A 114568-nucleotide genomic window follows, 5' to 3' on the forward strand; every position below is an offset into this window, starting at 1 on the left:
CGGTATGGGCGTAGGCCGGGGTCAGCGGCACGCCGCGGCGCTGGGCGTCGAAGTCGGCGCGGAAGGGCTGGGCTTCCTTGCCATCCTGGAAGGCTTTGAGATCGGCCGGCAGGTTGTTGCGCGCGCTCAGGCTCTGGCGGGTGACCACGAACTCGCGCTGTTCGCTGCTGTCGCCGTCGTGGGCCGGGTGGTCGTCCAGGCGGAACCACTGGCCGGCGGCCAGGCCGCGCACCGAACCGCCGCCGCTGAATTGCTTGGCCTTGAGGTCATGCGCTTGCTGGCGCAGCTGGGCGTAGTGGCTGAGCTGATCGGCGTCGCCGGCGTAGTACAGCGATTGCGGGTCGTAGTCGTGCAAGGACGATTGCAAGGCCTTGCCGTTCTGGCCCTGGTCGATGCGGCTGTCGTCGCCGCTGTGCTGGGTCTGCACCGGCTGGTAATCGAAGCTGGCCAAGGCCACCGCGGCGGGGACGATCTGGCGCTGCGCGTTCCACTCGGTCAGGCCGTCTTCGGCTTCGGTGGCGTCGCTGCGGTGGAAGCGCACTCGTTCCACGCTGGCCGGCGGCAGGCTGTAGGGGTCGTCGAAGGCGACCAGTTGCACCTGGGGCGTGTCGCCATCGACATGATCGAAACGCCAGGCATAACCTTCTTCGTGCAGCAGCCGCACGATGAAGTCGTAATCGGATTCGCGGTATTGCAGGCAGTAGCTGCGCGGCGACGCCGGGCCGGTCTTGAACGCCAGCGTCTGCACCCGCGCGAACACCGGGTTGGCTTGCTGATGCTCGGCCAGGATCTGTTTGACGATGTCCGGCACCGACAGGTCCTGGAACACCCGCGAGCTGACGCGATGGCGCAGCAGCGCGAACGGCGGTTCGATGGTCAGCTGGTAGCGGCTGAAGCCGCCGTCCGAGCCCAGGCTTTCCACCTTGGACACCACGCCGCAGCGCAGGCTCTCCGCGCCGACGGCATCGAGAATGCCGAGGCGAGCCGGCAGGCCGAGCAGGGTCTTGAGTTCGATCGCGCCGTCCGGAGATAAACACACCAACTGGTAGGCGTAAGGCCGGGACACGCCTTCCTCGCCGGCCAGGCTCAGCGGCAGCAGTTGCTCGGCCGCCACGCTGCCGTCGCCCAGGCTGAGGGTGAGCAGGCGCTGGTCTTGATTGAAGGCGGAGGCGAAGCTGGCGAGCAGGGTGTTGAGATCCATGGGCTTAAGGTTCGTTGAGCGATGGTTTTATCGGGGCGAACACAGGCTGCATGCGGGTTTCGCGCCGCTGGCAGCTGCTGGTTTCAGCAGCTGTTGATAGTTTTTGTTAAAAAGCGAGCTTATTCTATGTGTTTTTGCTGGCCGGCACAAAGGCTTTGATGCCAAAGGGATTTTGTTTTAATCGAAACCAGTTGGATAGGCCGGCGCCGGCTGAGCCGGATCAAGGCGGGCCGGTTTCGGGTTTGCCGCGGACGGCCGTGGGTGCGACAATCTGGCGCTGACATGGTTCACGCACTGTTCTACAATGCCAACCGTATGTTTTTGACCCTGCCCGCGGGCAGGTTTTTTTATTGGGAGACGTCTGAGCCATGACTTGGCAGGATTTCAAGACGCAATACCTGGTGCGCTTCTGGGCGCCGGTGCCGGCGGTGATCGCCGCCGGGGTGTTGTCCGCTTATTATTTTGGCATTACCGGCACTTTCTGGGCGGTGACCGGGGAGTTCACGCGCTGGGGCGGTCACGCCTTGCAGCTGTTTGGCTTTCATCCGGAAACCTGGGGCTATTTCAAGGTGATCCACCTGGAAGGCACGCCGCTGGACCGGGTGGACGGCATGATGATCATAGGCATGTTCGCCGGCTGCCTGTCCGCGGCCTTGTGGGCCAATAACGTCAAGCTGCGCATGCCGCATCATCGCGTCCGCATCGTGCAGGCGGTACTGGGCGGTTTGATCGCCGGCTTTGGCGCGCGTCTGGCGATGGGCTGCAATCTGGCGGCCTTCTTCACCGGCATTCCGCAGTTTTCCCTGCATGCCTGGCTATTTGCGCTGGCGACGGCGGCCGGTTCCTGGTTTGGCGCGCGCGTGACCATGCTGCCGGTGTTCCGCATTCCGGTGAAGCTGCAGAAGGTGAGCGCGCCGCAGCCCTTGCAGCAGCGCGAGGACCAGGCGCGGCGTCGTTTCCGCCTGGGCATGCTGATTTTCGTCGCCTTCACGCTGTGGGCGCTGGCCCGCACCTTCTCCATGCCCAAGCTGGGGCTGGCGGCCTTGTTCGGCCTGGCTTTCGGTCTGATCATCGAGCGCGCGCAGGTGTGCTTCACCTCGGCCTTCCGCGATCTGTGGCTGACCGGCCGCACTCAGATGGCCAAGGCCATCATCGCCGGCATGGCGGTGAGCGTGATTGGCGTGTACAGCTATGTGCAGCTGGGCGTGCCGCCCAAGATTCTGTGGGCCGGCCCGAATGCGGTGATAGGCGGGGTCTTGTTCGGCTTCGGCATCGTGCTGGCCGGCGGCTGCGAAACCGGCTGGATGTATCGCGCGGTGGAGGGCCAGGTGCATTACTGGTGGGTGGGGCTGGGCAATATCGTCGGCGCCACCTTGCTGGCGGCGTGGTGGGACGATATCGCGCCGGCGGTGGCTACCGATTACGCCAAGGTCAATCTGCTGGCGGTGTTTGGCCCGCAAGGCGGCCTGGTGCTCACTTACGCGATGTTGGCGCTGGCGATGCTGGCGGTGATGTGGTGGGAAAAACGCTTTTTCGCCAATAAGGCGCGGACGGCTAGATTCAGCAAGGAGGCGGCATGAGCAAGCAGAGTTACACTCCCAATTACCGTTTGGACATGATGGGCGAGCCTTGCCCGTATCCGGCGGTGGCCACGCTGGAGGCGATGCCGCAGCTGCAGCCGGGCGAAATCCTGGAGGTGGTGACCGATTGCCCGCAGTCGATCAACAACATCCCGCTGGACGCCAAGAACCATGGCTACACGGTGCTGGAAATCCAGCAGGACGGCCCAACGATACGCTATCTGATCCAGCGTTGAGCCGGTGTAAATAGTGCCATTCCGCCGCTGAGGCGGAACCCGGCGGCCTGTCGTTCACTCACTCATCAAGTGTGTGGCGGCAGGCCGTTGTCGTATGCGGCCGGCCATGGTTTCCCTTATTGAATAAAGGTGTTGCCATGTATTCATTCAGCCGCGGCGTAGCCCGCTTGGCTCTTGTCTGTGTTCCCATCGCGCCGGCGCTGGCCGGCACCGGTTCCGCCCATCTCAACTATCCCAATGTGTCCGCCGACATCCTGATGATGACGGTGAGGGTGTTGAACACCCATCAGCACACTTATTACGAGACCCTGGGCTGGAACGGCGGCCGCGATGCCGGCGGCTATACCGGCATTCAGAGCCATAACAACGGCGCGCCGGCCTATATCTTTTCAATCTGGGACCCGGTGTCGGTGCATGGCGTGCCGATACGCGCGGTGTACGCCAAGCCCGGCGCCAAGGTGGAGCGCTTTGGCGGCGAGGGCGAGGGGTTGAAGTATTTCGATTTGCAGACCAAGTGGACGCTGGGCCAGCCGGTAACGTCCCTGGTGCGCAATTGGCAGCAAAATGGTCACACTTACTTTGGCATGTGGACGCGGGACGCGGCCACGCGGATTTGGACCCATCACGCCACTTTCGATTTCCCGGTGGCCAATATCGACTTCGCCGCCCAATCCGCCAACAGCTTCATCGAGAACTGGAGCGGCCAGGCCAAGGAGGTGACCCGCAGCGCCGAGTATTACGATGTCTGGGCGCGCGGCGCTCAGGGCTGGCAGGCGATCAACCGCGCCACGCCCACCGTCACGGAACTGACGCCGGCCCAGGCCAAGCAACACGCGGTGTCCGCGCAGGGACGCTTTGTGATGCAACAGGGCGCGCCGCTGGCCGGTTTCCAATCGCCGTTGATTTCCACTGCCCGGCGTCCGGCGGCGCCGGAGGTGGATCCGGCCAAGATCGATCAGCTGAGCGCCGCTTACGACGCCGCCGCGCGCGCGGTGACGGTGAACTGGCAAACCAGCCCCTATGGCGCGCCGCAGTTCAAATACCAGCTCAGCGTCAGCGACGCGGCCAGCGGCAAGATCCTGGCGCAGGGCGGCGAAATCGCCGGCGAGCGCCGCGCGGCCAGCTTGAAGCTACCGGCGGGAACGCCGACGCCGGCCAAGCTGCAAGTGAATCTGACCGTGACCGATGTACTGGACCGCAGCGACGCGCGTGCCGGCAAGCTGATAGACAGCAGCGCCGTCGGGCCGCAGGTGGGCAAGTCTTATCGGCTGCAGTCCCTGAGCAGCGGGCTGTGGCTGACGGTCAAGGACAATAGCGCGTCCGCCGGCGCGGCCGTCGTTCAGCAGGCCGCCGCCGGGCAAAACCAGCTGTGGCAACTGACCGCCAGCGGCGACGGCTATCAATTGATCGCCGCGCATTCCCGGCAGTGTCTGGACGTGGAGGGCGGCGCCAAGCAGGACGGCGGCAAGCTGATTCAGTGGCCGTGCAGCGGGCAGGCCAATCAGCGCTTCGGCTTGAAGGCGGACGGGGCCGGGTACAGCCTGGTGGGCGCGCAGGCCGGCAAATGCCTGGACGTGGCCAATGCCTCGTCCCAGGCCGGCCAGCAACTGATTCAATGGAGCTGCCACGGCGGCGCGAATCAGCGCTGGCGCTTGCTGGCGGCGGAGTGAGCGCATGCCCCGCGCCTTGGGCGCGGGGCGCCGGCCTAGAACGTGTTTCCGATCTTGCGAGCTAAGGTGAGACAAGGCGAAAACAGCTGAGAAAGCAGAGTGTGCACACGGTACATGAGCATTTCGAAGTTGTACTCGCCGGGCCAAGTCTCACGACGCATAGCCGATCGTAAACAGGTTCTTAGCGCTCGCAATGGCTGAGGAAGTCGCGGGTGGCGGTGGCGCCGGCTTGGAATAGCCGCTGATAGTTGTCGTCGCCGGGGCTGATGTCAAATTCAGTAGCGCTGATGTCGCCGGTTTTTATGCTGATGCTGCGCGCCTGATCCCGCGGCGAATACTGATAGTTCAGGTTTTGCGCTTGCCAGGCGCTCTGGGCGATGTTCTGGATGTGCTGGATCAGGTTGGCGTCCGGTGACGGCTTGCCCAGCGGCGCGTCGAAACGGGCGCCGAAGGTTTTCTCCTCCTCCTTATCTTCTCCCTGCTTGGGCTTTGCTGGGTACTTGTCGTCGAAGAAGTTGATCGGGTAGTTCCAGATGGTGCCGCCGTCGACGAATACGCCGGCTGGCTGGCCGGGGTAGCTGAAGTTCTGCGCTTCGAAGAAGAAGGGGATGGACATGGAGATGCGCACCGCCTCGGCCACTTCCACGTCCGGCGTCAGCTCGGCGGAGAATATTCTGGCCTGATGGGCGTTGGCGTCGCAGCCTATCACGTGGAGCTGGCGGAAGGGCTGGTCGTTTTTGTGCAGCGCCGGCTTGGCGAAGTCGGCGAAAGTGTATTTCTTGTCCGGCCGTCCGTCCTTGAACTGGCTGGCGACCACGCCTTTCAGCCAGTGGTAGAAGTAGTCGCTGGAATACCAGCCTTTCTTGTTGAACAGGCGCAGCAGGCAGATGAAGTCTTCGAGCGAGATGTTTTTGGCGTGAGGCTCCAGGGCCTGCTGGGCTTGGAAGGCCTTGTGCGCGGCCTGCAGTTGCGGCGTGGCCGGATCAGCCACTTTTTGCGGAATCTTGCTGTAGTCCAGGGAGTCGGACAGTTCCTGGGTCTTGGCCGCGCTGAGGCGGAAACTGATCAGCATGGAGGATATGGCGCCGGCGGAGGCGCCGACCACGCGCTGGATTTGCGCCAGCGCGCCGGCCCGCTCCAGTTCCTCCAGCATGCCCAGGTAGGCGATGCCCCAGACGCCGCCGCCGGACAGCGCCAGGTTTTCGAATGAATATTTCATATGCCGCTCCTTGTCGTTGAAATGGGAATGACTCGCCATTTATGTGTACGGCATGGAGCGGCGTTTGCGGCTACTAGTTGACGCGGGCGCTTGGTTTGCCGGCCTTTCGGACAGGTGTGGCCACCGCGCCGCGCACTTCGAAACGGATTTTCTCCACCACCAGGCCCTTGGCGTCGCGCAGTTCCAGCGCGTGGCGGCCAGGCCAGGGGAACCAGGGCAGGCTGGCGCCTACGCCCAGGCGCTTGCCGTTCAGCCACCATTGCGGGCGGGCCACGCCGCGCGCGCGCAATAACAGGCGCTGATTGGCCGGCGGAATGTCCGGGTCCAGCGCGTAGACGCTGCCATCCACGGGGGCGGCGATGCCCGGCGTCTGGCTGGCGGCGCTGCCGCGCTCCGGCACGATCAGCGCGCGCTCGGTGCCGGCCAGGAACCATTCGCGGCGGCTGGCTTCCACATCCCCTTCATAGCGCACGGTCTGGCTCACCACGCCGGGCGGCGGGGAAGGCGGCAGGGAGGCCGGCGCGCCTTGCTGGGCGCGGTCCAGCACCGCCTGCCACACCGGCGCCGCGCCGTGCATGCCGGACACGTCCCACATCGGTTCGCCGGCGGCGTTGCCCACCCATACCGCCACCGTGCGCTGGCGCGAGAAGCCCACCGCCCAGTTGTCGCGCATGTCCTTGCTGGTGCCGGTCTTGACCGCGCTCCAGTAACGGGTGGACAGCGCGCTTTCCAGGCCGAAGGTGCGCGCGCGCGCGGTGCGGTCGGACAGGATGTCGGCGATGATGAAGCTGCTGGCGGCGTCCAGCTGCCGCTGCGGCTTGGGCTTGGGGTCCGCCAGCGTCCAGCGGGTCGGGCTGGCCAGGCCTTGATTGGCCAGGGTGCGGTAGGCGTTGGCCAGCTCCAGCAGGCGGATGTCGGCGGCGCCCAGCGCCAGGCTGAAGCCGTAGTAGTCGCCGTCCTGCTGCAGGCTGCTCAGGCCCAGCCGGTACAGGCGGTCGCGCAGCGCGTTGGGGCCCACCATTTCAATGGCGCGCACCGCCGGCACATTGAGGGAGGAGGCCAGCGCGGTGCGCGCCGACACCAGGCCCTTGAAGTCCTTGGCGTAGTTTTGCGGCGCGTACAAGCCGGCGCCGGTTTGCAGGCTTAGCGGGCTGTCATCCAGCAGGGAGGCGGCGCTCAGGTAGCGCCGCTCCAGCGCCAGCTGATAGAGGAAGGGTTTGAGGGTGGAGCCGGCCTGGCGCAGCGAGGTGACGCCGTCCACTTCGGCGGCGTTGGACAGGCCGCGGCCGCTGGAGCCCACCCAGGCCAGGATGTCGCCGCTGGCGTTGTCCAACACCACCAGCGCGCCGTCCTGCACATTGCGCTGCGCCAGCGCGGCCAGGTGGCGGCGCAGCACCGAGGCGGCATAGCGCTGCAGACCCAGGTCCAGCGTGGAAGCGATGCGGCTGCCGGCCGTCAACGGCTGGCGCTGCAGCAGCTTTTGGGCGAAGTGGGGCGCGTCCTGCTCCGCCAGCGGATTGGCGGCGCGGCTCTGCGCCAGTGCCTGGCGGGTGCGCACCGCCAGCGCCGCGCAATTGGGCTGGCGACGCATGTCCTGCAGAATGCGGCAGGCGCGGACGGCCACTTTGTCCGGCGCGGCGTTGGGCGCGCGGATCAGCGCCACCGCGATGGCGGATTCTTCCAGATTGAGGCCGGCCGGCAGTTTGCCGAACAAGGTGGCGGACAAGGCGGACAGGCCCACCAGCTCGCCGCGGAAGCCGACCAGATTGAGGTAGGCCTCCAGGATCTGCGCCTTGCTCCAGTGGGTTTCCAGCCAGGCGGCGGACCAGCCCTGGCCCATTTTCTGCCACAGGCTGCGGCCATTGCGGCCCACTTTGAGATCGTTATCCAGCAGGCCGGCCAGTTGCATGGTCAGCGTGGACGCGCCGCGGGTGCGGGTGTTCCACAGATTGCCCCAGGCCGCGGCGGCCACGCCGGACCAGTCCACGCCGCTGTGCTGATAGAAACGCCGGTCTTCCGACACCACCAGCGCGTGGCGGAAGGCGGGCGAGGTATCGGCCAGCCCGACCCAGTCCAGCCGCCGGCCTTGCTTGTCCACTCGCAGCCGCTGTAGCGGCTGGCCGTTGCGGTCCAGCACCACCACATCCGACGGCCGCCATTCCGCCTTGACCTGCTGAAAACTGGGCTGGGCCAGCGCCGGCACGGCGGCGGCGCTCAACGCCAGCGCCGCCAGCCACTTCCGGGGACCTCGAAAAACCGTCGCGAGCGGTTCGAGAGCAAGGCGCACCGCGCACAGCGACCGAGATAGTACAAGTCGTACAGCGAGGGAGCGAGCACGGAGCAACGCGGCTATTGGACCGCGTAGCAGGTTTTTCGAGGTCCCTTTCCATCGTCTGTTATTTTCCATCAACTACCTTGAACACCGGGTTGGGCGACATGCCGAACACGTCCGGCGCGTACAGCGCTTCCACTCGCGTCGGCGGCAGCTTGAAGGCGCCGGAGTTGTTCAGGCGCATGGTGTAGCTGGCTTTCAGGCCGCCGCGCGGCACGTAGCCGTAGTAGGCGCGGTAGCCGGAGAAGCGGCGCTCCACGTAATCGGCGGGGTCGCCGTCGTTGTCGGCCTTGGTGTTGATCGCGGAATCCCGGCCCAGGCCGGAACCCAGGATGGTGGCGCCGGCCGGGATCGGGTCGTTGACCACTACCCAGGTCATATCGCTTTGCGCCTGGATTTCCAGCGTGACCTTGACCACGTCGCCGGGCTGGTACTGGCCGCTGGTTTTCTGGCTGACCGGGCTCAGCGTTTTCTTGATGCTGTAGCCGGCGTAGCGCGGCGCCTTGAGCGCGATGGCGGCTTCGGCCTGGATGGTGGCCCACGGCGCGCCGCCGCCGGCGTGCTTGAGCTGCAGGCTGCCGCCGCCGGCGGGCCAGGGTAGCAGGCCCAGCGCCTTGACGCCTTCCTGCGGCCAGCCCAGGTTCAGCTTGGCGCCGCCCAGCGCGGCGCTGGTCTGGCCGCTGACCGGCGTGGTTTCGAACTGACGCGAGAATTGCGCGACGGCCAGGCTGCCCCACAGATTGGAGGTGGTGGTGCCCCAATGGCCTTTTTGCTGGCGCCCCAGCAGGCCGGTGAGCAGGCGCGGCATGTCCGCCTGCCAGCCCGGCAGCTTGCGCACCGTCAGCAGCAGCTTGGCGGCGTTGACGTCGGCGCTGCCCATCAGCCACCAGGTGTTGTCGCTGGCCTCGGTGCTGAAGCCCATGCGCGTGCCCTGGTAGGTGAGACGCGCGCGCAGCAGGTTTTCCGCCTCGCTCAGCCGCGCGGCGCGCTGCGGGATGTCGGTGGCGCGGTTCAGCAGCGCCAGCCAGTCCACCAGCATGGCGGTGCTCATCTTCTGCGGGTTGAGGTCCAGCACGTCCAGCATGGCCGGGCGGAAGCGGCCATAGCGCGCCAGCGCTTCCATCGCGCTCAGGCGGCGGGCGTCTGCGTCCTGGCGGCCCAGCGGCAGATCGCGCTTGATCCGGCCCTCGACGAAGGCGGACAGGCCGTCCAGCAGCCGCGCGCGCTGGGCTTCGGGGATGGCGACGCCGGCTTCGTGGGCGGCGGCCAGCAGATAGCCGCTGAGGATGTCGCTGCCGCGATCCGGCGCGCCTTCGGCCAGCGGGAAGTAGGCGGCGAGGCCGCTGCCGTCCAGATACAGCGGCAGCTCGCTCATCAATTGATCCCAGCGCTTGGCGTCGGCCAGGCCCAGCGCCACCGAGCTGCGCTGTTCCAGGCAGACATAGGGGTAGTCCTGGAACCAGCGGCGCACGCCGGGCAGTTCATTGCCCAGCTTGGCCTGCAGGCTGACGCGGACACCGCCGCGGCCGGGCAGGGCGCCCGGCGGCAAGGCGACGGGGATGCTCAGCTCCGGCGCCACGCGTTGCAGCGTGGCCTGCTCCACGGTGATGGGCACCGCCGGCTCGATTTCCTGGCGCAGCGCCAGCTTGTCGGCGGCCTTGCCGTCCACTTGCTGGGCGCTGAAGCTCCATTTCAGCTCCTTGACGTCGTTGGGCACCGTCACCGGCCAGCTCAACAGCCGCGCTTCGCCCACCGGCAGGCTGATTTCCTGCGGCGGCAAGGCCGGCAGGCCGGGCGCGCCGGCCTGGACCTTGACCTTGAGCGGCTTGTCGCCGCCGTTGCGCACGGTGACGCCGGCGCTGAACTGGTCGCCTTCGCGCGCCAGCGGCGGGATGCCGGAGCTCAGTTGCAGGTCCTGGGTGACGTTGAAGCCGGCTTCGCCGGTGCCGAACAAATCATTGCCCGCGTCGGCCACCGCCACCAGGCGGAAGCGGGTCAGCGCGTCGTTGATGGGCACTTTGACGTGGGCGCTGCCGTTGGCGTCCAGCACCACGCGCGGCTGCCACAGCAGCAGGGTGTCCAGCAGTTCGCGAGTGGGCGCCTTGCCGCCGCCGCCGCCCGGCGGCAGCGATTTGCGGCCGTAATGGCGCTTGCCCACCACTTCCAGTTGGGCGGTGGCGGTTTCCACGCCGTAGCTGTGGCGCTGGTACATCGCCTGCATCAGTTCCCAGCTGCGGTTGGGCTGCAGTTCCAGCAGCGCCTCGTCCACGGCGGCGAAGGCCACTTCGGTGCCGGCCGGCGCCGGCTTGCCGCCGGGCAGCTTGACTTGGATGCTCACGTCGGCGGTTTCGCGTATGCCGTAGCTCTTGCGCGCCGGGCTCACCGTCACGTCCAGCCGCTTGGCGGCGTCGCCCACCTGGATTTCGGCGATGCCGTATTTGAAGGCCGGCCGCGACAGGTCCACCATGCTGGTGGGCGGGGTGTAATCGCCGCCTTCGTTCCAGTAGGCGTCCCACCATTCGCTCGGGGTTTTCCAGCCCCAGGTGAAGAAGGAGTACCACGGCACTTCGCGCACGCGGCCGCGCACCGCCAGCACCGAGACGTAGACGTTAGGGGTCCAGCCCGGCTCGATCTTGAGCTCGATCACTGGGTTCTTGCCTTCCAGTTCCACCACTCGGGTTTCGATCACGCCTTCGCGCTCTATCGCCAGCCAGGCGGTGGCTTTGCGGAAGGGCATGCGTACCTGGAAGCGGGCGGTTTCGCCGGGGGCGTAGCTGATTTTTTCCGGCAGGATGTCGATGCGGTCGTTGTTGTCCACGTCGAACCACAGCTCGTCGTGCTTGCTGACCCACACCGATTGCGCGCTTTGCGCCAGGTTGCCGTTGTCGTCGCTGGCTTCGGCGATCAACTCCATGTCGCCGGCGTCCTTGAGATTGATTTCGCAGAACATCAGGCCGCGGCCGTCGGTGCCGCCGCTGCACACCTTGCCCTTGTCGTCGGTTTCCTCATTGTGGTCCCAGGCGTAGAAACCGCCCACCAGCCGCTTGCGGCTGGACAGGTAGCGGTGTTCGCGCAGGCTGATCTTGACGTTCTTGCCGGCCAGCGGCTTGCCGGCGGTGTCCAGCACCACGGCCTTGAGCTGCAGCGCGCGGCCGGCGGTGATCCAGCTGTCCACGCTGATGCCCACTTGCAGGCCGGCCGGCCACAGCGGAATGCGGCGGGTCAGGGTTTGCACTTCGCCATTGGGGTCGCGGTAGGCGGCCTCGGTGACCAGATCGTAGCGGCGGTCCAGCTTGGGCAGCTTGTCCAGCGTGGTCTTACCGTTGCCATTGGCGTCCAGTTGCAGCGCGGACTTGTCCAGCAGCACCTTGCCATCGAGCGAGGACTCGGCCTGCTCGCGCTGGCGCTGCGGCGGGGAGAAGCTGTAATCCTCATAACCCTTGATGCGCTGGTAGGCATCGGCCAGCATGGCGCTGACTTCCACCGGCCAGCTCTTGGCCGGGCCGCCGTTGCCCCAGGACAGGGACACATTGAGCGGCAGCTGCTTGGGCGCGATGCCGGCGTTCTTCACCGTGGAGATGCGGCCGCTCATGGTGGGCAGGCGGAATTCCTCCACCCGGAAACCGCCGCTGTGCAGCGAATAGCCGTCCAGCTCCGGGCTGGAGGGCTTGTCCTTGTCGTCCGGCCCGCGCGCGCCCTTGCGTTCCAGGTAGAGGGTGTATTCGCCCAGCTTGGCTTCCTTGGGCAGCGCGTAGCTGCTCTCCGCGTAGCGGCCGTTGCGCCAGCTCAGTGGCAGGTTGATTTCGTCGCCGCTGCCGTCGTGGACGATGCGCAATTGCTGCGGCAACTGGCCGGGCTTGAGCTGCGCCAGGCCGCGGCTGACCTGGGTGCGCAGCAGATGCTTCATCGACACGGTTTCGCCGGCGCGGAACAAGGCGCGGTCCAGAATGGTGTGGGCCAGGATGTTGGGGCTGTCGCTCCACTGGGTGGGGAAGGGGAAGCGCCAGGATTCTATGCCGCGGTTCCAGCTGGAACGCACGAAGGACACGTCGTCGTTGCCCTTGGCGTCCTTGGCGGCGGCGGTGATGAACAGGCCGGACAGTTCTTCGTTATCGCAGTTGCCGGCCGGCAGCACGGATTTGACCGCGGCCACGCCCTTGGCGTCGGTCTTGCCGGACCACAGCGCATTGCCCTTGCAATCGTAGATGTTGACGCGGGCGGCCGGCACCGGCTTGCCCTTGTCCAGCGTGGTCACCCACACCGCGGCGTTTTCCTTGGAGCTCTTGAAGTGCACCGCCATATTGGTGACCAGCGCGGCGGTGCGCACATACATCGGCTTATTGCTGGCCAGCAACGATTTGCCCAGCAGCCGCGACGACACTTCCACCACGTAGAGGCCGGGCTTGGGCAGCGGGATGCCCACCACTTCGAACGGCCATTTGCCCTGCTTGTCCGGCTGGCTGGGCAGCTTCAGCGGCTGGGCGGCTTTCTCCTTGGCCAGCAGCGACAGGCGGCGGCTTTCTATGGTCTTGTCCTTGCCCGCGGGCAGGTAGCTCTCGTGATAGCGCAGCACCTTGGCCAGCCAGGCCATCATGTCCTGGTCCTTGTTCAGCCGCAGCGCCTGGCCGCCCAATTGCACCGATTTGATGTTGAGATCGCCTTCCACCCCGCGCAGGGTGATGGGCAGCGCCGCGTCCGCGCCGGACTCTATGATGCCGAACGGCGCGGCGGCGAATTTGGCCAGCGGCGGATAGTCGGCCAGCTTGATGGCCAGTGGGAAGCGCTCGGCGTTGACCAGCGGCCGGCCCACCTCGTCGCCAAAGTCCTTGGGCAGTTTCAGCGTCAACGTTTCCAAGGGCGGGAACGGCGGCGCGAAGCTGATGCTGTCCACCGGCTCGCCCTTGCTACGGGCCTCTGGCTGCGGCGCGCGTTCGGCGCCGGCGCCGCTCAGGCGCACCGCCATCGCCAGTTTCTCCGGCACCGGCGAGCTGAAGTTGAGGGTAATGGGCTTGAACGGGATGCAAGCGCCTTTGGCGTTCTCGCGCAGGCAGCTCATGCTGGCGCTGAACGGCGGCCGCACTTGGTAGCTGAGCCGGTCCGGCGTGGCCGCGCCGCGCTGGTGCACCAGGGTGAGCTTGCTGTCCGGCGCCAGGCGCTGACCGCAGCGCAGCGTCAGCACCTTGGCGGCTTGCGATTCCAATTTCAGATGCTTGAGCAGCGCCGCGCGCTCGCCGGCCGGCAAGGGCTGGACCGGTATGCGTTCCGGCAAGCTGGAGGATTGGCAATACAAGGACGAGGCCGGCACGCCGACGCCGTTGAATTGCAGCACGAAGGCCTGGTCTTCCTCGATGCGGCCGTTGCGCGGCCAGCGTTCCACCACTACCGGCGCGCCGGTATAGAAACGAAAGCTCAGGCCGGCGCCCACCGCCTTGCCCTGCAGGTCCTTGAGGCCGGGCTTGGGCGTGAAGCGGCAATCGGTATTGGCGGCCGGGGTTTCCGACACGTCCAGCACCCAGCTCTTGTCGTCCACCCAATGGCCCTTGGCCTTCAGGCCGCAGCTCCAGGCGAACGGCGCCGGCGCGGCGCTATTGCCCAGCGGAATCATGCTGCTGTTGAAAGTGGCGCGCACCTGCTGCACTTCTTTGACTTCACCCTGGGGGCTGAAGGTGGTGACGCCGGCGGCCAGGCTGGCGGCGCTGGCGACGCCGAGCAGGACGGACGCGAGACGGGATGGCAAGGACATGGACAAGGCTCCGGAAAATACCATTGCGATTATACGCGGCTGACCGGATATTGCGCGGGGAATGGCCGCAATCTTTGTTTGCCACTTTGGGGAGAGTATTAAGATTCGAACATGGATTTGTTGTTTTTTTACCATTCCAATGTGATTTTTCTAGGTGAATTACAGATTCACGTCATGCGAAGAGAAAGGGGTTTGGCCGAGCGCGAATCCATCGCCAACGGAATCCCAGCCATGTTTTTGTTTGCGCTCCAGCCTTGGCCGAGGCAGGTCCCACCGGGCTCGCTGGCTGAATGGGCATAATGGTCTAGAGCAAAAATTCCTAATCAAAACAACAGTTTTTTTGTGTGTTTATGTGAAGATTAACAATTCGCAACTACGTAGTTATACGGATTGGGAGCGGGCTCCATTGTCATAAAATCGCGGATTTTCAAGAAAACGCTATTTTTGTATGGGGCATTTGAAAGTATCGGCCTGGGTTTGCCGTGAGCCGGCCGGCCAGGTCGCGGCTGCGTTTTTGGCGCTGGGTTTTGCCGTGCCGGCATCGGCGCTGCCGGCGGCCACGCCGTCTCCCGATCAGCAATTGATCTTGCAGCAGGAGCGCGAGCGGGCCTTGCAAGAGCAAGTGCAGCCGGCGGCGCCCGATGTGCGCCTGCCGCGCCAGGCCGATGCGCTGGCGGACTACCCCGTTGGCGAGGCCCCATGCTTCGCCATCCGCGAGCTCAGGCTGGAGGGCGAACTGGCTGAGCGTTTCCATTGGGCGCTGGAGGCGGCCAACGCCGCCGGCCGCTGCCTGGGCGTCCAGGGGGTGAACCTGGCGATGAAGCGGGTGCAGAACGCCTTGATCGCCCAGGGCTATGTCACCACCCGGGTGTTGATCAAGCCACAGGACCTGAAGCCGGGCGTGCTGACGCTGACGCTGATCCCCGGCCGCATTCATGCGATCCGCTTCGCCGATCCGGCGTCGTGGCGCGCGCGCTGGTTCAACGCGCTGCCGGCGCGGCCGGGCGATGTGCTCAACTTGCGCGATATCGAACAGGCGCTGGAAAACTTCAAACGGGTGCCGACGGCGGACGCCGACATCCAGATCGAACCAGCCGGCGCCGATGGCGAAAGCGACTTGGTGATCGCCTGGAAAGAGACCTTGCCCATCCGCCTGTCCTTGAGCCTGGACGATGGCGGCAGCGACGCCACCGGCCGCTACCAGGGCAGCGCCACCTTGTCGCTGGACAATTTGCTCACCGTCAACGACCTGTTCTATTACAGCCAGGGCAAGGATTTGTTCCAGCATGACCCGCTGGGCTCCAAAAGCCGTTCGCTGCATTACTCGCTGCCCCTGGGCTACTGGCAGCTGGGTCTCACGCTCAACGATTACCGCTATCACCAGACCATAGCCGGCGCCAATGAGAAATACCTGTACCGCGGCGACAGCGAAAACAGCCAGCTCAGCCTGTCGCGAGTGGTGTATCGCAGCCAGGCGCACAAGACCACGCTGAGCCTGCGTGCCTACCAGCGCAAATCGCGCAACTTCGTCGAAGACACGGAAATCCGCCTGCAGCATCGGCAGACCGCCGGCTGGGAGCTGGGGCTTAGCCAGCGTTCTTATCTGGGCGACGCCACCTTGGACGCCGGCCTCAACTGGCGGCGCGGCAGCGGCATGTTGGGCGCCTTGAACGCGCCGGAAGAGGAAACGGGCAACGGCGGTTCCCGGCCCAGCATCGTATCCGCGGAGCTGAGCTATACCCAGCCGCTGCAAATCGGCGCGCAGAAACTGCGGCTCAACAGCCAATGGCGCGGCCAGTGGAGCAAGGGCGCGCTGGTGCCGCAGGACCGTTTCTCGATTGGCGGCCGCTACACCGTGCGCGGCTTCGACGGCGACTTGAGCCTGTCCAGCGAGCGTGGCTGGCTGTGGCGCAACGAACTGTCCTGGGCGATGGGCCCCAGCGGGCAGGAGCTGTATCTGGGCCTGGACCTGGGGCGCGTCAGCGGCGCCGCCAGCAGCCAGCTGATAGGCCGGCAACTGGCCGGCGGCGCCGTCGGCATGCGCGGCAGCCTGTTCAAGCGCCTGTCCTACGACATGTTCACCGGCTGGCCGATCCAGAAACCCGCCGGCTTCCACACTGGCGCCGCCTCGGGCTTCAGCCTGAACCTGCAATTTTGATCTTTGAATTCGGGGCCGGCGGCAAGACGCCGCACAGAGGGTCCCGCCCTTATCGAGAGTTTTGGCCATGAACCGTCTTTGTTATCGTCTGATTTTCAACCGCGCGCGCGGCCTGATCATGGCCGTTGCCGAGATCGTCAAGCCGATGGGCGCGGGCGGAGGCCGCTCCGCCGCGCCGGCGGCGCCAAGCCAGCGCCTGGGCGTGACCCTGCGCGGCATCGTCTGGGCCAGTTGGTGCGCGCTGGCCGGCGCCGCGGCGCTGGCCGGCGGCATCGTGGCGGACCCGAACGCTCCGGCGGCGCAACGCCCCAGCGTGATCAACACCGCCAACGGCTTGCCGCAGGTGAACATCCAGGCGCCCAGCGCCGCCGGGGTGTCGCGCAACCAGTACAGCCAGTTCGACGTCAACAAGGGCGGGGCCATTCTCAATAACAGCGCCACCAGCGTGCAGACCCAGCTGGGCGGCTGGATCCAGGGCAACCCCAATCTCAATCCGGCCGCGCCGGCGCGGGTCATCCTCAACGAAGTCAACAGCGCCCACTCCAGCCAGCTGCGCGGTTTCCTGGAAGTGGCCGGCGGCCGCGCCCAGGTCATCGTGGCCAACCCTTCCGGCATTCTCTGCGACGGCTGCGGCACCATCAACGCCGGGCGCATGACCCTGACCACCGGCCGCCCGGAACTGAATCCGGACGGCAGCCTGGCCGGCTACCGCGTGGAAAGCGGCGTCATCCGTATCGAGGGCGCCGGCATGCAGGCCGGCAGCACTGAATACGCCGAACTGATGGCGCGGGCGGTGGAAGTGCAGGCCGGCATCTGGGCGCCGCAGCTTAGCGTCAGCGCCGGCCGCAACCGCATCAGCGCCGATCACCAAAACATTCAGGCCCTGGCGGCGGACAGCGCCGGACGGCCCGGCTTCGCCATTGACGTGGCGCAGCTGGGCGGCATGTACGCCGGCAAGATCCGTCTGCTGGCCACCGAGGCCGGCGTCGGCGTGCGCAGCAGCGGCCAACTGAGCGGCGACGAGCAACTGAAGCTGGACAGCGCCGGCCAACTGACCCTGAACGGCCGCCAGAACGGCGGCGACATCCAATACCATGCCGCCGGCGACATCGAACACGGCGGCGCCAGCTACAGCCGCGGCAAGCTGGAGCTGAGCGGCGACGCCGCCCTGCGCCAGAGCGGCACCGTGGCGGCGGCAGGCGATGTGACGGTCGGCGCGCGCAGCATCGCCGCCAGCGGCGATTTCGCCGCCGGCAGCGACGACAAGGGGCAAGTGGGAACGAGCGGCGCGCTGAGCCTGAACGCCGGCGACAAGCTGCAACTGAGCGGCCACGCCTTGGCCGGCTCCAGCCTGGAACTGAAGGCAGCGGCGCTGGATGCGGCCGACGCCAAACTGCGCGCCAAGGATAGCGTGACGCTGACGGCGGAGAACGGGCTGGGCCTCAGCCGCGCCAGCTTGAACACCGGCCGGCTGCTCATCCAGGCCGGCGGGCAGCTCAATAGCGACGCGGCCAAGCTGCAAGCCGGTCAATGGCGGGCCAGCGCCGCCGCGCTCAGCAACCAGGGCGGCGTTTGGGAACAGCTGGGCCAGGGCAGCGGCGACTTCCGCATCGGCCAACTGCTGGACAACCGCGGCGGCCGCATCGAGGCCGACAGCCTGGCGCTGAGCCTTGGCCGGCTGGATAACGGCGGCGGCAAACTGCTGGCCCTGGGCGACACGGCGCAGTCCTGGAGCGTGCGGCAAGATCTGAGCAATCAGGGCGGCCTGATCGGCGGCAACGCCGAGCTGCGCCTGAACGCCGGCAGCCTGGACAATGCCGGCGGCACGGTGCAAAGCGCGCGCGGTCTCACGCTGCGAATCGATGCCGCCGCCGGCAACCGCGACGGCAAGCTGCTGGCCGCGGACGGTTTGAACTTGACGGCCGGCAGCCTGGACAACCGCGACGGCGGCCGTGTCGATGCCGGCAAAAATCTGGTGCTGAATACCTCCGGCCTGCTGGACAACCGGGCCGGTCTGCTGGCGGGCAATACCGATGTCGCCATCAGCGCCGGCGCGCTGAGCAATGCCAAGGGCGCGATAGAAAGCCTGGGGGAACTGAGGCTGAGCGCCCAGGGCTTGCTGGACAACAATCAGGGCAAGCTGCTCAGCGCCGGCGCGCAGATGCTGAAAGCCGATGGCTTCGCCAATGACGGCGGCAGCATAGGCAGTCGCGGCAGCCTGTCACTGGACAGCGGCGCCGCCAGCAACCGCGGCGGCGAAATCCTCAGCCTGGGCAATGCCGAATTCAAGCTGGCCAGCCTGGACAACGCCGGCGGCAAAGTACACGGTGACGGCAAGCTGGAACTGCAGGCACAGGGCGACATCCTGAATCAGCAAGGGGTGGTCAGCACGTTGCAACAGCTGGAGCTGCACAGCCGCGACGGCAAGATAGCCAGCCAAGGCGGCAAGCTGCAGGCCGGCGCTACGCTGAACGCCAGCGCGAAGCTGCTGGACAATAGCCAGGGCGGCGTCATCGACGGCGGCGGCAAGCTGACGCTGAACAGCGCCGGCCAACTGGGCAATGACGACGGGCGCATCCATGGCGGCGCGGCGGTGGAGCTGCAGGCCGGCGGCCTCGGCAATGCCGGCGGCGCGCTGGAAAGCGCAAGCACGCTTACGCTCAAGGTGGACGGCAGGCTGGACAACCACGGCGGCAAACTGTTGAGCGAGCAAGCGCAGAGCTTGCAGGCCGGCAGCCTGAACAACGACAAGGGCAGCATAGGCAGCCGCGCCGGCTTGACGCTGGACAGCGGCGTCGCCAGCAACCGCGGCGGCGAAATCCTTAGCCTGGGCGATGCCGAACTCAAACTGGCCAGCCTGGACAATGCCGGCGGCAAGCTGCACAGCGACGGCAAGCTGGAGCTGAGGGCAGAGGGCGATATCCTGAGCCGCAAGGGCCAGATCAGCGCCTTGAAGCAAGTGGAACTGCATAGCCAGGGCGGCAAGCTGGACAGCCAAGGCGGCAAGCTGCTGTCCGGCGGCACGCTGAACGCCAGCGCGCAGCTGCTGGACAATAGCCAGGGCGGCGTCATCGATGGCGGCGGCAAGCTGAGCTTGAACAGCGCCGGGCGGCTGGACAATGCCGGCGGTCGCATCGGCAGCGGCGCCGACATCGCGCTGCGAGCGGGCGAACTGGAGAACGCAGGCGGCGTGGTGGAAGGCGAGGCTGCCGTCAGCACGAATATCGACCAGGCCTTGAACAATGGCCAAGGCAAGCTGCGCAGCAAGCAGGCGCTAAGCGTGCAGGCCGGCAGCGTCAACAACGACGGCGGCGAGATCGCCAGCCATCAGAGCTTGAGCTTGCAAGCCGGCGCCGCCAGCAACCGCGGCGGCGAAATCCTCAGCCTGGGCGATGCCGAGTTCCAACTGGCCAGCCTGGACAATGTCGGCGGCAAGCTGCTCAGCGACGGCACGCTGCGGCTAGGGGCGCAGGGCGACATCCTGAACCAGCAAGGGGTGGTCAGCACGCTGCAGCAACTGGAACTGCATAGCCGCGACGGCAAGATAGACAATGCGGGCGGCAAGCTGCAGGCCGGCGCTACGCTGAACGCCAGCGCGAAGCTGCTGGACAATAGCCAGGGCGGCGTCATCGACGGCGGCGGCAAGCTGACGCTGAACAGCGCCGGCCAACTGGGCAATGACGACGGGCGCATCCATGGCGGCGCGGCGGTGGAGCTGCAGGCCGGCGGCCTCGGCAATGCCGGCGGCGCGCTGGAAAGCGCAAGCACGCTTACGCTCAAGGTGGACGGCAGGCTGGACAACCACGGCGGCAAACTGTTGAGCGAGCAAGCGCAGAGCTTGCAGGCCGGCAGCCTGAACAACGACAAGGGCAGCATAGGCAGCCGCGCCGGCTTGACGCTGGACAGCGGCGTCGCCAGCAACCGCGGCGGCGAAATCCTTAGCCTGGGCGATGCCGAACTCAAACTGGCCAGCCTGGACAATGCCGGCGGCAAGCTGCACAGCGACGGCAAGCTGGAGCTGAGGGCAGAGGGCGATATCCTGAGCCGCAAGGGCCAGATCAGCGCCTTGAAGCAAGTGGAACTGCATAGCCAGGGCGGCAAGCTGGACAGCCAAGGCGGCAAGCTGCTGTCCGGCGGCACGCTGAACGCCAGCGCGCAGCTGCTGGACAATAGCCAGGGCGGCGTCATCGATGGCGGCGGCAAGCTGAGCTTGAACAGCGCCGGGCGGCTGGACAATGCCGGCGGTCGCATCGGCAGCGGCGCCGACATCGCGCTGCGAGCGGGCGAACTGGAGAACGCAGGCGGCGTGGTGGAAGGCGAGGCTGCCGTCAGCACGAATATCGACCAGGCCTTGAACAATGGCCAAGGCAAGCTGCGCAGCAAGCAGGCGCTAAGCGTGCAGGCCGGCAGCGTCAACAACGACGGCGGCGAGATCGCCAGCCTGCAAGGCTTGGATTTGCAGACGGGCGCGGCCAGCAACCAAGGGGGCGTCATCGCCAGCTTGGGCAAGGGCGAGTTCCGACTGGACAGCTTGCGGAACATCGACGGCAAGATTCTGAGCGGCGGCCAACTGCAGTTGGCCGCGCAGCGCGACATCCAGAATGCGCGCGGACTGATCGGCGCCGATCAACAACTGAGGCTGAGCAGCCGCGACGGCAAGATAGACAATCAGGGCGGCAAGCTGCAGGCCGGCGACACCTTGGCGCTCAGCGCGCGACAGCTGAACAATGGCCAGGGCGGCGTCATCGACGGCGACGGCAAGCTGACGCTGCACAGCGCCGGCCAACTGGGCAATGACGGCGGCCGCATTCGTGGCGGCGCGGCGGTGGAACTGCAGGCCGGCGAGCTGAGCAATGTCGGCGGCACGCTGGAAAGCACCGGCGCGCAGGCGCTCAAGGTGGATGGCGCGCTGGACAACCACGGCGGCAAATTGCTGAGCGAGCAGGCGCAGAGCCTGCAGGCCGCCAGCCTGAACAACGACGGCGGCAGCATCGGCAGCCGCGCCGGCTTGAAACTGGACAGCGGCGCCGCCAGCAACCGCGGCGGCGAAATCCTCAACCTGGGGGATGCCGAACTCAAACTGGCCAGCCTGGACAACAACGGCGGCAAGGTGCACAGCGATGGCAAGCTGGACGTGCGGACACAGGGGGAACTCCTGAACCGCAAGGGCCAGTTCAGCGCGTTGAAACAACTGGAGCTGCGCAGCCAGGCCGGCAAGCTGGACAACCAGGGCGGCAAGCTACTGTCCGGCGGCACGCTGAACGCCAGCGGACAACAACTGGACAATAGCCAGGGCGGCATCATCGACGGGCGCGGCGCGCTGGACCTGTCCGCCAACGATGGCCTGGACAACCGCGGCGGCGCGATCAGCGCCGGCGCCGGCCTGACGGCGCAGGCCGCCAAGATCGACAACGCCGGCGGCGCAATGGAAAGCGAAGCCGCGCTGACCTTGAGCGCCAGCGGCCAGCTGAATAATGCGAAAGGCTCCTTGCTGAGCAACCAGCGACAAAGCCTGAAAGCGGGCAGCCTGAACAACGACGATGGCGACATCGTCAGCCGCGCCGCGTTCAAGCTGCAAACCGGCGCCGCCAGCAACCAAGGCGGCCGCATCACCAGCCTGGGCGACGGCGAGATCCAGCTGGATCAACTGGACAATGGTGGCGGCAAGCTGCAAAGCGGCGGCGCGCTGACCCTGCTGAGCCAAGGCGAGATCAAGAACCAGCAGGGCCGCATCAGCGCTCAGCGCACGATGCGGCTGGACGGCAGCGCGCTGCGCAATCAGCACGGCACACTGGCCGGCGGCGAAGGCATCGAGCTGCGCGCCGGCCAGATGGACAACCAGGACGGCGCGGTGGCCAGCCAGCGCGGCTTGAGCCTGACGCTGGACACGCTGGACAACCGCGACGGCAAGATGCAGACCCTGGGCGAAATGACGCTGAGCAGCGCCGGCCTGCTGAATAATCAGGGCGGCAAGCTGGTGGCGAATCAGGGCCTGCAACTGAGCGCCGGCGAACTGGACAACCAGCGTGGCCTGATCAATAGCGGCCAGGCCATGAAGCTGGACGGCGGCGTGCTGCGCAACCAACACGGCAAGCTGATCAGCAGCGCCGATGCGAGCTATCAGCTGACGCAATTGCTCAATCAGGACGGCGAACTGCAAAGCGGCGGCGCGGCGCAACTGAGCCTGAGCGGCGCGCTGGACAATAGCCAGGGCAAGATCATCACCGACCAGGGCCTGCGGCTGCAGGCCGCCGCGGTCAACAACGCCGGCGGCATGCTCAGCAGCCGCGGCGCCTTGGCGCTGAGCGCCGGCGAACTGGGCAACCGCTATGGCAGCCTGCTGAGCCTGGGCGACATCAGCCTGGGCCTGAGCGGCTTCGACAATCAATACGGCCAAGTACAGACCGCGGGTGCGCTGGACGCGCAACTGAGCGGCCAGATCGACAACCGCCAGGGCAAGCTGATCGCCGATCGCGACCAGCGGCTGCGCGCCAGCCTGCTGCACAACCAGGGCGGCGCGGTCAGCAGCGGCCAGGCGCTGAGCCTGAACGCCGGGCAATTGAACAACCAGGGTGGCAAGATGGTGGGGCAGGCCAGCCTTAGTCTGGACCTGCGGCAGGATTACGTCTTCCGCGACGGCGACACCCTGGCCAGCCAGGGCGCGCTGAGCCTGCACACCAGCGGCAGCCTGCGCAATGAGGGAAAATGGGCCAACACCGGCAACATCAGCCTGCAAGCAGCCAGCTTCAGCAATGCCGCCGGCGCCAAGCTGGCCGCGCGCGGCCAGCTGGACATCAACAGCACCGGCCAGGCGCTCAACCAGGGCCGGCTGGACGCCGAGCAACTTAGCTTGACCGCGGCGGCGCTGGACAACACCGGCATGATCAGCGGCCGCGACGTCACGGTGAACGGCGGCGTCATCGACAACCACGGCGGCCAGGCGGTGCTGGCCGCCACCCGCAGCCTCAGCCTCAACGCGGGCAGCCGCCTGAGCAACCGCGACAGCGGCTACATCTACAGCGGCGGCGCCTTGAGTCTGAGCAGCGGCGACCTGATTGAAAACATTTCCACCACCATAGAGGCCGAAGGCGATGTTTCCATCCGCGCCGGCCGGCTCAACAACCAGCGCACCCACGTCAATATCCAGCGCGCGGCGGAAAGCAAGAACTATAGCTGGTACAAGTACAACTACTATTGGGACGTGTTCGAACGCGTGGGCGGCTGGGACTGGTCGGCCGTCACCAAATCGCTGCCGGTCAACGACGCTGAAGCGGCCAAGACGCGTTACGGCACCATCCTGCAGGTGAATGAAGCCAAGAAGCAGGCCCTGGTCCGTTTCCAAGGCACTCAGGAACGCTGGGTCAACTACAACGCCATCAAGAAAAACGACAGCGGCGGCTACGACATGACCTTCTACCAAGGCTACAGCTGCTTCCAGGGTGCGGCCTGTCCTTACGAGCACACCGTCTGGCGCGAGGTATGGTCTGGCCGCAACGAACAATGGAACCCGGACATTCACATCAATCCGCTGGAGCTGGATTTTGTCGACCCCAATAACAAGTTCAACTTGCGGAATCGCTCCGCCAGCGGCACCAAGACCCGAGACAAATTGATCTCCGTCGGCGAAGTCGCCAGCCTGAGCGCCGGCGGCAATATGACGGTGAGCATCAGCGGACAACTCTTGAACGACGCCAGCCGCATCGCCGCCAATGGCGGCATCACCATCAACGGGGCGGACAACGGCGGCGGAGATGGCCGGGTGATCAACCGCGCCTATTCCGTCAACGAGCGCATCCAGGAAACCGGCACCGATCACTACGACCGCAACACCCGCCATTGGTATCCCACATACACCTTGGACAAAACGGTGGCGCTGCAGACCATAGACGCCACCATCGCCGGTCACCAGGGCGTCAGCGTGCGCGCGCCCAGCATAGAAAACATCACCGTCAATCCGGCCCAGGTCAGCGTGGCCGAAGCGGCCAAGGCCGCCGCGAAGGCGGAACAGGCGGCTTGGGACGGCGCGCAGACCGCCGCCAGCGCCGGCCAGGCCCGTGGCGGCCAGGGGCCGCAGGCCGGCCGCCTGGGCCAGGTGCAATCCGGCGCGGAGGCCTTGCCCTTGAGTTTGGGCGCGGGCGAACGCATCGCTCCTAGCGCCGGGCATAACGCGGTGGCCGCGGTGCAAGCCGGCACGGCGGCACAGCAGGTCAAGCTGGAGCAAAACCCGTCCACTGTCGGCCCGGCGCTTGAAGGCGCCAAGCTGGAGCACGCCCAGGCCGGCGGCGCCCCCGCCGCCGCGCAAGTGGCCACGGCCCAGCCGCGCGCGCAAGCGCATCCGCTCAAGGGCAGCGCCGCCCAGCCCGGCTTGCTGGACCGCCTGCCCAACAACCAGCTGTTCCAGCAAAACCCCAGCCCCACGGCGCCCTACTTGATAGAGACCGACAGCCGCTTCACCGAGTACAACAACTTCGTCAGCAGCGACTACATGCTGAAACAGTTGAACTACGACCCGGCCGGCGTGCACAAGCGCTTGGGCGACGGCTATTACGAGCAAAAGCTGGTGCGTGACCAGATCCTGGCGCTGACCGGCCGCCCATCGCTGCGCGGCGAAGACGCCACCGAGCAATTCAAGGCGCTGATGAACCAGGGCGTCAACGTGGCCAAGGACTTCCGGCTCACCACCGGGGTGGCGCTGACGCCGGCGCAAATCGCCGCCTTGCAGCAAGACATCGTCTGGATGGTCAGCGAAACCGTCCACACCGCCAACGGGCCGCAAACCGTGCTGGTGCCCACCGTCTATCTGGCGCACAACACCGTGGGGCTCACCGGCGACGGCGCGGTGATCGCCGGCAAGGACCTCAGCCTGTCCGCCGCCAGCCTGAGCAATAGCGGCAAGCTGCAAGCCGATCAAAGCCTGGTGGCCAAGGCCGATGTCATCCGCAACACCGGCGGCCTGATCCAGGCCGACACCGTCAAGCTGCTGGCGGACAACCTGACGCTGGACACTGATCTGCAGAACGCCGGCCGCCAGGCCGCCGTCAGCGGGCGCGATGTCAGCCTGAGCGGCGCTGACATCGCTTTGAAGGGCGCCAAGGTGGACGCCTTGGAACAACTGACGCTCAGCGCCAGCAACAATCTGACCTTGAGCACCGCGCGCAGCCGCAAGGAAGGCAGCGTGGACCTGATTGCCGGCAGCATGGGCAACCGCGATGCCAGCTTGGGCCCCGATGTGGGCGGCAGCGGCATCGCCACCGTCAGCGGCGTGTGGGAGACCGCGCAGGGCAGCAGCCTGCAATCCGGCGGCAAGCTCAACTTGAGCGCGGGCAAGGACCTGACGTTGACCGGCTCCAGCGCCCAGGCCAAGGGTCAACTCAATGTCAGCGCCGGCAACCGGCTGTCGGTGTTGGCCGATAAAACCACCAACAACACCAAGCTCACCGCCGATAGCGCCAGCTCTCGCGTGGAGGCGCGCTATCAGGCCGATACGCTGATTGCCAGCCAGCTCAGCGGCGGAGCCGGCGTGGTCGCCGTGGCCGGCCAGGCGCTCAGCGTGCAAGGCAGCCGCGTCGCCAGCGATCAGGGCCAGGTGCTGCTGTCCGGCACCCAAGTGGATATCGGCGCGACGGAGCGCCATGTGGAAATCGACGATTACGAAAACAACCACATTGGCCAGACCCGCAGCCAACGCCAGCAAGCCATTCGCGACACGCAAGCGCAGGGCAGCCAGATCGGCGGTCAGCAGGGTGTGACCATCCAGGCACGCGATACCGACATCAAAGTGCTGGGAAGCGATATCGCCAGCGATAAAGGCGATCTCAAGCTCAGCGCCACCCGCGACATCCAAGTGGGCGCGGCGGAAGAAAGCTACAGCTTCCAGGAACAATCCAGCAGCACCCGCAAGGGCTTGGCCAGCAGCAAGCAAAGCCAGGGCAAGACCGATAATTGGCAAACGACAGCCAAGGGTAGCAGCCTGTCCGGTGACAGCATTCGTATCCAAGCCGGACAGGACCTGACCGTGGCCGGCAGCAGCGTGGCGGCCACTCATGACGTGGATCTGCTCGCCGGCCGGGACGCCAACGTCACCACCGCAGAGAATCGTCAGTACAACCACCACGAGGAAAGCGTCAAGAAATCCGGCTTGCTGAGTAGCGGCGGCATCGGCTTCAGCATCGGCAGCCAGAAACAGCGAGACCAAGTAGGCGAAACCAGCGTCAGCCATACCAGCAGCACCGTTGGCAGCGTGCTGGGCCATGTCAATGTCGATGCTGGCCGCAATGCCTTGATCAAGGGCTCCGACCTGGTCGCCGGTGGCGACATCGACGTGTTGGCGCAGAACATCCGTGTCGAAGACGTGGCCAACCGCTATCAGCGCGACGAGAAGCACGAAGCCAGCAAGAGCGGCCTGACCGTGGCCTTGTCCGGGGCGGTGGGCTCCGCCGCCAATACCGCGGTGCAACAGGCGCAGGAACTGAGCAAGGCGCCCAGCGGCCGCCTGGCCGCGCTGCAAGGCATACAGGCCGGCCTGTCCGGCTATCAAGCCTACCAGGCCTATCAGCAGGAAATGCTGAAGCCGGCGGAAGAGCAAAGCTTTGTCGGCGTCAGCCTGTCGGTGGGCAGCCAGAAGAGCGAATCCCACAGCCAGCGCCAGCAAAGCCAGAGCCAGGGCAGCCAGCTCACCGCCGGCGGCAATCTCAGCCTCACCGCCACCGGCAGCGGCGCGAAGGATGCCCAGGGCAAGGCGCAGGATGGGGACATCAGCGTCACCGGCGGCCATCTCAAGGCTGGCAAGGACCTGACGCTGGACGCCGCGCGCGACTTGCAGCTGCAGGCCGGCCATCATCAGGACAGCCAGAACGGCGGCAACAACAGCAGCGGCTGGAACGTGGGCGTCAGCATAGGCATAGGCCAGGGCGCGGGCATTTCCGTGTTCGCCAACGCCAACAAGGGCAAGGGCAAGGAGGAGGGCAATGGCAGCCGCTGGAACGAAACCGTGCTCAGCGCCGGCGACACCCTGAACCTGCAAAGCGGCCGCGATACCAGCCTGACCGGCGCGCAAGCCAGCGGCAAGACCGTGGTGGCGGACATCGGCCGCAATCTGACGCTGCAAAGCCAGCAAGACCGCGACTACTACCACAGCCAGCAAAGCAATATCTCAGCCGGCGCCAGCTTCACTTTCGGCAGCATGAACGGCAGCGCCTCCATCAGCGGCAGCCGCCAGAAGGCGGACAGCGACTTTGTCAGCGTGCAGCAGCAAACCGGCCTCTACGCCGGCCAGGGCGGCTTCGACATCCAGGTGGGCCGCCATACCCAACTGGACGGCGCGGTGATCGCCAGCACCGCCAAGGCCGACAAAAACACGCTGGATACCGGCACGCTGGGCTTCAGCAATCAGCACAACCAGGCGGACTTCAAGGTGGAAAGCCAAAGCTTCGGCTTCAGCACCGGCGGCAGCCTCACCGGTACGCTGAAAGGCACGCTGATGAGCCAGGGCGCCAGCAGCGTGCTGGGCGGCGGCAACAGCAGCGGCCACGCCGAATCCACCACCTATGCCGCGGTCAGCGAAGGGGCGATCAAGGTCCGCGACCAGGACAAACAGCAACAAGACCTGAAAGCTCTGAGCCGCGACGCCGAACACGCCGCCAACGGCCTGAGCCCTATCTTCGATAAGGAGAAGGAGCTCAACCGCTTGCAGGAAGCACAGCTGGTCGGCCAGATCGGCGCGCAAGCCACCCAGATCGTCGCCACTGAGATGATGATGAAGGCGAACGAGGAGTTGCGACGCAATCCCGCATATGCGGACAGCGAAGACTATAAGAAGCTGAACGCTAAATGGGGTGCCGACAGCGATTTCCAGCGTGCCGCCCAAGCCGCCACCGCCGCGCTGCAAGGCCTGGCCGGCGGCAATGTGCAAGCCGCCATCAGCGGCGCCGCCGCGCCTTACCTGGCCGGCGTGGTCAAGAACATGACCGACGGCAACAAGGAAGCCAATGTGATGGCGCACGCCTTGCTGGGCGCGACGCTGGCGCAGATGAAGGGAGAAAACGCGGCAGCGGGGGCGGCCGGCGGCGCAGCGGCTCCTATCGTGGCAGAATTGCTGCTTAGCCAACTATACCCAGGGAAAGCAGTCAAGGATCTCAACGAGTCCCAGAAACAGACCATTTCCGCGCTGACCACGATGGCGGGCAGTCTGGCGGGCTCGCTGGCTGGGGGGGATAGTGCCGGGGCGTTGACTGGGGCGCAGACGGCTAAGAATGAAGTAGAGAACAATACACTAAAGCCCAAAGAAATTGATGCTTTGGGAAGAAAGCTTGCAACTCAGTGTGGAGGGAAGCAAGGTGCAGCTAAGTCATTATGTGAAAATGACTTAATTAAAGTTGCAGTTCAAGAAAGTGATCGGCGAAATAACTTTAGCCCAGAGTACCAAAAGGCATTCAATACCGCATTGAATAATGCAATGTCTAGTGTATCCTCAATTTGCAAGGCAGATAGTCAGTGTGTTACTGAGGTTGCAAACAGCTTGCTGCAGGCACGATTGACATGTAACACAGTTGAGTGCGCCAATGATATGGCCGGAGGTGCAATACGTAACGCAGCCGTGCATTATGGCGGGGTTCTGGATATCGTTAAAATTGCGGCTGGTGATTTTGGTTGGTTGATAGGGCTAAAGGGGCCGAAGGCAATTACCTCTGAGGGTACTGCAAAATCCGGATCGTTGGTCGTTGATACGGTTACCCCAAGTGGAACTGTACTTGTTCCTGGATCAGGGATAAAACCTGCGATCACGCAAGGTGGCACTGTTGAATTGTTTACAGATGCTTCAGGTGCCAAAGTTCCGGGAGCAGTGGCAGTTGGGCCGACAACGCCAAATGCAGTTGGGTCAAATGCAATGAGGATGCCAAATATTCCCAGTAACAGTCAGGCAACTGTAGTTGCGAATAATCCATTTATTCCGCCAAACGCAGGAGGAACCGGCTCTATGATGGATTACTTACCTGAGGCCGCTCGTATCACTCAGCCCGGAGGAGAAATTATTATTAATGGCACTCCCGCTAATAAGTATTTAACCAATATGCCGACGCAGGTGCAGCTTGATGCACTAGGTTTGTCAGTTAAGTATCAGGGCCCACTGCTCCCCCAGTTTCAAGGTATGACATTCTTGAGAACGGATGGCTCAGTACTTACGGCGCCAATGAAGTCGGTTGTGTTAGTAAAAAAACCATAAGGATTGCAAGTGAAAATTTTCAAAAATTGCTGGGATAAGATAGATACTTACAACTGTCAATATGGGGCGCATGTATTTTTCGATTCAACAGCGGAAATTTATGTAAACCAATGGCTGGCTCCTAGTCGTGAGCTATATCATGAATTTTCTCGAGTAAATGATGAAGGGTATGCGGGGCATTGTAAACTTGTATTTACCGGAGTGAGAAAATTCGATTTTCAAGTGACGTTGATGCATAAGGATGAAGATGGGAAATTGTTTTGGAGGGATCCTATGTGTACAAGCTACGAAGGTAATGTGACTGAAGGCTTAAAAGAGTATATTTTAGAAGGGAGTCTCCACGGGTTTTTATCGTCAGTTGCAATTAACGTGGAGGCCCAAGGATTTGAATTGCATATTTTAGAGAATGATGAACCAGCAAGGCAATCTTAGGTAATGTGATTTATTGGGCTAAATGGCAAGACTGTAACTGTGGAAATTGGGAGGCTTGGTATCAGTCGACCTACTGCGATGAGTATCCAGTTAACTCCGCCTTTTCTCATCAACAAGAAGAAACCGCGTTTTGGAGTGCAGGCATCATGCTGCAGCAGAAGCTGCAAAGGGAGCTTGGTGCAAGCTATCAGGTTGTTACTGGTTTTGAAAACCGCCCGATGGTGTGAGACGCACACCTAAAGTAAAAGAATGTTAACTTAGGAAGACTATGAGCATTGAAAGGCAGATGGAATTATTGGCTGAGTTGGCTCAAATTGTACATGAGTCAGCAGAAGAGCCGTATAGCGAGGCTCACTGCGATTTTGAGTATGAATGTGGCGAAAAGGACTGGGCCGTTGGTTTTGGTTTTTCTTATACTGCACAAGGGGTTAGTAAGTCTAAGCTTTTGAAAAACCCACAAAATCAAGTGCCGGAGTTAGTGCATGAGCTACATGAGATCATGCTTCATCATACAGGTGGTTTTTGGAAGCAATTTGTATTGTCTATTGATGCTGATGGCAAGGCCCATACCAAATTTTTTATTGAGGAGTAAGCTCATCAAGGCCACGAACGGATCTCTACCTTTGGGTGTTGTATAGAATGTACTGTATTGCAAAAAACCCGCAGCTGCGGGTTTTTTGCTGTGAATTGTGCGGGCTTGTTGGTACTAGCTATGCTGGCGGCGTGACTTTAGGTTGCATCTGGATGGTCTTTTATTTGCTTGGAGTTGCTTGAAAATGATGCACATGACAATGTGCCTTCTTGATAAGTCTATATTTGATCTGTCTTGTTGCTGTGATTTTTTATTGGCTCAGAAGAGGCCGTGTTTTGGAGTGCAGGCATCATGCTGCTGCAGCTGCAAAAGCAGGAAAAAGTGTTGTATCGAATGCCATAGTGAAGACCTCTATTGCGTCAGAAGTACTCGCTACGGAGAATGGTGTTAAGGGGGTAAGCATGCCCGATGTTGTTTCAGGAGTAAAACTCTCAGATCAGGCAAGAAATTTATATGCATAAGTAAAGTATAGGAAAGCATTGGATGTTCATTATGAGGATTTGGTCAGAAGGGTTGCAAATAGATCCTCTGAAGTGATAAATGGCCGAGAAATAGATGTTGTGAATGAGAAGGCACTAATTCAGGTCAAAGAACGTACTCAGCAGTGGATAAGCCCGTAGACTTCCTGAACAAGTCGACAAGAAACCAAATAAAGGGCACTATTGACATGGCTAATCAGCAAGGCAAAGCAGCTGAATTTTGGTTTAAATATGGAGCGTGCCCAAAAGTGAGAAGTTATATTGAGACAAAAGGTGGAGTGGTTCGTGTGGAAATGGGGCGGTAAATGGCTAGCTATGTTCTGATAAGAGGTTGGATTGAGTGTGACTTTGAGGATGTGGTAAAAATCAAGGAGTCAGTTGAGAGTTGCTGGATGAAATTTTCTGAGTTTCAAGTAGAGGAGGCGGTTGCTGTTTTGTATGGCAAGGGGTGGAGCTTTCCTGTGGAACCTATTAACAGGGTGAACTTTGTTTTTTTGGTGCAAGCATAAATAAAAATAACTTGCTGTTTGTTAAGGGGGCAGTGTTAGAGCTGACTAAGCTTGGCTTGGATATTAAAGGCTTGTTTTATGTTGATGATGAAGATGATTGTGTAGCTAGGTTGTGGAGAGTGTCCGAAAGCGAGTTTGTTGAGGAAGAAAGGGACTGATTCAAAATAACATGATCAACCTCCATTGTGGCTATGGCTGTGATAAGGAGAGAGGCCCTAGACTTTCATGGTCGTGAAGCTGTTGGATCGTTTGGTGGTAGACCATCTGCAAGATAGCATAGTTTTCATGTGCTATCCGTGAGGGGGGGGCGTCGGTGACATTTGGATGGATTCGAAACAATGACGGCATCGTCAGATTAACAACAGCTATTCCGACCAAGAAATGAATACAAAATTCTTTAAGTATGACGTGGTGAGATCAACTTGCTCTCTCGTGGATGGTGTGCCGAGTGGGACAACCGGAGCCATTTTGATGGTGTTTGCATCAGAACATCCTCAGTATGAAGTCGAGTTTGTTGACAGCGAAGGCGAATCACTAGCCGTCTTAACAGTGAAAGAGGAGAATTTAGAACTTGTGCAGCATTCTGGTTGATGCTTCAGCGGCTTTGTTGCACAAATCAGAGCTTGCGTCCATTCGGTAAAGTGACGGGGTGAGCAAGCCCTTCCTTCTCAAAGGTACTGTGGATAGTCCAGATAGAGATTTGTATGGATAGAATTGATAAGCAATGGATTTGTGAAATTAGAGAATATTTGGATGGTTTCGGCACAGGAGGGGAGGACCTGTATCACGTTTTAAGCTCTGTCTTGTTGGAGGACAAAATGAACTATTTACAGTTTCTTGCCCGTGCAAGCGAGGGACATGGATGCCATGTCCATGAAGGTCTAGGGTATTCATTAGATCAAGACTGGGACTTTCCAGAAGACTTTGATGAGGTTGCTTTTTTTGTTGGAGATTTTGAAAGCTCTACCTTGAAAGTTTCTGAATTTTTACTGGCGATTTCGTGTATTTCAAAGGCTTATGTGGAGCGGCATGTAGAGGACAAGCAAGCGGTTGAACGTTACATAGGAAAAATAAGATCTCGCTATTCTATTTTGTGATGGTTGAGGTGTATCTCGTGGTGAACTTGCATGTAGTGCTACCATAGTTGAGTGGCGTAAAGGCTGTCTGAGCCGAACTTTTACTCACTGGGTTTTGGTAATCTGCATAAACGATTATTAAGAAGTAGCATGAAATGGTGTTGGCATGCATAAAGAGATTTTTGGTCAGCCATATGATGAGCGCGATACAAATTGGGTTGTGTTGGCGTATTTGGATAGAATGTACAGTGATGGAAAATTTATCGAGGCGATTGAGTCTATTTCAGATGGAGTCGGCTTGAGTGTGGATGGCGCTTATTGCCATTTCCCATTTATGGATAGTTTTTACGATGAAGATAGATTTGAAGGGATTAAATTTATTTGCGGATACTCGATGGATGGGGGTGATGGTGAAGTGATTGTAAGTCTAGACGTTTGTTTGAGTTTGATTAATATTGCGTGTGCAAAATACATGAAAAATCATCCAGAGGATGAGCGGATTGTAAAAGATATTTTTGATAAAACAAGTGAGAGATTTGGTGGTATTAATGGCGCATAATATTGGATATTTCATATTTGAAGTGAAGCGGGTGTTAAGGAAAAGTAGGAAAGCATAGGGTGGCGTGGGCTTACCTATGAGGTCATGGCAGGTAAAATTAGGTGGTTTGTAACTACAATTCCGAAAAAAGGAGGGGGGAGATGTTTATTAGGTCGGTGCCAGACAGTATTGAACTTTTAGGGTTTTTTGAGTCGGACCCTGTAACTGAAAACAAGCAGGATCTACATTTTTCATATAGATATACTGATGTTAGCAATGTTACGGTTGTTTTGTCTTATTGCGAGGTCGCAGGGTGGGTTCAGGTTGTCTTGGAATTTCAGGGGCGCGAAATGTCTCGATTTTTGTGTGAGTGTGTTTCTTGTTTTGAAATAAGGCGAGATGGTGTTGGGGAGATTTTAAGTGCTAAGGTTATGTTTGGGGGTATGAGGCATGATTTTTCATTAAGAGTAAAGCCTTTTGTGAGTTTTAATTGCTCAAATTTGGAGATGTAAGAGTGGATGGAAGAGTGGAAATGCTGAAGGCAAATAGTGAGACGGGGTGCGTTTTGCAACGAGGTGGTCGTTCCTAAAATGAAATAATGTAATGAAATTAATAATTAATTTCCCTAATGATTTATTGTCTCAATCCTTGGTGCAGCAAAAAAATATACCCTGTCTTTGTAAGATAGGTATTAATTTTGAAGTGCATTTCCAATGCTTGCAATATGAGAAATTTGGGCTCGTTGAGGATTGGGACAGAAAGGAGTTGGAGTGGCGAGCCCCTGCAGGAGCAGGTGGAGCATGGACGCATCATAGGTGCTGCGTGATTTCACTTGAGCCAGTATCTGATGGTGTATACAAAATTGAAGATCTCTCAATGTTTTATGAAGATATGGGGTGGTTGCCAGTTCTCAAAAACTCTATATATGTGACGCCTGTCGGTATTTGGGATGAAGAGTAAGTTGAGTCGAGCGAATGGAAGTAAAGAGAACGACGTCCCCCCGGTATTGGGTGGCGCGTGACTTTAGAGTCCAATCAACCACACACGGAGATTGGACATGAAGATAACGACTCCGCAAAGATCTAGTGGTAAGCCAGGAAAATTTTTGACGATTTCGATGAAGTCATTAAATAATACTTGTCGGTTTGATTTTTTAACAGAAGGCTGAGCATGAAAATTGTGTTTCAAGATTGCTTTATTGATATTTTTTCCATTTATTGGATTGATGGGAAGACATTTTTCCTGGGGTTGCCAGCTGGGCACGGAGGTTTGATTTCTTATGACTCTTCTCAAGTAGAAGTTGTAGACGCCACATTGGCAGGTAGGTTGGTGTTTTGTGAGCTTAATCAGATTAAGGGTGTCTATCATTGGTCGATGATTGAAGAGCAATTGCTGGATGATTTGTTAGAGTCTGATGAGGATGCCTATCGTAGATTTTTGGAGATTATTAAAGAGGAGGGGCTTGTTGATGCTGAATTCTGCTAAAAAGAAAGTGATGGTTTGTGCGTGTTGATGCTTGAGTAAATGGAAAATTGTTTCCTTGCTAGTGGCCTCGATAAAGAGATTGAGATAAATTGCTGTTTTGCAATGGTCTCAGGGGTTGGGTTCTTGGGAGAGAGTAAGGAAGACGCATTCTCTATGAAAAATGCTATAAAAATCCAGCATCCCGATCTTGAAAAAATACTTTTCTCCTTGGTTCCTGCTCTTGGTGGGGGTGAGTTCAGTTATTTGTGTAATGCAAGCGTAATTGGTGTCCTGTGGAAAAGTGAGGATGTAAAATTACAAAGAGAGATTGTTGATATTAAAAAATTTAATTTAATTGTTGGTGGCCTGTGTTTTAAGGTTTTTTTAATTTAAAGGGTTGTTGTGGGCGTAAAGGCCGTCATGCTTGGTGGGCGGCGTAAATTAATATAACCCTGAGCAAAATTCATATCGGTTTGGTTGTTTTTCAACTAGAATCGCCCTTGATGAATAAAATTTCTGTAAGCGAAGAGTGCTACGCCATTTGGAAAGTGGGAAAGGTGGCGGAGTAAGCCGCTCCGGATTTGTGCGTAAATGAATTTTTCTATTTGATAGGATGATGAATGGCAATGTATTCATTTCTTGATGGAATGAAAAGTGATTTTCTAAAAATTATTAGCGAAAAATATTCTAGTGCTGTTGATGTTGATGATTTGTCGATTGACTATGGTGCATCACTGGAGAATTTGCTATTAAAGTATATGGCACTTTGCCAGTCTAGTGCTGCTCTGCTTTCCGGTGCGAAAAGTGTTAACGATGAATTGGCAATGCAATCGGCGTTGATAAGGCTAAGGAGCTACGCAATAGGCTTGTCAAGTTTGTTTGATGCAATTGCTGATAATGCGGAAACTATACTTAAAATAGGGGAGTGGCCGGAGCTGCCTGAAGGATATGAACTGCCAGATTGCTATGGTAACTTGGGGAATGATTAGACGCTAGGGATGTTGTGCTTGTTTAAGTGGCGTTGTTGGAACATATCTGACAAACAGAAATATTAAAGTAGATAAAGTGGATGTTGTCATTGATGCTGAGGTCCATCTTTGGGTGGGGTTTAGAACTTACATTCTTTACAAGTTGAATGTTGAATTGTAACGATGCGCTTTTTAGATGAAACAAGTTATCCGACTTTCTCCCGAGCATTTCTGCCATTGCCTATGGATGTTTTTTGATGATGGCGGAGTTGAAGATTTTCCCGCGGAGCACCTTCCCATTAGTTTGGCCCTAAAAAATGAAGTGGAAAATTGGGAGGCTTGGTATCAGTCGACCTACTGAGATGAGTATCCAGCTAACTCCGCCTTTCCTCAACCACAAGAAGAGGCCACGTTTTGGTGTGTAGGTACGCTTGCTACAGCAGAAGCCACAAAAAGAGTTGGGCGCGGGGTACGAGATTGTTTCTTGTTTCAAAAATGACTAGATGGAGTAGGTTGTTGGAAAGTAAAGTGGTCAGGTAAGAAATGAACATTGGCTTGAGAAGGTCATCGGAAGATCGTAGTTATGTCTTGGTCGAGGATGTTGGTTTGAATTGGCATGCATTTCCGGGATTTGCCTCTGACTTGCTTTCTAAAATGCTTGCCAGGAATATCCGGCATTTGTTCTGTGGAGAGGTGTTTGATGCACATGTCTACCATTTTGAATGGCAAGGTGTCGAGTGTGAACTATTTTTTGATGAGTGGCCTGGGGAGTTTACGATCCAAGCTTTAGACTCCACTCAGGTTGGTGATGGCTTGTGTGGTGAGTTATAAGGTATAGCGTTCTGTTTGGTCGCTAATAAAGCAACCCGCATTCACGGGTTTTTGCTTGTCTTGATCGCTGTTTACAAGGGTTGAAGATCAAGCTGTGAGCGTAGGCATTGAAACCAGTTGCCGCAGCGGCAGAGACGGCTCCTCGCGCAAAGCCAGGCCTTGCGCGAGGAGCCGTTTTGTCGCCTGATGACGGAATGAGGCTTTGACGCAGCGCCCCTGGTGAAGTAAGCAGGGGCGCGCGGAGGCTTTAGAACGAGTAAACCAAGCCCGTGCCAAAGGAGCTGATGCCGGCATCGTAGAAGCTGATGTCGGAGTTGGATTTGCCGTAGGCGGCGCTGACGAAGCCGGACAAGGCCTTGTAGCCGAACAACTGATGGCGCAGATAGCCGACATCGATGGCGAAGGCCTTGCTGTCCGCTTTTTTATTGTTGAACAGCGGGTTGGCCTGGTCGAAGCGTTGCTGGCGGTAGAGCAGGCCGGCGGTGAAGGTGTTGAGGTCGCTGCTGTAGGCGTAGTCCAGGCTCAGGCCGGCGCTCTTATTGCTCATCGCGCCGCCGTCCAGCTTGTCCTTGCCCCATACCAGGCCCGGAGTCAGGGTCTGGTTGGGGGCGAATGCCCATTCATAGCCCACTTTGAGCAAGGTGGCGTCGCCGTTGCGGTTCAGCGTGGCGCGGTCGGCCGCGCTCAGGCTGGCCACGCTCTGGCCGCTGCGCTCGTCGTCGATCTTGATGTTGCGCTGGGTGAGCAGGGCCTTGAAGCCGGTGCCCATGATGTTTTCCCAGCCCAGCAGCAGGCCGGTGGACTTGCGCTTGGTGCTGTCGCGGTCCACGCCCACGGCGTAGGGGTCGGTCCAGGTGTTTTTGCTGAGGCCGCCGTAGAGCAGGCCAGCGGAGACGATGCCGTTGTTGCCCACTTCCTGGCGCACGCCCAGTTCCAGGGTGTCGTCCATGCCCAGCGGGTCGTGGATCTGGCTGTCGAACACGATCTGGGTGCGGCTGGCGGCGAAGGTGTAGCTGAGGCTCAGCACCGGCAGCGCGAATGTGTCGTTATGGGATTCCGGCGAGTCGTTGAGGCTGTTGGTTCTTTGGTTCTTGTCGCCCTTGTAGAGGTTGGACTTGACCTTGTTGCCGCCCACGCCCAGGCCGACGCTGCCGTTGAAGCCGCTTTCGGTGGGGATGGGGTCGGCGGCGGCCAGGCCCGCGAGCAGCAGGGCGCTGAGGCCAATGCTTATATTGCGCATGTTCACAATCCTTTGATGATGAGGGTGCTATGGACTTCCAGTGGTCGCTACGCCGTGGCGCACGGCGATATTGCAATCTGATGAACGGATAGGCATGAGCAACAACTATGTATTATGCATATTGATTCGGCCGCTTATAGTAGCCGGAAAGCGAGTGAAATGTCTCTTATTCGTGTACCGCTTTGAAAAACGAGCGGGTTTAGACGCTGGCTTGTTGCGCATTTGCCAGCGGGCGCAGTGCTTGCCAGCCGCAACGCCGTTGCGTCGCGGCTTAGTGCATATATTAAGTATGAGGCGGCGGTTTACGCATCATTTGGCGTAGCGCCGCTTCGTAGGTGTTGAGCCGATCGATGTAGTCGAACACGTCCAGCTGCGCGATGCTTTGCGCCAGCACCCGTTCGAGCAGGTGGAAGAAACCGGCCCAGTAACCGCGTTCGGCTCCGGGCGCGTCGAAGTCGACATCGCCAGCGATGCGGGCCAGCAGGAAGTGGTCCGGGCTGCCGGGGTTGTCTTGCAGGAACACGAGGAAGTGCGCGGCGTATTCCCGGCCCAGCAGATAGGCGTGCTGACGGTCGTTCGTTGGCGGCACTTGCCAGCAGTGCACCCTGGGCTGGTCCGGCCGCAGCGCGGCGAAGGGCAGGGCCTGATAGGGCTGGGGTTCGGGGTTGGGGAGGTAGCGGCGGCGAGGCGGCTTGGGAGGGCGTGTCATGGCTATTGCTCCTTTGCGAAGGATTCGCTCGCCGCCCCGCTCTCAATCGGGTTGGCGAGCGCGTGACAGGGTTGAGAGACCGGCGCAAAGGACCCGGCAGGCCATAAAGGCCTCCCCACCACGGCTCGCCGATAATCGGACATAGCAATGGCGCCGGTTGTCGTATGCAACCGGGAATCTTTACAGATCGGGCTCTCAATCCCGGTGCTTGTAATCTCAAGCACGCCCGCATTATTGCCGGCTCGCAGTGTGCTAGGCAAGCGCAGTGGTCTCAGGTGGGGACTTTTTGGGGTACGGATATGCTTTTGGATTAATCCGGCCGCGGCGCGGCGAAGGGCAAGGCCTGATAGGGCTTAGGCTCGGGGTTGGGAGGGCGTAGGTTCTTTTCAGGGGTCAGCCCTGCTCCCTCGTTTGCAATCGGGAAGGCAGGCGCATGACAGGGATTGCAAAACCGGGAAAAGACAACCGGCAGGCCATAGGCCTCCCCGTCACGGCCCGCCGTTGAAGGCATTAGCATAGTGTTGTCTTTTCCATTCCGGCTTGCAATCCCGGCGCTTCAAGATAGAGGAGTGGCTGAATTCTTGCGGGCTCACGGCGCACCCGGCAAGCGCCGCTGGCGGCGGTTTTCGAGGCAGGAACTTGACGGCGGCGGGGGTGGGGCGGAAACGGTTGGTGGTAGTATGGAACGATCAGCAACCATGCCGCGGGAGGGCTGGCATGACAAGAATGCGCCGCTTTGCCTGGGCCGTGTTGTTGCCGCTGGCCTTGTCCGCGTGCTCGCAGCAGCGCACCGCCGATGGCTCGCTCAAGCGTCGCCTGGATTGGCAGGAGGCCCTGGCCTTCGTGCATCAGGATGTGCCGCTGGCCGGCAATCACCTGGTGCTGCGCTCGTCGCTGGGCGGGCGCTTTGAGCTGAAATTCTATGATCGCCAGCTGGTGGTGCCGTTGGACCCGCAATGGGAGCGGGTGCGCATCGTGGATGCGCGCGTCGTCGGCAAGGACGCGCTGGTGCTGTTGCGCGCCGACGATGCGGAGTGCGCGCCGGCTTATCGTCTGCTGCAGCTGCGCGATTACCAGGTGCGCAGCTGGACGCTGGTGGCCAGTTGCAATCAGGAGGGGACGATGGCGGTGGACGAGGATGACGGCGCGTGGCGCGCGCGTCAGCCGCGCAATCGCCTGAACGCGATGGTGTGGACTTGGCGCGGCGGCGAGCTGGAGGCCAGGCTGGAGCGCCCGGCCTCGGCTTATGATTCGCCGCGGACGATTTCCCGCAGCGGTGGCCGCGTCGCGCGCGGGCCGCGCGGCGGCCGCGGCGAGTTGCCGGGCAATGAGCGTGGGCTGCCGCCGGCGGAGTAGTTGCTCACTGCGCCGGCGTCACCCGCACCTTGATGCTGCGCTCCAGCTGCACATTGCTGCGGCTGACGCCGATGAGCACGGTTTCCTGACCGCTCTGGTCACGGCCGATGCCGCCCACGGTCAGCCATTCGCCCAGCGCGCCTTCCACGGTGGTGGCTAGCTTGGCACTGTCCAGGTTCTGGCCGTTGAAGGCTTGCTGGCTGGCGGCCAGTTCCAGCGTCACGCGCTGGCCGCGCAGCCGCGGCCGGGCGTAGAAGCCGGTGACGGCGTCCTGGTAGCGCACGCCCACCACCGGGCGGCCGTCGGCGCCGAACATCAGCCAGGGCAGCGGCCGGCTGCTGCCTATCTCGATGAAGCCGGTCTTGCCGTCCAGCATGCGCAGCGCCTGGCTGGCTTGCAGCCGGGCGTTGGACTGGCTGGCGCCGCCGGCGATCACCACCTGGCTGCCGGGGCGCAGCGTCATCGGCTTGCCGGTGCTGATGCTGTAGCCGCCGCCCTGCACCTGGCCGCCCAGTTGCACCGCGGATTTGCTTTCGCGGCTGACGCCGTCCTGGGCCACTTCCACCAGCAGGGACGAGGATTTGACATCCAGCTGGCGGATCAGCCGCCGCAGTTCGGCGCTGCGGCCGGGCGGGGCGTCCAGGATCAGCTGGTTGCCCAGCGCGCCCAGCTTTTCGCCGTCGCGCAGTTGCGGGCGCAGCGCGGCGGCCACTTCGTCGCCATCGCGCCAGTTGAGGGTGATCACGTCGGCGGCTTGCGCGGCGGCGGCCAGGCTCAGCAGCACGGCCGCCAATAGGGTTTTTCGTTTCGATCTCATGTCACAATTCCTTGCCGGAGCGCCAGATGGCCCAGACCAGCCACACGCTGTTGAACATGGCCAGCATGAAGCCGATGAAGCCGAAGAAGGGCAGGCCGAACAGCTTGGGTCCGGCGTTGACGGTCATCACGATGGAGGAGCCTATGATCAGGCAGCCGGTGACGATGCCCATGGTCAGCCGGTTGGCGCTGCGGTCCAGCTGGCGGCCGAAGCTGTCCAGCCGTTGCAGGTCCAGGTTGACGCGGAACTTGCCGTGGCGCATGTCCTTGGCCATGCGCATCAGGTCGCGCGGCAGGCTGGAGAGCATGGACAGCGCTTCGCTCAGCGAGTGGCGTCCGCGCTTGAACAGGGCGCTGGGGTGGTAGCGGGCGATGGAAAGCTCGCGCACGAAGGGAGTGATGTGGGCGATCAGCTGGAAGTTGGGGTCTAGCTGGCGGCCCAGGCCTTCCAGGGTGATCAGCGCCTTGAACAGCATGGCCATGTCCGGTGGCAGCAGGATGGAGTGGTCGCGGATCAGCGCCATGATGTCGCCGATCAACTGGCTGATGTTGATGCCCTTGAGCGGCACGTGTTCGTACTGGAACAGGAATTCGCCCACGTCGTGGGCGAACTGGCGTTCGTTGACCGGGGTGCTGCCGGTCCATTCGATCAGCACGTCGATGATGCCGGCTTCGTCGCGGTTGGCGACGGCGGCGAGCAGGTCGACGATTTCATCGCGGCGGCCATGGCTGATGCGGCCCACCATGCCGAAGTCGATGAAGGCGATGCGGTGTTCCGGCAGGAAGAACACATTGCCGGGGTGCGGGTCGGCGTGGAAGAAGCCGTGGATCAGGATCATCTTGAGCACGGCGTCGGCGCCGCGCTGGGCCAGCAGCACCGGGTCCAGGCCGCTGTCGGCCAGTTGTTCCAGCCGGGCGGCCGGCACGCCGGCGATGTAGTCCTGCACGTTGACGGCGGCGTTGGTGTAGTCCCAGTACACCTTGGGCACTTGCACTTCCGGATCGTCGGCGAAGTCGCGGGCGAAGCGTTCGGAGTTGCGCGCTTCCACCGCGAGATCCATTTCGCGCTTCAGCGAGCGGGCGAACTGGCCGACGATTTCCACCGGCTGGAAGCGGCGCACGTCGGGGAATTCCAGTTCCAGCAGGCCGGCCAGATGGTTGAGGATGCGCAGGTCGGCGTCGACCTTGTCCACGATGCCGGGGCGGCGCAGCTTGACCGCCACTTCGCGGCCGTCGCGCAGGGTGGCGCGGTGGACCTGGGCGATGGAGGCGGAGCCTATGGGTTCGAGGTCGAAGCTGGCGAACAGCGCTTCCGGTTCCGCGCCCAGCGCGGCCTTGACCAGGCGGCGCACCGATTCCGGGCTGACCGGCGGCACCTTGCTCTGCAGTTTCTCGAATTCGGCTATCCATTCCGGCGGGAACACGTCCACGCGGGTGGACAGGATTTGGCCGAGCTTGATGAAGGTGGGGCCCAGTTCTTCAAAGGCCAGGCGCACGCGCACCGGGGTGGGCGGGCGGCTTGCGGATTCCGGCAGGTCCAGGTTCAGCCATTGGCCGGCTTTTTCCACCGCGCGCGGTAATTTTAGCCTTTGGGCGAATTCGCCCAGGCCGTGGCGGATCAGGATGCCGCTGATTTCTTTCAGCCGCGGCAGGTCGCGCATGGCGATCAGGGTTTCTCTCAGCATGAATGCTGCCTTGTGGGCATGGGGTTGTCGCTCAAAAACAAGGGCTTGCCGGGCGGGCGCGCCGACGCGGCCTTGCCGCGGGGGTTTCGCCGTCCGTCATGCCATTGCGATGGATTGTACGCCATTAGTGGCGGCTGTCTCGGCCAAGGTTCAAGCCGGGCGGCCCAAAGCGCCGGAAACGGCCTGCCTGCGGCTTTACACTGCCGCCCCCGTCCGATAGAGTTCGGCCTATGAAATTGCAACTCCGCTTAATGACTCTGGTGCTGGCGGGCTTTATGGTATTCGCTGAAGCGGCGCCGGAAAAGGCCCCTCCGGAAGGGCGCCCCGCGGCGGAAGCTAGCGCGCAGTCCGGCCAGGACGATCCCATATCCAAATTCTCCTCCCCCGCGGAAGACGCGGTGGGGGATCTGCTGTTGCAAGCCATGAGCCTGTTGGGCGTGGCCTATCGTTTTGGCGGCAACTCGCCGGAAAACGGCCTGGATTGCAGCGGCTTTATCCGCTATGTATTTCAAAAGTCGCTGAAGGTGAATCTGCCGCGCACGTCCGCCGAAATGGCGCGAGTGGGCAAATCCATCAATCGCGGCGAACTCGTGCCCGGCGATCTGGTCTTTTTCAACACCCGCGGCTTCACGTATTCGCATGTCGGCATGTATATGGGCAATGGCAAGTTCATCCATGCGCCGCGTACCGGCAAGAATATCGAGGTGGCCAATATCAATCAAAGCTATTGGGCCGGCCGTTTCAACGGCGCGCGGCGGGTGAACCGCAGCACGGCGGCGCAGGCGGCGGACACGTCGGATGATCTGAACGTGGCGGCGCCGGTGCGCAAGGTGGCGGACAGCGCGCCCGCGGTCAAGTGCCGCAAGGGCAAGAAGTGCAAGACGGAGGCGGCGGCCAAGAAGGGTGGCAAGGCCGAATCCAAAAAGGCCGGCAAGGGCGGCGCCGCGAAGAAGGGCGGCAAGGCGGCTGCCGGCGGCAAGAAAAAAGCCAAGCGTTGATTGGCGGTTTAAGCTGGTAACGATAGCAGGATTGACATTGCCCGCATTGCGGGCAATGTGCTTTGGAGTGAAACGATGGCATTGAACGTGACTATTCCGGTGTGGAAGGACCCACAAGGCAATGTGGTGGCCTGCGTGGAGAAGCTGAAGGTGATGCAGGAGAACCTGGAGGAGCTGGCGCAGCTGGCGCAGGACGCGTTGGAAGACGCGGTGCTGATGGGCTGCGACGAGCATCAGGTCAAGGAATTCCTGGTGCAGGTGATGCAAAGCCTGCACAACCCCTATCAAGGGCGCTGAGCGCCGTTTTCATCCACCCCCTCGGGCCGCCGCCGCGCGCGGCGGGCCCGCGACTCGCTCCGGAAAGGGGCTTTTTTGATGCATTGGCCTTTTGAAGCCTTTATCGGCCTGCGTTATTTGCGGGCCAAACGCCGCAACGGTTTCATTTCCTTCATTTCCCTGATTTCCATCATCGGCATCGCGCTGGGGGTGGCGACGCTGATCATCGTGCTGTCGGTGATGAACGGTTTCCAGAAGGAGATCCGCGGCCGCATCCTGGGCGTGGCCTCGCACCTGGAGATCAGCAGCTTCGACGGCCGGCTGGAGCATTGGCAGCAGACGGCCGAGTTGGGCCGCCAGCAGCCGCATGTGCTGGCCGCGGCGCCCTTCGTCAGCGGCCAGGGCCTGTTTTCCGCCTACGGCAATGTCCGCGGCGGCCTGCTGCGCGGCATCGAGCCGGCGCTGGAGAACAAGGTGGTGGACGTGGGCAGCCACATGGTGGCCGGCAAGCTGGAGGATTTGCGTCCCGGCGAGTTCGGCATGGCGCTGGGCGCGGAATTGGCGCGTCAGTTGAACGTGGGCCTGGGCGACAAGGTGATGCTGTTCGTGCCGCAGGGCACGATCACGCCGGCCGGCATGCTGCCGCGTTCCAAGCAGTTCACCGTGGTGGGCATTTTCAAGGTGGACATGTTCGAGTTCGACGCGTCGATGGCGATGGTGAATCTGCGCGACGCCCAGGTGCTGTCGCGGCTGGGCGATAATGTCAGCGGCGTGCGCTTCAAGCTGGACGATCCGATGCTGGCGCCGGCGGTGAAGGCGTCCCTGCGCGCCAAGCTGCCGCAGAACCTGGTGACGGACTGGACCGACAGCAATTCCAATTATTTCCGCGCGGTGCAGATCGAGAAGCGGATGATGACCATCATCCTGACCTTGATCGTGGCGGTGGCGGCGTTCAACCTGGTGTCCACGCTGGTGATGGTGGTGACCGACAAGCAGGCGGACATCGCCATTCTGCGCACCCTGGGCGCGTCGCCCGGCAGCATCATGAAAATCTTCATGATCCAGGGCTCGGTGGCCGGGGTGCTGGGCACTTTGTCCGGGGTGGTCTTCGGCGTGGTGGTGGCCTTGAACCTGGGCGTGATCGTGCCGGTGATCGAGCGCATCATCGGCAGCAAGATCTTGTCCAGCGAGGTGTATGTGATCGACTATCTGCCGTCCGACGTGCAGTGGAGCGATGTGTCCTCCATCACCCTGATTTCCCTGGCGCTGGCCTTGCTGGCCACGCTGTACCCCAGCTGGCGCGCGGCGCGCACGCAACCGGCGGAGGCCTTGCGCTATGAGTAATGTGTTGTCGTGCCAAGGGCTGGGCAAGTCCTATAACGAGGGCAAGCTGCAGTTGACGGTGTTGTCCGATGTCAGCCTGTCGGTGGAGAAGGGTGCCAGCCTGGCCATCGTCGGCGCGTCCGGCTCCGGCAAGAGCACGCTGCTGCATTTGCTGGGCGGGCTGGACACGCCGAGCCAGGGCAGCGTCGAGGTGCTGGGCCGCGATCTGGCTACCTTGTCCGAATCCGAGCGCGGCCGCTTGCGCAATGCCTCGATGGGCTTTGTGTACCAGTTCCACCATTTGCTGCCGGAATTCAGCGCGTTGGAAAACGTGATGATGCCGCTGTTGATCCGCCGCATGGCGCGCAAGCAGGCGGAAGGGATGGCGGGCGAGATGCTGGAACGGGTGGGCCTGGGCCAGCGCCTGCTGCACAAGCCGGGCGAGTTGTCCGGCGGCGAGCGCCAACGCGCGGCGATCGCGCGCGCGCTGGTGACGCAGCCGGCCTGCCTGCTGGCGGACGAGCCCACCGGCAATCTGGACGTGCACACCGCGCGCCAGGTGTTCGACCTGATGCTGGAGCTGAATCGCACATTGGGCACCAGCCTGATCATCGTCACCCACGATCTGGATTTGGCCGCGCGCACCCAGCGCACGCTGCGGCTTAACGAGGGCCGGCTGGCCGAACTGGCGCCGGAGCGCGCCGACAGCGCCGGCCTGGCGCTTTGATTGCTTTCGGACCCGTTTCAAACTTAGGAGACCACATTGCTGTTCAAGCGTGAAGAAATCGATTTTGATGCCTTGCTGGATATTTTGCAGACTTCATCCGGGATGATGGAGGCCGTCATCGGCGTCCTGTGCATCTTCATCGCCTTCCACCTGGCCCGCTTCACCTTCAAGCATGTCTTCGCCCATGCGCCGGAGCGCTATGAGCGCTTCCTGCCCTATGTCGGCTTCCGCCTGGTGTTGCCGGTGGCGGCGCAGGCGCTGGTGCTGCTGTCGCGCTCGGCCTGGGTGCATTTGCTGCATGAGCGGGCGATGATCCTGCATCTGTTGAGCGCGATGCTGTTCTGGCTGACGCTGATCCGGCTATGCTGCGCGGTGGTGCGCCAGGCCTTGCCCAAGGGCCGTTTCGAACGCCACACCGAGCATTTCCTGGCCACGGCGCTGTGGCTGGGTTTCGTCAGCTGGGCCATCGGCTTCGACATGGTGGTGATCGACTGGCTGGAATCGATGTCGTTCTCGGTGGGCAAGAGCCGGCTGAACATGCTGACCATTCTGAATGGCCTGCTGTGGGTGTCCATCATCGTGGTGGTGGCCTTGTGGGCCAGCCGCCTGATCGAATCGCGCTTGATGAATTTGAAGCACCTGGACCCGAGCCTGCGCATCGTGTTCGCCAAGCTGACCCGCACCGGGCTGTTGATCGCCGCGGTGCTGATCGCGCTGCCGGTGGTGGGCATAGACCTGACCGTGCTGTCGGTGTTCGGCGGCGCGGTGGGTATCGGTCTGGGTTTCGGCTTGCAGAAGATCGCCAGCAACTTCGTGTCCGGCTTCATCATCCTGCTGGACCACTCCATCCGCATCGGCGACCGGCTGATGGTGGAGAATCGCGTCGGCTACGTGACCAAGATGACCTCGCGCTATGTGGTGCTCAAGGGCGCGGACGGCACCGAGGCGCTGATTCCCAATGACTCGCTGATGTCCAACACCGTGGTCAACCAGTCGTACTCCGACAAGAGCATGTGGACCAGCTTGCCGGTGTCGGTGGCTTACGGCACCGATCTGGACAAGGCGCTGGAATTGCTCAAGCAGGCGGCCAATCATCCGCGGGTGCAGCAGGAGCCGGCGCCGCGCGGCTTCGTCACGCTGTTTGGCGATAGCAGCATCAATCTGGAGCTGGGTTTCTGGGTGGCGGACCCGGAAAACGGCTTCATGGGCTTGAAATCCGATTTGAATATGGCAATCTGGCGGCTGTTCCAGCAGCACGGCATTCAAATGCCGTTCCCGCAGCGGGAAATCCGCATACTCAACGACAAGCCGCAAGAATAAGGCAGGGGAGACGCCGCCATGGCAGGCAAACGCTTGGCAATCATAGACGACGACGCCGCGGTGCGGCAGTCGCTGGTCTGGCTATTGGATGGCCAGGGTTATCAGGCCGCCGGCTTCGACAGCGGCGAGGAATTCCTGGCCTGCCCGGACGGCGGGGATTTCAACGGCATCATCCTGGACCTGCGGCTGTCCGGCATGAGCGGCATCATGCTGCTGGAAAAGCTGGCCGGCTGGCCTTATTGCCCGCCGGTGATCATGCTCACCGCCCATGGCGACGTGCCGCACGCGGTGGCGGCGCTGAAGCTGGGCGCGCTGGACTTCATGGAAAAACCCTTCGACGACGAACGGCTGCTGGAACGCGCCGAGGCGGCGGTGCTGCGCGACGAGCAGAACCGCTTGCTGCATGGCCGCCGCAGCAAGGTGTCCGCCGCGCTGTCCTTGCTGACGGACCGCGAGCGCGAGGTGATGCAGCTGATTCTCACCGGCAAGCTGAACAAGCAGATCGCCGAGGAGCTGGCCATCAGCATGAAGACGGTGGAAGTGCACCGCGCCCGCGTGTTCGACAAGATGGGCGTCAAATCCGCGGTGGAGCTGGCCGGCCTGTTGGCCAGCCAGAGCCCGGCCAATGGAGGCAAGCGCTGATGGGCAGCAAGCAACCGGTATCGGTGCTGGTGGTGATCCATGCCATGGACGGCCAGGCGCTGCTGATCGAGCGCGCCGACAAGCCCGGCTATTGGCAATCCGTGACCGGCAGCCGCGAAGGCGATGAGTCCTTGCGCGACACCGCGCTGCGCGAGTTGGCCGAGGAAACCGGCCTGATCCTGGAACGCGACGATGTCCGGCTCAGCGATTGGGGCATCGTCAACCGCTATGAAATCTACCCGCATTGGCGTCACCGTTACCCGGATGGCGTCACCCACAACGACGAGCATGTGTTCGGCCTGTGCCTGGAGCGGCCGCTGGCGGTGACGCTGGCGCCGCGCGAGCACCTGGCCCAGCTCTGGCTGCCATGGGACGAGGCCGCCGCCAAGGTGTTTTCGCCGTCCAACGCCGAGGCGCTGCGCTTGCTGCCGCAAAAACTGGCCGCGGCGACGCAGGCGTGAAGCCGCTGATCTGGCTGGCCGAGGACGAGGCCGGCATCGCCGACACCCTGGTCTACACGCTGGAAACCGACGGCTTCGCGGTGGAGTGGTTCGAGCGCGGCCTGCCGCTGTTGGAGCGCCTGGCCGCCGAGCGGCCGGCGCTGTGCATCCTGGATGTGGGCCTGCCGGACATCAACGGCTTCGAGCTGTGTCGCCGCCTGCGCGAGCGCGCCGATGTGCCGCTGATGTTCCTGACCGCGCGCAGCGAGGAGATGGACCGCATCATCGGCCTGGAAATCGGCGCCGACGACTATGTGGCCAAGCCGTTTTCGCCGCGCGAGGTCAGCGCCCGAGTGCGCACCATTCTGCGTCGTTACGCCAAGGGCCAGACGCCGGCCGCCGCGCCGGCGCCCGCTGGTTTTGAGCTGGACGAGGCGCGCGCCTGCGTGCATTTCGCCGGCCACAAGCTGAACCTGACCCGCTATGAATACCTATTGCTGAAAACCCTGCTGGCGGAGCCGGGCCGGGTGTTTTCGCGCCAGCAACTGATGGAGCGGGTGTGGCGCGACGCCGAGGACAGCTTCGACCGCACCGTGGACACCCATATCAAGACCCTGCGCGCCAAGCTGCGCGACATCGATCCCGACGCCCAGCCCATCCAGACCCATCGCGGCCTGGGCTACAGCCTGGGCGAATGAGCATGCGCTTCGGCCTGAGGCTATTCCTCGGCTATTTCCTGATCGTGGCGGTGGCCGGCTGGTTCGTGCTGGCCATTTTCACCCAGGAGGTGAAGCCGGGCGTGCGCCGCGCCACCGAGGGCACGCTGGTGGACAGCGCCAATGCGCTGGCCGGGGTCGCCGCCGCCGACATCGCCGACGGCGACATCGGCAACGGTCGGCTGGCGCGGGCCTTGCGCGGCCCGCCGCGGCCGCCGATAGGCGCCAATATCTCCGGCATCGTCAAGAACAATATGGAATTCCGCGTCTACGTCACCGACGCGCGCGGCGTGGTGATCTTCGATTCCAGCGGCCGCGACCTGGGCCGCGACTACTCGCGCTGGAACGACGTTTACCGCACGTTGCGCGGCGAGTACGGCGCGCGCAGCACCCGCAGCAAGCCGGATGACGAAAACAGCAGCGTGATGCACGTGGCCGCGCCGGTGCGGCTAGATGGCCGCATCGTCGGCGTGCTGACGGTGTCCAAGCCCAATGTGGCGATGGAGCCGGTGATACGCCGCAGCGAGCGCAAGATCATGCTGGCCGGCGGCGCGCTGCTGGGCGCGGCCTTGTTGATAGGCGCGGTGATGGTGTGGTGGATCAACCGCTCCATCCGCCGGCTGGTGGGCTATGCCGAGGCGGTGGCGGCCGGCGAGCCAGCGCGCTTGCCGCGGCTGGGCAGTCCGGAGCTGGACAGCCTGGGCCAGGCGGTGGAGGCGATGCGGCGCAAGCTGGAAGGCAAGGAGTATGTGCAAGCGTATGTGCACACGCTGAGCCATGAACTGAAAAGCCCGCTGGCGGCGATACGCGGCGCCGGCGAGCTGCTGCGGGAAGACCCTCCGCCGGAAACGCGACGCCGTTTCATCGACAATATCCTGGCGCAAAGCCTGCGCATGCAGCAGTTGATCGAAAGACTGCTGTGGCAGGCTCGGGTGGAATCGCGGCTGCGGCCGGACGCCCAGGCGCTGGACTGGCCGGCCTTGATCGCGGAAACCGTGGACGGCAAGGCGTTGGCCGCCGCGCGGCGCGACGTGGAGTTTGATTGCCGGCTGGCGCCGGCGGCCTTGAACGGCGACCGCTTGCTGCTGGCGCAGGCGCTGTCCAATCTGCTGGACAATGCGCTGGAGTTCAGCCCGCCGGGCGGCGTCATCGAGCTGAGCGGCGCGCCGGAAGAGGGCGGCTATCTGCTCCGCGTGCGCGACCATGGGCCGGGGGTGCCGGATTATGCGCTGGAGCGGGTGTTCGAGCGCTTTTATTCCTTGCCGCGGCCGGACAGCGGCAAGAGCACCGGCCTGGGCCTGAGCCTGGTGCGCGAAGTGGCGCAGCTGCACGGCGGCCGCGCCGAACTGCTTAACCATGCCGATGGCGGCGCCGAGGCGCGGCTGTGGCTGCCGCCGGGCTGAGCCCGCTTCGATAGCGAGCGGCTTCGGCCCACTTCACCGAGACTTCACACGGGCTCATTCCCGCTTCATCGCCTGGATTTAGGCTGTCTCCCGTCATAGATCCAGGAGACAAGCGATGAAGAAAAACCCCTTATTGACCAAAATACTGATCCTGCTGGCGCTGTCCTTGGCGCTGCTGGTGCCGGTGAGCGCGATCAGCAATCTGATTTCCGAACGCAAGCACTACCAGGAAGAAGCGGTGGAAAAAGTGGTGGCCAGCACCAGCGGCGAGCAAACCGTGATCGGCCCGGTGCTGGTGATTCCCTATGTGGAAACCGTGGAGGAGAAGCAGAACGGCAAGACCCAGAGCGTCAAGCACGAACTGGAGCGCTATGTGCTGCCGCGCCAGCTGGCGGTGGACGGCAAGCTCAAGGTCAGCCCGCGCGCGCTGGGCATCTACCAGGCGCTGATCTTCGGCAGCGAAGCCGGCTTCAGCGGCCATTTCGAGATTCCGCCGCAGCCGGATCTGTTCAAGCCGTCGATTCAGTTGAAGACCCCCTATCTGGCGGTGGGCATCAGCGATCCGCGCGGCATCGGCAAGGTGCCACAGTTGAACGCTGGCGGCAAAGCGCATCCATTCTCCGCCGGCGCCGGCCTGCCGCATATGAGCGAGGGCATACACGCGCCGCTGCCGCAGTTGCTGGACCTCGCCAAGCCACAGACGCTGCCGTTCGCTTTTCAGCTCAATCTGCAGGGCACCCGCAGCATCAGTTATGTGCCGGTGGGCGAAAGCAGCACGTTGAGCCTGACGTCCAACTGGCCGCACCCCAGCTTCATCGGCAACTTCCTGCCGCTGCAGCGCAGCGTGGACGCCAAGGGCTTCAAGGCGCAGTGGGAGAGCAGCTGGTTCGCCAATAATCTGAACGACCGTTTCCAGCAAGCCGCCTTCAGCGACGGCAAATCCGGCCTGAGCGCCTTGCCGGCCTTCAGCACCGGCCTGGTGCAGCCGGTGGATCAGTATCAACAGAATGAGCGCTCGGTCAAATACGCGGTGCTGTTCATCGGACTGACCTTCTTGTCCTTCTTCCTGCTGGAAACGCTGCGCAGCCTGCGCGTGCACCCTATCCAGTACGTGCTGGTGGGCATGGCGCTGGTGATGTTCTTCCTGGTCCTGCTGGCCTTGTCCGAGCACCTGGGCTTTGGTCCCGCCTATCTGCTGGCGGCGGCGGCCTGCGTCGGCCAGATCGGCTTCTACGTCAGCCATATCCTGGGCGGCTGGAAGCGCGGCCTGGGTTTCGCCGGACTGCTCAGCCTGCTGTACGCGGTGCTGTACGGCCTGCTGCAGTCCGAGGACAACGCGCTGTTGCTGGGCAGCTTGCTGCTGTTCGCCGCCTTGACCGCGATCATGACGCTGACGCGGCGGCTGGACTGGTATCGCTTCTCGGCGCGCAGCGAAGACACGGCGGCGGAAGCGCCGCTGCCTTCGCCCCCGGAGCAGTCTTGAATGCCGCGGCATTGACATCGGCATGATTTTACGGATTCACAAAACCGCCATCATCGAGTAATGCGCTCTCGCTATCGTTTTCCCGCCCGGCCATCTTCCGGGCGGGGCGCCGGCCCGGATACGTCCCGGGCCGGCGGTTTTCCATTGCGGCTCCGCGCTGGCGCCGCCATAAAACGACTAGCTTCCGATGACGCATACCACTCTCACGCCGGCCCACTGGGCGCGCTGGCTGGCCGCCTGCCTGCTGGCAGCCTTGCTCGCCGGCTGTATCGGCGACAGCAATCAAAATCCGTCCGGCCAGCCGGGCAATGGCAATTCCAATCAAACCAAACCGCCGGCCAAGCTCAGCTGCGCGCCCTGACCGGACCCTCCGCCATGACCGATACCCCCGTTTCCTCGTCCCGCCGCCAGTTCATCAAGCGCGGCGGCGCGCTGGCCGCCAGTTCCTTGACGCTGTCCCTGCTGCCGGCCTCCATTCAGCGCGCGCTGGCGATTCCGGCCAATAACCGCACCGGCACGCTCCAGGATGTCGAGCACATCGTGATCCTGACCCAGGAAAACCGTGCTTTCGACCATTACTTCGGCAGCCTGGCCGGGGTGCGCGGCTTTGGCGATCGCTTCCCGCTGCCGCTGGCCGACAGCGCCTTGCTCAAGCGCAAAAGCGTATGGTTCCAGACCAACCAGGGCAATAGCCTGACGCCGCCGCGCGTGGTGGCGCCGTTCCACCTCAACACGGTGCAGACTTTCGCCTATATGCGGGTGGAGGGCACGCCGCATGTGTGGTCGGACGCGCAATACGCCTGGGGCAAGGGTGTGATGAACGTCTGGCCCACCTATAAGCAGAACCACGCCATGGGGTATTTCAAGGAGACGGACCTGCCGTTCCAGTACGCGCTGGCCAATGCCTTCACCCTGTGCGACGCCTATCATTGCGCGTTTCAGGGCGGCACCAATCCCAACCGCGTGTTCCTGTGGTGCGGCGGCAACGATCCACAGCAACAGGGCAAGGGCCCGGTGATCGCCAACGCCTACGACTCGGTCGACTACAACCCCAAGGGCGGCTACACCTTCAGCACTTACGCCGAGCGGCTGGAAGCGGCCGGGGTGAGCTGGAAGATTTACCAGAACATGGCGGACAACTTCACCGACAATCCGGTGGCCGGCTTCCGCAGCTTCCGCGCCGCCTACTTCGGCGAGCCCGGCGCCAAGCCGGCGCTCAAGGACAAGGGCTTGTCCACCTGGACGCTGGACGATCTGCGCCGGGATGTGCAGGCCAACCGCCTGCCCCAGGTCAGCTATATCGTCGCCACCGCCGAAGGCTCGGAGCATCCCGGCCCGTCCAGCCCGGCGCAGGGCGCCGATTACACCGCCCGGGTGCTGGATGCGCTGACATCCAATCCGGAGGTGTGGAGCAAGACGGTGTTCCTGGTCAATTTCGACGAGAACGACGGTTTCTTCGATCACGTGCCGCCGCCGGCCGCGCCCAGCTATCTGAGCTGGGACGCGGATCCGGCCAAGGCGGTGCTGGCCGGCGCGTCCACCGTGGCCACCGACGGCGAATACCATCATCTGCGCAGCAGCGAGACCGGCAATGAGCGCGCCGACCTGATCCACGTGCCTTACGGCCCGGGACCGCGGGTGCCGATGTACGTGATCTCGCCATGGAGCCGCGGCGGCTGGGTCAATTCCCAGGTGTTCGACCACACCTCGGTGATCCGTTTCATCGAGCAGCGCTTTGGGGTCAAGGAACCCAATATCACCGCCTGGCGGCGCGCGGTGTGCGGCGATCTGCTGTCCTGCTTCGATTTCGTCAACCCCAATGCCGAGCTGCCCAAGCTGCCGGCCACCGCCGCGCTGGCGGCGCGCGCGCGCGCCTTGCCCGGCCGCACCAAGCCCAGCGCGCCAGCCTTGCCGGAGTTGCCGGTGCAGGCGGTTGGCCTGCGCCGCTCGCGCGCGCTACCTTACGAGCTGCACGCCAGCGCGCGGGTGGATGGCAATGCCGGCACCGTGGAATTGATTTTCGCCAACAGCGGCAAGGCGGCGGCGGTGTTTCACGTGTATGACCGTCGTCATCTGGACGCGCCGCCGCGCCGCTACACGGTGGAGGCCGGCAAGCAGCTGTCCGGGCTGTGGCGGGTCAATTACGACGCCAATCTCTACGATCTGTGGGTGCTGGGCCCCAACGGCTTCCATCGCCATTTCACCGGCGATGCCGGCCAGCTGGGGCGCTTGAGCAAGGCGCAGCCGGAAATCCAGGTCTGTTACGAGCCGGCCGCCGGCGACGTTTACCTGAAGCTGCACAATAGCGGCCGCGAGAACTGCGAGTTCCAAGTGCGCGCCAACGCCTATGCCAACACCGAGCCGCGGCGCGTCACCGTGGGCCCGCAAGGCGAGGCGGTGCTGAACTGGCCGTTGAAGGACAGCCACGGCTGGTACGACGTCAGCGTCAGCGCGCCGGTGTTCCCCGGCTTCAGCCGCCGTTTCGCCAGCCGGGTGGAAACCGGCCGCGACGGCTTCAGCGACCCGGCGATGGGCGGCGCAGCGGTGGGCGAGCAGTGGACGCCGCCGGTCTGAGTGGCCAATGACAAAGGCCGCGCCAAATGGCGCGGCCTTTTTGCTTTTTAACGTGTTTACGCTCTTGCGAGCTAAGGCGAGACAAGGCGAAAACGAGCGAAAAAGCGGAATGTACTCGTGGTACATAAGCATTTTGAGCTCGTACGCACCGTGCGACGCCTCACGAAGCGCAGCAGACCTTGAACAGGCTTTTAGAAGAAGCCCAGCGGCTTGCCGTCAAAGCTCACCAGCAGGTTCTTGGTCTGCTGATAGTGATCCAGCGCGCGCTTGTGGGTTTCGCGGCCGATGCCGGACTTCTTGTAGCCGCCGAAGGCCGCGTGCGCCGGGTAGAGATGGTAGCAATTGGTCCACACCCGGCCGGCCTTGATCGCGCGGCCGACGCGGTAAGCGCGGTTGATGTCGCGGGTCCAGACCCCGGCGCCGAGGCCGAACTCGGTGTCGTTGGCGATGGCGACGGCTTCGGCCTCGTCCTTGAAGGTGGCGATGCTGACCACCGGACCGAAAATCTCCTCCTGGAACACCCGCATCTTGTTATTGCCCTTCAGCAGGGTGGGCTGGATGTAATAGCCCTGGGCCAGGCCGCCTTCCAGCGGTTCCAGCTTGCCGCCGCTCAGCACCTCGGCGCCTTCCTGGCGCGCGATGTCCAGATAGGACAGGATTTTGTCGAACTGCTGCTGCGAGGCCTGGGCGCCGACCATGGTGTCGGTGTCCAGCGGATCGCCGCGCTTGATCGCCTTCACCTTCTTCATCACCTCGGCCATGAAGGCCGGATAGATGGACTCCTGCACCAAGGCGCGCGACGGGCAGGTGCAGACCTCGCCCTGATTGAAGAAGGCCAGCACTAGCCCTTCGGCGGCCTTCTCGATGAAGGAGGGCTCGGCCTGCATGATGTCTTCGAAGAAGATATTGGGCGATTTGCCGCCCAGCTCCACCGTGGACGGGATGATGTTTTCCGCCGCGCATTGCAGGATGTGGCGGCCCACCGGGGTGGAGCCGGTGAAGGCGATCTTGGCGATGCGCTTGCTGGTGGCCAGCGCCTGGCCAGCTTCCTTGCCGAAGCCGTGCACCACATTGACCACGCCCGGTGGCAGCAGATCGCCTATCACTTCCATCAGCACCGCGATGCCCAGCGGCGTCTGTTCCGCCGGTTTCAACACCACGCAGTTGCCGGCGGCCAGCGCCGGCGCCAGCTTCCACGCCGCCATCAGCAGGGGGAAGTTCCACGGGATGATCTGACCGACCACGCCCAGCGGTTCGTGGATGTGATAGGCCATGGTGTTGTGATCGATTTCCGCCGCCGTGCCTTCCTGGGCGCGGATGCAGCCGGCGAAGTAACGGAAATGGTCGGCGGCCAGCGGGATGTCGGCGTTCAGGGTTTCACGCACCGGCTTGCCGTTGTCCCAGGTTTCGGTAACCGCCAGTTTTTCCAGGTTGGCCTCGATGCGGTCGGCGATCTGCAGCAGCAGATAGGAGCGTTGCTGCGCCGAGGTCTGGCCCCAGGCGTCCGCGGCGGCGTGGGCGGCGTCCAGCGCCAGTTCGATGTCGGCGGCGTCGGAGCGCGGAAACTCGGCGATGGGCTGGCCGTTGACCGGAGAAGTGTTGACGAAGTGCTGACCGTTGACCGGCGGCACGAACTGGCCGCCGATGTAGTTGCCGTAACGGGATTGGAATGCAATCACCGCGCCGGGGGTGCCGGGATGAGCGTAACGCATGCTGGGTTTCTCCTGTTGTAGATTTGGCCATGGCGCGCGGCCGGCGAGGACCGCGCTGTCCTGGCCCACAGCAGGAAGCGTGCCAAGCCGTCACGCCTTCGGGTCATGTTGCGGTGCGGAATCGATAATGGCCGATGGCTATTGCCGCTGCCCACATCGATATTGCGGCGCAAGATGGCGGCGATGGATGCCGGCTGGCCGATAGGCCAGGCCATGAGTTGTCGCAAAACGCTACAGTGTTGCGCTACGGATTTTCAGCCGCCGTTTGCGCCCGCCGCGTCGGCGGTGCTAATAGTTCTGCGAGCCCGTTCAAAGTCTCGCCAGCCTGAGCGCGACAAGGCGAAACAGCCGGAGAAACGGAATGCACAAGCGGCGCATGAGCATGCTGAAGCGGCACTCGCCGTGTCTCGTCTCAGCAAGCGCGGCGGATTTTGAACAGGTTCCGAGATTTCGCGCCCAGGCCTTGGGCGCACCAGCCATTCGGGAGCATCGCGATGACCGAGCACTCTACACACCCGCCGGTGGACGGCGCGCGCCGGCGTTTCTTCCATGAGGGCCTGGAGCCCGTCGGGCTCCGCGACGAAATCGCCCAGTCCTGGCGGCGCTGCCGGCAACTGCCGCCGCAGCCGGCGGAGGACGGCCTGGACGGCGCGGCGCTGGGCGCCTTGCGCGAGGCCAATGGCTTGCTGCTGCGCCTGGCTCAGCCGGAACTGGACGGCTTGTACGAGCAGATCAGCGACCGGCGCGGCATCGTGCTGCTCAGCGATGCCGCCGGCGTGATCCTCAACGCCGCCGGCAGCTCCGGATTTCTGCGCAAGGCGGAGCAGGTGGCGCTGCTGCCTGGCATGGCCTGGGGCGAGCGCGACAAGGGCACCAACGCCATCGGCACCGCGCTGGCGCTGGGCGCGGCGGTGCAGGTCAACGGCGGCGAACATTATCTGGCCAGCAACGGCGGCATTTCCTGCTCGGCCGCGCCGATATTCACGCCCAACGGCCGCCTGGCCGGCGCGCTCAACATCAGCAGCGACGCGCGCTGTCACGAGGCGCACGCGCTGGGCCTGGTGCGGCTGGCGGCGCGGCAGATCGAGCACCGCTGGCTGGCGCGGCCTTCGGCCGAGCATTGGCTGGTGCGCTTCCATCTGAATCACGCCTTGCTCGGCTCCGCGCGCGAAGGCGTGCTCGTCTTCGCCGACGATGTGCTGGTGGAGGCCAATAGCTGCGCGCTGGCCTGGCTGGGCCTGGCGTGGGCGGATCTGGGCCGGCTGCGCTTCGGCCAGCTGTTCGACGGCGAACTACAGCCGGCCGACGGCCTGCGCACGCGGCTTGGCCGGCGCGGCCAGCATTTTCATCTGCAGATCACGCCGCCGGCGCGGCGAGTGGTGGCGCAGCGGCCGCCTCCGAAGGCCGAGGCGCGGCCATCGCTGGCGCTGCAACGCGCGGTCAAGGTGCTGAATGCCGACATCCCGGTCTTGCTGCAAGGCGAAACCGGCGTGGGTAAGGAGGTGTTCGCGCGCGCGCTGCACGCCGCCAGCCGGCGCGGCCGCGCGCCCTTCGTCGCCGTTAATTGCGCGGCGATACCGGAGGCCTTGATCGAGTCTGAGCTGTTCGGCTACGAGGAGGGCGCCTTCACCGGCGCGCGGCGCAAGGGCATGGCCGGCAAGCTGCGCGAGGCCGACGGCGGCGTGCTGTTCCTGGACGAGGTGGGCGACATGCCGGCGGCGATGCAGGCGCGGCTGCTGCGCGCGCTGCAGCAGCGCGAAGTCACGCCGCTGGGCGGCGGCCAGGCCCATGCGGTGGATTTCGCGCTGATCTGCGCCACTCATCGCGATCTCGCTGCGATGGTGGCGGCCGGCGAGTTCCGCGCCGACCTGTTCTACCGCTTGCAGGACTACCCGGTGCGGCTGCCGCCGCTGCGCGAGCGCGATGATCTGCCGCGCCTGATGGACGAGATGTGGCGGGAACTGGGCGCGGCGCAACGCGGCGTGCGCCTGGGCGCCCCGCTGCGCGCCGCGCTGCTGGCTTGCTCATGGCCGGGCAATGCGCGCCAGCTGCACAGCGCGCTGCGCACCATGCTGGCGTTGGCCGACGACGGCGCGGAGCTGGGGGTCGAGGATCTGCCGGCCGGCTGCCGCGCCGAGACGTCGCCAGCGGCGGTCACGCTGGCCGCTGGCGGCGACGATTTGATCGAACAGACGTTGGCGCGCTGCCGGGGCAATGTCAGCCGCGCGGCGGCGGAGCTGGGCGTGGCGCGCAGCACGCTGTACCGGCGGCGAGCGCGGCGCTGACACGCGTCCGGCAGCGGTCAACCATAGCCGCGCCGTTTCAGCGCCAGATAGAGCATGGCCGCGTTGATGGCGTCATTGAGCGCGTCGTGGCGCGGCAACGTCGGCATGTCCAGATCCCGGCAGATGCTGGCCAGGCTGAGATCGATGTGGGCGTCCGGGTTCTGCCTCAGCTTGTAATCGTAGTAACGGCCGGAAATCTCGATGCGCCGCTGCGGCAGCGGCACGCCCAGCCAGGGGCGGACATAGCGGTTGAGCACCGCCAGGTCGTATTCCAGGTAATAGCCCAGCAGCGGGCGGCCGCCGATGAAGTCCAGCAGCCGCCGCACGGCGTCCTCGGCCGCCAGGCCCTGGCTGACGTCCAGCGGGCGCAGGCCGTGGATGCGCACATTGTCGGCGCTGGGCGCTTGCCGCGGCCGCACCAGCAGGTAGAGCGCCTCGCTGGCGAGAATGCGGTTGCCGCGCAGCTTGACCGCGCCTATGGACAGCAGCTCGGCCGCGGCCGGGTCCAGGCTGGTGGTTTCGCAGTCCAGGCTGACCAGTTCGTCCGGGTGTTCCTGGTACATGGCGGCATAGGCCGGATCGCGCAGCCGGCGGCGCTGCCATTGGCGCAGCAGGGAGGTCAGCATCAGAAACTGCCCAGCCGGTAATGGTGGCGCAGCTGCGCCTTGAATTTCTTGACCACGCCCAGCGCGTCCTTGAGCAGGTCCCGCTCCAGCGAGGACAGTTTTTCCGGTTCCAGCAGATTATCCGCCGGCCGGCCGGCATCTTGCTGCTCCAGCCCGTGCTCCAGCCGCAGCTGCATCAGGAAGGACAGCGCCTCGCCGACATCCTCGGCCAGCTCCGCGTCCAGCCGCTCCAGCTCCACCAGCCGCCGCAGGCGCTGCTGCGAGCTGTTGTCGCGCACGCCGTGTTCCAGCGCCAGCGCGCGGATGCCATGCACCAGCGGGAAGATGCCGCCTTTTTTCAGGTCCAGCGTGGTGCGGCCGTCGCGCGCCTGGGTTTGCAGATGGGAGAACAGGCCCAGCGGGGTGTCGAACTGTTCGATGGCGCGGGCGAAGCGGGAGAAAAAGCCGGCGTCGTCGCGCAGCACCGCATGCAGCTCGTCGCGCGCGCGCTCCAGCAGTTCGCTGTCGCCGCAGACGGCTTCCGCGTCCACGAAGATGGCCAGCCGCATCAACGCGTCGCCGCTGGGTTGGTGCACCCATTGGTGGAAGCGCTCGCGCAGCTCGGCGCCGCTGAAGCGCCAGCCTGGACGGCTGAGCATGATGCCGCCGGGACAGGGCGGATAACCGAAGCGTTCCAGCGCGTCGGAAAACGCCTGGCAGCTGGCCTCCAGCTGCGGCCAGGACGCGCCGTCGCGCAATAGCAGCGCATTGTCCTGGTCGGTCTTGAGTATCTGTTCGCCGCGGCCCTCCGAGCCCAGCACCAGCAGGCAGCTATTGGCCAGCAGTTCCGGCGGCGCGATCAGCCGCCAGGCGCGGGCGAACAGGCGGGCGTTCAGGCTTTGCACCAGTCGGCCGAGCTGCAGCGGCTTGACGCCGTGGCCGCAGAGTATGCGCACCAGCCGCGTGATCTGTTCGGCGATCTCGGCCAGTTCGTCCAGGGTGTCGGCGCGCTCCAGGCGCTGCGCGATCAGATGGGAGTGATTGGAAAAATAGGACAGCACATCCACCTGGGCCAGCATGCCCACCGGCTCGCCGCGCTCGGTGACCACCAGCCGCCGCAGATTGCGCCGCGTCATCAGCAGCAGCGCGTTGAACAGGAAATCGTCTATGTCTATGGTCAGCAGCTGGTAGTTGCAATGCGCGGCCACTGGCGCGTCGACGGGCACGCCGTTCAGCACGATGTCGCGGAAGTCGGTGGTGGTGAAGATGCCCAGGCCGGCTTCGGCACGCACCAGCACCGATTTGGACTGCTGCGCCTTCATCGCCGCCGCGGTGTCGCGCAGGCTGGCGCCGCCGTCGATGAAAACCGGCCGGCGGCAGTTGGCGTCGCGCACGGTGGCGGTGAGCAGGGTCTGCAGTTCGCGCTGGCCGGCGCGCTGCGCCAGCCGGCCCAGCTTTTCCGACACGCTGGCGTAGAAATAGGCGCCGAAGCGCGGGTTGCTTTCGGTCAGCGCCAGCACTTCGGCGCGCGGCAGCGCGTAGAGCAACGCTTCTTCCTGCACGATGAAGCGATGGGAGGTCTGGCCGGCGGCGACGGCGCGGGCGTCGAAGCTGTCCTGCGGCCGGTGCAGCGCGATGGTCTCATCGCCGGCCATTTCGCGCACCACGCCCTTGATCACCACATACATGGCGTCCACCGGGGCGTCCGGGGCGAGGATGACGGCGTCGCCGCCGTGGAACACGATGTCGACGCGCGCCTCCAGCTTTTGGCGCTCGGCCGGGCTCAACGCGTCAAAAGGGGGTTGGCTGAAATCGAATCGCTGCATGGCGGCCCTCGCGGCAGACAAAACATTGCCGCCAGCATAACACTGGCGGCAAGGGCTTGTCGGCGGAGGTTCAGCCCGGCAGGTGTTGCAGCAGCGGCGAGCCGTCGCGGAACAGCAGCAGTTCGCCGGCGCTCAGCTGGGTCCAGCTTTCATTGTCGGTCAGCGGCTGGGTGGCGATCACCGCCACGCGGTCGTGCGGGGTGGTGACCGAGGAGAAGTCCACGCTGACGTCGTCGTCCACCAGGTGGGCGGTGTTGAACGGCGCCTGGCGGATGATGTAGTGCAGATGGGTGGAGCAGTGGGCGAACAGCACCTCGCCGTTGCTGAGCATGAAGTTGAACACGCCGTGGCCGGCGATCTCCGCCGCCAGGCGCGCCACTTCGGCGAACAGCTCGTCCAGCTGCGGTTGCTGGCACCACTTGGCGCGCAACCGTTCCATCAGATGGCAGAAGGCCCGTTCGGAGTCGGTGCTGCCCACCGGGTTGTAGTGGCAGCCGGCCTCGGGCTGGAAATTATCCAAGTTGCCGTTGTGGGCGAAAATCCAGTAACGGCCCCACATCTCGCGCATGAAGGGGTGAGTGTTGGCCAGATTGACCTCGCCCTGGGTGGCTTTGCGGATGTGGGCGATCACGTTTTCCGATTTGATCGGATAGTTGCGCACCAGATTGGCCACCGGGGATTCCACCGACGGTTTGTCGTCCAGGAAGATACGGCAGCCCTTGTTCTCGAAAAAGGCGATGCCCCAGCCGTCGGCATGGTGGTCGGTCTGGCCGCCGCGGCGGTGAAAGCCTTCGAAGGAGAACAGGATATCGGTTGGAGTATTGCAATTCATGCCCAATAACTGGCACATGGTTTCGGGTTCCACGGTAAAGAGATTGTCATGGCCGGTCGCGCCGGCTGCGGTTTTGTTACAGAGCTTAGGCGATATGCGCACCCAGGGCAATGCGCCAGCGCGGCGAAGCGGCGGCGCGGACGCCCGTTTGGCGTCGGACCACGCCACATGGCGGCGGCCTGGAGGCCGTGCTACGGTCCAAGCTCGGACTGAATTGACTCGAATCAAGAGAGGAGGCCTTGCCATGCCCCGTGGTTTTCGCGCCGTCAGGCTGGAGGAGAAGTTCGCGTTGTTTCAAGAACAGTGGCGTCCCAAGATCATCGCCCAGATGAACGACTATCATTTCAAGCTGGTGAAAATCCAGGGGGACTTCATCTGGCATCGGCACGCCGAGACCGATGAAGTCTTCATCGTGCAGGAAGGGTGTTTGCGCATCGATTTGCGCGACAGGCCGCCGGTATGGGTGAACGCCGGGGAGATGTTCGTCGTGCCCAAGGGCGTGGAGCACAAGCCCTATGCCGAGCATGAGGTCAAGCTGATGCTGGTGGAACCGCAAGGGGTGCGCAACACCGGCGAGGTCGTCAGCGAGCGCAGCGCTCCCGCGGACGATTGGATCTGAGAGCCTGTGCAAAGCCTGCTGCGCTTCGTGAAGCGTTGCATGGTGAGTACGAATTCAAAATGCTCATGTACCGTTTGTGCATTCCGCTTTTTCGCTCGTTTTCGCCTTGCCTCGCCTGTGCTCGCGAGACGTTGAACAGGCCCTGAGGCTTCGGCCGCCCTGTCGGGGCGGCCGATCCGGCAAGTCGGGGCCGGCTTAAGCGGGCTTGAAGGCGCCGCGCAGCTTGGCCCAGCCGCCCTGGCTCAGGCTGACGCCGAGCAGGATCAGGCCGCCGCCCAGCCAGTGGTAGTCGTGTATGGTCTCGCCCAGCAGCGCGCTGGCGATCAACGCGGTGAACAAGGGCAGCAGATTCATGAAGATGGCGGTGCGTTCGCTGCCCAGGCGCTGGATGCCGCGCATCCACAAATAGGGCGCCAGCACCGAGGAGGCGATGCCGGCGAAGGCGACCAGGCCGACGCCCTGCGGCGGCACCGCTAGGCTGTGCGCGCTGAGCGCCACCGGCACCAGCATCAGCACCGCCAGCAGCACCTGAACATAGAGATTGGTCCAGCTGCCGAACGGCGGCGCCCAGCGCCGCAGCAGAATGCCGTACAGCGCGTAGGAGAGCGAGCCGATCAGCATCAGCGCGTCGCCATGGTTGACGCCGCCGTCGAGCAGGCTCAGCGGCCGGCCCTGGCCCAGCAGATAGCACACGCCCAGCAAGGACACCGCGACGCCGAACAGCGCGTGCGCGCCCACCGGCTGGCGGAAAGCCGTCGCGCTGAGCGCCAGGCCCAGCAGCGGCACCAAGGCGCAGATCACGCCCATATTGGTGGCGCTGGTGCTGTGCGCGGCGTAATAGGCCAGGCACTGGAACATCACCATGCCCAGCACCGCCAGCACGCTGAAGCGGCCCAGCCAGGGGCGGATGGCGCGCCATTGGCGCAGCAGCGGACGCAGGCACAGCGGGGTGAGAATGACCGCGGCGACCAGCCAGCGGTAGAAGGAAATGGCCGCTGGGTCCAGCGCCTGGGCGGCGGCCTTGGACACCACGGTGTTGGCGGACCAGATCAGCACGGCCAGCATGGGAAACAATGAGTTCATGACGTGAACGACTCCGAGAGCGCGGCGCCGGCCTCTATGGCGTGGCGCGACATTGACAGCCGCTAGTGTAACGCTGTCTGATTAGTGTCATATAACGCAAAGCAGACATTGCAATACAGGGAAACCGACAAATTGGACTATTCCGAACTGGATCAACGCTTGCCGGAACCCGCGCCCATCCATCTGCGCTACGATCAATTGACGCCGCAGACCGAATTCACTCCGCACAGCCACCGCTGGGGCCAGCTCAACCGCATCAGCCTGGGCCTGATAGAGCTGGACTTGGTCGAGCAAGAACAGGGCGAACGCCTGCTGGCGGCGCCGGCGGAGTTTCTGATCTGGGTGCCGGCCGGAGTCAGGCACTCGGCCTCGGTGCGCCAGGCGATGTGCTACACCTCGGTCTATATCGGCGCCGAGGCGGCGGCGCGGCTGCCCGGCCAGCCCTGCCTGATTCCGCAAACACCCTTGCTGCGCGCCTTGCTGGAGGACTTTTGCCAGCGCGGCGTCACCGCGATAGAAGATCCATGGGATCGACGCCAGGCCGAACTGCTGCTGGAGCGGCTGGTCCAGGCCGGCCACCAGCACAGCTATCTGCCGGACAGCCGCCACCGCCAGCTGGCGCCCATCCTGGCCGCCATCCGCGCCCACCCGGCCGACAACACCACGCTGGCGCAATGGGCGCAACGGGTATACGGCACCGAGCGCACGCTGGCGCGCCATTTCCAGCGCGAGCTGGGCATGAGCTTCGTGCAGTGGCGCAGCCGGGTAAGGCTGCTGCGCGCGCTGACCTGGCTGCGCGAAGGCAGGGCGGTGCAGGATATCGCCGCCGATCTGGGCTACGGCACCGCGTCGGCTTTCATCGCCATGTTCAACAAGCAGTTGGGCTATTCGCCGGAGCGCTATCGCCGGCAACTGGCCGAGGGCATGTCTTGAGGATGCTTGTTGCCCGTTTGGCATTGCGGCACACTGGAATGATTGTCACGCATAGAACAAGAGCAGATCCGCCCACATCATGAGCAAGAAGATCAAACAATTGGCCCGGCAACTGGGCGACGGCTGGAAGCTGCGCCGCACGCTGCGCCAGGCCAGCACGCTGAATTTCGTTTTTTCCGAACGCATAGACTTCCTGAATGGCCAACACTGGGACCGTCTGGCCGAGCCGCGGGGGCTGCTGATGTCCCGCGATTACTGGCGCGCGCTGGAGCAATCCGGGCTCGCCGATTTCGAAGTCCGCTACGCGATGGCTTACCGCGACGGCGTGCCGGTGGCGGCCGCGGCGATGCAGCTACTGGAAGTCAGCCTGGAAACCATGCATGCCCATCCGGGGCCGCGGGCCGAGGGTTCGCTGCGCGCGGCGCTGGCGCAAAACATCAAGCCGCGGCTGCGCCAGCGTCTCTTGGTCTGCGGCAATATGCTCAGCTACGGGCTGGATGGGGTGGCTTTCGCCGCGGAGCTGGACCCGCAAACCCGCTGGCAGGCGGTGGCGGAAATCCTTTACCGCATCCGCCGCGCGGAAAAGCTGAATGGTCAGATCGATTTCGTGCTGGTCAAGGATCTGGACGCGGCTGCGCTGGAGGACAGCCGGGCGCTGGGCAAGCTCAGCTACAGCATGCTGGAGACCGAACCCAATATGGTGCTGCCGCTGGCCGAAGACTGGCGTGTTTACGAGGACTATCTGGCCGGCATGACTTCCAAGTACCGCAGCGGCATCCGCCAGCAGATCTTCAAGCCCATCGAGGCCGCCGGCTGCGTAATCGGCGTGATGACGCCGGAGCAGGTGGACGCGCAGGCGGAGCGCATGCAGCAGCTCTACCTGGCGGTGCAGGACAATGCCACGCTGCGACCGGTGACGGTGACCGCCGACTACTGGCGGCGGATGGCGGCGCTGGGGCCGGAGCGGGCGGAGCTGCGCGGCCTGTGGCGCGACGGCGAGCTGCTCGGCTTTTTGCTGGTCTTGAAAGACGGCGCGGAAGTCACCGCCGCGCAGATCGGCTTCGACCGCGCCGCGGCCAAGGCGCTGCCGCTTTACCTGCGCCTGCTGCACACGGCGATTGAGTCGGCCTTGGCCGCCGGCGGGCGGCGGGTGATTTTCGGCCGCACCGCGCTGGAGCCCAAGGCGCGCATGGGCTGCCAGCCGCTGCCGACCACGCTGTGGATACGCCATCGCCAGCCGGTGCTCAATTCGCTGATCCGCAACCGCTTCGGCATCGTCCACCATGACGAGGCCCCGGCGATCAATCCATTCAAGAAATAAGAGCCCGCAGCTAAAAGGACCCGATATGACTCAAACGGCAAGCGTCGCCGCGGCACCCGCGCGCAAACTGAACCGGAACGACTGCAAGACGCTGGGCCTGGCCTCGCTGGGCGGCGCGCTGGAATTCTACGATTTCATCATTTACGTGTTCTTCGCCCTGGTATTGGGCAAGCTGTTCTTCCCCCATGACATTCCAGGCTGGCTGCGCCAATTGCAGGTGTTCGGCATTTTCGCCGCCGGCTATCTGGCGCGGCCGCTGGGCGGCATCATCATGGCGCACTTCGGCGATCTGTTCGGCCGCAAGCGCATGTTCACGCTCAGCATCGTGCTGATGGCCTTGCCGACGCTGGCGATGGGCTTGCTGCCCACGTATCAGGACATCGGGGTGTGGGCGCCGGTCTTGTTGCTCTTGCTGCGCGTATTGCAGGGCGCGGCCATAGGCGGCGAAGTGCCCGGCGCCTGGGTGTTCGTCGCCGAGCACGCGCCGCCCAGCCGCACCGGCCTGGCGTGCGGCATCATCACCTCGGGGCTGACCATAGGCATTCTGTTCGGCTCCCTGATCGCGATGGCGATGAATCTGTTATTCACGCCGCAGCAGTTGGAAAGCGGCGCCTGGCGCATTCCCTTCCTGATCGGCGGCGTCTTCGGCCTGGTGGCGATGTATCTGCGCCGCTGGCTGCACGAGACCCCGGTGTTCAGCGAAATGCAGGCGCGCAAGGCCTTGTCCGCCGAGCTGCCGCTAAAGGCGGTGCTGCGCGGCCATCGCCTGGGCATGGCCGTGTCGATGGCGGCCACCGCGATGTTGTCGGTCACCATCGTGGTGGTGATTCTGATGACGCCCACCTTTTTGCAGAAGCAGTTCGGCGTGCCGCCGGTGGAGGCGCTGTTCGCCAACAGTCTGGCCATCGTCGCGCTGAGCGTGGGCTGCATCGTCGCCGGCCTGGCGGTGGACCGCTTCGGCGGCGGCCCGGTGTTCACCGCGGGCAGCCTGCTGCTGGGTGTCAGCAGCTGGTGTTTCTACCAGACCATGGGGCACGATGTGAGCTGGCTGCATCCGCTGTACACGCTGACCGGTTTCTTCGCCGGCATCGTCGGCGCGGTGCCTTTTCTGATGGTGCGCGCGTTTCCGGCGCCCATCCGCTTCAGCGGCCTGTCGTTTTCCTACAATGTGGCTTACGCGGTGGTGGGCGGCTTCACGCCGGTCTTGCTATCGCTGTGGATGGAGGTCAGCTCGCTGGCGCTGGCCGGCTATCTGATGATTTTCTGCCTGGTGGGGCTGGCGATGGGTTTGTTCCTGCTGGCCTGGGGGAATAGGCCGGGCTTGTCGCATCCAGTGCATTGAAGGGCGTGCAGCGCGCATAGAAAAACGGCGGCGTCGATAAAGACGCCGCCGTTTTGTCATGCCAGGGCGAGCCAGTTCAAGGTCTGGCGAACATTAGCGCGGCAGCTCGTTCCACTGCTTCAACAGCCGCTTGGCGGACACCGGGTATGGCGTTTTCAGTTCCTGGGCGAACAGGCTGACGCGCAGTTCCTCGATCTGCCAGCGGAAATCCAGCAAGGCCTGGGACGCGCCTTCGGCTTCATTGTCCTCGGCTACCCGGGTTTCCCATTTCTGCCATAGGTCGCGGATTTCCGCGCCGCGCTGGCCGTCGCGCTGCGGATTGGCCGGCTGCTTGTCCATGCGCAAGCCCATCGCGCGCATATAGCGCGGCAGGTGAGGCAGCTGGCTCCACGGCGTGGCGGCCAGGAAGCCCTTGTAAACCAGCTTGGCCAATTGCTGCTGCAGCTCGTAGCCCAGCTTGTGCTTCTGCATCTTGACGCTGAGCGGGCCGTATTCGGATGCCACCTGGCCCAGATACTGGGTCACCGCCTGGTTGACCGCCGGCAGCCGGGTGCGGGCGCGGGTTTTCTGGTCGTTGAAGGCTTTCTCATTGCGCGGCAGCGCGTCGTCGCCGATGAAGGCGCGGTCGCAGATGCAGGCGATGGCGTCGGCCAGCAATTCGTCGACATTGGCCACCGCGCGCAGCTGCAAGCCCAGCTGGGTCATGCCGGGCAGGCCCTTGGACAGCTGCTTCATCTGCTCCTTGAGCTGCAGCTGCAGCAGCCGGATCACGCCCTGGCGGTGATGGCGCTCGGCCATCAACTGGGTGTCGAACAGGCGGATCGCCACCTTGTCCTGCTCCAGCGTCAGCGCCGGATAGCCGGTCAGCTGCTGGCGGCCGCGGGCGAACTGTATGCTTTCCGGCAGTTCGCCAAAGTCCCAGCTGCTGACATCATCGCGCTCGAATTCCGCGCTGGTGTCGCGGAAAGTCAGCTGGGCGGCCTGGCCGAACTGCTTTTGCAGCGCCAGCAGGTCGCGGCCCAGGCCGATTTCCTGCTTGCCGTCGTCAATGACGCGGAAGTTGAACAGCAGATGGGCCGGCAGCTCCTGGGCGCGGAAGTCGTCGATGTCCACCTTGACGCCGCCGGTTTCGCGCAGGATGAAGCGCGCCAGCTGCGGCGCGATCGGCTGCTGTTGATCCGGATTGACGCTGAGGAAGCGGGTGACGAAGTCCGGCACCGGCACGCAGCAGCGGCGGATCTGCTTGGGCAGGCCCTTGATCAGCTGTTGCAGTTTCTCGCGCACCATGCCGGGCACCAGCCATTCGAAGGCGGCCGGCTGCAGGCGGTTGAGGATGGCCAGCGGCACGTCCAGGGTGACGCCGTCCAGCGGGTGGTTGGGTTCGAAGCGGTAGCGCAGCTTGAGGCGGCCGTCTTCCAGCTCCAGCCATTCCGGGAACTGGTTTTCGGTGACATGTTGCGCGGCGTGGCGCATCAGTTCTTCACGCGTCAGGTGCAGCAGCTTGGCTTCGGTCTTTTCCGCCTCCTTGCACCAGGCCTCGAAGCTGGCGGCGTCCACCACCTCGGCCGGAATTCGTTCGCTGTAGAAGGCGAACAGCGCCTCTTCGTCCACCAGCACGTCCTGACGCCGCGCCTTGTGCTCCAGCTGCTCCACTTCGCGTATCAATTGCTGATTGCGCTGGAAGAAGGGCGCGTTGCTGACATAGTCCATATTCACCAGCGCGCCGCGGATGAACAGCTCGCGCGCTTCTTCCGGCGCGATGCGGCCATAGCTGACCGGCCGGCGCGGCACCAGGGTCAGGCCGTACAGGGTGACGCGTTCGCTGGCCACCACTTCGCCACGGCTCTTTTCCCAGTGCGGGTCGAAGTAATGGTATTTGACTAGGTGCGGCGCCAGCTTTTCCACCCATTCCGGCTCGATCTTGGCCACGCAGCGGGCGTAGAGGCGGGTGGTTTCCACCAGTTCCGCCGCCACCAGCCATTTGGGCTTGGCTTTTTTCAGGCCGGAGCCGGGAAAAACGTGGAAGTTGACGCCGCGGGTGCCTTGGTAATCGTCGCCTTCCTGGTTTTTCATGCCCAGATTGCCGATCAGGCCGGTCACCAGCGCCTTGTGCAGGTTTTCATAAGCGACGGCGTCCAGCTGCTGGCGCTTTTTCTGCGTCATCTGCGCGTCCGGCTGCTCGGCGTCGGCGTGCGCCTGTTCGCGCTTGATCAGGCCCAGCTCGCCGGCGATGTCGGCCAGCTGCGCGTGCAGTTCGCGCCATTCGCGCAAGCGCAGATGGGACAGGAAGTGCTCGTGGCAGGTGTTGATCAGCAGACGGTTGGATTTCTTGTGCTTGAGCGCGTCGGAGAAGAAGTCCCACAGGTGCAGGAAGGACAGGAAGTCGGACTTCTCGTCGTTGAAGCGCGCCTGCGCGCGTTCGGCCGCCTCGCGCGCCTCGAACGGGCGTTCGCGCGGGTCCTGCACGCTGAGGGCGGCGGCGATGATCAGCACTTCGCGCACGCAGCCGAAGTCGCGGCCGGCCAGCAGCAGGCGGCCCACTTTCGGGTCCACCGGAATCCGCGCCAGCTCCTTGCCCACGTTGGTGAGTTCGCCCTTGTCGTCCACCGCGCCCAGTTCGGTCAGCACCTGGTAGCCATCGGCGATCAGCCGGCTGCTCGGCGCTTCCAGGAAGGGGAAGGCATCCACCTTGCCCAGCCGCAGCGCGGCCATGCGCAGGATGACCGCGGCCAGGTTGGAGCGGACGATTTCCGGATCGGTGAAGGCCGGGCGCTGGTTGAAGTCGTCCTCGCCGTACAGGCGCACGCAGATGCCGGCCTCGACGCGGCCGCAACGGCCGGCGCGCTGCCGCGCCGCCGCCTGGGAGATTTTCTCCACTTGCAGCTGTTCCACCTTGGCGCGCGGGCTGTAGCGGTTGATGCGCGCCTGGCCGGTGTCGATCACGTATTTGATGCCCGGCACCGTCAGCGAGGTTTCGGCCACATTGGTGGCCAGCACGATGCGGCGGCCGCCGGAAGGCTTGAAGATCTTCTGCTGGTCCTCGTTGGACAGCCGCGCGAACAAGGGCAGGATTTCGTAGCCGCGGATGCCGGACTTGCGCAGTTTTTCCGCGGTCTCGCGGATTTCGCGCTCGCCGGGCAGGAAGACCAGCATATCGCCCGGACCCTGGCGCGACAGCTCGTCGACGGCGTCGACGATGGCGCCTTCCATCTCAACTTCGCGCTCGTCTTCGTCGCGCTGCGCCAACGGGCGGTAACGCACTTCCACCGGATAAGTGCGGCCGGAGACTTCGATCACTGGCGCGCCGTCGAAATGGCGGGAGAAGCGGTCGGCATCTATGGTGGCCGAGGTGATGATCACCTTCAGGTCCGGCCGACGCGGCAGCAGCTGTTTCAGATAACCCAGCAGGAAGTCGATGTTGAGGCTGCGCTCATGCGCCTCGTCGATGATGATGGTGTCGTAGCTTTCCAGGTAACGGTCGGTCTGGGTTTCCGCCAGCATGATGCCGTCGGTCATCAGCTTGATCACCGATTTGTCCGACAGCTTGTCGGTGAAGCGCACTTTGAAGCCGACATGCTCGCCCAGCGTGGATTTCAGTTCCTGGGCGATGCGGCTGGCCACCGAGCGCGCGGCCAGGCGGCGCGGCTGGGTGTGGCCGATCAGGCCGTGCACGCCGCGGCCCAGTTCCAGGCAGATCTTGGGCAGCTGGGTGGTTTTGCCGGAGCCGGTTTCGCCGCAGATGATCACCACCTGGTGACGCTCGATCGCGGTCTTGATGTCGGCCAGTTTCTGGTTGACCGGCAGGGCGTCGTCAAAATCGGGCTTGGGCAGATGGGCGCGGCGCGCGGCCACCTTGGCGGCGGAGCGCTCGATCTGCGTCTGGATATCGGCCAGCTGCCTGTCCGCGGGCTGGTTTTTCTTCAGCCGCTCGGCGGCGTCGCTCAGTTTGCGGCGCAAGGCGTGGCGGTCGCGGATCAGGCAGGAGGGGAGGTCGGCCTTGAGTTGGGCCAGCAGCTGGGCAGCAGTCATCGGGAAAAGAACACTGGATTACAGGAAAGCGGTGATTATAACAGCTGCGTGGCGCTCCGGCAGGCCTGGATTGCCGGCCGGACGCCCGTGGAACGGCTTATTTGCGCTGGCGGTAGCGGCCCAGCTCCGCTTTCAGCCAGGCGGCGCTGGCCACTGGCTGCGCCGCGCCGCAACGCACTTGGTAGGCTTTGCCGCTGATGCTGCTCTGGGTGGCCGCGCGTTCGATGAAGCTTTCCGCGTTGCTGACCCAGTCTTTTTTCAGCAAATACTGGTATTTGTCGTTCAGATGATCGCGGGCCTCCTTGGAACCGTACCAGCTGCCGTTGCGGTTGAATTCACAGCCGGATTTGGCCAGATAGTCCAGCAGGTGATCGATTTCAGCTTTGGCGGCGGGGGTGGGCGCGGCGATGGCGGCGCCGGCGCTCAAACAAAAAACCAGCCAGATCGGCAGCTTCAGGGTCATGCATCGCTCCATTGCAATTGGAATGCGCTGACTATGCGCGATGGGGCTGGGCTTGTCCAACTTCTACGCCGCCTTTATGCTGTGCCGGTCTTCAGGGCGGGGTGAAACTCCCCACCGGCGGTATGCCGCGGCGAATGCCGGCGGCGAGCCCGCGAGCGCCGCGCAGCCGTTTCCATGATGCGCGGGTCAGCAGATTCGGTGAGAAGCCGAAGCCGACGGTGATAGTCCGGATGAGAGAAGACGCGCGCCAGGCTCTGAGAGCCTGGCGTGTCTTTGCGCGTCGGCATCGCCGCGCGTCGCCCTGGGGCGCTTTCCTTAGATTTTTTACGGAGCCTCCCCATGCAGCAAAACATCTACGACCATCCGATCTTTTTCTCCCAATACCAAGCCTTGCGCGACAGCGACACCGGGCTGAACGGCGTTTTGGAGCAGCCCGCCTTGCGCGGCGCGCTGCCGCCGCTGGCCGGCGCCGACGTGCTGGACCTGGGTTGCGGTTTCGGCGATTTCGCCCGCTGGGCGCGCGGCGAGGGCGCGGCCAGCGTCACCGCGGTGGACTTGTCCGAGCGCATGCTGGAACAGGCGCGAGCGCGCACCCAGGATTCAGCGATTCATTACCGGCGCGCGGCCATCGAGGACTATCAGCCGCCCGCCGACGCTTATGATCTGGCGGTGTCTTCGCTGGCGCTGCACTATGTGGCGAATTACGCTGCGGTGGCGGCGCGCGTGTTCGCCGCGCTGCGGCCAGGCGGCGTGTTCGCGCTGACGGTGGAGCATCCGATTTGCACCGCCAGCCCGCAGGGCTGGGCGCTGGACGCGGCGGGCGAGCCATCACACTGGACGCTGGACGCGTATTTCCAGCAAGACGCGCGCACAAGCCGCTGGTTCGTCGACGGCGTGATCAAGCAGCACCGCACGGTGGAAAGCTATGTGAAAGGCTTGTTGGACGCCGGCTTCCAACTGCTTCACCTGGGCGAGCCCGCGCCAGACCCGCAGACGCTGGCATATCGGGACGGTTTACGGCCGCACGCGCGCCGTCCGGCCTTGCTGCTGCTCGTCGCGCGAAAGCCTGCGCGCTAGCGCGGCCTTGCCGGGTCGGCGCGCAGAACCAAGCCGCGCCGACCTGGTCCAGCAATAATCGGGCAAGAATCAGGAGGAGGGCGATGAGAAGAGGGTGGGCTGCGGGGATTCTGATTCTGGTCTTATCGACGGCGTCCGCCATCGGCAAGACCCCGCCGGAACGGGCCGTCATCGAACCGGCCCACATCGTCGAGGCCATCAAGTTGCAACAGGAAGCGGACGCCGCCAAGGACAGGCCGCCGCAAAACGGCGAGCCGTGGTTCGCGGTTTTGGAGGGTTCTCGTCCCATCATCGTCACCGCGCCGCACGCCACTAGCCCGTTTCGCGACGGGCAATACCGTTTCTCCGACGGCGGCGGCACCGCGGCCTTGGCGGCGATGTTGCACCAACTGGCCGGCGCCACTGCGATCTACACCACCCGCGCCTCGCCGTCCGACCCCAATTACGAAGACGACAACGCCTTCAAACGCAAGCTGGCGGCTTTGATTGCCGACCAGCGCCCCTTGCTGGTGCTGGACTTGCACGGCAGTCATCCCTACCGGCCCTACGACGTGGATTTCGGCACCCTGAACGGAGCTTCGCTCCTGGGTAAGCCCTGGCTGCGACAGCGGCTGGAGCAGCGTTTGCGAGGGCAGGGCGTGCTCAATCTCTCCGACAACTACTTCGCCGCGTCCAAGCACCAGACCATCGCCAAATTCGCCTCGCGGCTGGGCGTGCCCGCCATTCAGCTGGAAATCAGCAGCACCTGGCTCACGCCCTCGGACGGGAGTCTGGCCGCGCATCGCTTCTCCCAGCTCTTGCAGGCGCTGGTGCGCTACGCGCGGGAGATAGAGAGCGAGGCGACCGCGCCTCAGGCCTGGCTGTCTTCGTCGCCGTAGTATTTGACGCCCAGGCGGATCACCGGACGGCCGCTGTCGCGGCGCTGGCGGTTGCTGTCGCGCAGGGAATAGGCGCAACCGCAGTACTCCTGTTGATAGAACTGTTCGCGCTTGCTGATTTCTATCATGCGCGCGGAGCCGCCGCCCTTGCGCCAGTTGTAGTCCCAATAGATCAGGCCGGGGTAGCGCGCGGCCGCGCGCGCGCCGCAGTCGTTGATCTGCTGCATGTTTTTCCAGCGCGAAATCCCCAGCGAGCTGGTGATGACGGGGAAGCCGTGCTCATGCGCGTACAGGGCGGTGCGCTCGAAACGCATGTCGAAGCACATGGTGCAGCGCACGCCGCGCTCCGGCTCATCCTCCATGCCCTTGGCGCGTGCGAACCAATTGTCGCGATCATAATCTGCATCGACGAAGGGAATGCCGAACTGCTCGGCGAAACGGATGTTCTCGTTCTTGCGCAGTTCGTACTCTTTCAGCGGATGGATGTTGGGGTTGTAGAAGAAGATGGTGAAGTCGATGCCCGTGGCTTGCATCGCCTCCATCACTTCTCCGGAGCAGGGCGCGCAACATGAGTGCAGCAAGACCTTGTCATGGCCGTCCGGCAGGGGCAGCGGCTGGCGCTCAAATGCTATGTTCATGGCGGTGGGTGGCGTCATATGAAAATTGCGAATTATGTTGCCGCGCCGCCGTGGAATCAAGGCGCGCCCGCCATCGCCCGCTCAAACGTCCTGCCATCCCGGCTGGGATGAGGGGGCTTTCGCTTCCGCGCGCACGATTTGGGGTGGCGCGCTAAGCACCAGCAAGGAAGCGTCATCCAGCATCGCCTCGTTCTGGCGGTGGCGCTGCAAGGCCTGCAGCACGCTATCGCCGATCCGATCCGGCCAGCCGGTTTCCACCGCCTTGACCACGCCGTCCAGGCCGAACATTTGCTCATTATCCGCCCGCGCCTCGGTAATGCCGTCGGAGCTGATCACCAGCCGGTGTCCGCTTCCCAGTCTGCCGCTTTCCAGCGATTTGTCGAACTGCCCGGCCTCCAGTATGCCCAGCGGCGGGTGCTCCGAGCGGAAGTGCTTGATCTTGCGTCCGGCGGCATCGAACATCAGCGCGCAGGGAATGCCGCCGTTCCAGACCTGCAGGCATTGGCTGTCGGCATCGATGGCGACGATGATGGCGGCGACGAAGCGGCCGAAGGGCAGCAGCCGGTGCAATTTGTCGTTGATGGCGGCGGCGATGTCGCTCAGCGGCGTTTGCGCTTGCGCCAGATCATAAAAACACTCCACCGCCGGAATCGCGCTAATCGCGGCGGTAAGTCCGTGGCCGGTGCAGTCGGCCAACATCAGATACTCGCGCTCGTCGGCGCGGGCGTAGCAAATCAGGTCGCCATTGAATTGCGAGGCGGGCCGCAGATGGCGCCAGACATGGGCGGGCAGTTCCAATTGCTGCCGGTTCAGGCGTTCCACCAGCTCCAGCGCATAGCTTTGTTCACGTTCGTTGCTGAGGAAGTAATGTTCCAGGCGCACCGCGTCCTGATTGATCTGCTGCTGCATCTTGGCGATGCGCAGGAAAACCTGGACCTTGGCCGCCAGCAGTTCCGGGCTGACCGGCTTGGTCAGATAATCGTCGCCGCCGGCCTTGAGCCCGTCGATCAAGTCTTGCTGCTGACTCAGGCCCGTCAGGAAAATGATGGGCACCCAGTGCTCGCCAAACAGCGCGCGCAACTCCACCGTGGCCTGCAAGCCATTCATCACCGGCATGATGATGTCCATCAGGATCAGGTCGTAGCGGGTTTCCCGGCAACGAGCCAGCGCTTCCTCGCCATTATTGGCGAGATCGCAGCAATAGCCCTGATCCTGGATCAGGGTGCTGACCGTCAGGCGATTGGTGGCGCTGTCGTCCACGAGCAGGATTTTCGGCGGGGGCATGCGGTTTTCCTGTGCGGCAGGGGTAAAGGCGTGATTTGCGCAAGCAGCCATGGGTGCAATTACATTGGCATCATGTTTGGGGTATAGCATATGCGGTCGCACAATGTCGCATTGCAAGGCAAAAGCGTACCGCCAGGCAGGACCGCGGCAAGATTGCCGCGGCTGTCAATTTCCGCTAAGCCACCCTGGCGGCGCATGCTAGTATGCGGGTTTTGGCGGCGCTCTGCGCCGGCCGTTCCTGCACAGAAAGTCCCAGACCCTGATCATGAAATTCGCAACCCATTCCATTGCGCTGGCGCTGAGCCTGGCGTTGATCAGCCCGGCCAGTCTGGCCGAACCCGAAGACATGCCGCTGCCGGGCGATGTACAGCTGGCCCCAGCCAGCAAGCCGGCGCGCAAGGCCGCCCCGGTCAAAACCATTCAGCCGGCCGAATCCGTCCGCGCCAGCAAACAAGCCAAACCGGCGCGCCAGGCCAAAAGCAAGGCCAAGGCAAAAACCGCCAAGCAGAGCAAAGGCCAGGCCAAGGCCATCAGCGCCAAGCAGGCGCGCCACGGCAAGGCAGCCAAGCCGGCTCACAAGCAGCAGCGTGCCGCCAAAGCCGCAAAGCGCGTGCCGCAGGCAAAAAAAAGCACGGTTAAAAAAACCAGCAAAAACAAAAAGGTAGTCAAGGGCGCTAAAAAGACGCATAAAAAAGCGTCCAAAAAGGCGCGTTGACGGCTTGCCAAAGCCATTGAGGCGCGACATAATACGCCTCTCTTCGCCGGTGTAGCTCAGTTGGTAGAGCACCTGACTTGTAATCAGGGGGTCGCGAGTTCGATTCCTGCCGCCGGCACCAATACCTGTAGTTAAATCAAGCACTTAGCGTTGATTTGGCGTAAAAATGGCGTAATGGCCATGAAAAAAGCCCAGCATGTAAAACATGGCTGGGCTTTTTTACGTACGTCCGGATTACAACCATAACGCATCCAGGGTCAGACTGCGATTTTCAATGGACCTCGACGCCGACCTGCACGTCCCTGGGGCACCGTGCCCCGATTCTTTCGGCACCACTCGACTACTTCATCAGCGAACCAGCGCTTGCAGCCTTCACGCGACCCAGTGGTTTGAATTGGGATAGGGAAATTGGGACGGCAAACGATTGATTTCCGAATGGTCTGCTCGCTCAGGTCCAGCCATTCTGCAATGTGAGAAAGGGACCACACCGTCGGCGCGGACTTCGTCTCAAGCGAAACCAAAATTGCATCCAGTCTGTGGAGGAGTTGGTCTTCCATAGTTGTCCTTCGTGCTGCACGTTATTGTTGTTGAGGCGGAAGAACGGGGCCGACAAACTCCCAGCCCTTCATCCCGTAGCGGATGCCTTCCAAGTTGCTGACATCGATCAGTGCCCACTTCATCGGCGGGCCGCAGCGTGCCCAATAGCGATTGCCGGGTTTCAACTGGTCAACGCTCAAAATGATTTGCTGTCGCAGCTGCGCGATGTAATGGGCAACAGCCGCAGCGTCCTGGCCCTCAGGCCAGCGAACGCTGCCGAGCGTCATCTGCAGCAGGGTTTGGATATCGCGCTCGTACTGCGCCGCGCGGGCGACGGCCGCCAACATTTCATCCTGGATTTCGCCGACCAGCTGCAGGTGATACGGAGTCATTGGGACTGACTCAGAAACGGCAGAGCGGATTGTTTGGAGGAGGGCGAGCCGGCTGCCATGAAAGCCGGAGCCTGACAGAGCGAGCCCATGCTCGCCGGCCAATTGGATTACTCGTCGGTCGGGGATCATCGTCACCTCAAAACTAAGGCCGCTCGGTGGCGGCCTGGAGGGTTATCGCGGTATCTTCGTTGTGGAAGTCGTCTTATTCAGCTGTTGTTTTTCAGCGTGGGCTCAGGTCGGTCAACTCGTGGAAGATGCTCTCCCATTCGATGCGTTCCGCGTTGATCTCAGTGCGCTGACCGACCCAATCCTCCACCGCCCGCCCTTTATCGATCATTTCGACAGGATCACGTGCCGCGTGCCAGGCTCCATGAGCGTAATCCGTCAGGCGCTGCAAATCCTCATCTAGTAGCGGCTGGACAGCCTGGTGCTGACGGTACAGCTCGGACAGATTGTCGTAGTTGGGGAGCATGTGAGGCTCCTAGATTTTCGGTCTGCAGGCCTCATGGATTTTTCCATGTCAGTCTTGTAGCTCGGGAAATTAATTTCTATTGACCGGGCTTTGTTGTTTCTTCAGTTGTACCGGCCTAGCACATGTATACCTGTTCTCATTTGTCATTTTTTGTGAGACAATTGCAATATTTTTAGTCGACTTATAGCGCGCAAAAAAAGGGGGTGGGTGATGAATTTCTTTTGGGTAAATATTGGCACCACAAATAAAGAGGTTCGTGAGGGGGAGTTTCTTTGGGCGCCAATAAGTACAATGGATGCTTATGGTAATGAGGTTTTTCCTAGGCATTGGTCTAACGTGGGTGATGTGAAGAAAGGTGATGTCATCTTTTGTTGCTTTAATCAACATATACACTACATTGCCGAAGCAAAAAAACATGCATACCGGTCCCCACGTCCAGTAAGTCGATCGTTTAAGGAGTGGGATCAAGAGGGGTTTAGAGTTGATGTCAATTTGAAAGAGCTTGAAGAGCCATTACATTACGATGCAGTGTCTCAATTCTTTTCGATAAAAGCCATGGATAAAGCATCTCCAACCCTTTTTACAAAGAAAAAAACACTTTCACAAATATATATGGCTAGCTTGTCACCTAGAGCTGGCTTGTACTTGCTCGAGGCAACTTCACAAACGGAAAATTTTCAAGACCTATTGGGGATTGATGAGCCGTCCAATAAAAAAATAAGCGAGACTACTCGTAAGGCACTCATGCAGGCACGTATTGGTCAAGGGAAGTTTCGTAAAGACTTGATTGGAATGTGGGGTGGGCGATGTGCACTAACTGGTGTCGAAAATCCAGATTTGCTCATTGCTTCCCATATAGTTCCATGGAGTCAATGTGGGAATGAAGCCCGGCTGGACCCGGAAAATGGTCTATTGTTAGCTGCGCACATAGATCGTTTGTTTGATAAAGGGTTGATTTCATTTGATGTCAATGGGCAGTTAATAATCAGCTCAAGGTTAAAAAGTTTGGAATGCAAGGTTTTTGGCCTCACGCAGGGAATGACGCTTAGAAAAAACTCTGAAAAAAAACAGCAGTATTTGGCGCTGCATAGGGCTAATTTTTTTAATCCATAAGTAAAGTGTTGCGTAATAACCTTTACAGATTTCCCAATAATATTTTTCTCCGAAAATATGTCTGTTGGGATAGAAGGGACGGACCTACGGGTTGATTGCTCTCACAGCCAGTATGGCTGGATCTGGGTATTGGTCCGTCGACCGAATGATTGGCTTTATCGGCGCCAACTGCCACCCATTGGGCACGACCGGAGTTCCGCACTAACTTCTGTGCCACTGTCTCCCGGCTGTCTCATCATCGGCCGTAGCTTCCAGCGAGGTGATCAGCTCGTCCTTCAGCTCGCTGATCACCGCGCGCGCGGCGGCGATCAGGTTCAGTTGCATTGTCACGCCTCCTTTGCCTACGTTTTGTGCCAGCCGATTTCCGCGGCGGCGCGAGTGACCGCGAGCATCAAGGCCTGCTCTGCTGTCTGTTCCCCATTGCAGAACCGCTCAGTCATCACTGCGATCGCAATTTGGTTATCTGCGCCAACTACTACGGTTACTACGCCAGCAGCTCGATCAACATCGACAAGCAGACCAAGCACGCAAATCAATCGCATCGCGTCTTCAAAGTTCTCGCGCGGATTGAATTCATCTCCGGTGCAGTGATCCGCCAGCCATTGGCGTTCGCCGCTCACTTCGTCCAGTCGCCCCAGATAGCCGGCGGCTTCGGCGGCCAGTTCGATCTGCTCGTATATGTCTGAAATTTCTGGCATGGTCACGCCTCCACGCATACGGCCGCCAGCTCCAGCAACAGCCCATGCTGCCTGGTCCTGTCTGCCTGCAAGTTGATGTATTCGGGGTTCAGCTCGGCCCCAATCCAATGCCGGCCAAGCCGTTGGGCGACACTGGCCACGGTACCTGAGCCCATGAACGGATCAAAAACAATATCCCCCGGCCGGCTGCCGGCGAGGATGCACGGCTCGACAAGAGCCTCCGGGAACGTGGCGAAGTGCGCGCCGCTATATGCCTGTGTCGGAATCGTCCAGACGCTGTGACGATTACGCTCGGTCGGCATGATTGCCATGGCAGCATTGAAACTGGCATTGTTCTTAGTCACGTCGCCACTGGAGGCCACCTTGCGGCCGACCGCCTTCATGTTGCCGTTCGTTTTGGCGCCACCGTTGGCGCGGGCGCTACCGATCTGCGCCTGTACGTTTTGCGATAAGCGGGCATGGGTGTTTGGGCTGACAGGCTCCAGAATGGCATTTTGGTCGAAGAAGTACCGCTCGCCCTTCGTCAGCAAGAACAGGTATTCGTGGGCCTTGGTGCAGCGGTCTTTGACGCTTTCCGGCATTGGGTTCGGCTTGTGCCAGATGATGTCCTGTCGCAGCCACCAGCCAGCCTCTTGCAGCGCGAATGCCAGGCGCCATGGCTGGCCGACCAGGTCTTTCGACTTGAGCCCCTCGATGCGGACATCGCTCCTCGGAACCGGGGCGTCATCGCGGCGGCGCGAGGCGGTCACCCCCGCAACGCGGCAGGCTTCCTGGTTTTTTTTGCTGCCCTGCAGGGTTGAGGAGTCGTTGACAAGGCTTCCTCCTCGACGGCTGCCGGCGTAGCTGTCACCCATATTCAGCCAGAGCGTTCCGTCATCAGCCAGAAGCTGCCGACAAAGCTCGAACACCTCAACCATGTTGGCCATGAACTCCTGCAGGGTTGGCTCAAGGCCAAGCTGACCGGGATGACCGTAATCGCGCAGCCCCCAATACGGCGGGCTGGTGACGATGCATTGCACGCGTGCGCCGTCGGCGATCAGCCGCTGCATCACATCGCGGCAGTCGCCTTGAAAGCAGTGGTTCATACTCACTCCCAATAGAAAAGGGCCGCGTGAGCGACCCGTCGAATAACCATCCGGCCATCTCGATAGCCGGTGTGTATCCAGCAGCCGATCATGCCTAGCCATATGGTCGTTAAAAAGCCCGCTAGGTGGCGGGCTTTTTTATTACAGATGTACATTCAAGGCGTGCTGGTTATCGCCGTTGGATTTTAAATATCTGCCCCTTTAAGTGTGGGTTGAGATTTAATTTTCTGGTTGTGATTGTTTTGTATTTAATGGGCTTTTCAAAGTGACCATTCTGGTCTGGACTGCGGGTCCACATTCCAAAGGCAATGATTTCATCTCCCTCGGAAAATTCATCGGCCCAACTGGAATCTTTTAGGAATATGGATAATTCAATATTGATGCAGTTGTCTGGCAGGTCAGGGCATTTTATGGCTTTACTTTTTTCCAGGTTAATGGCTTTGCCCTTTGAGGTTGATTTTATCGAAGCAATAGTTCCGCATATCGCAACTGGGTGTTGTTTAGTGTTGTTGCGAATGGTTTCATATGCTTCGAGTTGCCGTATGGCGTTGAAGTAGAATTTTTCCCACTCAACAACGGTTGTGCCCTCGAAGACAAGTTCAAGTTCTTCTGCCATGTCGCGATCTTCTTCGCATTGAGATGCGACCTCGAGTACGCGCTTTGCGGTATTTATATAGGCAGAGATGGTATTCCCTGAGCTCACATATTTTTTACTAACTTTTTCAGGGCCCTCATCCTCCTCCATTTTGCCTTTTGGCGGAGTGACTGGCTCTCCAGGGTTTTGCATAGCTTCTTTCAACATTGCAAGCCTTAATCTCCGCTTTCCTCCTTTGAGCGCTTCGATTAACCCTTCTGATTTGTCGGCAATGATTTCTACTTCTTTGGTAATGCCAAACTTGCAACCGATTTCATGTTTTCTGCCGGGCTTTAGCTTGAAGTAGTCTGGCACTAACACTGATTTGTCGTGATATTCACGAAAGTGAGCCGGGTTGTGTGTTATCTCTGCAGGGCAGTGTATGCAGGACAAAGGCTCAGCACCTTTGCCTCTCGCGTAATCGGATGCCTTCCACGGTTTTCGATCACTATCATATGCTTCATCCATTTTGATGCCCATTACCATCCCCTTGTTTCAACGTTTTGTTGATGCAATTTCAACTAAAATATCGCGCACATGCCAGCCATGCTTGCATTAGGGGATTATGTGGTTTGAGTGTTTAATTTCAAGAGTGATTGGCTATATATGTTGATCCATGTGCGTAAATTTTAAATTACTAATTAGGACTTTAGTATTCTTCTCAGAACGGGAGCCAGAACCAGATATCAGCAAGGTGTTCTTCCTGCCGACCGCCTTGCAGGCACTGTTCGTTTACACGCACGTCCGGGGACTGGCGCTTGTTGCCATCCTTGTCCTGCCATTCGCGCTGCAACAGTTAGCCGTACATGGCCACCTGCTGACACTTGGCCAAGTAATTCTTCAGCAATTCACCGCGCTTGCCCCAAATCTGGCAGCTGAACCAGTTGGTTGTTTTGCGTTCGCCGTAGCTAATGTCGCAGGGCTTCTGGATGAACGCCGTCCAGCGGGATACCCTCTGCCATACCTCTTCTTACTTGTGCGGGTACAGCGTCAGGTTTCCGGTCTTGGCGAAACCAGCGAAGCGCGGCATTCGGTTCTTGGCGCACAGGAATTCAAGGTAGTCTGTCATGATTGTAGGGCGGCAATGCGCCCAGGCAATTAGCCTGGTCATGTAGATATTTGGCGTCCTTTTGCTCGTCCGCCGACGTAATGCATTTGGCTAGCGCCGCACGCTCCTCTGGTTTGAGCTCAAGCGCCAGGCAAAGACCGCGATTCAGATTACGTGCCTGGGCCAACTGGTTTTGAAGGTCTTGGAGGAAGGCGAGTTCGTAGGCCAGCGCCGGCAGCATCGATTCCAGCCACTCGAACAATGGAATGCCGGCGGATGGGGCGAAACCCAGGGCGGAGGCGGTGCATTCCAACTTTGACAGCCGGTCGAGCTGCTCCTGGCAAAGCTGCAGCGCTTCCGTGGCGATGCCGGCTTGCTTGTCACGATCCTTCTCGGCGATGGCCAGCCGTTGATTCAATTCGTCGACCTGGCGTGCCAGCAGTTGCTCCGGATCAATGGGGGCGGCTTTGGGCTTTTCGGCAGAGTCTTCGGTGGTTGCGGACTCCACTTCCGAGTAGTGATGGTCGTTAGGGCGGTAGCGAGTTTCCTTGCCGACGGTAAACAGGCTGACGCTGCCGGCCTCGATCAGCTCTTTCAATTGCCGACGCGCTTCCGCGCGTTCAATCCCCATCGCGTCAGCCAGCTTCTGGATGGAGAGCGGCGCCGGGTGCGCTTTCAGCACATTTATGACCGATAGCGAGTTCATGTGGGTTGCTCCGCTGTCTTGACCGCCGCCATGCGAGCTTGCACGGTCTTGCGCAGGCTCTCGTACAGCTCGGGCTGATTTTCTTTGAGCAAGGCGATCATTTCGATTTCGTAACGCGTCACCGTGGCGAGGTCGATTTGTTCGATGTAAACCAGGCGCACCAGCTCGCGTACCGCTTTGGGCATGTTGCGGCCGCTCTCGTAGCGGCTGCCGCCGGACTGGGTGACGCCCACGCGGCCCCAGAATTCTTGCTGGTTCAGGCCGAGTTTGAGGCGGATTTCGCGAGGTTGGGGAATGACGGCGAATGAGGACATGGCGGTTCCTTATTTCTGCTGGCTGGGGGGCGGCTGATTGATGGGCGTGCCGGGGTTCATCCGGCGCCAGGCTTGAATATCGGCTTCATCCATCGCGGGCGGCTCCAAGGACAAGGCCCGCGCTTGGCGGGCCTGTTGCTGTAAGGCGGCGCGGATCCACATGCGGCGCCGATGGGCTTGGACGGCCTTCATGTGGCGCCTCGAAGCAGGTCAAGCACATTGTTGCGGCTGGACGCCGGCAATTTGGCGATGGCCAGCGCATGCTGTAGTTCATCCCGCTCTTTGTCGCCGGCCTCAAGCTGCCTGTCGCGCAGCTCGACATCCTGTCGCAGCGCGGAGTTCTGACTTTGCAGGGCGTCGAGTTCAGCGGCCATCCGTTCGTTAGCTTGTCGCTCAACTTCAAAATCCAGCGTCACCGCCGCCACTTGGGCCTGGGCATGCGCCAAAGCCTTTTGAGACTCCACCAGCGCGGTGAAGTGGCTGGCGGCATTAAGGCCGGCAGCGAGAACGCTGCGTTCCAGGGCTAGCTTCTCGGTTTTTAAGGTACGGATAACGGTGCGCATCCGCTCGATGTGGCCGCTGTCGCTGCCGTGGTGCGGCGGCGTCATGTTGAGAATGATGAAGGTCATTAGGGCTCACTTTCCCAGCGTTTCCGCGGTGAATTGAAGCAGGAGAATTAATGAAACGACGGAGAGGGCGCCTGCGGTGGCGCCCAGTCCAAAGAAAAACCCGTCCAATATTCTTGCCAGGGCGGGGCGTCGGGCAGGGGGGGCGTTATCGCTCATGCGGCTTTTCCATAGTTTTTGAGCGCAGGCATGACCTCGCCGTTTTGAAGCCAAATCGCTTGCACGATGTCATCGCTGGCAGGGGCGGCTTTCAGCGTGCCGAACACCAAGGCGGTGTCGATCTGGTCATCTAAGCTTTCAAGCATGTCCAGCAGCTGGCCGCGGCCGGTCATGCTCAGCACGTCGAACCGGTCCAGCAACACAATGCGCAGCCCACTGGTGACCGACAGCGCCAGCGCAATCACGCAGTCCGCGCGCCACTGCTCGGACTCGGACAGTAGGCCGTAGAGACGACCGTCGGCGGTGATGTCCATTTCGCGGCTGATCTGCACCCTTGACCAGCCCACCATCAACGAGAGCTCGAACAAGCGGTCGTTCACCGGACGCAGCGCCTCGGCCAGGATTTCGGCCGGGATGCCGTCCGGCGACATGGCGCTGGCCACCGCCGACCAGGCTTGCACGTCGGCGTGGTGCAGTGCCGCTTGCTTGGTGCGCTTGACGGCCTCGGCGGCTTCGCGTTGTTTCTCCAACACGTGCGCCAGTCCGGCGGTCAACTGCTTGTGGCTGGCCTGCAGCGAGTTGATGCGCTCGATCAACGGGCTGACCTCCTGCTCGGACAGCGGTGCCGCGGGCGCATTCAGTGCTTTCAGTTGTGCTGCGGCGTCTTCGGCGATCTTGAGGTCGCGCTCGTCGTTGGCCACCGCGCGGCTCATCATGTCCAGCGAATGTCGGAGATCAGGTAGTCGCGCCAGATCCTGGGCACTCGGCGGGATGCCGTCGTTGGCCAAGCTGCCATGCTCCGCGGCGTACTGATCCAGCACCTGGCCGGCTGCCTTTAAATACCCCCGTTGTTCCGCATCCATGTCGCCGAACGGGATGGCCATGGTCAGCGACACGTTCAGCGCGCGCGCCAGGTCATGGACAAGGCCCACTCTTGGCGAGGGACCGGCGGTGATGGCCTCTACTTGGACACGGACATTGGCCAGGTCGAGCCGGTCTTGCTGCAGCTTGTTCCGGATGCGCGGGAGCATCGCCGCCAGCTCGGTCAGTTTGGCGGCTTGGCGCTGCAGTTCGTCTTGCTGCTGCTTGCATGCCCGTAGTTCGCCCAGGCGCAGTTGGCACTGGCCGATTTCATCCTGAACTGCCTGAATGTCGGCCTTGGCCCGCTGGATTTCCTCGTCCGACACGGTTGTAGCGTCTAGGCTCCAGTCCGCTGCCTTCTTGTCGCCGTACACCTCGCCCGTCACACCCTTCCAGGCGCCGCGAGATTCGGTGGCGCGTCGCTTTGCATCAGCCTCAGCCGCCGGGAAGCCCGCGCCCACCACCGGCAGCACCGCGTCGATATAGCGCTGATCCACGCCGCGTTCCAACATGCGCTGTTCCACTCCGCGCTCGTCCACGCCGCAGCCGGTCAAGGCAAACAGCGCGGTGCGCCGCGCATCCAGGTCCGCAGCGGCGAATGCCGCCGGGTTCAGCGCGAACGGCAGCGCAGCGCGGAAGCTTTCCGAGTCCTCGAGCGCGCCGCCGCCGGCGTAGACGACCTTGCCGTCCGGCAGTTTCAACGTGGCGATGCGGCCATCGTCAAATTCGACGCTCACCGCCGCTCCTTTCAGCCCTGCTTGCACCAGTTGGCCAAAGTCCTTTTTCTTGGCCACCCGCGACGACAGTCCAGTGAGCGCCATCGCAATAGCGTCGCGTAGCGAGCTCTTGCCCGCGCCGTTGTCGCCGGCGATCAGGGCGATGCGTGTTGAAAAATTGAGGGCTGCATGGCGCAGCCCCTGGAAGTTTTTGATGGTGACGGAGGATATCTTCATGGTTTATTCCAGATTTCGCCGTCGGCGCGGGGTGGTTTCTGCTGAGTCCTTGCTGGTGGTGGCGTTAGCGATGGCGGCGGCAACGATGTCGTGGTCTTTTGGGGCAAAGCTGCGTGCCAAGTCCGCGGCTTCGTCGTAGTCGCCACGCTTGACCGCGGCCAGGGCGTCTTCCAGTCCGAACATGGCGCCCATGCCGGCATTGGGCAGCGGTTTGCCGGCCTCGATCTCGCCTGCGGAGGCATCTGCGACTTCTGGCGCGGTCAGCGCGGATTGCCGGTTTTCGGGCGGGGTCTGCTCGTCATCGAATTCGGCGCGTACAAAATCACCGTCCAGGATGAGGCCCTTGCCGTTTTCGTAGGCGTGCTCGGCATTCAGCGCGTTGGTCAGTTCGATGGACTTGGGCATGTACTTGATCACCTGCAGCAGTGGAATCTTGCGGGCGTACATCTCAAGGTTTTCGTAGCTGTAGTGCGCCTTGCCGACCTTGTTGTGCTTGTCGCGGTGCTTCCAAACACGTCGGATCGGCCACACCTCAATGACCGGCCAGTTGCTGCCATTCACGCGACCCACCGCATACACATGGGACATGGCGTCCGGATCGTCCTCGCCACATGGGCGATGCTTGATGTATGGAGAGTCTCCCAGTTCGAAGTCGAACTCGTCGCCGGCGAAGACGGCGCCGGTCCACACCGTCGCGCGACCGCTGCGGGACACCAGGTCGACCAGGCCTTGCCAGCCGGGAATAAACTGCGCCTTGCCCTTGTAGGGCGCCAAGAAGCCTTGGCCAGAGACGCCGATTTCCAATCCCATCTGCGAGGCAATCACGACGCTGGCGAAAATCGAGCGCGGATCTGCGCTCTGCAATTGCCGGTTTTGACTGAAGGCGGTCAGCGCCAGCCGAATCATTCGATCAGGGTTCAGGTGCTTCGGCAGCGCCAGCGCCAATTGGCCTTTGTTCTTCTCGAAAAAGGCCATGAGGCTTGCTTGCGGTGACTTCTGAGACGCGGCGCCTTGTTGCTTCAGGTCTTGAAGTGAGGTCATGGCGTGTCCTTGAATTTGCATACCTTCCAGCGTGCGCAATATTTCTCGCTGCATAGTTGGCTGCTGGGATTGGGAGGAAATAGGCCGCTCTTGAACATTTCGGCGGCGTAGTCCATCAGGCCGGGCTGCTCGGCCGTGCCGATCAATTGCTCGCGCGCGCCGACAATCTGGCCGGTGGCCACCTCCGGCGCGCCGGAGGTCTTGAGCCCGATGATGTCGGCCGGCAGCGTGACGTGCTGGCCGGTGGTGCGCTCGAACAGTAGCTCGTAGGTGCCGATCTGCGCCGCGTGGCCTTTGGTCCTGGCTCGGCCCTGGCTGACGGCATTCGCCCCACTTTTCAGGTCGCAGAGTCCGGCGCCGCCGGCGCCATCCGTGCGCGCCCGGCTGCGGTCCAGGGTGCCGCGGATTTCGATCACGATTTGACCGCCGCAGTCGATCCGCCAGGGCGTCACTTCAAGTTCGACGGCAATGAAGCTGTAGCGGGGTGCGATTTCCAGGCAGTAACGGGTCAGCAGCTGGCGACCTATGCGTTCGGCCTCGCGCCGGCTTATATCGTCGGCGCGCCACGCCACTTCCTGCCTAGGCGAGCTCAGTTCATCGATCAGCACCGGCACAACGTCGAGAACACGTATTGGCTCGCCGCGCATCACCGTTGAATCGTAAGCCGCGGTTGCCGCGTGTAAGGCCGTGCCGAGGAGGGCGCGCGGGCTGCTGGGCTGCCACATGCCCAGGATGTTGGTGCCCTCCCAACGGTGGGCGCAGTCGAACAGGCCGGCCCAACTGGAGGCACGCACTTGGAAGGCGTCATTCACCGGGGGCCTCCGTGCTGGTGAAGGGATCCTCTCCGGCCAATTCCCGTTCCAGACGGCGTTGCCATGCGTCGTCGCGCCGGCGGCGCAATTCAGCGGAATCCGGTTCAGTCTGGAAGTGCGGCAGCAATTCGCCGGCGCGCGCTTGCTGTGCTATTTCGAGGAAGTCACGCAACTGGGTGTGATGGCTGATCATGGCGCGGCCTCAAAAATGAATAGGTGAAGTGTTGGATGGCGCGGTAGGCATTTCCGGCTTTTGTATCGCCTCCAAATGGGCGCGATACACCGCGTCCAGCAGGCCCATGTCGGTCAATTTCCAGCGATTGAATTCAAGGCGGGCGCTGGCGTGCATGGTCAGCGTCGGTTCTAACGGCGCGGCCAGCCAGCCATTGGGCACATAGATCCACTGACCCGCGCGCGAGCTTGCCAGAATGGCCGCCAGGACGCGCCGTGCCGCGGCCTGTTCTTCGTCTTTGTCTATCGGGAAGTTCATGGCGTGTACCGCCATTTCCGCTAATTGAAGGAGGGCGATATTCATGACGGCATCACCATATTGATTAAGACGATGGCCGCAAACATCGCGGCCATCCTGAGCAGGTAGATAGCAAGGGTGCGGATCATTTCTTGACTCGCTTCCAGCCAAAAATAAGGAAGCCCGGCCGGGCCAGGGCGGCGCGTTCCAGAGCCTGCGGCAGCGTTGCGGCCAATACGCTGAGCATCAGGCGGCGGCGCGTGCGGGGCTGCTGCAGGTCGATGTGGAAGGCTTTCATCCGGAGTCCTTTGCCGCGGGATGGCTGACCCTGCTTGCCCGGGCCTTGTATTGCGCCGCATTGATGTGTTCTTGCGCGGCCGCGGCCAGGATGGCCGCATTGCGATCTGAAGCCCGGATACCTTCCACTCGTAGCCAGGGTTGTCCGCGTTTACCGCGCGGCTCGAAATCGACATTCCATTCGTGCATGTGGACTCCTGGAAAAAAATGCCCGGCTGAGGGCCGGGCCAAGTCGGGGCATTGTTGGCGGCTAGCGCTGGGATGGCGCCGCATGAACCCTTGCCAAGGGTGCGCTTGCTACTCACCAACACGAAAGCGGGCCGGGTTTGGCTGCCGCTTTGGTGTTGATGCCGGTCTTTCCCGGTTGCCCGTGCAACAGCACGCGATGAGTCGCGCGCTGTTGCACGTTTTTGGGCTGCGCGTTTTAGCGGATGTAGCGTTCGAGCTCATGCTCTTGGGCGCTCAAAGGGGCTTTGAATTGGCCGTAGTAGCGGTAACCGCGGTCAGCAAGCTTGAACACTTTGAACAGTTTGGTTTTCCGCCTATTGAGAAAGACGGTCCTGATGTCCTCGAAGCGATAGATCGGAAGCATGGGGAACTCCTTGATTGGAGTGAGGGGGAAGGCGTGTGACGGCTTTCCCGTCAGCAGCGCGTGATACCTACGCGCACGTGGCCTAGTCATCGTCCGGCACCCGACAGCATATTGAAGCGGGCCGGCGGCTACATCCCGGCTTGGCATCGTTAAGTCGTGGCGGCGGGACTTGAACCCGCTCGAACGTGCTTGGTTGCCACCCCAGGGCTCTCCACCCCAGGACTGCGCATCGCCACTGCGCGCCGCTTCAAGATGCCGCCTCGTTGGAAGCGGTTGCCGGTTACAGCGTCCGGCGCCGGTTGGGCGGTGTTCTCCCGGCTGATTGTGTTGCGATGTAGTCGTACTCGGCCCCCGTTACTCGCCACCTGGGGCTGGGCGTTTCCCGGCTTCATTCGCAGCCAACAAGGCATTGTCTGCCGGTCACAGATGATCGCTTCATCTGACTTGCTCCCGCTTTACCGGCGCGGGGCCTACTGCTGAGGCCGGGCCTATGGCCGCCTATCGGCGGGTATCGGCTGCTATCTCTACTGGTTGTGAATGAGCAGTGCGCTGAGTAGCGCGGCGAGATAAATTTAGCAGCGGGCTAAACTTTGAGCAAGATAAAATTTAGCGGCAGGGTGAATTTGTGTCGAAAGTGCAACTGTGTGCTTAATGTTTTGTTTCGCCAAACGTCATAAAATGCGTATGCCAAAGTCGTATGTGCATGCCATTGAAAAGTCCGAGCAAGCCACTGTTATGGTCGCCATCGGGCTGGCTGTCGTGGTGTCGATATGCGCCATCTTCAAGTGTGGCGGAGCGGACGGGAAGGGTACTTGTTCGGATGCGTCCTGCGATGGAGCTGTCAGACACCACGTCCTCGACAGCGGCTAGGTGGAATGGGACAGCAGCGGCATTCAGCAGTAGGAACTGCTATCTCCAGAACGGCTAAAAGGACAACACTTGCAAAGTGTTTGAGTAAAGATGACCAGATACAGCAAGCGCTTCAGTGACGGTGTGTGGTCGAAAAACCAAGAGTGGCAGTGAACTAGCTGTCGGCGAGCAAGCTAAAACAACAAAGCCCACCCCTCATAACAAAAGGGTGGGCTATCCAAAAGGTCTACCCCTTAGCGCGGCATGCTACGCATGTGCTTACGTACTTGCTCGCGACGGCCGTAGCGTTGACGGTCGTAGGCTCGCACAGGTACTGTTTTCGGTCCCATGGTATGTCCTTTAAGTTGTGTTACTAACACTTAACCTATGGACAAGAGGCAAACTGATGTGTATAGTGAAATTCCGTTTTTCAGCTAACACACTCTATCCGTCCCTTGCAAGTGGTGGTTAGAGGACCAGCTTTCAAAGCAACGCGCCAACGTTACTTTGACCCCGAGGTCGCACTGCATCTGCATGCGGCCTTTATCTTATCTCCTTGAGTTCGTTTCGCTTTCGTAGCTGTCGCAGTCTAACTTCTGCAGCAGGTAGTGACACATCAAAGAACTCTGCCAATCCTACCGCATCGAAAAGCTTGCAGGCATTTATAACTGAGAGGGGCATTAGTACTTCTGCAGCGAACTGATCTGCTTGCCACTCCGAGTCCTCGTAGGCTTTATGCTGCACAGGACTGTTCTCTCGATGCAAACTAAAATCATGTTGCAGAATCAGATGACCAAGTTCGTGCATAAAAGTAAACCGGGCCCGTGGCTCGCCACTCTCTATCGCATCCCACGTTCGTTCGGGAATCCTCATAAAGAACAGCCCAGGATAGGAAGTTGCTTCAACTCCATTTGATACCTCATTGTCTTCAACGATGTCGACATGGATATTGAACTCAACACTTAGCCGATCCAGAAGGGGGGCCGCATCAAACCTATCAGGCCCCAAGCCAAGGGCAATTCGTGACTGAATCGCTTTTGCTCTAATACTTTCAATTTTACGAGGGGTAACTTGGTATCCCCTAGGGCTAAATTTCTTCGGCTCCATTTTTCCCCTTTACACACCTAACTAGTCGTTGTTCTTAAATTCAATCAGCAAGTCTTGAAGCTTCTGTAACTGTTGGTGACTGGGCGTCATTCTTGCGAACCCTGCCATTAGCCTTTGGTGATCTGGCGTAAGTCCATCTAAAGGTATGGACTTGTTTGTAATGTCAGCAGCCTCAGGCAAACCTGCCACCCGCATGTTCATCGACTCAAAGTATCCTTCAACTTTCTGAGCCCATCCGTCAGGAATTTTCTTCCTGCCAGTCTCTAATCCGCTAAGAAATGCTGAAGTAACATTAAGGTCGGTGGCCATTTTTGATAAGGTGATCTCAGCATCGAGCCGGGCCTTGCGTATCAGCTTTCCGAATTCTGTAATAATCATGGCGCTCCCCTGTGCACAACTAATTTCATAAATTAGTTTACCGATATGGTAAACAAAAGTCAACTATGGGTAAACGAATGGCGCGGAATGCGCGGCTAGAACAGCGTCTTGGCGAGCGGCCACAATAGCTGCATCCTGATTCTTGGACGTTGCATGCGTGCAGGGAGTCAAGCCTAAGCGCCTGGTGACAGGGGCGAGCCCCGCGCGTTGATACATTGCGGGAAGCCACTGTATGACCGCCACGCGCGAAGTGAGAGTGCTGACTTCAGCTAGGAAAATTTCGTGCGTGGGGAGTTGTAAAAAAAGCGACTGGCTTCAGTCGCTTTTTTTGTTGTTGCCTTCGTCTGAATTGTCTGCCAGCAGCCTGATCAACTCCAGCGTTTCGTCGCGGCCGCGTGCCTTGACCTGTCTGGCGACTTCAACAAGGGTGCTGGCGACAATCAAGTTGTTTGGTGACCGCGCATCTTCAGCGCCGTAGGCGCGCTGCAGCTCCCCGTGCATACGGTCAAGCCAGCCTTTCTCCAGCTGTTCAGCCGCTTCAATCCTGCGCGCAAGTTCGTCGCCCAGGCGCCGATCCCCCTTTTTCACTGAAGAAAGGTAGGAGGCGGCGCTGCCGGTTTTGGCGGCAATCAAAGCCGCCTTGCCGCGCCCGGCTAGGATCGAACCCAAGTTGATTCGGCGAATTTCAAAGACATCAAGTTCCATACCTACATAGTAGGAATGTTTAGCAAGTAGCGAAATAAGCCTATTGCTAAACATGCGTTGTCTTAAGTTTAGCCTTGTGCTACATTTTTGGCCATGAAACTGCATGATTACCTCCGCACGCTGACTAAGGTAGAGCGATCGAGGTTTGCCAAAAAGTGCGATACATCAGTGGCTTACATGTATCAGCTCGCCGGCGGACATCGCACGCCCTCGCTTCGTCTAGCGCTCAGAATTGAGCGGCATTCAGGAAAAGTAGTCTGCACTTCCGACTGGGGGATGGTTTAACCCGCTGCGAAACAAGCTACGGGTTGCTGCCAAACAACACTTCCGCCTTGAGGGGGTAGAGGACTTCAAGCATGACTGAATGCTATGTCATTGGGCACAGGGGAAACACGATGCAAATGACTCATTTTGTCTCACCTACCGACATCTTGCTCGCATTTGCCCTCCAGCAGATGGAGGAAACCAGGCAGCCAATTGCCCAGTTTGCCGAAGCGCTTACGGAGAACTATCTGGCTATGACGCCAGAAGGTCGGCGTGCCTGCCCGCTGGAGGAGATTCCGGTTGATGGCACCGTAGACGACTTCTTTGCGATCAAGCGCAAGAACGCCCTTGTAACGGACCGCTGGCTCAAACGCAATGTGAAGCTTCCACTGGAGATCCTAGACGCATGGGTCGCCACGCTGGAAGGAAAGTACAGGGATGGTTGCCTGGCGGCTCTGCTGAAAGTTCATGGCATGTTGGCTGTGCCGAATGATATTTCCGCTGATGCGGCCTCTCTAGGCGCCACGATGCATTCCACCGCGGATATGTTTGTCCATCTCGCCGCGATCATCGCCGACGGGAAGGTGGACGCACACGATAGGGAGCGGATTAAGCAAGCGCGCCTGGCGATGCGCCAACTGGCCGGGCAGTTGGCCGGCTGGGAACTGGAGTTCGCGAAAGTTGATGAAGCCCAGCAGGCGAGGGGGTAGGTATGGAGCACCACAGCATTGCTCATTCCCAATCGCTGCAAGTGCACGGCAACTACCCGTGCGCGGTAGAATATGACTCCGTCAAACTGATATGGAGTCATCATGGTCGACAATTGGGACTGGCACGACGAGGAAGTAAAGGAGCTAACCATTATTCCTCGCGTCAGAGCTATTGCGGTATATCGCAACGATCACAACGAGGTGGTTATCAGGCAGCAAGGATTCGACATGGATATGGAGGATCAGGTAGTTGTATTTCCGGAGGAAAAACTCGGGACGATCATTGCCGCCTTGCAGGCAGAACTAGCCTCTTCAAACAACTTCTAGGACTCACGTCTAGGGGGCTGCAATGAAGCGGCCCTCCTTCCAGTTCTACCCGGCCGACTGGCTGGGCAACTCCAACCTCCGCCGCTGCACGCACGCTGAAAAAGGCGTGTGGATGGATGTCTTGTGCCTGATGCACGACTCCGAGGAGTACGGCATCCTGCGCTGGTCCCTAAAAGAAATCGCCCAGGCTGTCGGCTGCAAGGCGGCGGACCTGAAGGCGCTGGTGAGCAAGGAGGTGCTTAAGGGCAGCGACACAAACCTCTCCAAAGCCCTCACCTATACCCCTATCTCCGGCCGTCGCAAGGGCCCGACAGTGACATTGATCGACGTCACCAAAGGCCCCCTTTGGTACTCGTCCCGAATGGTCATTGATGAGTACAAACGGCGCTCAAGATCAGGCACCGAACCTTCACCTAACAGTTCACCAAAGCCCCCCTTTGGTGAAGACAAAGGTGATGACATTGATGACTCACCAAACCCTTCACCCTCTCGTGCGCGTCCGCGCGCGGGCGGACGTCCATCTACATCTACATCTACTACTCAAGAACCTAAAGGTTCTTTCGTGAGAGACGCGCGCACGCCTGCCCGCCGTGACGGCATCCCCGTCCCCGAATCCCTGCAGCCCGACAGGACCAGCAGGCTGAAAGCTGGCGAGCTCAGTATCGACGCTGACTTCGAGATGGATCGTTTCATTGCCTACCACCAGGCCGAGAAAACGCGCTACGACGACGAAGCCGCCTGGCAGGCCAAGTTTCGCAAGTGGCTGCTGGACCAGCACCAGTTCAACGCCGACCGACAGCGAGTGACCGATGCCAGGTTGCAGGCTGCCCAGCACTCCACCACCAGCTCCAGCGCTAAGCAGGCCGCACTGGGCTCCGTGCTTAACCCTCCGCCGCGGGGCCTACGGCCTGGCGAGCGTGAGATTCAGGGGGAGGTGATTCCGGATGACGGCTGATTTGATTCTGAATGCGAGCGGAAGCATCCTCTTGCGCTGGGTGGATGAGATTTTCCGGCGCTTGACGGGGCGATTTGGGGCGTCGTTCACCGAGCGATTCCGCAGCGGGCAATTCGAGCTGGTCGATGGCGTCAGCCTGGATGCCGGAATCGAGGCCGCCAAGCAGATTTGGGCTGAGGAAATCGATTTCGCACAGCTCACGCCAGAGCAGATCAAGCGGGGCCTACAGGCGCGCTATCCGTACCCGCCCAGTTGCGACGAGTTCATTCGCGCATGTCTTGGCGGTTCGGACCTGGACCCGGAGGCGCTGTTCTACCGGGCCCAGGCCGAAATGGCAAAGCGGCGCGCCCGTCGGCCGCAGAACTGGCCAAGCTCGATGCTGTTCTGGGCGGCGGCGTCCCTCGGCAACGACCTGCTGCACAGCGATTACCGCAGCATGCGCGGGCGCTGGATCGCGGCGCTGGATGCGAACCGACACCACCTCGGCGATATTCCCGACGTCAGCGACGAGGAGGCGTTGCCGGCGCCGAAGCTGAGCCCGCAGGACGTGCAGGTGCGCATTGCCGATGTGCAGCTAGCGGCCACGCGCATGGAACTCCCCAGCAACGACCGGGTGCGCTTGGAGTGGGCGTTCAAGATCGCCGACGAGACCGCCCGTGGTGTCTACCACGGCGGGATGAACGGCAAGCGCTTGGCCGCCGAGGCGATTCGTCAGGCGCGCCAGGCCGTGCCGGTGTCCTTGCTGCCGTTCCTGGCGAAAACGAAGCCCATGGAGGATGAGGCGTGATGGAATGGGTGAAAACCGCCGACAACACCAGGGAATGGCGCGGCTACCGTGTCGTGAAGTATGGCGATGGCACTGGCTCGATTTACCGGGCGTTCACGCCGCAGGGCGCCATGTTGTCCGTCGGCGCTGGACCGGCACAGGACCACATGGCGCGGTGCGAACAGCACCATGCCAACGCGAACGAGAAAGGGCGGTGATGGACATGCCATTGCTTGGGCCTGGCGCGCCGCTTGGCAAGGGTCGCTCACCGTGGCGGGATGCTGGTAGGGAGGGGCAGCAATGACCGAAGCAGCGGCCGCATTGGCGCAGTGGGGGAAGTGGCTGAACGACAGTGGGAGCTGGCGCGGCATCACGCCATCGATCGAGGGGCGCTACGCCAATGACCCCGAGCGCTATCGGTTCGCCGAGGACAAGGACACGGCGCGCCGGCGCGGCGAGGTCCGCTATAACCCGCTGATCGCCGGCCAGGTGGAGCGGGTGGTGAACCAGCTTGCCCAGGGCGAAAGGGCGGTGCTCCGCGCGCGGCATGTCCATTACCCGCACCTGGCGGACGAGGATATCGCGCGGCGGCTGGCGATGAGCGCCAAGGCGTTTGATGGGGCGCTGCTGCAGGCAACGGTGCGCTTTGGCCGAGCCTGGCGTTTGCTCCATCAGGAGGCGGCATAGCATGAGACGACCACGTGGGCGGGGACTGGCTTCGAAGATCTGCGATGTGCTGGCGGACGCGACGCGGCCGATGTTCCTGGGGGAGATCGAGGCGGCGTTGGAGTTTCAGTATGGTGGGGCAGAGATTATGTCTGTGCTGGTGAAGCTCCAAAAGCTTAAGTCGATTGAGGCTCAGGTTAGACCTCGTTGTGGGCCGGGTAGGAAAGTTGCAAAAGCATACTTGTTAATTCAAAATGCCATTGGTATGTAGTGCAGTGTTTTGGGCATGCACGGATTATTCAGGAGTGTGCATTCTATTGCGCGTGGACAGCAACGTATGCTCATGTTTGAAAGGCGGATGGCTGTCGAGTTGTCATGACGCCAAGAAGTGCTATTGATCAATCCTCAAAACGAATTTAGTAAAGACTTTACTTTATTGTTCTGAATGCTATTAAATATTAATCTTTCGTGAGTAGCATTGGATGCGTTGATTAATTTGTATCAGCTAGATGCTCGCAAGTGATCCAGAAAACATTAATACTGCATTGATAGTAATAATAACCTCAACTATTGCAGACTTAAAAAGGCTTCTTTATATTTTGAAAACTTTTTTTGGAGGGGCGGCTGATTCACTGAGATTTTTTGAGTTCTGATTATTGTTGTCCTCCTTAGTGGGGACGCCGGGGGTTATGAAGTTTTTTTCGGCAAGGTGTTTGAGAAATCGCTGCTTAAAATCCTTTGGCAAGACTGTATTTAGGAGCTCATCGTCATCCACGGGGGAACCTTTGGAGTTGGTTGTCAATATGTTATTAGGAGTTAATGGCAAAAGGCGGCGATAGATTTGTAGTGTAGCAGGTCATCCCCTTTGTGGGCAATGTCGTTGTTGTTTTGTTTATAATTGCGAGCGCTTTCGAGTTATCTGGTGGTGTTGGACTAGGCGTAAAGAGAGTGAGATTGTTGGAGTCTTTAGTGCTTTTCTGTTTTTTTGACATATGGCAAGATTAATTCTCAATCAAAGTGTCAGAGGTGTGCAATGAATGACATGGAAACAATTGCGCGTGAGATGTGGAAGTTTGTTAGGAATGCCGGTGAGAGCATTGGCAGGGCTAATGAATGGAGGGATCAAGTTGTCCAAGAGTTGATAGTTGCTTCTAGCAATGGGTCGCTGGGCAAACTTATTTCAGGGGTTCAGAAAGATGGTGCCAATCTGGTGGCGATCAAAATACTGGGCAATCCAGTCAATGTATTATTTCAGGTCACCTTTCAAGGTGATGAAATGCCGGTCCGAATTAGTTTCTTTGACGGTGGCGTAAAGGAAAATTCAAAGCCATTTTATGTCGCGCGGGCATTGCATTATATGGTGGGTGATTTGCGTGGCGTCTTTGATGCAAAAGGGCTTGATGTGTCGCTCCAATATGTTTTAGGATTTGCAGTTCAAGAGTATGTGCGCACTTACCTGTCTTGGGAGGCGTGAGTGAGGGTGGCTATCTCGAGGTAACAAAACAACCAACTCAGAAAGCTGGATTGGTGTTTAAATATTGGGTCAGTTTCTAGAAAAGTATATTACAATCGAACTTCGCCTAGTGGCGCATTACCAACGCTTCATCCGACGTTGGCCGCTCGCGAGAGTAGCGAAATCGGATGACCTGATTGCAATAAAAAGCCCCCGAAAGGGGGCTTTTTGCTATCAATAGCAGCGAGGAGGGCAGCTTCTCCGTTGGATAGGCCGCCGACAACACACCCGTGGTAGGCGCTTTTTTTGATCCACCGTCAGTGCATGGCCGCTTTGAATTGGTAAAATATGCCAATAAAATCACCAAAGGAGTGGCCGTGGATTACATTGACTTCGTCAATCAGGCGTCCAAGCTGATCTCACTACTCACCGCCATCTTCCTGGGCGCGCTGCCGATAGCGGCCATTCTGTACGTGGTGCTGCGTACCCAGTCCTACCACATTCCCTTGACGCTGCTATGGCGTATCGTGGGCGGTAAGAAGGAAATCAACGACAAACTGCTGGCGGACTTTCTGGATGAAAGAAACGCCATCATGAAGTTCCGTACCCTGACCGGGCTTAAGATCCGCACCAAGCAAGAGATGCTGGCGCTGATCCAATGGGCGGCCAAGCACAATGAGGATATTGATGACGTCAAACGCTGCGGGCATTACTTCAAGCTCAGCGAGCCCGGTAATATCACCTCGCCCAATAAGTTAGTCACCATCGCCCAGCTGCTCGCGGTTCTCGTGCTGGGCATCATCACCGCCGGCAGTGCCGGCAGCGCAGCTATTGACAGCGGGCTGTACGCCACCAGGGAAAGCAAGACCTGGTTCTTTGCCAGCAGTCAAAAGACCATCACCGGCTTATGGGGCAATAACAAAATCAGCGAAAGTGACTGCGCCAAACCCTCGCTTCCCGCCACGGGTTTCTCCCCTGGCGACGCCCAGATTTTTTGCAAATTCCTCAAGCAGGCCAATTACCCCAAAGTAATCAGCGACAGCGTATCAGAGCAACGCATGCTGTTTTTGTTTCTAAGTGCCTATGTCGGTGTCTTCCTGTTTATAACCGTGCGGTTCTTGCAACGCCGTATCAGTGCGAAGGAGATGATTGATCGTCAAAAAGCACGCCAAGCGAAGCAGGAAGAAAGAGTCCTGCTCATCACCGAGCCTCCCCTCGTCACAATGGAGATGGCGGCCCCGTCTCCGACAAGCCATAAGCAAGCAGACCCTGTTGCCAGCGAATGAAAACGGCCTGACAGCACAGACAAAAACGCCGCTCACCCAAGGTGAACGGCGTTTTCCTCAAACCGGCGCAGCTCAAGCCAAGCGCCACATCAACTCCTCTCCGAGTCGCCGTATCAGCTTCAGGTCACTCAAAGCTAAGCGGTTAAAGCCCAGCGCCACGTGTCAGCTTGTCGCGAAGACAAGGGCCGAATCTTCCGCCGCTAGCTGTCTTCGGTCGTGACTCTTTGAGCAGCCGCTTGGCAAGCATCCGCCAGGTTTGGCGGCGCGTTACGCCATATTCACTGCAGGTTCAGTGACTTAGAAAGCTCGTCGAATTTTAATGCCACATTTTGATAGCCCACACATCATGCCTATTGCATAAAAATATTGTTGGCACTAGAATATTCCATAGGAATAATTGTGTAACAAATTAAACAATCAATATAAGAGTTCAATCCGTGATCCGATTCAATTTAATTAAAAAAACGATTGTCATTCTCATGTGCGCAATACTAGCCGCCTGCGGAGGAGGTGGTGGTGGAGGGGGAGGCTCTGGAGGAGGCACATCATCGACAACGCCAAGCGCGCATATCAATATAAATGCCCCAAAAGGAGTTTTTGCTGGTGAGCTATTAAGCTTTATTGGTGAAAGCAATCAGGGTCCCCATACTTACCAGTGGGATTTTGGCGATGGGGCAAAATCAACTGACGCCGCGCCTTCGCACTCCTACGCATCGGAAGGCAGCTATACGGTAACCCTGGTAATCACTAATCAAGCTGGGCTTAAGGCGCAGTCAAGCTCGAAGATCTCCATTCTTCCGGCAAAAGTCACCGCCACGATCACCGGATTAAGTACCAATGCGCTGACAATTGGGGATTCAATTGAATTAGAGGCAATAGGCACAGGTAGCCTGCCCATAAATTATGAGTGGGATTTTGGTGATGGCAGCATCATCCAAGGGAAAAAAGTAATTCATGCTTACTCTAAGGCCGGCAGCTATCAAATAACGCTAAAAGCTAAAGACAAGAATGGAAACACATCAACATCGCAAGCAAGCGTTAACGTTGCCACATCCAAACCAACCGCTCAACTGGTCATTCAAAATAGCGGCCAAATCACCTCAGGCCAAGCGGTAAGCCTTAAAGCCTATGGTAGCGGCTATAGAAGTGTGCGATTTTCTTGGGATTTTGGTGATGGGGAAAAGGGCGATGGAGATTTTCAAACCCATACCTATAAAAAGGCAGGAACGTATCTCGCCAGAGTCACAGTAACCGATGAAGCCGGTGAGATAGCAACAGCCGCCACGACAATACAAGTTGTCTCTCCTCCCTCTCCAATCATTTACTCCATGAACCCCAGTAATTTATCCATCTTGGCGGGAGAGTTCATCCGGTTTGATATGATAGTGACAGGAGAGGGCAATCTTGACTATGCGTGGGATTTTGGCGATGGTTCGAGTTTGGTAAAAGAAAAAAGCCCAACCCATCACTTTCCCTCTTCCGGAACATTCACCGTCACCGCCTATGCCTACAGCAGCAATGGGCAACAAACCCAGGCAACCGCGACAATTTCAGTGGCGCGCTCAGGCATGCGTGTTCTAGCAGGTAGCATCTTTGGTCCAGGCAACCTAGATGGCAATGGCACGAATGCCCGATTTACTTCGCCAGGCAAAGTGTCAAGCAGTATCGATGGCTACTTGTTCTTAATTGACACTGTAACTACCGTTAATGATCTGGGAGGGCGAGTTGAACAAAAGTCTATAAGACGAATAGACAAAATGGGTAATGTCGTCACGATGCTTTCCGGAGAGAACTTTGCCAGTGTCTCTGCGGGGGAAAATGGCGGATTCTATTATATAAATAATGACTATATTTCAGGTAAACGAGTAGCCATCTATAAAGTGTCCCCTGCAAATGATAAAACGGCCATTCCGCCACCCGACAATGGGGGCATCTATCAAATCTTGTCCAATGGCAATGGCAAGCTCTACGCTTTGCTTGATATAGGCCTATACGAATACACTGAGCGGAATGGCTGGAGCAAAATGCCCACGACCAGTGCTTACCCTCGTGACTTGGGGCAAATAGATAGTCTAGGCCGACTCTACTTTGGTTCTTACGACAGCTACTACCGGATTGATTCAAATCAAAAGCTAGAGTTATTAAGAAAAAAGACAAGCCCTTTCAGTGTAGGGATAGATGGCGACGGCAATGTTTACAACATCAACGGTTACTCTCATGATGTCTATAAAGTTGCGCCCAGCGGAGAGTCGTCCACCATTATTAGCGGGGGGGCTGACTTAAACCTTACCAACCCAACGGACGAGGACCCCATTCTCACCATGGAGAGTGATGGCAGTATTTATATTGCCAATAGCCAAAACGCGACCATTCAAAAAAGAGACCCGCAAGGGCATCTCAGTATCGTGGCAGGCGGCTATAGACTTGAAAACAGAATGCAAGACAGCTGTGGCGATGCGATATTAGCCAGGCCATTCATGCTATCTGCTGGGCTGGATGGTGAAAAGATATTTGCGGATCACAGCTTCATAAGATCCATTGAAAGCAATGGTTGCGTTAAAAGCCTGTACACTCCTTCAGAGTATGATGAAATAACTGGCTTGTTAAAAAGCCAATCCGGAGCAATTTACTTCACAACTGCCAATAAAAATGGAGTATTCAAGCTTGCAAATGGCAATGCTGAAGTTTTCTATCAAGATGTCTACCGGTATGGTGATGTACAAGGCTTAACGGAAGATGCCGCTGGAAACATCTACATCATAGACACCACCGGCATTCACAAGCTAAGCATCAGTGGTGTAAAAACCACTGTCTTTAGCCAAAGAACCTTCCCCATTCCGAACAACGAAATTACTGGAGCGGACATCGCCATATCTCCCGCTGGTGAGATTTTCATGGCCAGCAATGCTGTGTTCCGCCTTAACACCGTCTCACAACAAATGGAGGCAATTGCCTCGCAAGCTCAATTCAAAAAAGCAAGAGGCATTGCGATAGATAAAGCGGGCAATATCTTTGTCGCGGATACCGGAAATGCGGTCATCCGAAAAATATCGCCGGATGGGAGTGTATCGATTGTCGCCGGGCAACTCGGGAAAAAGGGAACGCTTGCCGGAGCATTGCCTGCAACGCTAACCGCGCCAAGAGATGTCGCCATCGATCCTCGCAATGGCCATTTGCTCGTCAGCGATACCGGAGCCATACTTGAAATTAGCGTAGATTGATAACACTCATCACCCAGCCTCTATGTGTGTGCCTAATCAGTGGTGATCATTGATATTGTGTTTTTTAATCCACTATTAGATTAAGCATAGAAAAACGCCGCGCTTCACTCAGGAATGCGCGGCGTTGTTTTTTGCTCAACGAACCATTCTTAACATCCTTGGCGCGTTGAAGTCGCTCACAATTCAGTTTCACGGCAAAGGCAAGGCGTGCCGACCTAGGCAGTACTTGGGTACGGTATGCCTCTGGCGGCTTGATCGCCGCTCCTAGCCCTTAGATGGACTTCCCCCCCAGCCGCCGCGCCAATTCCTCGCCTATCCTTCGCATCGGCTCCGGATCGCTCATGCCGAAGTGGTCGCAGTCCAGCTCTACGCACTCCAGCGTGCCGCCGAGATAGGGCCGCCAATCTTCCGGCTTGGGCGCGTCTTCCGGGTGGACGCCGGCGCGGAACAGCAGCACGTCGCCGTCGTAAGGCGGGGTTTGGCTGTCGCGGAACAATTGCATGCCGTGTAGCGAGGCCGCGCCCAGCCGTTCCAGCGCGGCGCGGCCCAGCGGCGCCAGCGGGCTGCCGGGGCGTAGCAGGCGTTGGTAGATCGCTTCATTGTCCAGCGGCTGGCCGTTTTCGTCGGCGTCCACTTCGCCGTTGACGCTGAGCACCGTCACCAGCGCGTCGTGCAATGTCGGTTGCGGCCGGCCCTGCCAGCTGGCGGTCGGATAGCTGTCCATCAGCGCCGCCAGTTCCACGGTTTCGCCAGCGGCGCACAGCTGCGCCGCCATCGCTTGGGCCAGTCCGCCGCCCAGGGACCAGCCCAGCAGCCGGTACGGTCCTTGCGGCTGGACTTCGCGCACGCGGGCCACGTAGTCCGCCACCATCGCGTCGAAGCTGGCCGGCTTGTCGCCGGTGATGCCGGTGGCCTGCAGGCCGTAGATGGCCACGCCGGGCAGGTGCTTGGCCAGGCCCAGATAGCACCAGGACAGGCCTTCCGCCGGGTGCAGGCAGAACAGCGCCGGCAGCGCGCCGGGCTGGATGGTCAGCAGCGGCGCGAATTCCTGGCCTTCGCTGGCCGACGGCGGCCGGTGCGCGGCGGGCGCGCTCAGCGCCTGCGCCAGCGCCGCCACCGTGCTGTGGCTGAACAGCGCGGACACCGCCACTTCGCGGTTCAGGCGTTGGGCCAGCCGGTTTGCCACCTGGATGGCTTGCAGCGATTTGCCGCCCAGTTCGAAGAAGTTGGCGTGGCGGCTGGGCGGGGTGACGCCCAACACTTGCTGCCACACCTCCATCACCTGGCGCTCCAGCGGGCTGGCGTCTTCCGCCGCGGCCGGCGCTTGCGCCTCCATGCCGGCGGCCAGCTGCTTGCGGTCTATCTTGCCGTTGACGTTGCGCGGCAGGCTGTCCAGCCAGCGCCAGTGATCCGGGATCGCCGCCGCCGGCAGCACCTCGGCCAAGCGCGAGCGCATCGTCGCCGGCTCGGTCTCGCCGCCGCTGAGGAAGGCGGCCAGCGTATAGCCGCCGCCGGCCAGCGGCAGGCCCACCACCGCCGCCTCGCGCACCTCCGGGCAGGCCAGCAGCGCGTTTTCGATTTCGGCCGGGTCGATGCGCAGGCCGCTGATCTTCATTTCATGATCCAGCCGGCCCAGGAAGCGTAATTGGCCATCGCTCAGCCGCGCGCGGTCGCCGGTGCGGTAGGCGCGCGGCGCGCCGGGTAGCGCGTCCAAGGTGACGAAGCGGCGCGCGGTCAATTCTTCGCGGCCCAGGTAGCCGATGGCCAGCGCCTCGCCCAGCAGGCACAGTTCGCCGTCCTCGCCCTGCGCCACCGGCTGCAGGCGCTCGTCCACGATGACCGCGCGCACGCCGGGGCGCGGCAGGCCGATGGGCACGCTGTCGCCGCCGTCCCACACCGCGCCGGGGCCGGACAAGATGGCGCTGGTGGCGATGATGGAGGCCTCAGTGGGCCCATAGCTGTTGAGCAGCACGCTGTTGGGTAGCAGCGCCTGCCAGCGACCGGCGCGTTCCGGCAGCGCGGCTTCGCCGCCGATGATGGTCAGCCGCACGCTGGCCAGCTGCGCGGCCAGTTCCGGCTGCAAGGCGAAGGCCAGTTCGTGCCAGAAGGCGGTGGGCAGGTCCAGCACGCTGATGCGCTGGCGCGCCACCGCGGCGGCGAAGGCCGGCATGGACTCCAGCATCGCGTCGGTGCGCAGCACCAGGGTGCCGCCATGGCACAGCGCCAGGAAGATTTCCTCGATGCTGGCGTCAAAGTGCAGCGGCGCGAATTGCAGAATGCGTTCGTCGGCGCCGATGCGGTACAACTGGCCGGCGCTGCTGACGAACTGGGCCAGCGCGCCGTGGCTGACCAGCACGCCGTTGGGCTTGCCGGTGGAGCCGGAGGTGTAGAGCAGATAAGCGGCTTGGCCGGCTTCCGGCGCCGGGTCCGCGGCGGCCAGCGCGTCCTGTTGCGGCGGCAGGTCCAGGCATAGCGCCGGCACGGTGCCCAAGAGCGGACGCCAGGCGTTCAGGGTGACGGCCAGCCGCGGCTGCGCGTCGTCCAGCACCATGGCCTGCCGCGTCGGCGGGCCGTGCGGGTCCAGCGGCACATAGCAGCCGCCGGCCCACAGCGTGGCCAGGATGGCGACGATGGCTTCCGGGCTGCGCGGCAGCACGATGGCCACCCGTTCCTCCGCCCGCAGGCCGGCGGCTTGCAAGCGGCCGGCCAGTTGCAGCACGCGCTGCAACAGCTCGCGGTAGGACAGGCGCTCGCCGTCCTGTTCCAGCGCCGTCGCGTCCGGCCGCGCGGCGGCGGCGGCGCGGATCAGGCTCAATACCTCCCGCGGCTCGCGTTCCAGCGCCGCGCCGTCCAGCACGCTCAGCGGCGGCAGCTCAGGCAGCAGCTCGCTCAACGCGGCGTCCGGCGCGCGGCCGGCCCAGACGTCCAGCCAGGCCAGCAAATCGTCGCGCAGGCCGTCCAGCTCCGTCTGCGGATAGGCATTGGGGTTGGCTTCCAGGCACAGCCGCCATTCGGTATTCAACAGGCTGAAATTGATCGACACATCTTCCACCGGGCCGGAACCCAGCGGCAGCACCCGGCTGTCCAGGCCGGCGAACGGCGCGCGGCGGTCGAAAGGCATCAGGTTCACCACCGCGCCGAACAAGCGCTGCTGGCCGCCGACGCGGGCCAAATCGCCGCGCAGCTGCTCGTAGCGATAGCGCTGATGCGGCCGGATCGCGCGCAGGCTGTCCGCCAGCTGGCGGCTCAGCTCCGCCGCGCCCAGCTCTTCGTCCAGCCGCAGGCTCAGCGGCGCGATATTCATCGCCATGCACGGCACCGCCAGCGCCGGCGTGCCCAAGCGGTTCATCACCGGCAGGCCCAGGGTCAGCGCGCGGCGGCCGCTGCGCTTGGCGAGCCAGGCGCCCACCGCCGCCAGCAGCCAGGCGCCCCAGTCCACGCCGTGCTGTTTGGCCGAAGCCTGCCAGGCGGCGATCTGCGCCGGGCTCAGCCATTGCTCGGCCTTGTTGACCCCGTCCGCCAGCAAGGCGGCGGGCGCCAGCGTGCTGGCCGCCGGCTGCCGGCCCTGGCGCTGCAACCAGAAAGCGCGGTCCTGCGCGCAGGCCTCGCTGGCCTGGTAGTCGTGATCGGCGGCGACGATCTTGTCCAGCGACCAATCCGCCAGCGGCGGCAGGGCCTGCTGCTTGACGCGGGCGCTGTAGCGCGCCGCCAGCGCCTGGCTCAGTAGGCCGTAGGCGAAGCCGTCCAGCGCGATATGGTGGGTCTGCAGATACCACCAGTGCCGCTCCGGCCCCAGCTTCAACACCGCGCCCAAATAGAGCGTGTCCCGCGCCGGATCGCACGGCCGCGCCAGCGCCTGAGCCACCCAGGCCCGCGCCGCCGCTTCCGGTTCCGCTGCCGCGCTGAAGTCCAGGCAGGGTATCTCCGCCTGCGCGGCCACCGGCTGCTGCCACAGCTGGCTGCCGTCAAACTCGAAGCGCATGTTCAGCGCCGCGCAATTGGCCAGCACCTCGGCGGCGCTGTCGCGCAAGGCGTCCAGGTCCAGCGCGCCGCGCAGCTCGGTGGCTTCGGCGGTGAGGTAACTCGGGTTGTCCGGGGAAAGTTGCTGCCCCATCCAGATGCCGTGCTGCGCGGCGCTGACGGGGAGGCGAGAAGCGGTCAAAGTCATAAGAGGGCGTGCCGTTGCGGTTCCATGCCTGCGCTATGATGCGCGGGCAGATCAAATGAGAGCCGCAATCTTACACCATAAATGGGAATGATTATCAATATTGAATTGATGGCCAGTCTGCTCAAGCCTTGTCTACAAAGGCGATGCCGTGGCAGGCGCAGAACGCGCGCAGCGCTGGCCCCAAACGCTCCCGCGCCGCATCGGCGACGCTGAGGCCGGACAGCCTCATGCTCAACCACAATCCCTGCTCGGTCTCAAACGCCAGCGCGGTGGGCAGCGCGCTGCGGTGGTAATACAGCCGTGCCGAGCGCACCTGGCCCAAGGCGCAATGTCTAGCCGCGCCAAAGCGCCGCGCCAGGAACAGCTCGCCGTTGTCCACCCAGGCCAGCGCCGCCTGCTTGCGCGCGCGCGCCACGCCCAGCCCCAGGCTGGCCACCGCCAACAGCGCCGTCGCCGCGGACCAGGGCAGCTCCACCGCTTGCACACTCTGGTTCAACAACAAGGTGGCGGCCGGCGCGCAAGCCAGCGCCAGTTCGCCGGCGGAGTGTTCTATCAGAATGGCATTCATTTGCGGCTCGTTTCATTCCATGGACAAGGGGCGCAATCAGACCCTGAGAAGTACTTCTCGTCAAGACAGGCTGGGGAGTTTTTTGCATTTATATCCATCAGACATGAATGGGCTCTGAGGGATTCAACGCAGGAAAACGGGCAAGACGCGTTTCGGCATATATGAAAACGGGCAGACCATATTTCAACAAACACTAGGCTTTAGTATATTGACGACGTGAGGCCGAAGTTACGCGCGGCGAAATCGGCACGCAGAGTGTCAGATTTAATTTATGGGGTGGGCGTAGATGCAAACAATGTTCTGGTGCAGAAAGTTTTAAAAACCATTTAATCGGTCAATGAAATAGACACTCTTTCATTGTCGGGCTAATTTCGAGCTGGTTTCTTCTAGCTGGGGATAAGTGCTCCAGCCATCAAATTCCCAGGTGGTGTTTGCATAATTACTACACAAATGCAGTAAGTCGGTTTCATGGCTTGACCATTAGGACATAATGTCCTAGTTTGCTGGTGAAGGCCGCCTTATGGCAGGTCAAAACCGGAGCAAACCGATGAATGCAAATGAGATCAAGGCCATAAACAAGGCCCAGGGCATAATCGAAAACCACCTGAGGCAGCCCGGTGCGCTGCTGAACACCCCGGATTTGGTGAAGAAGTATCTGGTATTGCACTTGGCACTTGAGGAGCAGGAGATTTTCTCCTTAGCCTTTCTGGATATTCATATGCGATTGATCGCTTATGAACCCATGTTCGTAGGGAGCCTGACTGAATGCAGGGTGTACCCTCGGGAAGTGATCAAGGCGATTCTGCATCACAATGCCGCCGCGATCATTTTGAGCCACAACCATCCTGGCGGCGTGGCATATCCTTCCCAAGCGGACAGGAATTTAACTTCCTTTCTAAGCGACTGCCTGAAGGTGATCGATGTGAAGCTGCTTGATCATATTATTGTGGCGGGTACTAGCACCTACTCATTTGCGGATAAAGGTTTGCTATAGTGTTTGGCGGGCGTTGCCCGCCTGACTACGAGCAAGGAATAACAATGGAAAAAATCCAAGTGTATGGCGGAACGATCCGGCCCGAATGTTTGTTGCCGTTCGCCAAGGGCTGGGTGCCGCCGACGCCTGAAGAAATAAAGTTGATTTTAAGAGGCGCAGGCAATCTGACGGGTAGTGAGGCCGGGGATTTAGTTGGGGTGACTTCGCGAACGGTTAGGCGCTGGATTGGAGAGCCAGATAAGCCCATTCCCTATGCTTGTTGGGCAATCCTGGTGGAGAAGGCCGGATTTGGTCGAATATGGGGCGGGACGCCGTGACTCAGGCACTTTCAGGCGAGGAGACGATAAAGGCGGTCAGAAAGCGCCAGAGCGAAACGCTACTGGCTTTTTCGACAGGGAAGGATGCTATTGCGGCAATGCTGGCGATACAGCCGCATTTTGACGCGGTGCATCCGTATTACCTTTATTTGGTGCCTGGCTTGGAATTTGTTGAGGAGTCGATTGACTACTATGAACGCTTTTTTGGCGTTCAGATTAAACGTTTGCCGCATCCTTCCCTGCATCGTTGGTTGAACAATTTCATCTTCCAGCCGCCGGAGCGATGCCGCGTCATCGAGCAGGCCGGCTTGCCTAACTTTGAGTACACCGATATCCAAGCTGCGATCGTGAGGAGTGAGGGCCTGCAACAAAACATGCTGGTGGCGGATGGTGTCCGCGCGGCGGATAGTCCGATGCGTAGGATCGCCATCATGACGCATGGCCCGGTCAGCTACAAACAACTCCGCTTTCATCCGGTTTGGGACTGGAAGAAGGCCGATTTGATCGCCGCATTCAAGAAGGCCAATGTACGCTTGCCGATTGATTACAAAATTTGGGGACGATCTTTCGATGGCTTGGACTTGCGTTTCATCTTGCCGCTGAAAAAGCATCTGCCACGCGATTACCAAAAGGTGCTGGATTGGTTTCCCTTGATCGAGCTTGAGGTGTTCCGCTGGGAGAAAGCGCATGGCTGAAGATAAGCATGCTCAAAAGCAGGACATCATCCAGGCGGCAAAGGCGAAGGCCAAGCGCGCTCGCGAAAGCGCGGCGTTGACCAAGCTGGCGCGCAAGGCGCCGCCGTTGGTGCAAATGCCAGATCCCACCGGTGACATTGAGGCGGATAGCCTGGCGGATCTGGATGCGGTGCAAAGAGGGTTCCGTGAGCGGGCGAAGAACGAAGACAAGCGGTTTGAGCTGGTTGTGGATTCGGAATACTGGTTCGCCGTGTGTTTTCAGTCTCGTGCGCAAAAAGAGCGCTTCCTCGTGGCGATGAAGTGGATTGAGCTTGGCGACAAATATTTAGACGGCCAGGAAGTCGCCAGGCTCATGGGGGTTGATCTGCCGGCTGAGCAGCTGCCTTACCAGTCAACCGGCAAGATCGACAAGGACTGGCTGTCGTTTGTGAAGGATTGACGCTGTGAGAAACTTTCTGAGCCGAGCCGCGACCGCTGTGCGCGGTTTTTTTTCGCGCCGAGCAAGCGCACCGAGTCGTTCGCGTTCCAGCGGCAGCTAGATGCGGGCGTTCATGGGAGGCCGCGGTTTCATGACCGCGCGACCGGGCTCCATCACTTTTCGACCTTCGGGGGGCGCGTCGTCGCGGCGCGCTGCGAGCGTGGCGAAATCCCGATCAAGTGGATCGTAGATGAACGGATAGCGAGGCCGCCGATTGAGGCGGCCTTGCCCTTTTATGGAGGATAAGGACCGCTCCAGGTGCTGTTGTGCCGATGCTCATTCCAAGTGCGTCCATCGAGAGCTGGAACGTTGGCATAGGCCCGCTTTGGCGGGCCTTTTTCAGATGAGGTGTCCATGACTGTTTGCGGTGCGAAAACCCGGACAGGCGGGGCATGTCGGCGCAAGCCCTTGAAGGGGAAGAGACGGTGCGCCTTGCACGGGGGCAAAAGCACGGGCCCGCGCGACTCCCGGGGCAACCGCAATGCGGCCCGGCCCGGCAGCCTGTACAGCAAGTTTCTCTCCGAGGAGGAGGAGGCGATTGCTCATGGCTTAGCGCTGGGCCAGGTGGACGAGGAACTACGGCTCACCAAAATCCGTTTAATGCGGGCGCTTGCCGCGGAGCAGGACGCCGAACCATTGGAGCTGGAGAGCATGACGGAAAAGCCGGTGTTGTTCGGCGGCATACCGGATGACGAAGGCGAAACGATTGAGGAACGCACTTATCGCGCCAAGGATTATGCCGCCCTGATCGACCGGCTTACCTCGCGGATTGAGTCGCTCGAATCGCGGCGGCAAGCCCTGCTGCTGGGCGAGGTGGAACTGGAGCTGAAGCGACTGGAGTTGGCGCGGCGCCGCACGGAGCACGACAAGCAGGGCGGCGGCATCACCCACAATATTGTGCCGGTTCCGACCGCGGACAGCGTCGAGGGCTGGGAGGCCGTGGCCGAGCAACACCAAAACAAGATTCTAGGTCAGTCATGATGGCGCGCGCGGAATACCGGGCAGTGTGGCGGCCCTTGCCGGGCTCGCAGTCCTTGGCCTTGTCCTGCCCGTGCAATGAGATCTTGCTTGAAGGCACGCGCGGTCCCGGCAAAACCGCCGCGCAGTTGATGAAGTTTCGCCAGCGGGTGGGGCTGGGTTATGGCAGTTTCTGGCGCGGGGTGATTTTTGATGTCGAGTACAAGAACCTGGCCGATGTCATCACCCAGTCGAACCGGATGTTCAAGCTGTTCAACGACGGCGCCCGCTTGCTGCGCTCGCCCTCCGAGCTGCGCTGGGTGTGGCCGACGGGCGAGGAACTGCTGTTCCGCTGCGGCGACGATGAGGGCGATTACTGGGCCTACCACGGCCAGGAGCTGCCCTTCATCGGCTTTAACGAGCTGACCAAGCAAAAGAGCATGGATTTCTACGACGCGATGATGTCGTGCCGGCGCAGTTCTTTCCGGCCGGAGAACTACCCGCTGGCGGATGGCACGGTGCTGCCGTCCATCCCCCTGGAAACGATCAGCACGACCAATCCCTTCGGCGTTGGCCATGCCTGGGTCAAGCGGCGCTTTATCGAGCCGATGCCGCGCGGCCGGGTGCTGCGCACCAGCCAGCGGGTGCACAACCCGCGGACCCGGCAGGAGGAGGAAATCACGCTGACGCGGGTGGCCATCCATGGCAGCTTCAAGGAGAACCCTTATCTGGATCCGGTGTACATCGCCACGCTGATGAATATCAAGGATCCGAACAAGCGCAAGGCCTGGGTTGAGGGTTCCTGGGACGTCACCAGCGGCGGGCGCTTCGATCATCTGTGGCGCGAGGCGGTGCACGTAGTGCGGCCATTCAAGATTCCGCCGGGCTGGAAAGTGGACCGCAGCCACGACTGGGGCGAGAGCAAGCCGTTTTCCAATCTGTGGTGGGCGGAGTCGAATGGCGAGGCGTTTGAGCTGGATGGTCGGGTCTTACGCTACCCGAAGGGCAGCTTGTTCCTGATCGGTGAATGGTATGGCTGCGAGCCGGATCAGCTCAATGTCGGCTTGAACATGAGTTCCACCGATGTGGCCAAGGGGGTGAGGTGGATAGACCAGCATCTGGCCGGCGGCGCGGCTGAACGGCCCGCCAGCCTCGGCAAAGGGCAGTTGAATGTGCGGCCGGGCTTGTGCGCCAACGTCCGCCCCGGGCCCGCGGACGCCATGATCAAGAACAGCGGCGACCATGAGTTGAGCATCGCCGACAAGATGGCGCGGCAGGGCGTGCGCTGGACGGATTCGGACAAGCGGCCGGGCTCGCGGGTCAATGGCGCCGCCATTTTCTGCGACATGTTGGAGGCGGCCTTGTATGCCGCCGATAAGGAGTCAGGCATGCCGGAGGAGCCGGCGTTCTACGTGTTCGATCATTGCCGCGGCTGGATCAGCCGGATCCCGATCCTGCCGCGCGCCAAGGACAATCCGGACGACGTGGACACGGATGCGGAGGACCACGATTGGGATGGCACCCGCTACCGCGTCCTCAGCAAGCGGGTGACGATCAAGCGGCAAGCACTCAAATATTGACCCGCCAGCTGGCGGGTTTTTCCTGGCAGGAGCGACAGCGAGCGATGTCCGACCCGAGCAAAAAAAGCCAAGCCGTCAAGACCATGGCCGAGCATGACGCGATGATTGACGCCTTGATCGGCGGCACCAGCGGCATGCGCGGCGCCGGCAAGGCCTTGTTGCCGCCGTTTCCCTTGGAGGAGGACGAAGATTTTCAGCGACGCCTGCAGGCATCGACCTTGTTGCCGGCTTACACCGAAACGGTGGACCAGATGGTGGGGCGGGTATTCGCCAAGCCGTTGCGGGTGGAAAGCACACTGCCGCCGGCCTTGCTCGCCGATGTCGATCGCGAAAAGCGCAACTTGCACACATTCGCGCATGAGGCCTTCCATCAGGCTTTTCATCGCGGCGTGGCCTATGTTCTGGTCGATCAGCAGCGGATCGCGGAGGGCGCGACGTTGGCGGACGCGCGGAGCGGGGGCGTCCGGCCTTATTGCGTGTTGATTCCGCGCACCGCGGTGCTGGGCTGGCGCGAACAGGGTAAACAGCTGACCCAGTTCCGCTTCTTGGAAAAAGTGATCGTCAACGATGGGGCGTTTGGGGAGCGCGAGGAAGAGCAGATCAAAGTACTGGAGCCGGGCAAGTGCTCCATTTACCGCAATCAAGGCGGCAAAACGGGCTGGCAGCGGGTGGCATCGTTCGCCATGGGCGTCGCCAGGATTCCGGTGGTGCCGGTTTACAGCGAGCGCACCCGCTTCATGTGCGGCGCGCCGGCCTTGCTGGAGCTGGCGCACCTGAATGTGAAGCATTGGCGCGAACAAAGCGATCAGGATAGGTCGGTGCAGTTCGCGCGGGTGAGGATGGCCTACGTCTCGGGGGTGGAGGATGAGTCGCTGAGCATCAAGGCCAGCGCCGACGGGCTGATTCCCTTGCCCAAGGGCGGCAGTATCGGCGTGGTGCAAGGCAGCGCCGAGTCGGTGACGGTCGGCCAGAACGCCTTGACCGCGCTGGAGGAGCAGATGAACACCGCCGGCGCCAAGCTGACTACCCAATCGGTGCTGTCGATGTCGGACCGTCAGGCCGGCGAAGAGCAGGCCAAGATGATTTCCCGGCTGGCGGCGATGGGCGAGGCCTTGGAGGATGCGCTGGACCAGGTGCTGCAGTTGATTGCCGACTGGTCCGACGTGCAGGAGGGCGGCAGCGTGCAGCTCGGTGTCGAGCTGAAGGATTTGATGTCGGCCAGCAAGGTGGCGGTGAAGGAGGTGCTGGAGATGCAGACGCAAGGCTTGCTCAGCAAGCAGTCCGCCTTCGAAATCTGCCAGACCCTGATTCCCGCTCTGGACGAGAAGTCTTGGGAGGATGAACAGGCCCGCATTGAAACCGATGCGCCGACGCTATGATCACCTTGTTCGATACCGCGACCGAGCGTCAGCTTGAGCTCTTGCGCTATGACGCCAGTGCGCGGGAGCAAGTCGCCAAGATGCTGCGCCAGCTGGGGCTGGAAGTCGAGGCCTTGATCGGCGGGGTGCAATTTGACCGCTTGACCGACTTCCAGTCGCGGCGCGCGCGACGGCTGCTGGCCCAGATCAAGGCGACGCTTGGCCAGGGCTATGGCGATATCGGCGCCTGGATGGATGATCAGCTGGCCGCGCTGGTGACGATACAGGCGCAGTGGGGCGTCGAGGTATTGGCGCCGGCGCTGGGGATTTCGTTTGCTGGTTTGCCCGGCCCCGATATGCTGGAGGCGCTGGCGCGCGGCAAGCTGATCCAGGGCAGCTTGATCGAAGACTGGTGGTCGCGTCAGGAAAGCAGCATGCAGTTCCGCGGCGCCGGCATCATTCGCAGCGGAATCGTCAACGGGGCGAGCAACGATCAGATCGCGCGCTCGATGCGAGATCTGTTCGAGATTGCGCAGCGTGATGCGATGGCCTTGGTACGAACTGCAGTCCAGTCGGTGGCGAATGAGGCGATGAGCGGGCTGTATCAGGCCAATCGCGATATCGTGCAAGGCTATGTGGCGCTGGCCACGCTGGACAGCCGCACCACGATTGAATGCGCCGCGCGCAATCTGCTGCGCTGGGATATGGAGGGTAGGCCGGTTGGGCATGCTCTGCCGTTTCGGAAACCACCGCTGCATTGGAATTGCCGCACGGTGTTGATGCCCTGGCTGAAGAGCGATGGCGAGGCGCTGGGCGGCGGACGCTCCAGCGACGAAGGCTATGTGGCGGCCGATCTCTCATTCGACGCCTTCCTGCAGCGCAAGGATCGCGACTATCTGGACCGGATGTTGGGCAAGGGCAGGGCCCAGCTCTACCTGGACAAGAAGCTGACCTTGATCGATTTATTGGACCAGCGGGGCAACCGCCTGCCCCTGGACGAACTGGCGCGCAAGGCGGAGAGGGTCCGGCGATGAATCTGAACAAGATGACCGAGGCCGAGTGGCTAGCGTCGGAAGCGCGGCTTGGCAGTCAATGGCGCGACGGCGAACTGGCGCACTTGCAGCTTGAGCTTGAGCATGCGGCGCTGTACCACGATGTGAAGGCCTTTGCCGAGCGGTTGCATCTCAGCAAGCTGGAGTATGCGCGGCTGGCTTACTACTGCCTGGACCACGGGGTGCCGGAGACGGACATCGTGCCTCTGTTCTGGGGCGCCGCCGAGCAGGCCGGCGCCCAGTACCGGTTCGCCATCATGGAGATGGCGGATCGCTGGAAAAACGGCGCCATCGTCAGCCAGCTGTTGCAAGCAAAGCCTTACCCGTCGTGATGAAACGCCCGCGAAAGCGGGCTTCGGCCTATTCCGCCCCGGTGCCTGCCGGGGCTTTTTATTTGGGCGCAGCCCATGCAACCCGGAAGGAATCACAGCGTGAAATATCGAAATCAAGCGATCAAATTTTATCTGCGCGCGCCGGCCGGCGGCGAGGGCGGCGGCGCTGGGGCCGGCGGAACGGAGGGCGGTGGCGGCGCAGGGTCTGGCGGCGAGGAGGGCAAGCCGAGCGTTGAATTGGCGGCATTGGAAAAAGAGCTGGCCGGCCTGCGCGCCGAGAACAGCGAGTTGCAGGGCTCGCTCAAGACCCAGGCCGAGCAGCTGGCGCGTTTCGACGGCATCGACCCGGACGCGGTGCGCAACATCCTGCAGAAGTTCGCCAACGACAAGGAGGCCGCGCTGATCGCCAAGGGCGACCTGGACACGGTGCTGGAGATGCGGACCGCGCGCATGCAGGAGTCGCACGACAAGGAGCTGGAGGAGCTGAAGAAGGAGATCACGCGGCGAGATGAGCAATTGGCGCGCGCGGAGCGCAAGGAGTTCCGCGGCGAAGTGGCCACCACCGCCAAGCGCTATGGCGCGATCGACGAGGCGTCGGAAGACATCATGCGGCGGGCGATGGACGTGTTCAAGCTGGATGAGCGCGGCGACCTCGTCGCCAAGGATGGCTCGCTGGACAGCAAGGGCAAGCCGCTGACCGTGGATTCCTGGTTCGCCGAGCTGAAGGACAAGGCGCCGTGGTTTTTTCCGGCGAAGGGCGGCTCGGGTTCGGCCGGCGGCGCCCTCGGCGCGGGGGTGAAACGTTCGGAGATGAGCGCTGCGCAGATGCGGGAATTCATCGCCAAGTACGGCCAGCAGGCCTATCTCAAGTTGCCGCAGTAAGCCAGAGCGTTCGCGACCGTTATACGCGCCCTAGCCGGGCGTTTTTTATTTTGGAGACCTAGGCATGACCACGACCAATAAAGACATGGTG

The 114568-nt window shown here is 61.4% G+C and carries 100 protein-coding genes, 1 tRNA gene and 1 riboswitch (1 of these 102 cut by a window edge); of the genes, 61 read left to right on the forward strand and 40 right to left on the reverse strand.

What is annotated here, in order from left to right:
• Positions 1–1201: type VI secretion system Vgr family protein (locus tag ACE3QM_RS00005; protein WP_374419260.1), on the reverse strand; the 1201-nt coding region annotated here is incomplete at its 3' end.
• A 368-nt stretch (positions 1202–1569) separates the two neighbouring features.
• Between ACE3QM_RS00005 and yedE the strand changes: the two genes are divergently transcribed.
• From yedE to ACE3QM_RS00020, 3 genes are all read left to right on the forward strand, one after another.
• Complete coding sequence (gene yedE / locus ACE3QM_RS00010) at positions 1570–2781, forward strand: selenium metabolism membrane protein YedE/FdhT (protein WP_374419262.1); 1212 nt, start codon at positions 1570–1572, stop codon at positions 2779–2781.
• Positions 2778–3017, forward strand: a complete 240-nt coding sequence (yedF, locus tag ACE3QM_RS00015) for a sulfurtransferase-like selenium metabolism protein YedF (protein ID WP_019100738.1) — start codon at positions 2778–2780, stop codon at positions 3015–3017. The genes yedE and yedF overlap by 4 nt, the downstream gene beginning before the upstream one ends.
• A gap of 137 nt (positions 3018–3154) precedes the next feature.
• On the forward strand, positions 3155–4687 hold the full coding sequence (locus ACE3QM_RS00020; protein ID WP_374419265.1) for a DUF3472 domain-containing protein: 1533 nt from the start codon (positions 3155–3157) through the stop codon (positions 4685–4687).
• 181 nt (positions 4688–4868) lie between these two features.
• On the opposite strand, the gene ACE3QM_RS00025 is transcribed toward ACE3QM_RS00020, so the two are convergent.
• The 3 genes from ACE3QM_RS00025 to ACE3QM_RS00035 form a co-directional block, all read right to left on the reverse strand.
• Complete coding sequence (locus tag ACE3QM_RS00025) at positions 4869–5906, reverse strand: patatin-like phospholipase family protein (protein ID WP_374419267.1); 1038 nt, start codon at positions 5904–5906, stop codon at positions 4869–4871.
• A gap of 73 nt (positions 5907–5979) precedes the next feature.
• Entirely contained in the window at positions 5980–8124 is a 2145-nt protein-coding gene (gene pbpC / locus ACE3QM_RS00030; protein WP_374419269.1) for a penicillin-binding protein 1C, read from the reverse strand.
• 178 nt (positions 8125–8302) lie between these two features.
• The gene (locus ACE3QM_RS00035) at positions 8303–13981 is read right to left on the reverse strand and encodes an alpha-2-macroglobulin (protein ID WP_374419271.1); all 5679 of its coding nucleotides are present in this window, start codon (positions 13979–13981) and stop codon (positions 8303–8305) included.
• A 448-nt stretch (positions 13982–14429) separates the two neighbouring features.
• On the opposite strand from ACE3QM_RS00035, the gene ACE3QM_RS00040 reads away from it, so the two are divergent.
• From ACE3QM_RS00040 to ACE3QM_RS00110, 15 genes are all read left to right on the forward strand, one after another.
• Positions 14430–16139: a ShlB/FhaC/HecB family hemolysin secretion/activation protein gene (locus ACE3QM_RS00040; protein WP_374419272.1), complete on the forward strand. Its 1710-nt coding sequence runs from the start codon at positions 14430–14432 to the stop codon at positions 16137–16139.
• A gap of 67 nt (positions 16140–16206) precedes the next feature.
• A complete protein-coding gene (locus tag ACE3QM_RS00045; RefSeq protein WP_374419274.1) occupies positions 16207–29361 on the forward strand; it encodes a hemagglutinin repeat-containing protein in 13155 nt (4384 codons plus the stop codon).
• Between the two features lie 9 nt (positions 29362–29370).
• On the forward strand, positions 29371–29793 hold the full coding sequence (locus tag ACE3QM_RS00050) for a hypothetical protein (RefSeq protein ID WP_374419276.1): 423 nt from the start codon (positions 29371–29373) through the stop codon (positions 29791–29793).
• A gap of 5 nt (positions 29794–29798) precedes the next feature.
• Positions 29799–30020, forward strand: coding sequence for a hypothetical protein (locus ACE3QM_RS00055; RefSeq protein ID WP_374419277.1), 222 nt, complete (start codon positions 29799–29801; stop codon positions 30018–30020).
• Between the two features lie 41 nt (positions 30021–30061).
• On the forward strand, positions 30062–30385 hold the full coding sequence (locus ACE3QM_RS00060; RefSeq protein ID WP_374419279.1) for a hypothetical protein: 324 nt from the start codon (positions 30062–30064) through the stop codon (positions 30383–30385).
• A gap of 500 nt (positions 30386–30885) precedes the next feature.
• Positions 30886–31005 carry a restriction endonuclease fold toxin gene (locus ACE3QM_RS00065; protein WP_374419626.1) on the forward strand — a complete coding sequence of 40 codons (120 nt, stop codon included), beginning with the start codon at positions 30886–30888 and terminating at the stop codon, positions 31003–31005.
• Complete coding sequence (locus tag ACE3QM_RS00070; protein WP_374419281.1) at positions 30990–31169, forward strand: restriction endonuclease fold toxin; 180 nt, start codon at positions 30990–30992, stop codon at positions 31167–31169. The genes ACE3QM_RS00065 and ACE3QM_RS00070 overlap by 16 nt, the downstream gene beginning before the upstream one ends.
• Positions 31170–31754: 585 nt before the next feature.
• Positions 31755–31964 carry a DUF4926 domain-containing protein gene (locus ACE3QM_RS00075; RefSeq protein WP_082150916.1) on the forward strand — a complete coding sequence of 70 codons (210 nt, stop codon included), beginning with the start codon at positions 31755–31757 and terminating at the stop codon, positions 31962–31964.
• A 113-nt stretch (positions 31965–32077) separates the two neighbouring features.
• Positions 32078–32470: a hypothetical protein gene (locus ACE3QM_RS00080; protein ID WP_374419282.1), complete on the forward strand. Its 393-nt coding sequence runs from the start codon at positions 32078–32080 to the stop codon at positions 32468–32470.
• 145 nt (positions 32471–32615) lie between these two features.
• A complete protein-coding gene (cdiI, locus tag ACE3QM_RS00085; RefSeq protein WP_374419284.1) occupies positions 32616–33008 on the forward strand; it encodes a ribonuclease toxin immunity protein CdiI in 393 nt (130 codons plus the stop codon).
• 582 nt (positions 33009–33590) lie between these two features.
• Positions 33591–33947, forward strand: coding sequence for a hypothetical protein (locus tag ACE3QM_RS00090; RefSeq protein WP_374419286.1), 357 nt, complete (start codon positions 33591–33593; stop codon positions 33945–33947).
• Positions 33948–34157: 210 nt separating this feature from the next.
• The gene (locus ACE3QM_RS00095; RefSeq protein ID WP_374419288.1) at positions 34158–34472 is read left to right on the forward strand and encodes a hypothetical protein; all 315 of its coding nucleotides are present in this window, start codon (positions 34158–34160) and stop codon (positions 34470–34472) included.
• A gap of 39 nt (positions 34473–34511) precedes the next feature.
• Entirely contained in the window at positions 34512–34844 is a 333-nt protein-coding gene (locus tag ACE3QM_RS00100; protein ID WP_374419290.1) for a hypothetical protein, read from the forward strand.
• A gap of 227 nt (positions 34845–35071) precedes the next feature.
• On the forward strand, positions 35072–35440 hold the full coding sequence (locus ACE3QM_RS00105) for a hypothetical protein (protein WP_374419292.1): 369 nt from the start codon (positions 35072–35074) through the stop codon (positions 35438–35440).
• 522 nt (positions 35441–35962) lie between these two features.
• Positions 35963–36250 (forward strand): hypothetical protein, encoded by a 288-nt coding sequence (locus tag ACE3QM_RS00110; protein WP_374419294.1) that lies wholly within the window; start codon positions 35963–35965, stop codon positions 36248–36250.
• 247 nt (positions 36251–36497) lie between these two features.
• On the opposite strand, the gene ACE3QM_RS00115 is transcribed toward ACE3QM_RS00110, so the two are convergent.
• Positions 36498–37490 carry a DUF2860 family protein gene (locus ACE3QM_RS00115; protein ID WP_231461425.1) on the reverse strand — a complete coding sequence of 331 codons (993 nt, stop codon included), beginning with the start codon at positions 37488–37490 and terminating at the stop codon, positions 36498–36500.
• Between the two features lie 283 nt (positions 37491–37773).
• Positions 37774–38199 carry a hypothetical protein gene (locus ACE3QM_RS00120; RefSeq protein WP_374419297.1) on the reverse strand — a complete coding sequence of 142 codons (426 nt, stop codon included), beginning with the start codon at positions 38197–38199 and terminating at the stop codon, positions 37774–37776.
• A gap of 717 nt (positions 38200–38916) precedes the next feature.
• On the opposite strand from ACE3QM_RS00120, the gene ACE3QM_RS00125 reads away from it, so the two are divergent.
• A complete protein-coding gene (locus ACE3QM_RS00125; protein WP_374419299.1) occupies positions 38917–39555 on the forward strand; it encodes a hypothetical protein in 639 nt (212 codons plus the stop codon).
• A gap of 4 nt (positions 39556–39559) precedes the next feature.
• Here the strand turns inward: ACE3QM_RS00125 and ACE3QM_RS00130 are convergent, their stop codons facing one another.
• Entirely contained in the window at positions 39560–40372 is an 813-nt protein-coding gene (locus tag ACE3QM_RS00130) for a hypothetical protein (RefSeq protein ID WP_374419301.1), read from the reverse strand.
• Position 40373: 1 nt separating this feature from the next.
• Positions 40374–42056: an ABC1 kinase family protein gene (locus ACE3QM_RS00135; protein WP_374419303.1), complete on the reverse strand. Its 1683-nt coding sequence runs from the start codon at positions 42054–42056 to the stop codon at positions 40374–40376.
• A gap of 275 nt (positions 42057–42331) precedes the next feature.
• On the opposite strand from ACE3QM_RS00135, the gene ACE3QM_RS00140 reads away from it, so the two are divergent.
• From ACE3QM_RS00140 to ACE3QM_RS00195, 12 genes are all read left to right on the forward strand, one after another.
• A complete protein-coding gene (locus ACE3QM_RS00140; protein ID WP_374419305.1) occupies positions 42332–43054 on the forward strand; it encodes a C40 family peptidase in 723 nt (240 codons plus the stop codon).
• Between the two features lie 75 nt (positions 43055–43129).
• Positions 43130–43351, forward strand: coding sequence for a hypothetical protein (locus ACE3QM_RS00145; protein WP_374419307.1), 222 nt, complete (start codon positions 43130–43132; stop codon positions 43349–43351).
• A gap of 78 nt (positions 43352–43429) precedes the next feature.
• Positions 43430–44674 (forward strand): lipoprotein-releasing ABC transporter permease subunit, encoded by a 1245-nt coding sequence (locus ACE3QM_RS00150; protein ID WP_048408918.1) that lies wholly within the window; start codon positions 43430–43432, stop codon positions 44672–44674.
• A complete protein-coding gene (gene lolD / locus ACE3QM_RS00155) occupies positions 44667–45380 on the forward strand; it encodes a lipoprotein-releasing ABC transporter ATP-binding protein LolD (protein WP_374419310.1) in 714 nt (237 codons plus the stop codon). Before ACE3QM_RS00150 ends, lolD begins: the two co-directional genes overlap by 8 nt.
• 36 nt (positions 45381–45416) lie before the next feature.
• Positions 45417–46700 carry a mechanosensitive ion channel family protein gene (locus ACE3QM_RS00160; RefSeq protein ID WP_231461433.1) on the forward strand — a complete coding sequence of 428 codons (1284 nt, stop codon included), beginning with the start codon at positions 45417–45419 and terminating at the stop codon, positions 46698–46700.
• An 18-nt stretch (positions 46701–46718) separates the two neighbouring features.
• Positions 46719–47342, forward strand: coding sequence for a response regulator transcription factor (locus tag ACE3QM_RS00165; RefSeq protein ID WP_048408920.1), 624 nt, complete (start codon positions 46719–46721; stop codon positions 47340–47342).
• The gene (gene nudB, locus ACE3QM_RS00170) at positions 47342–47803 is read left to right on the forward strand and encodes a dihydroneopterin triphosphate diphosphatase (protein ID WP_231461434.1); all 462 of its coding nucleotides are present in this window, start codon (positions 47342–47344) and stop codon (positions 47801–47803) included. The genes ACE3QM_RS00165 and nudB overlap by 1 nt, the downstream gene beginning before the upstream one ends.
• Complete coding sequence (gene creB / locus ACE3QM_RS00175; protein WP_374419313.1) at positions 47800–48480, forward strand: two-component system response regulator CreB; 681 nt, start codon at positions 47800–47802, stop codon at positions 48478–48480. Before nudB ends, creB begins: the two co-directional genes overlap by 4 nt.
• Before the next feature lie 2 nt (positions 48481–48482).
• A complete protein-coding gene (gene creC, locus ACE3QM_RS00180) occupies positions 48483–49901 on the forward strand; it encodes a two-component system sensor histidine kinase CreC (protein ID WP_231461436.1) in 1419 nt (472 codons plus the stop codon).
• A 115-nt stretch (positions 49902–50016) separates the two neighbouring features.
• A complete protein-coding gene (gene creD / locus ACE3QM_RS00185) occupies positions 50017–51384 on the forward strand; it encodes a cell envelope integrity protein CreD (protein WP_374419315.1) in 1368 nt (455 codons plus the stop codon).
• 187 nt (positions 51385–51571) lie between these two features.
• Complete coding sequence (locus ACE3QM_RS00190; protein ID WP_374419317.1) at positions 51572–51745, forward strand: hypothetical protein; 174 nt, start codon at positions 51572–51574, stop codon at positions 51743–51745.
• A 14-nt stretch (positions 51746–51759) separates the two neighbouring features.
• Positions 51760–53958 (forward strand): phosphocholine-specific phospholipase C, encoded by a 2199-nt coding sequence (locus tag ACE3QM_RS00195; RefSeq protein ID WP_374419319.1) that lies wholly within the window; start codon positions 51760–51762, stop codon positions 53956–53958.
• A 191-nt stretch (positions 53959–54149) separates the two neighbouring features.
• Here ACE3QM_RS00195 and ACE3QM_RS00200 read toward each other — a convergent pair whose 3' ends face one another.
• A complete protein-coding gene (locus ACE3QM_RS00200) occupies positions 54150–55670 on the reverse strand; it encodes an aldehyde dehydrogenase family protein (RefSeq protein ID WP_374419321.1) in 1521 nt (506 codons plus the stop codon).
• 494 nt (positions 55671–56164) lie between these two features.
• On the opposite strand from ACE3QM_RS00200, the gene ACE3QM_RS00205 reads away from it, so the two are divergent.
• A complete protein-coding gene (locus ACE3QM_RS00205) occupies positions 56165–57955 on the forward strand; it encodes a sigma-54-dependent Fis family transcriptional regulator (protein ID WP_374419322.1) in 1791 nt (596 codons plus the stop codon).
• 17 nt (positions 57956–57972) lie between these two features.
• Here ACE3QM_RS00205 and ACE3QM_RS00210 read toward each other — a convergent pair whose 3' ends face one another.
• The 3 genes from ACE3QM_RS00210 to ACE3QM_RS00220 all read right to left on the reverse strand — a co-directional run bounded on the left by ACE3QM_RS00210 (position 57973) and on the right by ACE3QM_RS00220 (position 61236).
• Complete coding sequence (locus ACE3QM_RS00210) at positions 57973–58581, reverse strand: 3'-5' exonuclease (RefSeq protein WP_374419324.1); 609 nt, start codon at positions 58579–58581, stop codon at positions 57973–57975.
• The gene (locus ACE3QM_RS00215) at positions 58581–60386 is read right to left on the reverse strand and encodes a putative nucleotidyltransferase substrate binding domain-containing protein (protein WP_374419326.1); all 1806 of its coding nucleotides are present in this window, start codon (positions 60384–60386) and stop codon (positions 58581–58583) included. Before ACE3QM_RS00215 ends, ACE3QM_RS00210 begins: the two co-directional genes overlap by 1 nt.
• Before the next feature lie 70 nt (positions 60387–60456).
• Positions 60457–61236 (reverse strand): class II glutamine amidotransferase, encoded by a 780-nt coding sequence (locus ACE3QM_RS00220; RefSeq protein ID WP_048408930.1) that lies wholly within the window; start codon positions 61234–61236, stop codon positions 60457–60459.
• A 226-nt stretch (positions 61237–61462) separates the two neighbouring features.
• Between ACE3QM_RS00220 and ACE3QM_RS00225 the strand changes: the two genes are divergently transcribed.
• Positions 61463–61837, forward strand: a complete 375-nt coding sequence (locus tag ACE3QM_RS00225) for a cupin domain-containing protein (protein WP_231464048.1) — start codon at positions 61463–61465, stop codon at positions 61835–61837.
• A 195-nt stretch (positions 61838–62032) separates the two neighbouring features.
• Here ACE3QM_RS00225 and ACE3QM_RS00230 read toward each other — a convergent pair whose 3' ends face one another.
• Positions 62033–62920, reverse strand: a complete 888-nt coding sequence (locus ACE3QM_RS00230) for a DMT family transporter (protein ID WP_374419329.1) — start codon at positions 62918–62920, stop codon at positions 62033–62035.
• A gap of 132 nt (positions 62921–63052) precedes the next feature.
• On the opposite strand from ACE3QM_RS00230, the gene ACE3QM_RS00235 reads away from it, so the two are divergent.
• From ACE3QM_RS00235 to ACE3QM_RS00245, 3 genes are all read left to right on the forward strand, one after another.
• Entirely contained in the window at positions 63053–63853 is an 801-nt protein-coding gene (locus tag ACE3QM_RS00235) for a helix-turn-helix domain-containing protein (protein ID WP_048408980.1), read from the forward strand.
• A 79-nt stretch (positions 63854–63932) separates the two neighbouring features.
• Positions 63933–65174, forward strand: coding sequence for a GNAT family N-acetyltransferase (locus ACE3QM_RS00240; protein WP_374419330.1), 1242 nt, complete (start codon positions 63933–63935; stop codon positions 65172–65174).
• Positions 65175–65199: 25 nt separating this feature from the next.
• Positions 65200–66516: an MFS transporter gene (locus ACE3QM_RS00245; protein ID WP_374419332.1), complete on the forward strand. Its 1317-nt coding sequence runs from the start codon at positions 65200–65202 to the stop codon at positions 66514–66516.
• A 93-nt stretch (positions 66517–66609) separates the two neighbouring features.
• Here ACE3QM_RS00245 and hrpA read toward each other — a convergent pair whose 3' ends face one another.
• On the reverse strand, positions 66610–70545 hold the full coding sequence (gene hrpA / locus ACE3QM_RS00250; RefSeq protein WP_374419333.1) for an ATP-dependent RNA helicase HrpA: 3936 nt from the start codon (positions 70543–70545) through the stop codon (positions 66610–66612).
• Between the two features lie 97 nt (positions 70546–70642).
• Positions 70643–71008 carry a DUF5329 domain-containing protein gene (locus tag ACE3QM_RS00255; protein ID WP_374419335.1) on the reverse strand — a complete coding sequence of 122 codons (366 nt, stop codon included), beginning with the start codon at positions 71006–71008 and terminating at the stop codon, positions 70643–70645.
• A gap of 83 nt (positions 71009–71091) precedes the next feature.
• Positions 71092–71254: riboswitch (FMN riboswitch) on the forward strand.
• Positions 71255–71347: 93 nt separating this feature from the next.
• Between ACE3QM_RS00255 and ACE3QM_RS00260 the strand changes: the two genes are divergently transcribed.
• Positions 71348–72085 (forward strand): class I SAM-dependent methyltransferase, encoded by a 738-nt coding sequence (locus tag ACE3QM_RS00260; protein ID WP_374419337.1) that lies wholly within the window; start codon positions 71348–71350, stop codon positions 72083–72085.
• 83 nt (positions 72086–72168) lie between these two features.
• The gene (locus tag ACE3QM_RS00265) at positions 72169–72963 is read left to right on the forward strand and encodes a hypothetical protein (protein WP_374419339.1); all 795 of its coding nucleotides are present in this window, start codon (positions 72169–72171) and stop codon (positions 72961–72963) included.
• Here the strand turns inward: ACE3QM_RS00265 and ACE3QM_RS00270 are convergent.
• Together ACE3QM_RS00270 and ACE3QM_RS00275 are read right to left on the reverse strand one after the other, a co-directional pair.
• Positions 72936–73601 (reverse strand): epoxyqueuosine reductase QueH, encoded by a 666-nt coding sequence (locus ACE3QM_RS00270; protein ID WP_231464063.1) that lies wholly within the window; start codon positions 73599–73601, stop codon positions 72936–72938. The genes ACE3QM_RS00265 and ACE3QM_RS00270 overlap by 28 nt on opposite strands.
• 81 nt (positions 73602–73682) lie before the next feature.
• The gene (locus ACE3QM_RS00275) at positions 73683–74885 is read right to left on the reverse strand and encodes a SpoIIE family protein phosphatase (protein ID WP_048411714.1); all 1203 of its coding nucleotides are present in this window, start codon (positions 74883–74885) and stop codon (positions 73683–73685) included.
• 310 nt (positions 74886–75195) lie between these two features.
• On the opposite strand from ACE3QM_RS00275, the gene ACE3QM_RS00280 reads away from it, so the two are divergent.
• Both ACE3QM_RS00280 and ACE3QM_RS00285 read left to right on the forward strand, forming a co-directional pair.
• Positions 75196–75600 carry a hypothetical protein gene (locus ACE3QM_RS00280; protein WP_374419342.1) on the forward strand — a complete coding sequence of 135 codons (405 nt, stop codon included), beginning with the start codon at positions 75196–75198 and terminating at the stop codon, positions 75598–75600.
• A gap of 45 nt (positions 75601–75645) precedes the next feature.
• A tRNA-Thr gene (locus ACE3QM_RS00285) sits at positions 75646–75721 on the forward strand.
• Between the two features lie 457 nt (positions 75722–76178).
• Here the strand turns inward: ACE3QM_RS00285 and ACE3QM_RS00290 are convergent.
• Both ACE3QM_RS00290 and ACE3QM_RS00295 read right to left on the reverse strand, forming a co-directional pair.
• Positions 76179–76529, reverse strand: a complete 351-nt coding sequence (locus tag ACE3QM_RS00290; protein WP_374419344.1) for a hypothetical protein — start codon at positions 76527–76529, stop codon at positions 76179–76181.
• 220 nt (positions 76530–76749) lie between these two features.
• Positions 76750–77001, reverse strand: a complete 252-nt coding sequence (locus ACE3QM_RS00295) for a hypothetical protein (RefSeq protein ID WP_374419346.1) — start codon at positions 76999–77001, stop codon at positions 76750–76752.
• A gap of 210 nt (positions 77002–77211) precedes the next feature.
• On the opposite strand from ACE3QM_RS00295, the gene ACE3QM_RS00300 reads away from it, so the two are divergent.
• A complete protein-coding gene (locus ACE3QM_RS00300; protein WP_374419348.1) occupies positions 77212–78114 on the forward strand; it encodes an HNH endonuclease in 903 nt (300 codons plus the stop codon).
• 201 nt (positions 78115–78315) lie between these two features.
• Here the strand turns inward: ACE3QM_RS00300 and ACE3QM_RS00305 are convergent, their stop codons facing one another.
• The 19 genes from ACE3QM_RS00305 to ACE3QM_RS00395 all read right to left on the reverse strand — a co-directional run bounded on the left by ACE3QM_RS00305 (position 78316) and on the right by ACE3QM_RS00395 (position 91502).
• Entirely contained in the window at positions 78316–78438 is a 123-nt protein-coding gene (locus tag ACE3QM_RS00305; RefSeq protein ID WP_374419350.1) for a hypothetical protein, read from the reverse strand.
• 17 nt (positions 78439–78455) lie between these two features.
• Positions 78456–78812 (reverse strand): hypothetical protein, encoded by a 357-nt coding sequence (locus tag ACE3QM_RS00310; RefSeq protein WP_374419352.1) that lies wholly within the window; start codon positions 78810–78812, stop codon positions 78456–78458.
• 2 nt (positions 78813–78814) lie between these two features.
• Entirely contained in the window at positions 78815–79897 is a 1083-nt protein-coding gene (locus ACE3QM_RS00315; RefSeq protein ID WP_374419354.1) for a site-specific DNA-methyltransferase, read from the reverse strand.
• Positions 79898–80066: 169 nt separating this feature from the next.
• Entirely contained in the window at positions 80067–81011 is a 945-nt protein-coding gene (locus ACE3QM_RS00320; RefSeq protein ID WP_374419355.1) for a hypothetical protein, read from the reverse strand.
• Positions 81012–81583: 572 nt separating this feature from the next.
• Positions 81584–82285 (reverse strand): helix-turn-helix domain-containing protein, encoded by a 702-nt coding sequence (locus tag ACE3QM_RS00325; protein WP_374419357.1) that lies wholly within the window; start codon positions 82283–82285, stop codon positions 81584–81586.
• A complete protein-coding gene (locus ACE3QM_RS00330; RefSeq protein WP_374419359.1) occupies positions 82282–82599 on the reverse strand; it encodes a transcriptional regulator in 318 nt (105 codons plus the stop codon). The genes ACE3QM_RS00325 and ACE3QM_RS00330 overlap by 4 nt, the downstream gene beginning before the upstream one ends.
• Positions 82600–82608: 9 nt before the next feature.
• Positions 82609–82791 (reverse strand): hypothetical protein, encoded by a 183-nt coding sequence (locus tag ACE3QM_RS00335; protein ID WP_374419361.1) that lies wholly within the window; start codon positions 82789–82791, stop codon positions 82609–82611.
• Positions 82788–83228: a hypothetical protein gene (locus ACE3QM_RS00340; RefSeq protein WP_374419363.1), complete on the reverse strand. Its 441-nt coding sequence runs from the start codon at positions 83226–83228 to the stop codon at positions 82788–82790. Before ACE3QM_RS00340 ends, ACE3QM_RS00335 begins: the two co-directional genes overlap by 4 nt.
• A 152-nt stretch (positions 83229–83380) precedes the next feature.
• Positions 83381–85198, reverse strand: coding sequence for an AAA family ATPase (locus ACE3QM_RS00345; RefSeq protein ID WP_374419365.1), 1818 nt, complete (start codon positions 85196–85198; stop codon positions 83381–83383).
• Between the two features lie 3 nt (positions 85199–85201).
• Complete coding sequence (locus ACE3QM_RS00350) at positions 85202–86239, reverse strand: recombinase RecT (protein ID WP_374419367.1); 1038 nt, start codon at positions 86237–86239, stop codon at positions 85202–85204.
• The gene (locus ACE3QM_RS00355; protein WP_374419369.1) at positions 86236–87051 is read right to left on the reverse strand and encodes a RecB family exonuclease; all 816 of its coding nucleotides are present in this window, start codon (positions 87049–87051) and stop codon (positions 86236–86238) included. The genes ACE3QM_RS00350 and ACE3QM_RS00355 overlap by 4 nt, the downstream gene beginning before the upstream one ends.
• Positions 87044–87244 (reverse strand): hypothetical protein, encoded by a 201-nt coding sequence (locus ACE3QM_RS00360; protein WP_374419371.1) that lies wholly within the window; start codon positions 87242–87244, stop codon positions 87044–87046. The genes ACE3QM_RS00355 and ACE3QM_RS00360 overlap by 8 nt, the downstream gene beginning before the upstream one ends.
• Positions 87245–87253: 9 nt before the next feature.
• Positions 87254–87586, reverse strand: coding sequence for a hypothetical protein (locus tag ACE3QM_RS00365; protein WP_374419373.1), 333 nt, complete (start codon positions 87584–87586; stop codon positions 87254–87256).
• A gap of 79 nt (positions 87587–87665) precedes the next feature.
• A complete protein-coding gene (locus ACE3QM_RS00370) occupies positions 87666–87818 on the reverse strand; it encodes a hypothetical protein (protein ID WP_374419375.1) in 153 nt (50 codons plus the stop codon).
• Positions 87815–88006 (reverse strand): hypothetical protein, encoded by a 192-nt coding sequence (locus ACE3QM_RS00375; RefSeq protein WP_374419377.1) that lies wholly within the window; start codon positions 88004–88006, stop codon positions 87815–87817. Before ACE3QM_RS00375 ends, ACE3QM_RS00370 begins: the two co-directional genes overlap by 4 nt.
• Positions 88007–88241: 235 nt before the next feature.
• Positions 88242–88409, reverse strand: a complete 168-nt coding sequence (locus ACE3QM_RS00380) for a hypothetical protein (protein ID WP_374419378.1) — start codon at positions 88407–88409, stop codon at positions 88242–88244.
• A gap of 1392 nt (positions 88410–89801) precedes the next feature.
• Positions 89802–90365, reverse strand: a complete 564-nt coding sequence (locus tag ACE3QM_RS00385; RefSeq protein ID WP_374419380.1) for an ImmA/IrrE family metallo-endopeptidase — start codon at positions 90363–90365, stop codon at positions 89802–89804.
• A gap of 21 nt (positions 90366–90386) precedes the next feature.
• The gene (locus ACE3QM_RS00390; protein WP_374419382.1) at positions 90387–90743 is read right to left on the reverse strand and encodes a helix-turn-helix domain-containing protein; all 357 of its coding nucleotides are present in this window, start codon (positions 90741–90743) and stop codon (positions 90387–90389) included.
• A 315-nt stretch (positions 90744–91058) separates the two neighbouring features.
• The gene (locus tag ACE3QM_RS00395) at positions 91059–91502 is read right to left on the reverse strand and encodes a hypothetical protein (protein ID WP_374419384.1); all 444 of its coding nucleotides are present in this window, start codon (positions 91500–91502) and stop codon (positions 91059–91061) included.
• A 302-nt stretch (positions 91503–91804) separates the two neighbouring features.
• Here ACE3QM_RS00395 and ACE3QM_RS00400 point away from each other — a divergent pair, with 302 nt between their 5' ends.
• The 9 genes from ACE3QM_RS00400 to ACE3QM_RS00440 all read left to right on the forward strand — a co-directional run bounded on the left by ACE3QM_RS00400 (position 91805) and on the right by ACE3QM_RS00440 (position 101096).
• A complete protein-coding gene (locus tag ACE3QM_RS00400) occupies positions 91805–92422 on the forward strand; it encodes a hypothetical protein (protein WP_374419386.1) in 618 nt (205 codons plus the stop codon).
• 102 nt (positions 92423–92524) lie between these two features.
• Entirely contained in the window at positions 92525–92749 is a 225-nt protein-coding gene (locus ACE3QM_RS00405) for a hypothetical protein (protein WP_374419388.1), read from the forward strand.
• 22 nt (positions 92750–92771) lie between these two features.
• On the forward strand, positions 92772–93704 hold the full coding sequence (locus ACE3QM_RS00410; protein ID WP_374419390.1) for a hypothetical protein: 933 nt from the start codon (positions 92772–92774) through the stop codon (positions 93702–93704).
• The gene (locus tag ACE3QM_RS00415; protein WP_374419392.1) at positions 93694–94491 is read left to right on the forward strand and encodes a hypothetical protein; all 798 of its coding nucleotides are present in this window, start codon (positions 93694–93696) and stop codon (positions 94489–94491) included. Before ACE3QM_RS00410 ends, ACE3QM_RS00415 begins: the two co-directional genes overlap by 11 nt.
• The gene (locus ACE3QM_RS00420) at positions 94491–94688 is read left to right on the forward strand and encodes a hypothetical protein (protein WP_374419394.1); all 198 of its coding nucleotides are present in this window, start codon (positions 94491–94493) and stop codon (positions 94686–94688) included. Before ACE3QM_RS00415 ends, ACE3QM_RS00420 begins: the two co-directional genes overlap by 1 nt.
• A gap of 82 nt (positions 94689–94770) precedes the next feature.
• On the forward strand, positions 94771–95157 hold the full coding sequence (locus tag ACE3QM_RS00425; RefSeq protein WP_374419396.1) for a hypothetical protein: 387 nt from the start codon (positions 94771–94773) through the stop codon (positions 95155–95157).
• Positions 95158–96169: 1012 nt separating this feature from the next.
• Complete coding sequence (locus ACE3QM_RS00430; protein WP_374419398.1) at positions 96170–96610, forward strand: hypothetical protein; 441 nt, start codon at positions 96170–96172, stop codon at positions 96608–96610.
• Positions 96611–96966: 356 nt separating this feature from the next.
• The gene (locus ACE3QM_RS00435; protein WP_374419400.1) at positions 96967–97875 is read left to right on the forward strand and encodes a DUF6216 family protein; all 909 of its coding nucleotides are present in this window, start codon (positions 96967–96969) and stop codon (positions 97873–97875) included.
• Between the two features lie 437 nt (positions 97876–98312).
• Positions 98313–101096, forward strand: a complete 2784-nt coding sequence (locus ACE3QM_RS00440; RefSeq protein ID WP_374419402.1) for a PKD domain-containing protein — start codon at positions 98313–98315, stop codon at positions 101094–101096.
• A 271-nt stretch (positions 101097–101367) separates the two neighbouring features.
• On the opposite strand, the gene ACE3QM_RS00445 is transcribed toward ACE3QM_RS00440, so the two are convergent.
• Positions 101368–105264 (reverse strand): amino acid adenylation domain-containing protein, encoded by a 3897-nt coding sequence (locus tag ACE3QM_RS00445; RefSeq protein ID WP_374419404.1) that lies wholly within the window; start codon positions 105262–105264, stop codon positions 101368–101370.
• 121 nt (positions 105265–105385) lie between these two features.
• The gene (locus ACE3QM_RS00450) at positions 105386–105832 is read right to left on the reverse strand and encodes a hypothetical protein (protein WP_374419406.1); all 447 of its coding nucleotides are present in this window, start codon (positions 105830–105832) and stop codon (positions 105386–105388) included.
• 547 nt (positions 105833–106379) lie between these two features.
• On the opposite strand from ACE3QM_RS00450, the gene ACE3QM_RS00455 reads away from it, so the two are divergent.
• The 11 genes from ACE3QM_RS00455 to ACE3QM_RS00505 form a co-directional block, all read left to right on the forward strand.
• Positions 106380–106826 carry a JAB domain-containing protein gene (locus ACE3QM_RS00455; protein ID WP_374419408.1) on the forward strand — a complete coding sequence of 149 codons (447 nt, stop codon included), beginning with the start codon at positions 106380–106382 and terminating at the stop codon, positions 106824–106826.
• 44 nt (positions 106827–106870) lie between these two features.
• Complete coding sequence (locus tag ACE3QM_RS00460; protein WP_374419410.1) at positions 106871–107143, forward strand: transcriptional regulator; 273 nt, start codon at positions 106871–106873, stop codon at positions 107141–107143.
• A complete protein-coding gene (locus ACE3QM_RS00465; protein ID WP_374419412.1) occupies positions 107125–107838 on the forward strand; it encodes a phosphoadenosine phosphosulfate reductase in 714 nt (237 codons plus the stop codon). The genes ACE3QM_RS00460 and ACE3QM_RS00465 overlap by 19 nt, the downstream gene beginning before the upstream one ends.
• The gene (locus tag ACE3QM_RS00470; protein ID WP_374419413.1) at positions 107831–108277 is read left to right on the forward strand and encodes a hypothetical protein; all 447 of its coding nucleotides are present in this window, start codon (positions 107831–107833) and stop codon (positions 108275–108277) included. The genes ACE3QM_RS00465 and ACE3QM_RS00470 overlap by 8 nt, the downstream gene beginning before the upstream one ends.
• 393 nt (positions 108278–108670) lie before the next feature.
• Entirely contained in the window at positions 108671–109297 is a 627-nt protein-coding gene (locus tag ACE3QM_RS00475; protein WP_374419415.1) for an HGGxSTG domain-containing protein, read from the forward strand.
• A complete protein-coding gene (locus ACE3QM_RS00480; protein ID WP_374419417.1) occupies positions 109294–110853 on the forward strand; it encodes a hypothetical protein in 1560 nt (519 codons plus the stop codon). Before ACE3QM_RS00475 ends, ACE3QM_RS00480 begins: the two co-directional genes overlap by 4 nt.
• A gap of 44 nt (positions 110854–110897) precedes the next feature.
• Complete coding sequence (locus ACE3QM_RS00485) at positions 110898–112232, forward strand: DUF4055 domain-containing protein (protein ID WP_374419420.1); 1335 nt, start codon at positions 110898–110900, stop codon at positions 112230–112232.
• Positions 112229–113245 (forward strand): minor capsid protein, encoded by a 1017-nt coding sequence (locus ACE3QM_RS00490; RefSeq protein ID WP_374419422.1) that lies wholly within the window; start codon positions 112229–112231, stop codon positions 113243–113245. The genes ACE3QM_RS00485 and ACE3QM_RS00490 overlap by 4 nt, the downstream gene beginning before the upstream one ends.
• Positions 113242–113595, forward strand: coding sequence for a hypothetical protein (locus ACE3QM_RS00495; RefSeq protein WP_374419424.1), 354 nt, complete (start codon positions 113242–113244; stop codon positions 113593–113595). Before ACE3QM_RS00490 ends, ACE3QM_RS00495 begins: the two co-directional genes overlap by 4 nt.
• A 99-nt stretch (positions 113596–113694) precedes the next feature.
• Positions 113695–114477, forward strand: a complete 783-nt coding sequence (locus ACE3QM_RS00500) for a hypothetical protein (protein WP_374419425.1) — start codon at positions 113695–113697, stop codon at positions 114475–114477.
• 64 nt (positions 114478–114541) lie between these two features.
• On the forward strand, positions 114542–114568 hold the beginning of the coding sequence (locus ACE3QM_RS00505) for a major capsid protein (RefSeq protein WP_374419428.1). Its footprint extends 918 nt past the window's final position; the window shows 27 of its 945 coding nt (coding positions 1–27); it begins with the start codon at positions 114542–114544; the stop codon falls past the right edge of the window.

The organism is Chromobacterium sp. (assembly GCF_041912965.1).
GTDB lineage: Bacteria > Pseudomonadota > Gammaproteobacteria > Burkholderiales > Chromobacteriaceae > Chromobacterium > Chromobacterium aquaticum.

Bases quoted from the DNA above. Each gene is read 5' to 3' on its own strand.
- creD (WP_374419315.1), top strand. From the start codon at position 50,017: ATGAAGAAAAACCCCTTATTGACCAAAATACTGATCCTGCTGGCGCTG.
- ACE3QM_RS00220 (WP_048408930.1), bottom strand. From the start codon at position 61,236: ATGTGCCAGTTATTGGGCATGAATTGCAATACTCCAACCGATATCCTG.
- ACE3QM_RS00105 (WP_374419292.1), top strand. From the start codon at position 35,072: ATGGCAATGTATTCATTTCTTGATGGAATGAAAAGTGATTTTCTAAAA.
- ACE3QM_RS00410 (WP_374419390.1), top strand. From the start codon at position 92,772: ATGAAGCGGCCCTCCTTCCAGTTCTACCCGGCCGACTGGCTGGGCAAC.
- ACE3QM_RS00230 (WP_374419329.1), bottom strand. From the start codon at position 62,920: ATGAACTCATTGTTTCCCATGCTGGCCGTGCTGATCTGGTCCGCCAAC.
- ACE3QM_RS00300 (WP_374419348.1), top strand. From the start codon at position 77,212: ATGAATTTCTTTTGGGTAAATATTGGCACCACAAATAAAGAGGTTCGT.
- ACE3QM_RS00135 (WP_374419303.1), bottom strand. From the start codon at position 42,056: ATGCTGAGAGAAACCCTGATCGCCATGCGCGACCTGCCGCGGCTGAAA.
- ACE3QM_RS00145 (WP_374419307.1), top strand. From the start codon at position 43,130: ATGGCATTGAACGTGACTATTCCGGTGTGGAAGGACCCACAAGGCAAT.
- ACE3QM_RS00100 (WP_374419290.1), top strand. From the start codon at position 34,512: ATGGAAAATTGTTTCCTTGCTAGTGGCCTCGATAAAGAGATTGAGATA.
- ACE3QM_RS00215 (WP_374419326.1), bottom strand. From the start codon at position 60,386: ATGCAGCGATTCGATTTCAGCCAACCCCCTTTTGACGCGTTGAGCCCG.
- ACE3QM_RS00295 (WP_374419346.1), bottom strand. From the start codon at position 77,001: ATGCTCCCCAACTACGACAATCTGTCCGAGCTGTACCGTCAGCACCAG.
- ACE3QM_RS00225 (WP_231464048.1), top strand. From the start codon at position 61,463: ATGCCCCGTGGTTTTCGCGCCGTCAGGCTGGAGGAGAAGTTCGCGTTG.
- cdiI (WP_374419284.1), top strand. From the start codon at position 32,616: ATGCATAAAGAGATTTTTGGTCAGCCATATGATGAGCGCGATACAAAT.
- ACE3QM_RS00240 (WP_374419330.1), top strand. From the start codon at position 63,933: ATGAGCAAGAAGATCAAACAATTGGCCCGGCAACTGGGCGACGGCTGG.
- ACE3QM_RS00150 (WP_048408918.1), top strand. From the start codon at position 43,430: ATGCATTGGCCTTTTGAAGCCTTTATCGGCCTGCGTTATTTGCGGGCC.
- ACE3QM_RS00260 (WP_374419337.1), top strand. From the start codon at position 71,348: ATGCAGCAAAACATCTACGACCATCCGATCTTTTTCTCCCAATACCAA.
- ACE3QM_RS00195 (WP_374419319.1), top strand. From the start codon at position 51,760: ATGACCGATACCCCCGTTTCCTCGTCCCGCCGCCAGTTCATCAAGCGC.
- ACE3QM_RS00120 (WP_374419297.1), bottom strand. From the start codon at position 38,199: ATGACACGCCCTCCCAAGCCGCCTCGCCGCCGCTACCTCCCCAACCCC.
- ACE3QM_RS00485 (WP_374419420.1), top strand. From the start codon at position 110,898: ATGTCCGACCCGAGCAAAAAAAGCCAAGCCGTCAAGACCATGGCCGAG.
- ACE3QM_RS00095 (WP_374419288.1), top strand. From the start codon at position 34,158: ATGAAAATTGTGTTTCAAGATTGCTTTATTGATATTTTTTCCATTTAT.
- ACE3QM_RS00290 (WP_374419344.1), bottom strand. From the start codon at position 76,529: ATGACTCCGTATCACCTGCAGCTGGTCGGCGAAATCCAGGATGAAATG.
- ACE3QM_RS00200 (WP_374419321.1), bottom strand. From the start codon at position 55,670: ATGCGTTACGCTCATCCCGGCACCCCCGGCGCGGTGATTGCATTCCAA.
- ACE3QM_RS00380 (WP_374419378.1), bottom strand. From the start codon at position 88,409: ATGCTTCCGATCTATCGCTTCGAGGACATCAGGACCGTCTTTCTCAAT.
- ACE3QM_RS00450 (WP_374419406.1), bottom strand. From the start codon at position 105,832: ATGAATGCCATTCTGATAGAACACTCCGCCGGCGAACTGGCGCTGGCT.
- ACE3QM_RS00425 (WP_374419396.1), top strand. From the start codon at position 94,771: ATGACCGAAGCAGCGGCCGCATTGGCGCAGTGGGGGAAGTGGCTGAAC.
- ACE3QM_RS00110 (WP_374419294.1), top strand. From the start codon at position 35,963: ATGAACATTGGCTTGAGAAGGTCATCGGAAGATCGTAGTTATGTCTTG.
- ACE3QM_RS00210 (WP_374419324.1), bottom strand. From the start codon at position 58,581: ATGCTGACCTCCCTGCTGCGCCAATGGCAGCGCCGCCGGCTGCGCGAT.
- ACE3QM_RS00320 (WP_374419355.1), bottom strand. From the start codon at position 81,011: ATGGGCATCAAAATGGATGAAGCATATGATAGTGATCGAAAACCGTGG.
- ACE3QM_RS00060 (WP_374419279.1), top strand. From the start codon at position 30,062: ATGAGCATTGAAAGGCAGATGGAATTATTGGCTGAGTTGGCTCAAATT.
- ACE3QM_RS00495 (WP_374419424.1), top strand. From the start codon at position 113,242: ATGAATCTGAACAAGATGACCGAGGCCGAGTGGCTAGCGTCGGAAGCG.
- ACE3QM_RS00445 (WP_374419404.1), bottom strand. From the start codon at position 105,264: ATGACTTTGACCGCTTCTCGCCTCCCCGTCAGCGCCGCGCAGCACGGC.
- ACE3QM_RS00305 (WP_374419350.1), bottom strand. From the start codon at position 78,438: ATGCAACTGAACCTGATCGCCGCCGCGCGCGCGGTGATCAGCGAGCTG.
- ACE3QM_RS00310 (WP_374419352.1), bottom strand. From the start codon at position 78,812: ATGCCAGAAATTTCAGACATATACGAGCAGATCGAACTGGCCGCCGAA.
- ACE3QM_RS00045 (WP_374419274.1), top strand. From the start codon at position 16,207: ATGAACCGTCTTTGTTATCGTCTGATTTTCAACCGCGCGCGCGGCCTG.
- ACE3QM_RS00330 (WP_374419359.1), bottom strand. From the start codon at position 82,599: ATGTCCTCATTCGCCGTCATTCCCCAACCTCGCGAAATCCGCCTCAAA.
- ACE3QM_RS00090 (WP_374419286.1), top strand. From the start codon at position 33,591: ATGAAATTAATAATTAATTTCCCTAATGATTTATTGTCTCAATCCTTG.
- nudB (WP_231461434.1), top strand. From the start codon at position 47,342: ATGGGCAGCAAGCAACCGGTATCGGTGCTGGTGGTGATCCATGCCATG.
- ACE3QM_RS00035 (WP_374419271.1), bottom strand. From the start codon at position 13,981: ATGTCCTTGCCATCCCGTCTCGCGTCCGTCCTGCTCGGCGTCGCCAGC.
- ACE3QM_RS00025 (WP_374419267.1), bottom strand. From the start codon at position 5,906: ATGAAATATTCATTCGAAAACCTGGCGCTGTCCGGCGGCGGCGTCTGG.
- ACE3QM_RS00375 (WP_374419377.1), bottom strand. From the start codon at position 88,006: ATGCACGAATGGAATGTCGATTTCGAGCCGCGCGGTAAACGCGGACAA.
- ACE3QM_RS00205 (WP_374419322.1), top strand. From the start codon at position 56,165: ATGACCGAGCACTCTACACACCCGCCGGTGGACGGCGCGCGCCGGCGT.
- ACE3QM_RS00080 (WP_374419282.1), top strand. From the start codon at position 32,078: ATGGATAGAATTGATAAGCAATGGATTTGTGAAATTAGAGAATATTTG.
- ACE3QM_RS00455 (WP_374419408.1), top strand. From the start codon at position 106,380: ATGAATGCAAATGAGATCAAGGCCATAAACAAGGCCCAGGGCATAATC.
- ACE3QM_RS00040 (WP_374419272.1), top strand. From the start codon at position 14,430: ATGGGGCATTTGAAAGTATCGGCCTGGGTTTGCCGTGAGCCGGCCGGC.
- ACE3QM_RS00275 (WP_048411714.1), bottom strand. From the start codon at position 74,885: ATGCCCCCGCCGAAAATCCTGCTCGTGGACGACAGCGCCACCAATCGC.
- ACE3QM_RS00390 (WP_374419382.1), bottom strand. From the start codon at position 90,743: ATGATTATTACAGAATTCGGAAAGCTGATACGCAAGGCCCGGCTCGAT.
- ACE3QM_RS00140 (WP_374419305.1), top strand. From the start codon at position 42,332: ATGGTATTCGCTGAAGCGGCGCCGGAAAAGGCCCCTCCGGAAGGGCGC.
- ACE3QM_RS00265 (WP_374419339.1), top strand. From the start codon at position 72,169: ATGAGAAGAGGGTGGGCTGCGGGGATTCTGATTCTGGTCTTATCGACG.
- ACE3QM_RS00490 (WP_374419422.1), top strand. From the start codon at position 112,229: ATGATCACCTTGTTCGATACCGCGACCGAGCGTCAGCTTGAGCTCTTG.
- ACE3QM_RS00130 (WP_374419301.1), bottom strand. From the start codon at position 40,372: ATGAGATCGAAACGAAAAACCCTATTGGCGGCCGTGCTGCTGAGCCTG.
- ACE3QM_RS00270 (WP_231464063.1), bottom strand. From the start codon at position 73,601: ATGAACATAGCATTTGAGCGCCAGCCGCTGCCCCTGCCGGACGGCCAT.
- ACE3QM_RS00325 (WP_374419357.1), bottom strand. From the start codon at position 82,285: ATGAACTCGCTATCGGTCATAAATGTGCTGAAAGCGCACCCGGCGCCG.
- ACE3QM_RS00420 (WP_374419394.1), top strand. From the start codon at position 94,491: ATGGAATGGGTGAAAACCGCCGACAACACCAGGGAATGGCGCGGCTAC.
- ACE3QM_RS00400 (WP_374419386.1), top strand. From the start codon at position 91,805: ATGACTGAATGCTATGTCATTGGGCACAGGGGAAACACGATGCAAATG.
- ACE3QM_RS00430 (WP_374419398.1), top strand. From the start codon at position 96,170: ATGAATGACATGGAAACAATTGCGCGTGAGATGTGGAAGTTTGTTAGG.
- ACE3QM_RS00350 (WP_374419367.1), bottom strand. From the start codon at position 86,239: ATGACCTCACTTCAAGACCTGAAGCAACAAGGCGCCGCGTCTCAGAAG.
- ACE3QM_RS00255 (WP_374419335.1), bottom strand. From the start codon at position 71,008: ATGACCCTGAAGCTGCCGATCTGGCTGGTTTTTTGTTTGAGCGCCGGC.
- ACE3QM_RS00395 (WP_374419384.1), bottom strand. From the start codon at position 91,502: ATGTTTAGCAATAGGCTTATTTCGCTACTTGCTAAACATTCCTACTAT.
- ACE3QM_RS00360 (WP_374419371.1), bottom strand. From the start codon at position 87,244: ATGATCAGCCATCACACCCAGTTGCGTGACTTCCTCGAAATAGCACAG.
- hrpA (WP_374419333.1), bottom strand. From the start codon at position 70,545: ATGACTGCTGCCCAGCTGCTGGCCCAACTCAAGGCCGACCTCCCCTCC.
- ACE3QM_RS00385 (WP_374419380.1), bottom strand. From the start codon at position 90,365: ATGGAGCCGAAGAAATTTAGCCCTAGGGGATACCAAGTTACCCCTCGT.
- ACE3QM_RS00165 (WP_048408920.1), top strand. From the start codon at position 46,719: ATGGCAGGCAAACGCTTGGCAATCATAGACGACGACGCCGCGGTGCGG.
- ACE3QM_RS00190 (WP_374419317.1), top strand. From the start codon at position 51,572: ATGACGCATACCACTCTCACGCCGGCCCACTGGGCGCGCTGGCTGGCC.
- creC (WP_231461436.1), top strand. From the start codon at position 48,483: ATGCGCTTCGGCCTGAGGCTATTCCTCGGCTATTTCCTGATCGTGGCG.
- ACE3QM_RS00245 (WP_374419332.1), top strand. From the start codon at position 65,200: ATGACTCAAACGGCAAGCGTCGCCGCGGCACCCGCGCGCAAACTGAAC.
- lolD (WP_374419310.1), top strand. From the start codon at position 44,667: ATGAGTAATGTGTTGTCGTGCCAAGGGCTGGGCAAGTCCTATAACGAG.
- ACE3QM_RS00470 (WP_374419413.1), top strand. From the start codon at position 107,831: ATGGCTGAAGATAAGCATGCTCAAAAGCAGGACATCATCCAGGCGGCA.
- ACE3QM_RS00335 (WP_374419361.1), bottom strand. From the start codon at position 82,791: ATGAAGGCCGTCCAAGCCCATCGGCGCCGCATGTGGATCCGCGCCGCC.
- ACE3QM_RS00020 (WP_374419265.1), top strand. From the start codon at position 3,155: ATGTATTCATTCAGCCGCGGCGTAGCCCGCTTGGCTCTTGTCTGTGTT.
- ACE3QM_RS00475 (WP_374419415.1), top strand. From the start codon at position 108,671: ATGACTGTTTGCGGTGCGAAAACCCGGACAGGCGGGGCATGTCGGCGC.
- ACE3QM_RS00480 (WP_374419417.1), top strand. From the start codon at position 109,294: ATGATGGCGCGCGCGGAATACCGGGCAGTGTGGCGGCCCTTGCCGGGC.
- ACE3QM_RS00370 (WP_374419375.1), bottom strand. From the start codon at position 87,818: ATGAAAGCCTTCCACATCGACCTGCAGCAGCCCCGCACGCGCCGCCGC.
- ACE3QM_RS00075 (WP_082150916.1), top strand. From the start codon at position 31,755: ATGAATACAAAATTCTTTAAGTATGACGTGGTGAGATCAACTTGCTCT.
- ACE3QM_RS00415 (WP_374419392.1), top strand. From the start codon at position 93,694: ATGACGGCTGATTTGATTCTGAATGCGAGCGGAAGCATCCTCTTGCGC.
- ACE3QM_RS00465 (WP_374419412.1), top strand. From the start codon at position 107,125: ATGGGGCGGGACGCCGTGACTCAGGCACTTTCAGGCGAGGAGACGATA.
- ACE3QM_RS00340 (WP_374419363.1), bottom strand. From the start codon at position 83,228: ATGACCTTCATCATTCTCAACATGACGCCGCCGCACCACGGCAGCGAC.
- ACE3QM_RS00115 (WP_231461425.1), bottom strand. From the start codon at position 37,490: ATGCGCAATATAAGCATTGGCCTCAGCGCCCTGCTGCTCGCGGGCCTG.
- ACE3QM_RS00345 (WP_374419365.1), bottom strand. From the start codon at position 85,198: ATGAAGATATCCTCCGTCACCATCAAAAACTTCCAGGGGCTGCGCCAT.
- yedE (WP_374419262.1), top strand. From the start codon at position 1,570: ATGACTTGGCAGGATTTCAAGACGCAATACCTGGTGCGCTTCTGGGCG.
- ACE3QM_RS00460 (WP_374419410.1), top strand. From the start codon at position 106,871: ATGGAAAAAATCCAAGTGTATGGCGGAACGATCCGGCCCGAATGTTTG.
- ACE3QM_RS00125 (WP_374419299.1), top strand. From the start codon at position 38,917: ATGACAAGAATGCGCCGCTTTGCCTGGGCCGTGTTGTTGCCGCTGGCC.
- ACE3QM_RS00315 (WP_374419354.1), bottom strand. From the start codon at position 79,897: ATGAACCACTGCTTTCAAGGCGACTGCCGCGATGTGATGCAGCGGCTG.
- ACE3QM_RS00405 (WP_374419388.1), top strand. From the start codon at position 92,525: ATGGTCGACAATTGGGACTGGCACGACGAGGAAGTAAAGGAGCTAACC.
- ACE3QM_RS00365 (WP_374419373.1), bottom strand. From the start codon at position 87,586: ATGAATATCGCCCTCCTTCAATTAGCGGAAATGGCGGTACACGCCATG.
- yedF (WP_019100738.1), top strand. From the start codon at position 2,778: ATGAGCAAGCAGAGTTACACTCCCAATTACCGTTTGGACATGATGGGC.